This is a genomic window from Streptomyces sp. NPDC001443, assembly GCF_053597355.1.
In genome coordinates this window covers 1-113,817 of record NZ_JBSFIA010000021.1, presented here as the reverse complement: position 1 = coordinate 113,817, position 113,817 = coordinate 1, and the positions used below count along the sequence as shown (strand labels likewise).

Below are 113,817 nucleotides of genomic sequence, written 5' to 3'. Positions count from 1 at the left end.
TCCTCGCCCGGATCACCCCGACCGCCGACCCGCAGGACCTCGCGGGCTGCGACGCCGTCATCGAGGCCGTCTTCGAGGACACCTCGCTCAAGCACAAGGTGTTCCAGGAGATCCAGCACGTCGTCGAACCCGACGCCCTGTTGTGCTCCAACACCTCCACCCTGCCCATCACCGCGCTCGCCGAGGGCGTGGAGCGCCAGAGCGACTTCATCGGGCTGCACTTCTTCTCGCCCGTCGACAAGATGCCGCTCGTCGAGATCATCAAGGGCGAGCGCAGCGGCGGAGTCCTCCAGTACATCAACGGCTACGAGGACGGCCTGCCCGGCTTCGTGGCCCGTGCCAGGTAACTGGTCGCCCGTTACGGCGAGCGCTTCGCCCCGCCCGCGCTGCTGGTGCGAACGGCCGGGGAAGGCCGTACCTTCCACGACTGACCGGTTGGGGCCGTGGTCTCGCCCGGGCCCGCGGCCCCAACCGGCCATCGAGCGCCGTACAGCCTCGCACCCGGCAGCCCTCTGGCCCATTTCCCAAGTCGCCGGTCTCCTCGACGGACAGCGGACTCGGCCGAGCGCGGGTCACGCCTTGGCCGGGCCGCTGCCCGGCTCCTTCACGATGCGATCGCCGACCGCGATCGACTTCCACAGCCCACGGTCGACGCGCACCTTCATGAACTGGCCGTCGGCACGCCTCACCTTGACGAAGTGGTACATGTTCGCGCCGTCGAGCATGCCCCGCGATTTGTCCTCGACGATGCCCTCCCAGGCGTCGTCCGGTCCTGATTTGTGAGATTTGAACATGCCGCAACCCTACGGAGGCCGACAGGCGTGGTGCAGTGCCTGGAAGCACGAACACCGCAGTACAGATGTCCCACGAAGAGCCTCACAAATGTCCTGAGCAGCGCAGCAGCGTCGGTGCACGGGAACCGAACCGGCCGACACGACACGCATGCGGCGGCGTCGGGACGCCGGCCGAGCAGTTCGCGCAGTTCCTGGAGGTTGTCCGGGGGCAGTTCCTGGAGGTTGTCCGGGGAGCGGGCGTCGGAAGCAGTGGTCACTGACGGGCTGCCGGGAGCAGGCCGCCTCACGCAGGGCACTGCAATGCGCGCCGCAGACGCGCCCCGGCAACTCCTGGGGCGCACAGGGCGGTCGTAGCCGCTGCGTACCCCGGTCACAATCCGGCCAGGTCCGGTCTCAGTGGCCCCGGCGGATCCACTCCCCCGGGTGGGGTGCTTCCTGCCCGACGGTCGCGCCGTCGCCGTGTTCCGTGTGGACCCGGGTGTGGCCGGGCAGCCGGTCACGGACTCCCTGGAGCGTCAACTCCAGGGCCGGGCCAGGACACTGGGCGGAAGCGTCACCCTGGACGCGGTTCCCGGCTGGGGCAGTCACGCCGTGCTCGTCCTGCCCCTCGACCCGCCCGCCGGCCCCGCCGAGGAGACCCGCCTGACCGACCTCGACCGCCGGGAGCTGGAAGTGCTGCGCCTGGTCGCCCGGGGCAGGCGCAACAAGGCGATCGCGCTCGAGCTGGGGATCGCCGAGAGCACCGTCAAGTTCCATGTGGCCGGAGTGCTGCGCAAGCTCGACGTGTCCTCGCGCGGCGAGGCGGCCGCCCCGGCGCTGAGCGCGGGACTCGACGGGTTGACGGATACGGGCCCGCGCGCAATTCCGTGACCGTCACCGAGGCGTAGCCGTTCTGGAGGCACGGCTAGCACAACTGCGCTTCACCGTAAGGGCGTTCATGCGATCGGCCAAATTTCAACCTTGTGGGTCCGTGCCGCTCGCGCATCAATGGGACCCAGGATCCGACGGACCGTCAGATCCGGCGCCCCGCGGTGTGACCGCACCCACCCGGACGGGGTCGCTTCCCACATGGCATTCCCTCGTAGCGGGAAGGAAGCTCGATCCCATGAAGCGATTAGCCTCAGGTGCGGCACTCACGGCTGGAATCCTGGCCGCGACGGCGCTGGCCTTCGCCCCCTCGGCGGCCGCGGCCGTCACCCCCGGTTCGGCCACCATCACCGCGAGCTGCGGCCTCTTCGGCGGCGGCGCGGCCACACTGACCGCGACCCAGGTCAGCGGCACCTCGGCCACCGTCACCCTCAGCTCCACCGGCATCACCACCCCGCTCGCGCTCTCGGCGAACTCCATCAACTCCACGCTCACCATGACCAACTCCACGGGCGCCAACCGGGTCTTCAGCGGCACCGTGAACCCGGCCATGGCCGCCGGCGGGGCGGTCACCGTCGGTCCGCTCCCCGGGACCGTGGCCGTCGGCGACAGCCTGGACTTCTACAAGGGCTCGCTGAAGATGGTCATCTTCGGCATCACCGTGACCTGTACGTCGAGCGCCGCCCAGTCGCCGGGGCCCTTCGTCTTCAGCTGAGCCGACTGCGGGTCGAACGCTTCGTTCGTTCCTGATGCCGTGGAGACCGGCGGACTTGACGGCCTGTCAGGTCTCCACGGCATCCCAAGGCGGCCGACGGGCCCTCGACCCGCGGCCGCCCGGTCGCCGGGTCGCCGGGCAGCCGCGTCGGTGTGCTCCGGTCACCTCCGCCAGTAGAGGTGGTGCACGACGCCGCTCGCGCTGGGCACGGCCTCGTGGTGGAACCGGTCCTCCAGTTCGTCGGGCGAGTCCCAGAGCGGGAGCCCGGAGCCGAGTTCCACCGGTGCGACCGCCACGTGCAGGGTGTCGACGAGGCCGGCGTCCAGGAACTGGCGGACGGTGGTGACCCCGCCGCCGAGTCGGACGTCCTGGCCCTGCGCCGCCTCCTTCGCCTGCTCGAGGATCGTTTGCGGAGTGCCCTCGACGAAGTGGAAGGTGGTGTCGGAGAGCGTGATCGACGGGCGGCCGTGGTGGGTCATGACGAACACGGGGGTGCGGAACGGGGGCTCGTCGCCCCACCAGCCCTGCCAGTCGTGGTCCTGCCAGGGCCCGCGCTGGGGGCCGAACTTGTTGCGCCCCATGATCTCGGCGCCGATGTTGCGGGGGAAGTCCCGGGTGAAGTAGTCGTCGAGGCCGCGGCTGCCGCCGGGGTCGGTCCGGTTGGGCCAGCTGGCCGTGGCGCCGGCCCAGGAGAACAGCCGCTCGGGGTGGGGCAGGCCGAAGGGTTCCTCCAGGCTCTGGTCCGCACCGGGACCGCAGGCGATCCCGTCGCGCGAGACGCAGAAGTTCATCACTCTCAGCAGCTGATCCGCCATGTTTCCTCGTTCTGGTCCTGGCCCGTGCCTCGTACGGCGACGGGCCCCGCATCAGGACGTCGAACGAGGTGCTGCCGGATCGACAGTGCCCGGCAACTCTTCCCGGAAGTTCTCCTCCGGACGCCGCCGCGGCGGTGCCGTCACCCGTTCCGGTCTCCCGGGGTGGGCTGTGGCACCGCCGCGGTGGCGGGGAGGGACGGGACTGCCTACTTGATGCCGGTCGTGGCGATCCCCTGGACGATCTGCCGCTGGAAGACCAGGAAGACCGCGACGAGCGGGATGAAGCCGAGGACGGAGGAGGCCATGATCTCGGCGTACTGGGGGCTGGTGGGGTCCACGAGGGAGGCGAGGCCCACCGGGATGGTCTGGGACCTGGTCTGGCTGAGCACCAGCAGCGGCCACAGGAACGAGTTCCAGGAGCTGATGAAGGTGAGGATCGCGACCGTCGACACCGCCGGGCGGCAGATCGGCATGCAGACGCCGGCGTAGACCCGCCACCAGCTCGCGCCGTCGATACGGGCCGCCTCGATCAGCGCCGTGGGGATGCCGCGGAAGAACGAGTGGAAGACGAACACCGAGATCGGCGCCGCCACCGACGGCAGGACCAGGGCCCAGAACGTGCCGAGCAGGTGGAAGGACCGGTACTCGATGAACTGGGGCAGCACCAGCGCCTCGGTCGGCAGCATCAGGCCGGCCGTGACGACGGCCATGACCAGGGCGCGGCCACGGAAGCGCAGGAAGGCCAGGGCGAATCCGGCCATCGAGCAGAAGGCCACGGTGAAGATCACGGCGAGCACCGAGATCACCAGGCTGTTGAGGTACCAGGTGCCGATCGGGTGGTTGTCCCAGGCGGTCGAGTACGCGTTCAGCGACCAGCCGCCGTCGAAGATGGATGTGGGGCTCTGGGTGATGGCGGCGTCGTCGCGCAGTGAGGTGATCAGCGCCCAGACGAAGGGCACCAGCCAGATCAGCGCGAACAGGGTCAGGCACACGGCGCAGAGCCGGTTGAAGAGTCCGGCGCCGTTGACCGCGCCCTTCGGTTCGGCGAGCTGCGGCTGGGTGATGGTGGTCATGGGTCCTCCGCTCAGGCCGCGCCGGCGGCCGCGCGACGGCGCCGCAGCCCGTACCAGGCCGCCGAGATCGCGACGATGATGACGAAATACACCATGGTGGCGGCAGCGCCGTAGCCACCCCGGTAGGCGGTGAAGCCGGTGTCGTAGATGTACTCGATGACCGGCCGGGTCGATTGGTTCGGTCCGCCGCCGAGCAGCTGGTAGATCTGGTCGAAGACCTTCAGCGAGGCGAGGATCTGGAGGATCAGCACCAGGCTGGTGGTCCGGCCGAGCAGCGGGACCGTGATGTGGCGGATCTGCTGCCAGGGGCTCGCGCCGTCGATGGCCGCCGCCTCGTAGACGTCCGCGGGGACGTCCTGGATCGCGGCGGTGTAGAGGACGAAGTTGAAGCCGAACGTCCACCAGACGGTCATCAGCACGACGGCGGTCCAGCCGCCCGAGGTGCTGCCGATGAAGTCCGGCACGGGCAGTCCGACGGCGTCGAACACCTTGGGTATGAGGCCGATCTGCGGGGTGTACATCCACAGGAAGACCAGGGTGACCACGGAGGACGGCACGACGTACGGCACGAAGAACGCGATGCGGTAGAAGAGCCGGCCGCGGCGTATGCGCGAGGCCAGGATGGCGACGGCCAGGGCGAGGATCACCAGCGGGGGTGTGGTCAGCAGGGTGAAGAGCACCGAGTGCCACAGGCTCTCCCAGAAGAGGGAGTCGGTGAGCACCTCGCGGTAGTTCGACAGGCCGACGAAGTCGCCGAGGCCGCTCTTGACGGTGGTGGTGTTGAAGAAGCTCAGCACCACGCCGACGAGCAGCGGGCCGACCAGGAACAGCAGGTAGACGACGAGGAAGGGGGCGGAGAGCAGTCGGCCCGCCCGGCGTTCGGAGGGGGTGGGCCGGTCGGCGGCGAGTGCCGTGGGTGCTGCGGCGGGTGCCGGTCGCGTCGAGACGACGGTCGTCATGGTGACTGCCTCCTACTTCATCGTGACCGGCGGTCGGGACGTGGTGTACCGCTTCAGGGCGGAGCGCATCGCGCCCGCCATGCCCGTGGGCGAGATCCGCCCGGCGAGCGCCTCGATGACCGTTCCGCCGATGACGCCCTGGAAGTCCGAGCCGGCGCCGGTGTACCAGGCGACCGGGTCGTACCGGGCGTCGAAGGCGGCGTCCACGTAGTTGCGCTGGGGCGCCAGGTCGAGGAACGCCTTGCTCTTCTGCGTCGGCAGCCAGGCGGGGATGTGCCCGCCCTCGGCCCACACGGCGCTGCTGTCGAGCAGGCTCTTGACGAACTTCGACGCGTTGCGGGTACGGATAACGTCGCCGCGGTCGTTGCGCGGCAGGATCAGCGCGTGCGAGTCGGCGTACGCCACCGGCTTGTCGCCGAGCAGTGCCGGGAACGGCACGACGTCGAACTTCAGGTTCTTGACCCCTCGGTACGACGGGATCTGCCACTCGCCGTCGAAGAGGAAGCCGGCCTTGCCGGTGCTGAAGAGGGCGTTGGCGCCGGCACCGGTGAGGTTCTTCGGCATCAGGTTCGGGCCGGTCAGGCTCTGCATGAAGGCGACCGTCTCCTGCATCGCCCCGTCGTCGATGGCGATCTTCGTGCCGGAGTCGGTGACGATCGGTCCGGCGAGGCCGGAGTAGACCATGCTGAAGAAGCGCCAGGCGGTGGACGGGTCGGCGGTGATCGACATGACCGCGCCGTACTGGGCGCCGCCCGCGTCCTTCATCGCCTTCACCGCGGCGACGAAGTCCTCCTTGCCCTTGAGGGGCACGAGTCCGTCGCCGGCGGAGTTCAGCAGGCCCGCCTTGCGGGCGATGTCGACGTTGTAATAGAGGACGAAGGGGTGCGTGTCCAGCGGGACCGCGTACACCTTTCCGTCCACGGTGGCCTTCTTCCAGGCCGCCGGAGTGAACTTGTCCTCGGTGACACCCAGCTCCCCGAGGGGGGTGTCCTCGACCGGCTGCAGCAGGCCTGAGGCGGCCAGCAGCGGGAGCCGGGAGAGGTGGGTGATGCCGACGTCCGGCGGGGTGCCGCTCGCGGTGGCCAGTGCCAGCTTCGTGTAGTACGGATTGCCCCAGCCCAGGATGGTCGCGTCGACCGTCGTTCCCGGGTCGGCCTTCTGGAACGCCTTCTCCATCAGCACCATGTTGGCGCCGTCACCACCGGTGAAGAGGTTCCAGAAGATGACATCCGCCGTGTTCGGCTGCGAGCCCATAAGGCCGGACGCGAGCGGGGAGGAACACGCCGCGAGCCCTCCGGTCAGGGCAAGGCCACCACCGAGGGCGAGAAACCGCCGGCGCGCCATCGCTCCGCTCATAGGGGTATTCACCTCGTTAAATCGATGTGAACTCGATGGCGCAGACCCTCGCACACGTTTTGCAACGATGCAATAGATCGTCGGGAAGAAGTCCGCCGGTCCGCTGCCGCGGCCCGGAAGCGGGCACCATCAGGACGCGTGCGCGCCCGACGCGCCACCGCCCCACCCTGCACCCGCCCCGCCGCCGCCCGCCGCGACCCGCGTCACATCGCCCGCGCCGGACTCCGGCTCACTCGCGCACGGCCTCGCGGCGCGAGGACTCCCGTACGACCAGCCGGTACGGCGTGGGCTCCTGGGGCGCCGCCACCACCGCTCCCGCCTGCGCTTCCTCCTCCGGCCCGGCCTCCCCGCCGGCCGCGCGGGACTGGATCTGCTCCTCCAGCAGGGCCAGCGCGCGCTCGGCGATGGCGTCGAGGTCGGGCGCGATCGAGGTGAGTGGCGGGTGGGTGTAGGCCGACTCCTGGATGGCGTCGATCCCGACGACGGCGACCTGCTCGGGCACCCGCACCCCGGAGGCGTCCAGGGCCCGCAGCGCGCCGACGGCCAGCGCGTCGTTGAAGGCGAAGATGGCGTCGGGCAGCGGGCCGTCGCCCTCCAGCAGCTCCCGTACGGCCGCGTAGCCCTGGTCCCTGGTCCAGTCCTCGACCGGTACGACCAGCCAGTTCACCCGTCGCACCCGGGCCGCGGACATCGCCTGTTCGTACCCCTCGGTGCGCTGGCGGCCGTTCTCGCTGCCGTTGCGGCCGAGCGCTACGATCCAGCGGCAGCCCTGCTCCAGCAGGTGCTCGACCGCGGTGCGGGCGGCCGCCACGTTGTCGATGCCGACCCGCGGGAACTGGTCACCGACGCTGTGCTCACCCAGCATGACCAGCGGGAAGTCCGGCTCCTTGGCAGCGATGTCGGTCGCGGGCAGGGTCAGGGCGCTCAGCAGCACCCCGTCGGCGACGTTGGTCAGACCGCCCTCGATGATCCGCCGCTCCACCTCGCTGTCGCCCGCGGTCGACTCGACGAGCACCGTGATGCCGCGCCGGCCGGCGGCCCGGATGACGGCCTGGGCCAGCTCGGCGAAGTAGGGCTCGGCGACGAACGGCACCGCCAGCGCGACGAAGCCGGTGCGGCCCGAGCGCAGGCCGCGGGCCAGGTAGTCCATGCGATAGCCCAGCTCGTCGAGCGAGCGCTGCACCTTGGCGCGGGTGTCGGGGCTGACGTGCGAGTAGCCGCTGACCACGTTCGACACCGTGCGCACCGACACTCCGGCGTGCTCGGCCACGTCCCGCATCCGCACTCTGGCCACTGGGGCCTCCTTCCCGTCGTGTCGGCACTCGGAGACGGCCGGGTGGCCCCGATCGGGCGGCCGACAGGAACTCAGAGTCTGCCGCACCGCGGATCCCCGACCCATCGTCCCATCTCATCAGGGTCTTGCATCGATGCAAACGATCACTCATGATGGCAGGGCTTCGATCGTAGAAACGCGCCCATGCCGGGAATTCCGGAAAAGGGCAGGAGGAGGATCCGTGAGGGCGAGCGAGCAGGACGGGACGTATCCGAGGCCGATCCTGCGTCGGGAGCGCTGGCACAGCCTCGACGGCGTCTGGGAATTCGGGTACGACGACGCCCGTGAGGGCGAGCGCGACGCGTGGTTCTCCGAGGAGGCGCCGGGCGCCTTCGACCGGGAGATCACCGTCCCGTTCCCGCCCGAGGCCCCCGCCTCCGGCATCGGCGAGACCGCTCCGCACGCGGTGGTCTGGTACCGCCGCCGCATCTCCCACGACGTCCTCGCCGTCAGCGGCGGCGACCGGGCGCTGGTGCACTTCGGAGCCGTCGACCACCGGGCCAAGGTCTGGCTGGACGGCCGCCTGGTCGCCGAGCACGTGGGCGGCCAGACACCGTTCACCGCCGACGTGACCGACGCGCTGCGCCCCGGCGCCGCCGAGCACGTGCTCGTGGTGCGCGCCGAGGACGACCCGGCCGACCTGGCGCAGCCGCGCGGCAAGCAGGACTGGCAGGACCGGCCGCACGCGGTCTGGTACGAGCGCACCACCGGCATCTGGCAGACCGTGTGGACCGAGACCGTCGCCGCCCAGCACCTCACCGACCTGGCCTGGATCCCCGACCCGGCGCGCGGCGTCGAGGCCGAGATCACCCTCGCGGCGGTGCCGGCCGCCCCGGTGACCGTCGAGATCGTCCTGAGCCACGACGGCGAGACCCTCGCCGAGTCCGCCACCACGGTCCGCACCCCGCGCAGCCGCATCGGCCTCGTGGTCCCCGCCCTGCGCAACGGCATCGACCGCGAGGACCTGCTGTGGAGCCCCGAGCGGCCCACGCTGATCGACGCCCGGGTCACCGTCCGCGACGCCGCCACCTCCGAGGTGCTCGACACCGTCGACAGCTACGTCGGCCTGCGCAGCGCCGGTGTCGGCCGGGGCGCCTTCCTACTCAACGACCGCCCCTACTACGTGCGTTCGGTGCTCAACCAGGGCTACCGCCCCGACACCCTGATCGCAAACTCCGGCACCGCCGAACTGCGCCGCGAGGTCGAACTGATCAAGGCGATGGGCTTCAACGCCGTCCGCATCCACCAGAAGGCCGAGGACCCGCGCTTCCTGTACTGGGCCGACCGGCTCGGCCTGCTGGTGTGGGGCGAGACCGGAGCCGCGTACGAGTACGGCACCGAGGCCGTGGAACTGCTCACCCGCGAATGGCTGGACATGGTGCGGCGCGACCGCAGCCACCCCTCGATCGTCACCTGGGTCCCGGTCAACGAGAGCTGGGGCTGCTCCGACATGGCGAACGACCCCGCGCAGCAGGCCTACACGGTCGCCCTCGCCAACCTCACCCGCGCCCTCGACCCGACCCGCCCGGTCATGTCCAACGAGGGCTGGGAGCACACCGACAGCGACATCATGGGCGTGCACGACTACTCCTCGGACCCCGAACTGCTCACCCGGCGCTACGGCGACACGGACGGATTCGAGGCGCTGCTCGCCTCACCGGGCCCCGCCGGACGCACCCTCTCGCTCGACGCGCGACAGGCGGAGCGCTTCCGCACCGGTGAAGCCCCGCTGATGGTCACCGAGTTCGGCGGTCTGTCCGTGGGTGCCGAGGAGGACGAGTTCTCCTACACCCGTACCAGCTCCGGCACGCAGTACGCCGCCCTGCTCGGCGACATCTTCGGGGTGCTGCACCGGAGCCCGATCGTCGCGGGTTTCTGCTACACGCAGTTCATGGACACCGCCCAGGAGACCAACGGCCTCCTCTACCCGGACGGTTCGCCGAAGCTGCCGCTGGAGACGATCCGTCGCATCGTCACCGGCACCGAGCCGACCCCCGAGCAGAAGCCCGACTCCCCGGCCGGCCAGGTGCAGTGACCCGCGGCGCTGTCGACACGGCGGATCGGCGGGCGGGGGGCCGAACGCCGTGCGGCAGCGACGACGACCGCGGGTGAGCGGGGAATCCGCCGCCGGGGCCGGGGCGACCATGGAGCCCGAACGCCGTTGCCGGACACCGTGGTCGGCCGGTCGGCGGGGGACGCCCGACGCAGTCACGTCCGCGCGACGGTGGTGCTGGAACCACCCCGGCTTCGGTGTTCAGGCCCAGCGACGACGGACACCTCGACGGGCAGGATGCATGACGTCGGCGCACGGGCCGGCAGACATCCACGCACCCACCGGGGGACACCCATGACCGAAACCTTCGCACGACGTCTGACCGGCATCACCGGCATCGCTGCCGCGGCCGCCTTCATCGTCGAAGTGCCCCTGTACTTCGTCTACTCGGGTCCACCGCCGGACGCGAACGTGCTGAGCCGACTACTGATCGGGATCGTCGCTCTCGCCTGCCTGGTCGTGTTCGTGACCGCCTTGCGGGAACTGGTCAAGCGGGTGAGCCCGGCCTACGAGTGGGCCGGGACGATCGCGTTCGCCGCGGGGTTGGTCTACGCGACGATCACACTGGTTTCCAGCGGTCTGGAAGCGGGCGCGGTCATCGCCGCCGACCACCCGATCGACCCGACGATCGAGGTCAGCGGCACCTACATCCTCTACGGATCGGTCTCCCGCCTGATGCTGGCCCTGTTCCTGACCGCGGTGGGCTACACCCTCTCGCGCACGGAGCTGCTGCCGCGGTGGACCGGCCGGTCCGCCTACGCCCTCGCCGGCGTCAACCTCGCCTTCGTGCCCTCCCTGTTCTTCGGCAACACCCCCGCGCACTTCTACGCCGCCAACGGCTGGGGCACCACCGCACTGATGGGAGCCCTCCTCAGCTACTGGCTGCTGGCACTGGGCGTCTCCGCCTTCCGCAGCAGCACACGCACCGCCCTCGGCTCCCCACCGGTCAGCCGACTCTGACCGCACCGCAGCAGCCGGTTGCGGGGCCGTACGACAGGTCCTGCACCCGGTGCCGAAGGGCGTCCGGGCTGAACAGCCCGAGGAAGAGCAGTGCCTCGCTGTGCTCGGCGAACCTCTTGCCGTACACCCCTCGCTCCGCGCGAGAGACCTGCGCGAGCCGTCAGTCGGTTGGGGCCACACATGGCGAAGGCAAGGAGAGTCCTCTCCTTGCCTCTCTTAACTTATAGCGCACTGGGGGGCTTGCCGCAAGGCCCTGGTCTCGGCGCACAATCGTCGGCCTGTACCGCGATCCGCGCCGGTGTCGGCGTGCGCGCCGCCCGAGTGGCGGAGCGGCCGGAGGACTCGTCGACGGGAAGGCAATCAGGGATGACGACGTGCTCGACAAGAAGTTCGACAGGGTGGGAGGCGCCGGTGAGCCGATCGGCCATCGTGGTCCGGCGGATCGCCGCTGCCCAGGAGGTGTCACGGTGACCGAGGAGTACGGGCAGTACGGGCAGTACGGGCAGTACGTGCGAGATCTTCATGAGGTCGACGAGACGCAGGTAGCGGTCGTCGGCGGCAAGGGCGCGCAGTTGGGCGGGCTGGCACGGATCGAGGGCGTCGACGTGCCGGACGGCTTCTGCGTGACGACGGACGCCTTTCGGCGGATCATGGCGGAGGCGCCGTCGATCGACGGCCTGCTCGACGGGTTGTCCCGCGTGGCCCCGGACGACCGGGAGACGATCCGGACGCTCAGCGCACAGATCCGCCGGATCATCGAGGAGATCGCCGTCCCCGGTGATCTCGCGGCGGAGATCACCGCCGCACTCGCCCGGTTCGGTGAGCGGTCCGCGTACGCCGTCCGGTCCAGCGCGACGGCGGAGGACCTGCCCACGGCCTCCTTCGCCGGGCAGCAGGACACGTACCTGAACGTCGTGGGGCCGACGGAGATTCTCCGGCACGTCAGCCGGTGCTGGGCCTCGCTGTACACGGAGCGGGCCGTGACCTACCGCCGGCGCAACGGCATCGACGACCGTACGGTCCACATGGCGGTGGTCGTACAGCAGATGGTCTTCCCCGAGGCGTCCGGCATCCTGTTCACGGCCGACCCCGTCACGGGCAACCGGAAGGTCTCCACCGTGGACGCCGGCTTCGGCCTCGGCGAGGCCCTGGTCTCGGGTCTGGTGAACGCGGACGTCTTCAAGGTGCGCGACGGCGAAGTCGTCGCCAGGACGATCTCGGCGAAGCAACTGGCCATGCACGCCCTTCCGGCCGGGGGTACGCAAGAGGTGACCGTCGAGGCTCAGCGGCAGGAGCGGCCGGCGCTGACGGATGCTCAGGTCGTCCGGCTCGTACGGCTCGGCCGGCGGATCGAGGTGCACTTCGGGCGTCCGCAGGACATCGAATGGTGTCTGGTGGACGACGGTTTCCGGATCGTGCAGAGCCGGCCGATCACGACGCTGTTCCCCGTCCCCGAGAGCACGGACCAGGAGAAGCACGTGTACGTCTCGGTCGGCCATCAGCAGATGATGACCGACCCCATGAAGCCTCTGGGCCTGTCCATGTGGCGGCTGACGGCCATGGTGGCGATGCACGAGGCCGGCGGGAGGCTGTTCGTCGACGTCGCCCCGCGGCTGGCCTCGCCCGCGAGCCGCGCCGCCCTGCTGGAGGTCATGGGACGGGGAGACCCGCTGGTGCGGGACGCTCTGGAGACGGTCCTCGGTCACGAGGAGTTCGTCCCCCCGCCCCTGGAGACGGGCCCCGGCGCACCGCCGACCGGCGGTGTGTCCACCCCGCCCGGGGCCGATCCGGCGATCGTCCCGGAGCTGATCGAACGCAGCAGGGCGTCGATCGCCGCCCTGGAACGCGACATCCGGTCGAAGACAGGACCGGCACTGTTCGACTTCCTGCTGGAGGCCTTCGAGGAGCACAAGCGGATCCTCGGTGATCCGCTGAACATGCAGGCGATCATGGCGGGGATGGAGGCCACCTGGTGGCTCAACGACAAACTGTGGGAGTGGCTGGGCGAGAAGAACGCGGCTGACACGCTGACGCTGTCCGCACCGGACAACATCACCTCGGAGATGGGACTGGAACTGCTCGACGTCGCGGACGTGATCCGACCGCATACCGAGGTGGTGGCGTTCCTGCGGGGCGTTCGCGTCGAGGACGAGGGCTTCCTGGACGACCTGGTGAAGTTCGCGGGCGGGACGGAGGCGCGCGACGCCGTCGAGGGCTACCTCGACCGGTACGGCATGCGCTGCGTCGGCGAGATCGACATCACGAGGCCACGGTGGAGCGAGCACCCCACCGCGCTCGTACCCGTGATCCTCGACAACGTCAGGAACTTCGAGCCGGGCGTGGCCGAGCGGCGTTTCGAGCAAGGACGGCGCAAGGCCGCACAGAAGGAAGCGGAGGTGCTGGCGCGGCTGCGGGCCCTGCCGGACGGGGACCGGAGGGCCGACGCGACCAAGCGGATGATCGACCAGGTCAGGGCGTTCGCCGGATACCGGGAGTACCCGAAGTACGGCATCGTCCGCCGCACCTTCCTCTACAAGCGGGCTCTGCTGGAGGAGGCCGAGCGGCTCGTGCGCGCCGGTGTGCTCGCCGAGCGGGAGGACGTCTTCTACCTCTCGTTCCAGGAGTTCCACGACGTCGTACGCACGAACCAGGTGGACGACGGGCTCGTGCGCCGGCGCAAGGAGGAGTTCCGCTCGTACGGCGCGCTCACGCCGCCCCGGGTACTGACCTCGGACGGTGAGGCCGTCACCGGGGCCTACCGGCGCGACGACGTGCCGGACGGCGCCCTGGTCGGCCTGCCCGTCTCCGCCGGAACGGTCGAAGGCAGGGCCCGCGTCATCCTCGACATGGCGGAGGCCGATCTGGAGGCGGGCGACATCCTGGTCACGCCGTTCACGGACCCCAGTTGGTCACCGCTGTTCGTCTCCGTCGCGGGCCTGGTGACGGAGGTGGGCGGTCTGATGACCCATGGGGCGGTCATCGCCCGCGAGTACGGCCTGCCGGCCGTCGTGGGCGTGGAGGGGGCGACCCGGCTGATCCGGGACGGGCAGCGCATCCGTGTGCACGGGACCGACGGGTACATCGAGATCCTGTCGTCAACTTGACCCGGCGCTGAAGGGCCGGGCTTGGAGGCAGTGCGCAGCCGGCTGCTGGGTTGGCTCCTCCGTCCGGTGCGCCCGGAGCTCGCGCGCAACCGCCGGCGCCAGGCCCAACGGGTTGGCGAGGCAAGGAACTTGAGGTCCTCCCATTCGATCAACGGGGACGCCATGATGTCCGCATGGGGAGTGCGGAGCGGGTGCGGCAGGTACAACGGGTGCGGCGACTGTCCAAAGCGTGACGCCGGCCTCTGGGCGGCCTCGTCGCCTCTGCGGCAGGCGCGCTGTTCGTGCCGATCGGCACGCTGCTCCGGGTGCACCTCTTCGTGACCGCGGGCGCGATCGTCGCACTCGTGCGTATCGCGCACCGCGAGATTCCCTTCCCGATCGCCGTGGCGCAGCGGCGGCTGGGTGGGGATCACCCCCAAGTGCTGCGCGCCCGGGTGATGTCGGCGGCGCCGGCGCTGCAGCAGGGCCAGGCGGGCCTGGCGGTGCACCGGCTTGAGCATGCGCTGCCGGACTTGGTCCGCGTGCTGGGGCCGGCTCACCCCGACACTCCCTCCGCCCGGAACCTGAACCTCCAGATACGGGGTGAACACGGTGGCCTGCCGGACCGGCTCACCGCGTCGGCGGATCTGGTCAAGGACCTCACCCGGGTCCTGGGTCCCGGGCATCCCGACACCCTGGCCGCGCTCTGCTGCCGCGCGGAACGGCTCTCCCAGGACGGCCGCAGCGACGAGGCCGAGGCGGCCTTCGGCGACGTCGTCGCCACGGCGGCCGAGAGCGTCGGCCCCGACAGCGACATCACCCTCGTCGCGCGCATTTCCCTGACGATCCTGCGCCACGAACGCTCCGACGCCACACCCGCGGACGCCGCCGCAGTCGCCGAACCGGCCACGGTCGTCCATGCCATGGAGCGCGCGCTCGGCCCCGACAACCCGACCACCGCCTCCACGCGCCGCCTGCTCAGCCAGTGGAGAAGCCCGCACGCCGACCCGACGCTGCCCCCGGCCAACTGACTCGACAACCCGCATCAGGAGTCTCGTCGCCGAGCCGGATCGGTCGGCGGAAGGGCGTCGACGAGGTCGAGGACCTTCCGCCGGAACGGCTGATCACGCCCCGCGCCCGGCGGGCGGCCTCCGGTGCGGCCGCTTTCGGATTTCCGCCACATGTCGGCGGACCCGCCGATCTCGGAGCGGTCTGTTCCGCGTGGACCTGCCCGGTTTCACACTTGCCTCTCCGACAACGCCGCCGGATTCACGAGAGGCCGCACCACTATGCCCGCATTCAACGATGGGACACCCGAGACCGGGCTGCCCGCCGGCTCGACCTTGACCACGGACGTGGTGGTCGTGGGCTCGGGTCCGGCAGGGGCCGGCGCCGCACTCATGCTGGCGACGCTCGGCGTCGACACCGTCATGATCACCAAGTATCGGTGGACAGCGAATACCCCCCGCGCCCACATCACCAACCAGCGCACGATGGAGGTCTTCCGCGACCTCGGCATAGAGACGCAGGTGCTCGCCGACGCCACCGAACACTCCCTCGTCGGCGACACCGTGTTCTGCACCAGCATCGCCGGCGAGGAGATCGGCCGGATCCGCACCTGGGGCACCCGTCCCGACCGGGAGGGCGACTACCGGCTCGCCTCCCCCTGCCTCACCGTCGACATCCCGCAGACGTACCTCGAGCCGATCCTGGTCCGCAACGCCGCGCAGCGCGGCGCCCAGACCCGGTTCTCCACCGAGTACCTCTCCCACACCCAGGACGCGGACGGCGTCACCGTGCGCGTGCTGGACCGGCTCACCGGGCAGGAGTACGACATCCGCGCCAAGTACCTGATCGGCGCCGACGGCGCCCGCTCCAGGGTCGCCGCGGACATCGGACTGCCCTTCGAGGGCGCCATGGACATCGCCGGATCGATGAACATCACCTTCAAGGCCGACATCAGCCGTCTCGTGGCCCACCGGCCGTCGGTGCTGTACTGGGTGATCCAGCCGGGCTCGAACGTCGGCGGCATCGGCGCCGGACTCGTACGCATGGTGCGCCCGTGGAACGAATGGCTGATCGTGTGGGGCTACGACATCGACGAGGAACCCCCGGTCGTCGACGAGGCCGCCGCCGTGCAGATCGTGCGCAACCTCCTCGGTGTCCCGGACCTGGAGGTGGAGATCACCGGTACCAGTCTGTGGGGCAACAACGAGATGTACGCGACCCGGCTGCACCAGGGGCGGGTGTTCTGCGCCGGCGACGCCGTGCACCGGCACCCGCCGAGCAACGGTCTGGGCTCCAACACCTCGGTCCAGGACTCCTACAACCTCGCGTGGAAGATCGCGGCCGTCCTCGAGGGGCACGCGGCCCCCTCGCTCCTTGACACCTACAGCGCCGAACGCGCACCGGTCGCGGAGCGGATCGTCAAGCGGGCCAACAAGTCCAGCCGTGAGTTCGTCGACATCTTCGCAGCGCTCGGCGTGCTCGACGCGAGGAGCGAGGCCGAGATGGCGGCCGCGATCGAGGAGCGCAAGGCCGACACCCCGGCCGGTGCCGCCAAGAGGGCCGCGCTGGTGCGTGCGATGGAGCTGAAGAACTACGAGTTCAACGCGCACGGCGTCGAACTCGGCCAGCACTACGCCTCCGCGGCCGTCGTCCCGGACGGCAGCGAGCTCCCCGCCCCGGCACGCGACACCGACCTCTACTACGAGATGTCCACCGTCCCCGGCGCGCACCTGCCGCACGCCTGGGTCGGCGACAGCACGCACCGCCACGCCCTCATGGACCTGGCACCCTACGACCGCTGGACGCTGCTGACCGGCATCGCGGGCGGGGCGTGGAAGGACGCGGCCGCGAAGGTCGGCGAGGAGCTGGGCATCCCGCTCACCTGCGTCGTCATCGGGCCGGGCCACGACGTGGGCGACCTCTACTACGACTGGGCCGGGCTGCGCGGGACCGACGAGAGCGGCGTGCTGCTGGTGCGGCCCGACAAGCACATCGCCTGGCGGGCGATGAGCCTGCCCGACGATCCCGAGACACAGCTACGGTGTGCGCTGCTGTCGGTCCTGGGAAGGAAGGAACACTGATGCGCTTCGTCCACGACATCCTGCCCCAGCGGGTGCGCTTCGCCTCCGGCGCGGCCGCGGAGAGCCTCGCCGCCGAGATCGGTGCGCTCGGCGGCGAGCGGGTGATGGTCATCGCGGCCCCGTCGCAGAAGGACCTCGCCGAGCACCTCACCGCCGGCCTGCCGGTCGCGGTCGTGCATGGCGACGTCGCCATGCACGTCCCCGTCGAGGTCGCGCAGCGCGCACGCGCCGTGGCCGCGTCCCACGGGGCCGACGCTCTGGTCAGCGTCGGTGGCGGCTCCACCACGGGTCTCGCCAAGGCGGTCGCGCTGAGCACCGGACTGCCGATCGTCGCCGTCCCCACCACCTACGCCGGCTCCGAGGCGACCCCGATGTGGGGGCTGACCGAGGGTTCCGTCAAGCGCACCGGCACCGACCCCGAGGTCCTTCCGCGCGCCATCGTCTACGACGCGGCGCTGACGCTCGGCCTGCCCGTGGAGCTGAGCGTCGCCTCCGGTCTGAACGCGCTGGCGCACTGCGTGGACTCGCTGTGGTCCCCGCGGACCGACCCGCTCAACCAGGCCCTGGCACTGGAAGGCGCTCGGGCCCTGCGCGTCGGGCTGCCGCAGGTCGCGGCGCAGCCGGACGGACTGGAGGGCCGGGAACAAGCACTGTACGGCGCCTACCTGGCGGCAGCGGCCTTCGCCTCCGCCGGCTCCGGCCTGCACCACAAGATCTGCCACGTCCTGGGCGGCATGTTCGACCTGCCGCACGCCCAGGCGCACGCTGTCGTCCTGCCCCATGTCCTCGCCTTCAACGCCCCCTTCGTCCCGGAGGCCGAGCGGCGCCTCGCCGTCGCCCTCGACGCCCCCACCGCCGACGAGGGGCTGGCCCGGCTGCACGACCGGCTGCACGCGCCCCGCTCCCTCCGGGACCTCGGGATGCCGTCGGACGGCATCTCCCAGGCGGCCGAGGCCGTCGTCACCGCCGCTCCCGCGGGCAACCCGCGACCCGTCACACCGCAGGCCGTCACGGCGCTGATCGAGGCCGCCTGGGAAGGAGCCGACCCCCGATGACACACACCTCCGACGCAGCCGTCCCGGTCCCGCAGCAGGATCGCGAAGCCGACGTCGTCCGCCAGGTGCTGGAGTCCTTCGAGGCCTGCACCGATCCACGACTGCGGCAGGTCCTGCAGTCCCTGGTCCACCACCTGCACGCGTTCGTGCGGGAGGTGCGGCTGACCGAGGCGGAGTGGAGCGAAGGGATCGAGTTCCTCACCAGGGCCGGGCACATCACCGACGAACGGCGTCAGGAGTTCATCCTGCTCTCCGACGTCCTCGGTGTGTCCATGCAGACGGTCGCCGTGAACAACGAGGCGTACGGCGGCGCCACCGAGGCCACCGTCTTCGGACCGTTCTTCGTCGACGACAGCCCCGAGATCGCCCAGGGCGGCGATTGCTCGTTCGGTGCCGCCGGAGAGCCGTGCTGGGTGGAGGGCACCGTCACCGACACCGCAGGAAGGCCCGTGTCCGGGGCGCGGATCGAGGTGTGGGAGGCCGACGAGGACGGCTTCTACGACACGCAGTACGGCGACGACCGGCTCGCGGCCCGGGCGCACCTGTTCACCGACGCCGACGGTGGCTACCGCTTCTGGGCGCTGACCCCGACGCCGTATCCGATCCCGCACGACGGGCCGGTCGGACGTCTGCTGGCGGCCACGGGCCGCTCGCCGATGCGGGCGTCGCACCTGCACTTCATGGTCGGTGCACCCGGTCTGCGCACGCTGGTGACCCATATCTTCGTCCGCGGTGACGAACTGCTGGACCGGGATGCCGTGTTCGGGGTGAAGGAATCCCTCGTCAAGGATTTCGACCCCCGGCCGCCCGGCACGCCGACGCCCGACGGACGCGATCTGCGGGGCCGGTCCTGGTCCCGGGTGCGCTTCGACATCGTGCTGGCGCCGGAGGGCACCTGAGGGACGACCCTGGCCCCGCCCGCTGCGCGGGGCCGCGGTCACGCCCGCGTACGAGCCTGGCGCAGGACGTCCGACGCCCGCACGCCGTAGCGTTCCCTGAACCGGTGGGAGAAGTGGGTGACCGAGCCGAATCCGCAGCGGACCGCGGTCTCGGCGACCGTCGTCTCCCCTCCCCCGGCCAGCAGGGCGTGGGCCAGTTCGAGCCGGCGGCCGAGCAGGTGCCGGGGCACGCTCGAACCGCTCGCGGAGAACACCCGTGACAGATGCCGCTCGCTGATGCCCACGCCACGGGCGATGCTCCGCGCGGACAGGCCGGCCTCCCCCAGATGCCGGTCGATGTACACCTTGGCGACCGCCAGGTGGACCGAGGCGAGCGCGGGCAGGCGGCCGGTCACGACACTGCCGAGCAGTTCGAGCAGGGTGTTCTCGTCGACGGCGCCGGCGGCCCCGGGACGCAGGGCCTGACCGGCCAGTCGTGCGAACGTCTTCGCCTGGACAGAGCCGTCGTTCACGTCGAGGACGAGGGGCCGGTCCAGCGTCGCCGGTCCCCCGATGTCCTGCCACACCGAACGGGGGATCTTGACCGCCAGCTCCTCCAGCCCCCTGGAGAAGCCCCGGACGAAGGGCCGGTCGGCGTCACAGACGATCAGCTGTCCCGAGCGGAGCAGTCGGACCCCGTCGTCGTGATAGAAGAACGCCTCGTCCGCCAGGTTCAGATAACAGGCCATCGCCTCGGACGGCGCGCGTCGGATCACCGCCGAAGGGCGCTCCACGATGTGCGGGCTCCCGACGACCCGCGCGACATGGATCCGGGGCAGCTGCAGATTGATCTCCGTGGCCTCCAGCGGCACTTCCCCCAGGGAGCGGCACCGCAGACCGATCAGCGCTGCGGCGTTGTGCTGCTCCCACAGAGCGACACGCTGGGCCTCGGGAAGGTTCAGCGTGCTGAAGCTCACCGGTTCTGCCATGCTTCCGGCCCTCACGTCCTCGGGAGACCGACTCTCGCGCCCACTATTTCATTCTTCAACCATATTGGCGGGCGGCCACCCGGACAAGCAGGCAACCTTCACGGTGCGGGCGACGGGTGTCCTGCCCCGCGGATCACAGCACCTTGTTGCCGTACATCTCACCGAGTGGATCGGCGATGAGTTCGATGCGGGCGCCATCGGGGTCCCGGAAGTACACCGACACCTCGCTGTGCACCGCGTGGTCGACGCCGGCCCGGGTGAGGTTGTCGCACAGGTGACGCCAGCGGTCCGGATCGACCGAGATCGCCACGTGGTGCAGGCCGCCCAGCACCTCGGCGTACGGTCCCACGTCGAGCCCGGGGAAGTCGAAGAAGGCGAGCAGGTTGCCGTTGCCGATGTCGAAGAAGAAGTGCGACGAACCGGGGTAGTCACGGTTCTCGATCAGCTCGGTGAGCGGGAACTCCAGCACTTCCTGGTAGAAGCGGATCGTCCGCTCGACATCGCCGCTGATCAGGGCGGTATGGTGCAGGCCTCGAGCGGACGGGGCGGGCCGCTGCCCCTTCGGCCGCAGGTATCGATCCTTGAGGCGGGTCCGCTCCGCCTCCTGGGCCGACCGGTCCGGCTGCGCGTTGTCGTGCGTACTGGTCATCGCTTCCCTTCCTCCAGGACTTCACGGTGGAGTGCACCGCTCAACGATGCCGCAGCAGAGGAAGCCGAGTGGCCACCCCGAAGGCGTGTCCTCCCCCGTCCCGGTACCCCGGCAGCAGGCTGTCAGCCCGGGCGGCACGACCGTGGCCGGACGCGGGTCCGTCTTCGTCGCTCTACTCCGGATTCCGGGTGGTGCCCGCACCGCGGATGGTGTGGACCCTGAGGACAGGATCGAGGGGCGGCGCGAGGATGCCGGTGGCGATGTCCACCAGGTGCCCCGGTGCGGTGCCGACCTGCAGGGCGGTGACGTATTCGATGACCTGCGCGTGGGTCAGCGTCGGGACCTGCTGTCGCAGTATGTGCATGGCGATGATCCGCCCGTGGGCCGCCGCCGCCCGGCGGATCTCCTCGTGCAGGTCGTCCACCGCGGTCCGGGTGGCCGTCTTCCTGATGCGGGTCCGGTAGTCCAGCTCCCACTCTCCGCTCACAGCGGCGACCGGCCCGATCTCGTGCAGACTCCCATCGAGGCGATCCACCAGGTAGGGGCCGTTGCCGCCCAGGACCTGGCCCGGGTCGCCCGTGCGCAGGTACTCCGCGGTCTGGTAGTGGACGATCCAGACGAGTTCGTGCTCCTCGACCTCGGTCACCACCAGCCGTCCCGAGAACTTGCGGTCCAGATCTTCTTGGGCCACCCGGATCGCGAACTCACGCTCCACCATGCCCGGCATGATCTCGCACGGTTCGGGACGCGGACAGGCGTTTTTCCTCCGAGTTCGTCGTGAACCCAGGGCCATGGATTCAGGCGGCCGTCCCGTGAGGGGGTCGTGAGGGTCCGCCTCGACCGGACCCTCGGCCCCCGACGTCCCGCGCGTCCCGCCGTCCGTCGACCCGCCGCCGCCCCGGCAGGCGCGAAGCCGGCCGGCGCGTCGGTCCCGACCTGTTCCAGGTCCTCCGCCGAGGCCGGATCCCGGCACCCGGCACCCGGCACCCGCGGGATGTCGCCCGCATCGCCAGTCACTCGTAGTCGAACTTCAGGCCGATGCCGAGCGTGCTCTGCTGCGGGAGGAGTCCCGTGCCGACGATGTCCAGCACCGGCGGCACGAGCAGTTCGGCGAGCCGGGCCGTCTCGCCGGGCGTGAGCGCGTCCCAGGGTGCGGCCGCGAGTTCGTCGGTGAGCTTCTCGACCGCGGTCCGGACCCGGAGCCCCTCGTCGGTGGCCCCGCCGTCGGCTCCCACCAGGCCGCGGGCGGCGAGGCGTTCACGGGCGGCGCTCCACTCCTCGTCGGTCCATTGCCTGCTGCTGAACACCTCCGCCGGAGCGGCGCCGACGGCGGCGTGCGACACCAGGGACTCGACGGGGCCGATGCCGTGGACCTGGAGGGCTGCGATGTGTCCGTCGCCGCGGTGCTCGCGCAGGAGCGTGGCGGCCTGCCAGAGCACCATGTGCGGCTCTGCGGCCCAGGGCAGCGCGGAGTTGGCGGCGGCCAGGGCGCGGCCCGCGGTGTCCGCGGCCTCGGCGGTGCGACGGGCCAGGTCTGCGGCCTCGCGCAGCTCCGGCGAGCCGATCCGGTCGCCGAGGAGCCTGCGCAGTGCGCGGTCCACTGCTGTGCTCCGGGCCTCCAGGACCCGTTCGGGCGCGGCGGTCCGCCAGGTTGCCGCGGTGTGGCGCCGCACCATCTGCGGACTGAAGCTGTAGAAGAGGGGGTTCACCAGCTGCGGGCCGGCCGGACCCAGGGGCGCGGCACGGTAGGCGAAGTAGCCGGGCCAGCGCTCGTCGGTGGCATAGCCGAGCGCCGCGGCCTCCTCGAACGCCTCCGGAGCGTAGTAGAGCGTGGCGTGCACCGGCTCCAGTAACTGCCACATCTGCCGGACCGTGCTCAGGCTGTGCGTCATGTCGTTTCCTCCGCTGTCGCTGTCGCGCATCCCACAGGAACTTGACGTCGACCAGATTGCGCCGCTCCCGCCATCTTGTCAATGACTACTTGTCGGCGACTAGATATGGAGTAGCCTGCCGTCCATGGCCGTAACACGCACGTACCACCACGGGGATCTGCGCCGTGCCATCCTCTCCGCCGCGCTCGAGGTCATCGCGAGCGACGGCGTCGGCGCGGTCAGCCTCCGCGACCTCGCGCGCCGCGCCGAGGTCTCGCACGCCGCCCCCGCCCACCACTTCAAGGACAGAGCCGGACTGCTGACCGCGATCGCCACGGAGGGTTTCGAGTTGCTGGCTGCCGCTCTGGCCGCGGTGCCGACCGGCACCGCGAACCGGCTGCGTGAAATGGGCGTGCGGTACGTGGAGTTCGCCCTGAGCCATCCGGCGCACTTCGCGGTGATGTTCCAGCCCCAACTGCTCCACGGCGACGACCCGCAACTCGGGGCCGCCAAGGAGCGTGCCTCCGGCGCGCTGCGCTCCGGCGTCGAGGACCTCCCTGCCGCCAGGCGCGGCCCCGATGTCCAGCGTGCCGCACTGGCCGCCTGGTCGCTGGCGCACGGCTTCGCCACCCTTCAGCTCAACGGCAGCCTCCCGCCACTGGACGACGACCCCGCCGAGACCTTTCGCGCACTCGTCGACGACCGGCGTGCCGCGGACCTTCCGTAGCCGACCCCTGCCTCCAGCGACCGTCCACCCCACTCGGGCCCGCCCCCCATGCGACTACCGGGCCTCCGGCCGACGTACGAGACCCGGAAACCGGGTTCTTGACCCTCACACCGTGTCAGGCGGTCAACTCGGAGACATCATGTTCACCATCGGAGACTTCGCCCGGCACGGCCGCGTCTCGGTCCGGATGCTGCGTCACTACGACGCGACCGGCCTGCTGCGCCCGGCCCACGTCGACCCCGCCACCGGCTACCGCTACTACATCGCCGCTCAGCTGGCCCGCCTGAACCGCGTCATCGCGCTCAAGGACCTCGGCTTCACCCTCCAGCAGGTCCGGGCGATCCTGGACGAGAAGGTGACCACCGAGGAGCTGCGCGCCATGCTCCGGCTGCGGCACGCCGAGCTGGAAGCGGCGATGACGGCCGCGGCGGCCCGGCTGGCCCAGGTCGAGGCGAGGCTCCGCTCGATCGAGAGCGAGGGGCAGATGCCCAGCAACGATGTCGTACTGAAGAGTCTGCCGAACCTGCGGCTGGCCGAACTGACCGCGATCGCACCGGACTTCGACACCATCGGTCCGGTCATCCAGCCGCTCTACGGCGAGCTGTTCCGGCGTCTGACGGAGGCGGGCATCGCTCCGTCCGGGCCAGGGGTCGCCTACTACGAGGACGCCCCGGACGGCGGCGTCCTCGTCCACGCGGGCGTCGAGGTCTCCGTACCTCTCGGCGAGGACGACGGGCTGCGGATCGTGGACCTGCCGCCCGTCGAGCAGGCGGCGACCGTCGTGCACCGGGGCTCGATGGAGACCATCCTGCCCACCGTCCAGACTCTCGGCCGCTGGATCGACGCCAACGGCTACCGCTCGGCCGGCTACCCTCGGGAGATCAACCTGGAATGCCCCGACGACCAGGACGAGTGGGTCACCGAACTCCAGGAACCGGTGCACAGGGCCTGACAAGGGGACCGGCCGGGCCCTCCTGGCCGGCCCAGGCGCCGTGCCGGGGGTGGGCGCAGGTCGCGTCGCCGCCCCGGACTCGCCCTGTCCGGGGCAGCGACGCGGCGGCGGCGCACGGGGGACCCCAATTCAGGCGGACAGTGTCCGGTGGAGGGCGTCGAGGCCGTCGCGGTAGATGCCCGCGAACAGGGCCTCGGCCTCGGCGTCGGTGATGCCGTCGGGGGTGAAGCGGCCGGACCACTGGACCTCGGCGACGTCGTCCCGGCCGGCGACCGGATGGACGCGGAGCGTGGAGAGGTAACCCTTGACCGGGAACGGCGCCTCCAGGATGGCGTAGCTGTAGTGCCGCCCGGCCTCGTCGAAGGCGACCAGACGCTCGACGATGACGTCGCCGTCCGGGTTGGTCAGGCGGCGGACCCGGCCGCCTTCGAGCGCGGCGCTCTCGGGGATGTAGGGGAGCCAGTCGGGGAGGGCGTCGAAGCCGCCGATGAGGTCCCAGACCCGCTGGGGCGAGGCGGGGACGACGCGGGAGACGGAGGTGGAGGCCATGGTCTTCCTTCCTGGGGAACGGAGCTCGGGGGGCGGGGTCAGGCGTTGTCGGGAAGCGGGGCGGCGGGGCTGACCAGATCGGCGGCGCGCAGGTCGGTCCAGAACGCGGCCGGGATCCTCTCGTCCAGGGCCGCGGTGTCCTCGGCGATGCGGCTGGGACGGGTGGCGCCGGGGATGACGGCGGCGGCCGCCGGGTGGGCGAGGGAGAACTGCAGGGCGGCGGCCTTGATGCTCACGCCGTGCTTCTCGGCCAGGGCCTTCAGCCTGCCGACCCGCTCGACGATCTCGGCCGGGGCCTGCTGGTACTCGAAGTGGGTGCCTCCGGCGAGGATGCCGGAGCTGTAGGGGCCGCCGACGACCATGTCGACGCCCTGCTCCTGGGCCATGGGCAGGAGGCGCTGGAGGGCGTGGTCGTGGTCGAGGAGGGTGTAGCGGCCCGCGAGGAGGAAGCCGTCGGGGCGGGGCTCGTCGAGGGCGAGGGTCAGCTCGATGGGCTCGGTGCGGTTGACGCCCAGACCCCAGGCCTTGATGACGCCCTCGTCGCGCAGCCGGGACAGGACGCGGAAGGCGCCGGTGCGGGCTTCCTCGAACTTCTGGAGCCACAGGTCGCCGTGGAAGTCCTGGGCGATGTCGTGGACCCAGACGATGTCGAGGCGGTCGGTGCCCAGGCGCCTGAGGCTGTCCTCGACGGAGCGCTCGGTGGCCTCGGCGGTCCATTCGTGGACGATCTTGTTCGGGTTGCCGTGCTCGAACAGGCCGCCCTTCTCCCCGAGGTCGCGGGCGGCGCTCTCGTGCTCGTCGAGGATGACCCGGCCGACCTTGGTGGACAGGACGTAGGAGTCGCGGGGCTTGGCCGTCAGGACCTCGCCGAGGCGGGTCTCGGCGAGGCCGGCGCCGTAGAACGGGGCGGTGTCGTAGAAGCGGATGCCGTGGTCCCAGGCCGCTTCGACGGTGGCGCGGGCCTCGTCGTCGGGGATCGCACGGAACATGTTGCCGAGCGGGGCGGTGCCGAATCCGAGACGGCCGGGAAGGATCTTCTTGAGCGACATGGCAGTGCCTTTGCTGGTGAGTGTGGGGGTGTCGCGGTGCAGGGCGGGCGCGAGCCCGCCTTCACATGCACAAGCGCCTTACACGTGAGAACAATACTTGCAAGCGCGGGCTATTGCAAACGATGAGTTTTTCTTGGGCGTGTCCGCGCCGTCGGCGTGGGGAAATGCGGCAGCACGTCCCCCGTGTGCCCGTGCAGCACTTCACGCCGAAGCGGCGGACGCAAACGGGGCTCCGCTCCGGGATGTCTGCCCGGAGCGGAGCCCCACGGGGGGTGCGACGGCTCAGTTGAGCTCGTCGGGGTGCGGGCCGGTGCGGAGGCCTCGGTCGAGCGCGGCCAGGGCGCGCATCTCCTCGTCCGTGAGGGCGAAGTCGAAGACGTCGAAGTTCTCGCGGATCCGGGCCGGGGTCACCGACTTGGGGATGACGATGTTGCCCAGCTGGAGGTGCCAGCGCAGGACGACCTGGGCGGGGGATCTGCCGTAGCGGGCGGCCAGGTCGCCGATGGAGGGGTCGTCGAGAACGGCGCCCTGGGCCAGCGGGCTCCACGCCTCGGTCGCGATTCCGTGCTCGGCGTGGAAGGTGCGCAGCTCGGCCTGCTGCAGGCCGGGGTGCAGCTCGATCTGGTTGACGGCCGGGATCAGCGTGGAATCGCCCATCAGCCGCAGCAGGTGGCCGGACTGAAAGTTGGAGACGCCGGCCGCGCGGATACGTCCCTCCCCGGCGAGCCGCTCGAGGGCACGCCAGGATTCCCCGTACAGATCGCGGGCGGGCGCCGGCCAGTGGATCAGGTAGAGGTCCACGTGGTCGAGGCCCAGCTTGGCGAGGCTCGCGTCGAAGGCGCGGAGGGTGGCGTCGTACCCCTGGTCGGCGTTCCACAGCTTCGTGGTGACGAACAGCTCGTCGCGGGGCAGCCCCGAGGCGGCCAGCGCGCGGCCGACACCGGCTTCGTTGCCGTAGACGGCGGCGGTGTCGATGCTGCGGTAGCCGGTTTCGAGGGCGGCGGTGACGGCGGCGGCGGTCGCGTCGTCGGGGACCTGGAAGACGCCGAAGCCGAGCTGGGGGATCTCGACGCCGTTGTTCAGGGTCACGGTGGGGACGGTGGCGGGTGCCATGGTGTGCGGTTCTTCCTTCACGGGTTGCGCGGGGTGAGGGTGTAGCGGACGGTCTGGGCGCTGATGAGGCCGTCGCGGAAGACGAAGGTGTCGACGCCGTCGGTGACCTGGTGGGTGGCGCCGGTCGCGGACCACTCCAGGAACAGGACGTCCCCGGCGAAGCGGGGGGTGAGCCGCCACTCGGCGTCGGGCAGGTCGGCCAGCAGCCGGCCGATACCTTCCTGGACGCCCCGGCGGCCGGTGAGCACGCCGTCGGGAGTCACGAAGACCGCGTCCTCGGTGTAATTGCGGCTGATCAGGTCGAGGTCACCGGTGCCGAGGCGGGTGCCGTGGTCGGCGAAGACCTCCTGCGGGGTGCGGGTCATCGGCCGAGCTCCTCGAGTGCGGCGGTGGCGAAGGCGTGGTCCTGCTCGGGCGCTCCTCCGCCGACGCCGATGGCGCCGACGAGCCGGCCGTCGCGGTGGACGGGGATGCCGCCGGCGATGAACAGCAGCGGCCGGTCGAGCGCGGTCGGCAGGGAGTGGAAGGGCCCGTCGGGCTTGACCAGATCGACCAGACCGGCGGTCGGGGCGTCGAGCTGCAGCGCCGTGTACGCCTTGCGGGTGCTGGTCTCGCCGGAGATCAGCACCGCCCGGTCGTCGCGGCGGAAGGCGAGCAGGTGGCCACCGGCGTCCAGGACGGTGACGCTGACGGCGACCCCTGCCGCTTCGGCGGCACGGCGGGCGGCGGTGATCAGGATCTCGGCATCGGCGGTCGTCAGCGGGGTGACGGTGACAGGGACGGTGGTGCTCATGGCGCTTCTCCTTGGTGAGGTGCGGCGATGGAAGGGGAGGAAGGTCAGGGGGTCAGTGGTGTACGGGGGTACGGGCCGGGACGTCGGCGGCGGCCGGGTCGGCCGCGGGGGCACGGCGCTCCAGGGCCGCGGACCACAGGGCCAGGCCCAGCGCGGCGGCGGCGAGGACGGCGCCGACCCAGTTCGGGGACGTGTAGCCGTAGCCCGCGGCGATCACGAGTCCACCGAGCCAGGCGGCCAGCGCGTTGCCCAGGTTGAAGGCGCCGATGTTGACGGCGGAGGCCAGCGTCGGGGCGCCGTGCGCCTGGTCGAGCACCCGCTTCTGCAGCGGCGGCACGGTGGCGAAGCCGAGCGCGCCGATGAGCAGGACGGCGAGCGCGGCAAGGATCTTGTCGTGCGCGAACACCGTGAACAGCGCCAGCACGACCGCGAGCCCGCCGAGCGTGACGTACAGCATGGGCATCAGGGCCCGGTCGGCGAACCGGCCGCCCAGCAGGTTGCCGAGGAACATGCCGATGCCGAAGAGGACCAGGAGCCAGGTGACGGAGCCGTCGGAGTAGCCGGCGACATGGGTCATCATCGGCGCGATGTAGGTGATCGCGGCGAAGACACCGCCGAAGCCGAGCACGGTCATCGCCATGGCGAGCAGTACCTGCGGGTTGCGGAAGGCGGTGAGTTCCCGGCGCAGGTGGGCGCCCTCGGGGCGGGGCGTCGCGGGTACGAGTTTGACGATGCCGAGCAGTCCGATCACGCCGAGCACGGCGACGACGGCGAAGGTGGTGCGCCAGCCGACCGCCTGCCCGACGAAGGTGCCCAGCGGCACGCCCACGATGTTGGCGACCGTCAGACCGGTGAACATGGTGGCGATGGCGCCGGCCTTCTTGTCCGGGGCGACGAGGTCTGCGGCGACGACGGACCCGAGGCCGAAGAACGAGCCGTGGGCGAGCGAGGTGATCACACGACCGGCCAGCATCATGCCGAAGCTCGGGGCGAGGGCGGACAGTATGTTGCCGAGCACGAACAGGCCCATCAGCAGCATGAGCATCCGCTTGCGGCTCACCTTGTTGCCGAGCACCGTCAGCAGCGGCGCGCCGATGACGACGCCGAGCGCGTAGCCGGTGACCAGCAGGCCCGCCGTGGGGATGGAGACACCGTAGGTGGCGGCGATGTCGGGCAGCAGCCCCATGATCACGAATTCGGTGGTGCCGATTCCGAAGGCGCCGATGGCCAGGGCTAGGAGTGCGAGAGGCATGGGCTCGGCCTTCCAACAGTTGCTTGAGCGAGATCTTTAGACGCTCAGACAATAGTTGCATACGCGCTATAAGCGCAAGCGCGGTTAGTCCTCGCCCGGTACGACTGGGGCCTCGGGGGGGCTCACGAGCTGCGTCCCGCGCCCAAGTGCAGGCGACAGCCCTTGCGGGACCGGGCGCGACGGCAAGGCGATACTTGCACCCGCCCGCTATCAGCCCTGGCCGGTAATTTTTTCCGCGCCTATCCTGGAACCTGTCCCCCGGAAGGAGATACGGACCGATGACCGCCGCAGACCCCGCCCTCACCGCCCTCGCCAGCGGATGGGGCGCGCTCTCCCTCCTGCACGGCAAGATCGAGACACGTATCGAGCGCGCTCTCCAAACCGGGCACGACCTCAGCGTCCGCGAGTACTCACTCCTCGACGTGCTCAGCCGTCAGCACGACGGCGAGGGCGGACACCTGCAGATGAAGCAGGTCGCCGACGCGGTCGTGCTCAGCCAGAGCGCCACCACCCGCCTGGTCTCCCGACTGGAGGACCGGGGCCTGCTGTCCCGGTACCTGTGCCCCACCGACCGCCGCGGCATCTACACCGACGTCACCGACTCCGGCCTGGCGCTCCTCGCACAGGCCCGCCCGACCAACGACGCGGCCCTGCGGGAGGCGCTCGACGAGGCGGCGAAGAACCCGGAGCTGGCCTCGCTGGTCGAAGCCGTCGAGGCCACGAACGCCCCGGCGCCGCGGCCGTAGCCATCGAAACACGGGCCGGCCGACTTCAATGCGGCGAAGGGCGGTCGCGACGCGTCGCGGGGCAGCGCTGGGGGTATGGCACTCACGCGCAGTCGGCCGGCAGGGACGCCCTGGCCAACCAGTCGTCGATCAGTCCGGCCAGGACACTCGGCTGCTCGTGCGGAAGCGCGTGACCGGAGCCGTCCAGCACTGCCAGGGTGGCTCGCGGGTAGTGGTCGAGCAGGTCCGCGGCCGCCACGTACCCGACGACGGAGTCCTGCCTGCCGGCCACGACGAGTGTCGGCCCCTGGTAGGCGGGCCCCTCGGTCGCCCCGAGTTCCCATCGCTCGCCGATCCGCTCCATGGCGGCCTGGTCGACAAGGGGAACCGCCGGGGCGACGAACCGCTCGTAGCGGTCGAGCATCACCGGCGAATGGACCACGAAGCAGCGGCGGAACTCCTCACTGCCCAAGCCGTCGGCCGTGACCACCGCGTGATGCTCCGGGATGTCACGGGCCCCTGTGAGCAGGGGACACACGAGGGCCAGCCCGGAGACCCGGCCGGGCCGTCGGGCCGCGATCCCTTGAGCGTAGTAGGCACCGGCCGAGTGGCCGACGACAAGGACGTCGTCCGCCCCTGAGACCTCATCGACGAAGCCGAGCAGCACGTCGAGGACGTCGTCGGCGCTTCGCAGTGACGCAGGTGCCGGCGTGCGCCCCGTTCCGGGAAGGTCAGGACAGATGCGCCGGTAGCCGTCGCGCGCGCCCAGAGCCGGCTCGAAGCAGGCCACGGCCTCGCGGTGGTCGACCCCCGCTCCGTGCAGCACCAGGACCGGCCTTCCCGCGCCGTACTCCGCGTAGTGCACCGATACGTCGCCCACCGCACGCTCCATCCGGCCGACCTGTCAACGCGGCGCTCCTGCCTGCCGTGGTGGTACGGCCGCACTGGTCACAGGTGGAGTTCGCGGTCGACACCCGGTCCGCGCTGTCGTACGGGCGCGCCGTGACGGTGCGGTTCTGAGCGGTTGTCAGCCGGCGTGCGCATCCCCTGCCCCTGGGTTTCACGGCATCACCGCCGTCCCGGAAGTGGCTGCCCTTGACGTTCTCGGCGATGATCCGACGCGGTCCCGGTCGTCGGCGCCGACGTCACCCGAAACCGTATGGAGGCAGACAAGATGACCGTACAACCCCACCATGTCGACCACGAGCTGATCCAGGCAGCGGCGCACGTCGCGGCCACACGTTGCCGGGGCGACAACCACACCATGGCGGCCGCGGCCCGCGCCCGGGACGGCCGGATCGTCACAGCGGTGAACGCCTACCACTTCACCGGAGGCCCTTGCGCGGAGCTGGTCCTGATCGGCGCCGCCGCCGCTCAGGGCGTCTACGAACTGGACGCCGTCGTCGCCGTGGGTGACCGCGACCGAGGCGTCGTACCCCCGTGCGGCCGCTGCCGCCAGGTCCTCCTCGACTACTTCCCGGCCCTGGAGGTCATCGTCGCGACGGGCGACGGCCTACGGGCGGTACCCGTCAGCGACCTGCTTCCCGAAAGCTACATCTGGGCGGACCACCAACTCGACGCAGCCGAGAGCACACCACCCGGTACGAGCTGACGCCCGGCGATCGCCGGACGGACGCCGCCTCGTACGCGGGGCGGTTCCGCGGATCGGCAACCGGTCGCGTTCCGGCGCCGGGGCGTGTGCGGGAAGTGCTCTAGGTTGGCTGACGTGGTGACGCCGGGGCGGAGTTACAGGTATGTCGGACCTGCCGAGCTGAAGAGTACGGTCCGTCCTGGCAGCAACGGGTGCCGGATCAGCTCGGCGGCCGACTTCAGCAGGTGGATCGCGGGCCGATCGGCGGCGGAGCTGGCCGAACCGTTCACCTACGTGGTCGGTATGGACGGCGTGCTTCGACTGGCACCGCGTCGAAGCGAGCACGTGGCCTGTGCAGGCGGAGACATGGTGCTGAGCGCCGGCGAGATCAGCTTCATGCGCGAGGCGGACCGGTGGGCCGTGAGTGAGGTCAGCAACCAGTCCACCGGGTACTGCCCGGACATCAGTTCCTGGTCGGAAGTCGCCCGTGCTCTCGACGACGTAGACCTCGGGCGGCCCGCCGGCTTCACCCACGAGGTGGTGTTCCGGCGGTGCCCCGACTGCCAGGAACACAACATCGTGCGCGAGGACGACTTCCTCTGCGTCTTCTGCGGCAGCGATCTGCCTGCGGCGTGGAACGTGGATCCCAGCGTGTAACGGCCGACGGCCACAGTCACGCGTTGACGGCAGCGACGAGGAGGGGCAGCGGGACGTCGTGAAGCCCGCGGACAGGCTGAGGCAGAACGGGGAGCCCGGCTTCCCGAGCGTGACAAGCCGAACCGAGGTACCGAGGGACGCAGCGAACGCACCACCGACGCACCGGACAGAGCAGCGAACAGCGGGGAATCACGGTGCAAGCAGGATCCGTCGACGGAGCCGCGACCCAGGGTTCGCCGAAGCCCGCTGCGCGGTCCTAACCGGCGATCGCCTCGGCGGCGAAGTCCACCTCCGTGGCCGGGAGCACCTGGATCACGCGGTCGGCGTAGGCGATGGTGGCGAAGAGCGCGTTGTGGTGGACGATCACCTGGGGCGCGCTCGGCAGCGGACTGTCGGCGGGGCGCCGCGGGGTCGTGTGGCCGTCGGCGACGAGGACGACGTCGTAGCCGTGCGAGAGGGCACTGCGGCTGGTGGAGTCGACGCAGTACTCGGTGGCGAAGCCGGTGACCACCACGCGGCGAACGCCGTGTTCGCGCAGGAGCCCGTCGAGCGGCGTGCCCAGGAACGAGTCGGCGCTGTCCTTGTCCAGCACGATGTCGTCCGGCTGCGGGGTCACCGCCGGATGGATGTCCAGCAGTTCCGCCGGCACACCGGGGAGGTCGACCCGCTGGCGCAGGTAGAGGACGGGCGCGCCGGCTGCGCGGGCGCGCCCGGCCAGTCCGGCGACGCGGCTCAGACATGCCTCGGCGTCGTGGGCCCCTGTCACCAAAGCGCCCTGCAGGTCGATGATGAGCAGCGCGGTGTCCATGTCCGCAGCCTATCCGCGCCGCGACACGGTGTGACGGCCACTTCTGCAGGACCACCGCTCGTACGCCGACGCAGTGGGCAGGGACGGTGTTTTCCTGCTGGCGGCGTGGCGCACGACGGCACGGGCAGCCCGGTCCCAGGATCCCGCCTACGACCCCTCAGGCAACGGCGGTGGCTGCGCTCTCCGGGAGCAGCTCGGGCATCCCCTCCACCAGCACCACGACCCCGACCACCTCGCCGGCCTCGGAACGGCCGACCCACACGGGATAGGTGCCGTCCCCCGTCGTCGCGAAGGCCACCAGCTCGCCGCCGGAGGCCCGGTCCCTGGTGCGCAGCATGTACATGGAGTCGTTGATGTCCTCGTACAAGTCGGGGTCCAGGTTCAGGTCTCCTTGGATCAGCCCCTTCTCGAAGAGCGCAATAAGCGGCTCCCAGGCCCCGGCATCGGCGAAGCAGCCCGTGGCGCCGTCGGTGTCGAAGCCGGAGATCCCGTCCTCCAGGAGCAGGCGGGGGTCGTCGTCGGGGCGGAGGGCCATCTCCCAGGTCGCGGCGGGGATGTCGCTCACCAGCACACGGACGGCCGTGGTGTCCGTGCGCGAAACCTGGCTCCCCTCCCACTCGCAGTGGTAGGTGTGGCGGGCCTGTGCCTCCTCCAGTACGTACTCCCCTGGCGGGACGGGGACCGTGAGGTGCGGCCCGTCGCCGTCGTCGATGTCCGGGCCGGAGACGGCCAGCAGTCCGCTGGGCACGCGCAGCACTCCGATCCGGCGCGGTTCCACGACCGTCATCTCGGGGTGGTAGCCGTCGGTCACACGCGCACCGGGCCGGAACAGCTCGGTGATCGGCCCGGGCTGCGCGGGGCGGGGCGGACGCCAGCAGGTGACCGGCCTGAGCCCGCTGCTGTCGCCGGTGGCCTCGGTGGTCTCGAAGACCGGCGGCCGGGTGAGTCCGTGGACCCGGGCCGAGAACAGCGGCCAATCGCCGAAGTCGGGCCGGTCCGTCCAGCGCTCGTGGTCGCGGACCCTGGGCAGGGTGACGTGCGAACCCCCGCGCTCGCCCCGGGGCTCCTCCGTCCGTCGGCCTCGCCCGTCCGGGAAGAGTTCCACGGTGACACGCGGACACTCCTCGTCGAATTCCGCCATCGTCGGGTCGGTGTAGCTCCAGCGGACGACGTGCCGGCACAGCAGCCGCGCCGGGTCGTCCAGCAGCCGCATGTCCACGCAGTAGGTACGACGGCCCTGGGCGTCGTAGACCCACAGCCCGACATAGCGGTCCTGCCAGGAAACGAGCCGTACCTCCAGTGGAGCCTCCCGGCCCGCCGCCCGGTACACCACGACATACGGAAGCCCGGCGGCATCGCGCTCTCGGGCCTCCCCCGCTGATATCGGCCGCCAGGGCAAGCGCGCCTCGGTGTCCCACCCTTGCGCGTACCCCATCTCGACCACCATTGCCGCTCCCCGCTGCCGCTCGCCTACGTACTGATCTGCAACGTAGCCGCCGCCTCTGACAACGGCCCTACGGTGCCGGGCGGCAGAGCGCCCGGGGCGACGAAGTGGAGCTCCCTCCGCCCGTAAGGCCATTGAGCGTGCCTTCAAGTCCAAGTCCCCCGACCTCAGCACGATTTGTCACCGGTCGCGCCGCGGTCGGCCGCACAGGGTCGCATCATGACGTCACCACGAGCAGGGCCCCAAGAGTCCTACACCGCACCGCACTTCGCGACCCCCGCGCTCATTGCGATCGACGTGCGGCGCGGCTTCCTCTCGGAAGCCCCGTACGGGGTGCCGGGGACCACGGAGATCCCGCCCGCGCTGCGGCGGACCGTGTCCGCCTTCCGCGCCGCCGGGCGCCCTGTGGTGCACGTGGTGCGCCTGCACAAGGGCTCTTCGCCGAGCAGACCGCCGACGCGGGCCGACAACGATCGGGACGAGGGTCGTCAGGAGGTTGCCGCCCTGCGGGGCGGGGTGAAGACGTAGAGGTCGAGAATGTCGGGGCAGGGGGCGATGCCGGGGCCGCCGGCCTGTATCCACGCGGCGATGTCCTCGGTGGCGTCGGGGTCGTTGACGAGGCCGAGCCAGACCGGGCGGGCTCCTGCGGCACGTGCGGCGGCGGAGGGCTGGACGACGAGCACGTTGGCGTGTTCGCACACGCCGAGGCAGTCCGAGACGCGTACGGGTACCTCCTCGGTCAGGCGCGCGAGTTGGCGGTCGTGGTCCACGCCGGTGATTTTCGGGCTTCCGCAGCAGCAGTCCCGGCAGACGACGACGCGGCACGGTGCCGGTTCGGCGGAGGTGGGCTTCGGGCCGACTGCTTCATGGCGCGGTCGAGGCATCGCTGTTCACACTCCTCTTCGGGCGGGATCCGTCCGGGGTGACCGGGCGCAGGAAGCGGATCACGGGGTGGCCGGGGTCGTGGGTGACCTCGGCGCGGACGCCGTAGACCCGCTCGACGAGGTCGGGCGTCAGGACCTCGGCCGGGGTGCCCTGCGTGACCGCGCGGCCGTCGCGCAGGACGAGCAGGCGGTCGCAGTACATCGCGGCGAGGTTGAGGTCGTGCAGGGCGATCACGGTGGTGACCGGCAGGCTCGCGACGAGTTCCAGCAGGTCGAGCTGGTGCTGGATGTCGAGGTGGTTGGTGGGTTCGTCGAGCAGGAGTTCTCGGGGTTCCTGGGCGAGCGCGCGGGCGATCTGGGTGCGCTGGCGTTCACCGCCGGAGAGGGTGTGCCAGGACTGGTCGGCCCGATCGGTCAGTCCGGTGTGCCGCAGGGCCTCGGTGACGGCTGCGCGGTCGGCCGTGGTCGGGGGTGTCCAGGCGCGTCGGTGCGGGACACGGCCCAGCGCGACGACCTCGCGGACGGAGAGCTCGGTCCGGGTGTCGGCGTGCTGTTCGACAGTGGCGATCCGGCGGGCGGTGGCGCGGCGGCCGACCTCGGCGAGCGGACGGCCGTCCAGGGTCACGGCTCCGCCGGTGGGGGTGAGGACCCCGGCCAGCAGTCTCAACAGTGTCGACTTGCCCGAGCCGTTGGGGCCGAGGAGGCCGACGGTCTCGCCGGGGCGCAGGGTGAGGGTGACGCCGTCGACGACGACCTTGTCGCCGGTGCGTCGTACGACGCGGTCCGCGTGCAGGCTGGTCATGTCCTGCTCCGTCCGCGGTAGAGGACCGCGACGAAGGCCGGTACGCCGATCAGGGACGTCACCACGCCCACCGGGACCTCCTGGGGGTCGAGGACGGTACGGGCGAGGGTGTCCGCCCACACCAGGAAGACGGCCCCGCTCAGCGCGGTGACGGGCAGCAGACGGGCGTGCCCTGAGCCGGTGAGGGCGCGGGTGGCGTGCGGCAGGACCAGGCCGACGAAGCCGATCGCGCCGGCACAGCTGACCAGGGCGGCGGTGAGCAGCGCGGTCGCGCAGAGCAGGACCAGGCGGGTGCGTGCGACGCGGACCCCGAGTCCGGCGGCGGCCTCGTCGCCGAAGGCGAACGCGTCGAGCGTACGGGCGTACCCGAGGCAGACCACGAGGACCACTGCCAGGACGGCGGTGCAGAGCAGTACCTGTCCCCAGTCGGCGCCTGTCAGCGAGCCCAGCAGCCAGAACAGCACGCCCCGGGTGGTCTCCGCGTCCGCCGAGGTCAGGACGATGAAGGAGGTCAGCGCGGAGAACAGCTGCATGGCCGCGACCCCTGACAGGACGACCCGGTCGGTGCCGGGGCCGAGGGTGTGGCTGAGCAGGAGCACCAGGGCGAAGGAGAGCAGCGCCCCGAGGAAGGCGCCGGCCGACAGGGACACCGCTCCCCCGCCCACGCCGAGCACGACCACGGCGACCGCTCCGGTGGACGCCCCGGAGGAGACCCCGAGCACGAAGGGGTCGGCGAGCGGGTTGCGCAGCAGCGACTGCATGACCGCGCCGCACACGGCGAGTCCGGCCCCGCACACGGCGGCCGACAGGGTGCGGGGCATCCGCAGGTTCCATACGATGCCGTCACGCAGCGGCGCCAACGTGCCCTCGCCCAGGCCGAGATGGGCCGCCACGGACGCCCAGACGTCGCCGGTGGAGATGTCGGCGGGTCCGATCGTCACGGACACGGCGATCGACACGAGCAGCGCGACCACTCCCCCGCCCGCCAACAGCAGGGAACGGAAGCTCACTTGGCGAACCCGAAGTCACGCAGACCGGCTGTGACCTGCTCGATCCCCTCGATCGTGCGGATGGACGGGTTCATCGCCTGCCCGCTCAGCAGCACGTACCGCCGCTTCTTCACGGCGGTCAGATTGCGGGTGGCGGGGTTGGACTCCAGGAAGCGGATCTTGGCCGCGGCGGTCTCGGCGGTCTGCTGCTTGCGGGTCAGATCGCCGATCACGATGACGTCGGGGTCGCGGTCGGCGACCGTCTCCCAGTTGATCTGGGGCCATTCGTCGTGGGTGTCGGCGAACGCGTTCTTCGCGCCGACCGCGCGGGTGATGGCGCCGGGCGCGCCGCAGCAGCCCGCGAGGTAGGGCGACTGGGAGTTGGCGAACCAGTACATGAGGGAGACGTCCGAGGCGTGCAGTTTGGCGGTGGCCGTGCTCACCCGCTGCCTGAGCGCGGCGACGAGCTTCTCGCCGCGCTCCTGGACGCCGAACGCGCGGGCCAGGTCGCGGATTTCTCCGTATACGGCGTCGAGGGTGAGCGGTTCGCTGCGCGATCCGTCACCGCCGCTGTCGTTGTCCTTGCCCGCCGAGCAGTCGGACGGCGAGACGTACGTGGGCACGCCCAGCTTCTCGAACTGCTCGCGGGTGGCGACCCCGCCCTTGCCCAGGGTGGAGACGAACGAGGCGGTCACGAAGTCGGGTTGGGCGTCCAGGACCTTCTCGAAGGAGGGGTTGTCGTCGGCGAGGCGCGGCACGGACGCGTCGGCCTTCTCCAACCCCTTCATGACCGGGTCGGTCCAGGTCGCCGTACCGGCCATGCGGTCGGCGAGGCCGAGGGAGAGCAGGATCTCGGTGGTGCCCTGGTTGAGGGAGACGGCCCGCTTCGGCGCCGACTTCAGGGTGACCTGGTGGCCGCAGTTGCCGAGGGTCACCGGGTAGCCGGCGGCGGAGGTCTCCACGGCCTTCGCGTCATCGCCGGAGGTACCGCAGCCGGTGAGCAGCAGGGCTGACGCGAGGAGAAGCGCCGGAGCGCGGAGAAGGGCGGGGGTACGGAGCACGGGCATGCCTCTGGGGTCGGGGCTCGTACGCGGAGCCTGGCCTACGGACGTCCCTCCGCGCCGGGGCGCGAAGGTGCCAGCAGGTCTTCGGACTCGGGTTCGTCCGGTCGGGGCGCCTTCCCGGTCTCCCAGTGGCGTCGTGCCCCGCCCGTCCCCCTCACCGCTGCGCGTCAGTTCCGGATTCGCACCGGATTCCCTGGCCTCGGGTGTGGCTCGACTGGCCTGCTGAGGCTATCAAGTCCGTCGTGCGGTCGGATCGTGCGATCGGTCACGGGGCAGGGGGCGAGGGTGCTGGTGTTCAGGACGTACCGGACGAGCCCGGGCCGCGTCGGCGGATGAGGATCCGGTCCGGACCGGCGAGTCCGGCCTCACGTGGGTGTCCGCGGACCGCGCTCATGCACTCGACCCGCCCGGCACCCCTCCGGTCAGATACCCGGGACCGCGCGGGCGGTGAGGAAGTCTGCCCCGTCCGCCTCTGACTCCTCGATCAGGCCGGGAAACATCTCCCGCAGCCCCCTGGTGCCGGCGGGCAGGATCGCGTGGGCGTGTCGGCCCTGCGGCACCCCGCGCCGGTTCTCGTCCGTCTCTGGGAGCGCGTCCCGGTCGACCACCGTGACCCGGTCGGACGTGCCGGCCAGCACTCGGGCGGCGAAGAGGCCTGCGATGCCGGCCCCGAGCACCACGCAGTGGCCGCCGCCGCGGGCACGCGGTTCCTTGGGATCGTGCGGGCGTGAGGTGCCGTCAGACATGCGAATCCTCTGTTATCCGTGAGGCGGGTGACCGGGCAGGACTTCCCGGTTGCGCTGGAGAGGAGAGCCCCGTGGTTGCCGGTGGATCTCACGTTCCGGGCCGCAGAACAGCGACTTTCGATAAGCAGGATGAGATGAGGCTGAAATGCGTCACCGAGCCGCCCCTTACCAACAGGGGTATGAATCGCAGGGAAATACTCTGCGGGCGATCACACCCGGCGGTGTCCGGGCGTCCATATCGAATCATCACTGCACGTCTCGGCCGAACTTCCGCGATGGCGGGAAATAGTGCAACCGGCGATGGAATATTTAATTCCGAATTAGCCGCCGCAGACCTTCCGGTGGTTCCCTCGGAGTTCTCCACCGGCAAGTTCCGCCGCCGCCAGCCGACAAGCCGGGAGCGGGGCCACCGTGCGCCCGTGGCCGATGCGTGGGTCGCCGCCCGCGTACACCCGGGCCCGCCAGGCGTGGCCGCCGAGCCACTCCTCGAGGTCGTCACGGGCGGAGAGCCACCGCGAGACGTCGTCAAAATTGCTGCCCATTTTCTGCCGGGTGGGGGCGTGACACAGACTTCAAAGCGCCCTGCGTGTTCGCTGTACATACTCCCGGTGTGCCCGGTCATCTCGATCCGAGCGGTTGAACTGATGGAATTCTGTGGGGCTTGCGGCTGCGATGGTAGCGTGCCCTGCGCTGTCTTCAACTTTATTCCACGGAGCGGGCCCCACTGAAGGATGTGTGCATGCTGGACGACCTGGACCGTGCCCTGATCCACGCGCTGCACATCGACGGCCGCGCACCCTTCAGCCAGATCGCCGCCGCCCTCGATGTCTCGCCGCAGACCGTCGCCCGTCGCTACCGCCGCCTGCGCACCGAGGCTTCCTTACGGGTCGTGGGACTGCCGGACCCTCATCAGGCGGGTCAGACGCAGTGGCTCGTGCGGCTCACCGCGGCGGCGAGTTCCGCTCAGGACCTGGCCTATGCGCTGATGCGCCGACAGGACACCTCGTGGGTGAAACTCACCGCCGGCGGCACCGAGATCGTCGCGATCATCCACACGCCGACCGACGCCGGGGCGGGCAACGGCAACTCCCTGCTGCTGCGAGACATTCCGCGCACGGCCGACATCACCGCGGTGTCCGCGCACTGCATCCTGCACACTTACCTCGGCGGTTCGACGAACTGGCGCCGCAGCGCCGACACGCTCGACGACGCGCAACAGCGACTCCTGCGCGAGCACGAGTCGGCCCACACCTCCCACGTGCCCGTGCCGCGCCAACTCGGCTCAGGCGACGCGGACTTGCTGGTCGCCTTACAGAAGGACGGGCGGGCCACCAATGCGGAGCTGGCTCAGGCGACCGGCTGGTCCCCGGTCACCGTGGCGCGCCGGCTCGCGGACCTGCAGGCCGGCGGCGCCATCTTCTTCGACGTCGAGGTCGACACGGGTCACTTCGGCGTCAACACCAGGGCACTGCTGTGGATGTCGGTGAGCCCGGCACACCTGGAGAACGTGGCCACGACACTGGCCGGCCACGACGAACTGGCCTACGTCGCAGCGACCACGGGCCCCACCAACCTGGTGGCTCAAGCCCTGTGCCGCGACCCTGCCGACCTGCACCACTACCTGACCCGGCGGCTGGGCTCCCTGGACGCCATCCACACCCTCGAGACCAGCCCGGTCCTGCAGAACCTCAAAGCGGCGAGCCCCGTCATCACGGAGCTGGCCCGTACCAGAATGCCCCCCGCCTCGGCCCGCACCCGGATCTGACGTCCTGTGGCCCACAAGCCACGGGCACGCCGAAGCGGCGGCCCGGAGGCCGCAGCACTTGTCAGACAGGCCCTAATACTGCAACGGTCCTTGTTCTGATTGCTGGGCAGTTCAGGGGCTGTGGCCGCGTCGTTTGCAGTGACTGATGCGGGCCTGGTGTTGGCGTCGACGGCGCCATGTCGACCAGTGCAGGACGTGCTCGACCGGGATGGGACGGCGGTCGGTGAGCCGGGTGATCAGTCGTCGGATCTCGGCGAGGCTCAGGCGGATGAGCTGGGAGGATCCGTTTCCGCTTTCCCGATGCCCAGCTCCCGCGCCCGCAGGACGGTCAGGCAGGCGTGGGCGGCCATGACCAGGGTCATGTGGCGGTGCCGGCCGGGACAGCGGCGGACCTGGCAGTCGTCCAGGCCGCATTCCTGCTTCGCCGCCTGGAAGCATTCCTCCACCGCCATCGGCTGCCCGCGATGCGGATCAGCTCGTCCAGCGTGGTGTCGGCCGGGCAGTAGGCGATGTAGTGGGAGATCTGCTCGGGCCTGCTCACACTGCGGCGGGCGAGAACCCGGTGCCGGCGGTCCTCGCGGTGCCAGGGCCGGACCTCGACGCCGGCCCAGTCGTGGATCCGCCGGCCGTGGGCTCCCTCGCCGTGGGAACGGCGTTTCCACTTCTGCCGGGGCAGGCCGGGGAACAGGTCGTGGACGGGGTGGTCGATCGCCCAGCGGGTGACGACGGTGTCGTGCCGGGTGGTGGCCATGACGTGGAAGACGTCCGCCTGCTCCAGCTCGAACCGCCGGCCCTTGCTGAATCAGAGGGCCTGTGCGCGCCCTCTTTCGAGACCCGCACGCCCCCTTGGCTCAGCGGCCGGCCGGAGTCCGGGGTGGGGGAGGGCGTCGGCCGGTTCAGGGTGTGGGAAACCGGGAGGAACGGCGGGGACGATGACGCCCCCGCCGGCCTCGTGGCGGAATATGGCCCCTCAAACCGGACCACTTGCCCTCCGGTGCTGCGAGAGCAGCCCCAGCCCCCCGGGAACACCCGCTCGCGGACCGGCGATCGCCCTTGCGTGCACCGAAGTGCCAATGAAATCAAGCCAGTTGTACCGCCCGGCATTGCGCGAAGGGGCGCGAGCTGTCACCGTCATGCGCGGAATGAAAATTGGATCATGACATTCCGCAACCCCGGCTTTATGGTTCCGGCTCCACGGGCGGCAAACCTTGCTCCCCCGTGCCGGAACGGCCAGAAGGGCCGGTTCCCTCACGACATGCCGGTTCCGGGCCCAGGACGGACGTCCGCCGTCGGGCCTGCGGCATCCTCCGCGAACGACAGAACCCGGCGGTGTACGACGCGGTTCGACCGACCGGTCGTCCGTATATCCGCCGAAGGAGACATTTCCCCCTTATGAAGACCATGTCCAAGGATTCTTCCGTGAAGCCGGGCCGACGGGCCCGGACCTCCGTGGTGGCGGTGGCCGCGGCCGTCCTGTCGGCGGCCTCCCTGCTCACCGCCGCCCCCGCGATGGCGGCGGCTCCGACGGCGATCAAACTGACCTCCGCCTCCTGCCCCACCGAGATCCTGCAGGGTCAGTCGAGCGGCTGCGTCACCGAGCTGCAGAACCTGCTCAACGCCCACGGCGCCGGGCTGACGGTGGACGGCAGCTTCGGCGCCGCCACCCTGTACGCGGTCCGCGCGTACCAGTCCTCCGTCGCGATCGCCGTGGACGGGCGGGTGGGCCCCGCCACCAAGGTCAAGCTCTACGCCACCGGCGGCTCGGCACCCTCCCCGATCACCCTGACGTCCTCCGCCTGTCCCACCGAGATCCTCCAGGGCAACAAGAGCGGCTGCGTCACCGAACTGCAGCAGCTGCTCCGCCACTTCGGCTACGGCGTCGACGTGGACGGCGAGTTCGGGGCGGGGACCCTGGCGGCGGTGAAGTCCTTCCAGTCCGCGAACGGCCTGACCGCCGACGGCCGGGTCGGCCCGAGCACCAAGTCCGCGCTCTACAACACCGACGAGTCCGGGTCGACGGCTCTGGACCTGCGCTCGGCGGCCTGCCCGACGACCATCACTGAGGACCAGAGCGGCGGTTGCGTCCTGACCCTGCAGGCCCTGCTCAACGGTCAGGGGCAGCACGTGGCCGTCGACGGCCAGTTCGGCGCCGAGACCTTCGTGGCCGTGCAGGCGTTCCAGACCGCGCACGGCCTGGAGCCCGACGGCGACGTCGGCCCGGCCACCAAGGCCGCCCTGTACGCCAACATCAGCGGTGGCGGCGGCAACGGCGCCCCGTCGCCGATCAACCTGACCTCGGCGTCCTGCCCGAACGAGATCATCAAGGGCCAGAAGAGCGGCTGTGTCACCGAGCTGCAGAGCCTGCTCAACCACCACGGCGCCGACCTGGCCGTCGACGGCGACTTCGGCGCGCTGACCGACAGCGCGGTGCGTGACTTCCAGGCAGAGGCGGGCCTCACGGTCGACGGCAGGGTCGGCCCCGGCACCAAGTCCGCCCTGTACGGCGTGGTCACCCCGCCGGCCACGACCCCGTCCGGCGGCGGGTACGCCAGGATGCTGGAGGTGGCCGAGGCCGAGGTCGGCACGATCCAGGGCAGCGCCCGGGCGAACAGCTACGGCTCCGCCGTGGGCATGTCCAAGTCGACCAACAAGTACGCCTGGTGTGCGACCTTCGTGAGCTGGGTGGCCAAGCAGACGGGGGCCACCACCTTCAACGACACCTACGTCTCGGGCTGGGTCAACAAGGCACGGGCCGGCCAGCGGCACCTCTCGGTGACGACCGACCCGCAGCCCGGCGACATCGTGGCCTACGACTGGAACGGCGGCAGCGACTTCACCGGCGGCGAGGAGCACATAGGCATCGTCCGCACGGTGAGCGGCGGTTCCTCCTTCACCGCCGTCGAGGGCAACACCAAGGACGACGACAACAACGGGCCGTTCGGCGTCTACATCAGGCACCGCACCACAGCGAGCTTCTACGACGTGGTCTTCATCCGCGTCCGCTGACCGGGTACCGGACCGAGGCGCCGTTTCCTCCGGGCACGTGATCCCGTGGCACCGGCAGACGGCCGCCACGTCGACACGACGCCGGCCCGTGATCCGTCCGGCACGACCGGACGGATCACGGCCTGGCAGGGCCTGTCGTTTGGATCAGCCCGGCGTCGCGGGGTGTGGTGCGCACTCCCCCAGAGGGGGAACCCCAGCGGCGTTGTCGTCACTCGCCGACGTCCCCCGGCCTCCGGCCGGGAGGTACCCCCACCGCGTCGGCTCCCTCCTCCGCCCTGCAGCTGCACGCACCACACCCCGCTCGGATCGGCCGGGCAGTCAGGTCGGCGATGGCCGGCCTGATCCAAACGGCAGGCCCTAATGCCCTCCTGCCGCGTCGGCCGGAGCGCCCTTGTCGGTCATCATCCGGCTGGTCATGAAGCTGACCACGGCCAGTGCCACGGCGACCCAGAACGCGAACTGGACGGCATGCAGGGCGGTGGACGCGCCGCCGGACCCGGCGCTGCCCAGGTAGACGCTGCCGAGGACCGCGACTCCGAGCGTGGCGCCCAGCTGCTGGACGGCGTTCAGCAGACCGGCGGCCGACCCGATCTCCTGCGGCTGAAGCGACTCGAGGGCGATGGTGAAGAATGCCGGGCCGAACAGGCCGACCCCGAGTCCGACGACCCCGAGCGCGAACAGCAGCGGCGTCGGGTACTTGTGCGGGTCCGCCGCGTGGTAGACGGCAATGGCGGCGATCGCACCGATCAGCAGAACGGACAGCCCCAGGGACATCATGCGGTGGCCGTATCGCTTCACCAGATGTGCACCGGCCGCCCAGGAGGCGACAGCCAGGCCCACCGACCACGGAGCGAGGGTCAGACCCGACTTCAACACATCAGTGCCCAGGCCCAGTTGGAGCTGGAGCACGACGACCGTCAGCAGGCCGTTGGTGACGGCGAAGAAGGACGTCGACGTCACCAGGGCCGCCGGGAAGCCGCGGTGGACGAACAGGCTCCGCTCCACCAGCGGGCTGCGCCCGGTCGTGGCCATCACACGCTGATGCACCGCGAAGACCCCCATCAGGCACAACCCGGCCGCGATGGCCGCCCAGCTCCACCCGGACAGGGCAGTCAGGTCGGCGCCGATCAGCGGGTAGACGACGAGCCCGATACCGGCCATGGCCAGCAGTGTGCCGGTCAGATCGAGGGTGGGCCGCTCGGGGGCGCGGTTCTCCATCAGCCTGGGCGCGATCGCCAGGACGACCAGCGACACGGGGACGTTCACCAGGAACGCCGCGCGCCAGGAGGAGCCGAACAGGTCCGCGTGCGTGAGCACGCCGCCGAGCACCGGTCCGCAGACGGCGGCCAGTCCCATCACCGGACCGATGCTGCCCAGGGCCTTGGACATCTCGGGCCCGGAGAACATTGTCTTGATCAGACCGATGGTCTGAGGGATGACCATGGCCGCCGCGGCTCCCTGCACCGCCCGGAAGGCGATCAGAAGGCCCACCGAGGGCGCCATGGCGCAGGCGGCGGACGCGACCATGAATCCCGTGACACCGATCACGAACAGCCGCTTACGGCCGACGATGTCACCCAACCGGCCGCCGGTGATCAACAGCACCGCGAACGGCAAGGTGTAAGCAGTGGTGAACCACTGGATGTCGGACACCGACCCGCCCAGATCGGCATGGATCTTCGGTGCTGCGACCTGCACGATGGTCGCGTCCAGCAGGTTCATCGCCTCACCGAGCAGCAGGGCGGTGAGCGCCGGCCACCGCCATCGGTACGCCGTGGGTGTCGGCGTCAGCACACGCTCAGCAGTCATCGGGGGTTCCTCTCCACCGTTGTCGACACGCCGGCCCGGCCTCGGCGAGCGAGGCGTCGGAGCCGACCAGGGCTCAGCGTGGAGGCAGGTGAACGCGGTGCTCCAGCCTGCGCCGGGAGATTGCGGATTCCTTCCATCGGGATCACACCTGGTGTCGATTTCCCACATCCCCGGCGGGTACGGGCCCGTCGTCGTCGACACCGTCATCCGCGCGTGGGGCCGGGCGCGTGGTGTCCGGTTCCTTCACTCGCGATCACTCCACCGCTGCTCGAACGCATGGCCCGGCGGGACGACCTGGCCGAACTGGTCAACGAGAAGGTGCGAGCGCTCCGTCGGGGCGGCACGCAGCCGGACCCCGACTCCCGCCGCCTCTACAGGACCGAGGTCTTTCCCGACACCGTCCCGTGCGGGAACTACGGCAGCACCGTGATCCTCGCTTCGCCGGCGAGCGCCCGGGCCTGCCGGACGACGTGGGCCGCGTCTTCGACCCGTACAGCCCGTACGTCACGTTCTCCGTCGTCGATCCGGAGACTCTGCGCCCGGTCGGCTACGGAGATCGCGGCTGCGTTCTCGTACACCACGTCAGCAAGTCGTTCTTCCTGCCCAACAACCTGGAGCGGGACGTTGCGACCCGGATCGAGCCGCTCGCCGGGCGGGCCGGGGACGCGGTGGCCGATATCGCCTTGGTGGCGACCTTCGAGAACGAACCCGTGATCGAGGGCGTGCACTGATGGCCGGACCCCGTTGCGATGTCATCATGCTCGACGCTCTGGGCGCCCGGGGGGCCGTACCGAGCCCGCAACCGCAAATCTGGTGGCCCACGCCCTGTGCCGGGACAGCGCGGCCCTCCACCCCCCTCGAACGCCGAGCCGGCACTCGCCGTCGCAGCCGAGCCGCGGGACGCCGTCGGGCAACCAGGTGAAGTCGTCGGCTGTGCGCGACATGGCGGGCAGGCCGGGAGATCACCCCGTTGAGGGTGGGATGATCTCATCCTCTCCGGCACGCCTGTCGACGCGACGTGTGCCGGTTCGCCGGTGACCGACGAGGAAGACGATGGATCGATGACGCTGAACGTGGGCCAACGGGTGCGACTGGCGATGGATCTGCGCCTGGCCGGGACGGTGACGCCGGCCGGGGAACTCCCGGAGGAGACGGGCGCCTTCGCCGCTTCCATGGCCCTGGCAGCAGGCATCGAGGGCACTGTCGACCGCGTGGTCGAGCATCACCGGCAGCAGAGCCAGGAGGTACGTGAGTACCTGCGCCTCAAGTCGCTCCTGGACGACTTCGGCCACCAGATGCCGCCGGCGAGCAGAAAGCAACTGGAGGAGCAGGTGGGGGCCTTGGAGGAGCAATGGGTCGCCTACCAGCGACAGATGCTCCGCGTCACGGTCCGCGTCCGGCTCGACAACGGATTCGTCCTCGACGACACCCCGGAGGAAGCCTTCACGTCCGCTTGACCAGGCGCCACGGGGCGGTCTCTCCACCCGCCTGCCTGCCGGTCGAGCAGGGCAGGAGGCCACCGCCGGTCCTCCCGGGCGGGGTCGATACCGCTCAACCGCACCAGCGCCCCACCGATCAAGCCCGTCGGTCGCTCAACGGACGACAATCACCCGGCCTCATGCGGCCGTTCGGTGTCGCCCCGTCCGCTGTTGCGCCCGTGTTCCGCGCGTGCGGCTTCGAGCAGGCCCCGCCAGGATGTCACGGTCGGACGTCTCCGCAGGAGGCTGCGCCTCTCGCGTTCCGTCATTCCTCCCCAGACGCCGTGCTCGATGCGATGGTCCAGGGCATGAGCAAGACACTCGGTGCGTACCGGGCAACCGCTGCAGACCGCCTTCGCCTTGTTCTGTGCCGCGCCCTCGACGAAGAGTTCGTCGGGTGCAGCAGTGCGGCACACCGCGTGTGCTGTCCAGTCGTCCTCGCCCGTACTCATCCCCGGTACCGTCCTCCCCGGCTCGCGCAGCCGATGCTCGTACACCTGCAGTGCATTGACCGTACGCCAACCGCACAGCAGCGATGCACCCCCGGGTACCCGGGCAATCCCGTTGAATGACAGCGCCGTTGACATGAGCGGCGAACATCTCGAGCCGCCCGTCGGTGGATCCGGTCGGTGACGAGTAATCCGCCATCACCTTCCGTTGCAGCTTCGTGAACGCTCTTTTACGGCCGCATCGCCGTCGACCGGCAGCCCGCCAGAGCCAGTTGCATGGCACATTCACTGCCGCAGACGGCTGGACATGTGCACGTCCCCGAGGCACCCGGCCCGTTCCCTTTGCCCTCCTTGAATCATCCTGCTGCTTTAACGACGAAACGAAGGGGCACCCCCTCCGCATCGGCTCACGCCCGCAGCAGGCAACCGGAGCCGCGCCCCTCAATTTGCACCTCGCAACGCACCACCCCGGCCTGGACGGCCGAGAGCACTTCGGGAATAAACATCAAGAAAATGGACTAATCGACACTTTTCTCGATGTCGCAGCGGTCCTCTCCGTCGTGTACGTTCCGATTCACCACGTAGGCGTTTGACTTGTTTCGACCTGCACAACGCCCCTTGGCGGAAGGTGCAGGGTCGTCGCAGCCGTACGGACGGGTTGGGGGAGGCGCAAAAGACATGTCGGTACGGTCCTTCGAGCGAGCGCGGAACCCATGGGCCCGATGTCCGGGAGGGCGCTGAGCGACGGCCTGGAACCGCACGGTTTCGGCACGTCGTTCAGCGGCCGGCCGCAGGGACGACGCAGGTCTTCCGGCTGCTTCCATCTTTGATGAAGCCCATCATCGATCGCGCTTTTCTCATGCCTGTTTTCGCTGGCCGGTTACGCGCGTCGACTCAACTTGACGAATTCTAGGTTCGAAGGATGATGGCGAAACTAACGGGGTCCGAGGAATTTTCCCTGTCCGACATGCTGCGCGCGGCCACCGTCGCGCAGCCCGACCGGACGGCCGTCGCATGCGGCACGCAGCGGCTGACGTTTCAGCAGCTCAGTGAGCGCAGCACGAACCTGGCCGACCATCTGCGGCGACTCGGTGTGCCGGTGGACGTCCCCGTCGGCATCTTCGTGGAGCCGTCCGTCGACCTTGTGGTGAGCGTCTGGGGAGTCCTGCACTCGGGTGCCCCCTACCTGCCGCTGTCGCCGGAGTACCCGGACGAACGTATCCGCTACATGATCGCGGACTCGAGGACCGAGGTCATACTGACGGAGGAGTCCTTGACCTCCCGACTGGCCGCGATGACGCCACCGGGAACGCGGATCGTCACCGTGGCCCAGACCCAGACCAAGGCCCCCGCAATAGCCGGGCCGGGTGAGGCATTCGAGTTACCGTACGCCTCCGCGGCAGCCGCGCAGGGCCACGACCTCGCCTACGTCATCTACACCTCGGGGAGCACCGGCAACCCCAAAGGCATCGGCATCGAACACCACAGCATCGTCGGCCAGATGCGCTGGCTGGCCGACGCACAGGGTCTGGACGAACGCAGGACGGTGCTGCAGAAGACACCGCTGAGTTTCGACGCCGCCCAGTGGGAGGTCCTCGCACCGGCCTGCGGCAGCAGCGTGGTGGTGAGCGAGCCGGGCCGCTACGCCGATCCCGGCGGGCTCATCGACCTGATCATCGCGAACGAGGTCACCACCCTTCAAGGTGTGCCGACGCTCCTCCAGGCACTCGTCGACACAGGACGACTGTCCGACTGCACCTCGCTCACCCACGTCTTCAGCGGCGGCGAGGCGCTCACCAGGACCCTGGCCATCGAACTCCTCGACGCACTGCCGGACTTGGAACTGGTCAACCTGTACGGCCCGAGCGAGTGCACGATCAACGCCTCGGCCCACACCGTGGACCGCGCCTCCGTCCACCGCGGCCCCGACCACCTCTCCATCGGCCGGCCCGTGCACGGCATGAGCTTCCACATCCTCGACGCCGCACGCCGGCCCGTGGCACCTGGCGAGTCGGGTGAACTGCACATCGCGGGACCGCAACTCGCCCGCGGGTACCTGAACAATCCCGAGCTGACCGCCGAGCGATTCATCCCCAACCCCTTCTCCGCCGAGCCCGATTCCGCCCGCCTGTACCGCACCGGTGACCTGGCCCGGTGGAACGACGACGGCACCGTGCAGTTCCTCGGCCGTACCGACAGCCAGGTCAAGCTGCGCGGTTTCCGGGTCGAGCTGGACGAGATCAAGGTGTCCGTCGAGAAGCACGACTGGGTCAAGCGCGCCGCCGTCCTGGTCCGGGAGGACACCCGAGTCGGCGCCAATCTCATCGCCTTCGTCGAACTCGACCCCCGGCGGGCCACGCTGATGGACCAGGGCAACCACGGCGCCCACCACCAGTCGAAGCAGAGCAGGCTGCAGCTCAGGGCGCAGTTGGCGAATCCGGGGGTCCGTGAGGAAGAGGCCGCGGTGGCCGCCGTCGAGTTGCCCGGACGTTCGGCGACGGCCCGGCAGCGGCGCACGGTGTTCGCCCGCAAGTCGTACCGCTTCTACGAAGGGGGCGAGGTCACCCGGGCCGACATCCTGGACCTGCTCGCCCGCCCACCCGGGGCGCCGGTCGCGCCCCGGACCCCGGACACCCTGACGCTGTCCGAACTCGGCTCCCTGCTGCGCTACTTCGGACAGTTCCCCAGCGGCGAACGGCTGCTGGCCAAGTACGGGTACGCCTCGCCCGGTTCGCTGTACGCCACCCAGTTGTACCTGGAGCTGTCCGGCATCGCGGGCCTGGAGCCGGGCTACTACTACCACCACCCCGTCAGTCACCGGCTCGTGCCGATCAGCCCCGCTCCGGCCGGCCGGCCGCGGCTGCGCGTCCACTTCGTCGGGCGCCGCTCGGCCATCGAGCCGGTCTACCGCAACAACATCCAGGAAGTCCTCCAGTTCGAAGCCGGCCACATGGTCGGCCTGTTCGACCACGTCCTGCCCCGGTACGGGCTGCGCATCAACGCCCGCCCGGGAGCGCCCGGGGTCAAGGACGTGCTGCGCTGCCCCAGCGAGGACTACCACCTGGCCACCTACGAGGTGGAGACGGCCGCCGCCCCTGCCGACGGCAGCCCGGTCGGCCTGTATGTGCAGGCCCACCCCGGCCGGATCGCCGACCTGGCGGGCGGCCAGTACCGCTACGACGACGGCGAACTGGTGCGGGTGTCGAACGAGTTGATTCGCAAGCAAGATGTCATCGCCATCAACCAGGAGGTGTACGACCGCGCGAGCTTCGGGGTCAGCCTGATCGGCCGTGCGTCGCAACCCTGGCAGCGGTACGTCGACCTCGGCCGCGAACTCCAGCGGCTGCAGATGAACAGCCGCCACCTGGGGCTGATGTCCTCCGGCTACAGCTCCGAGACCGGCAACCCGCTGCCGTCCGCCCTTCGCGTCGCGGACATCGTCGGCCACGGCCGGAACGCGGCGTCCTACTTCGCCGTCGGCGGCCGCATCAGTTCCGAACAGCGGCTCAGCGAAGGTATGAAGGAGGACTCCGTCCACATGCGCGGGCCGGCCGAGATCCTCAAGGACCACCTCGCCGCGGCGCTGCCTCCCTACATGGTGCCCAACCGGGTCACCGTGCTGGACTCCTTCCCGCTCACGCCGAACGGCAAGATCGACCACCAGGCGCTGCGCGAGCTGGACAGGGCCGCCGTGGACGACGGCGAGGCACCCGTCGTCCCGCCGCGTACGCCCACCGAGGAGGCCATCGCCGCGCTGTGGCGCACGGTGCTGCGGCAGGAACGGGTCTCGATCCGGGACAACTTCTTCGCCGCCGGGGGCCATTCGCTGACCGCGGTCAACCTGGTCGGCCGGATCAACCGGGAGCTCGGCAGTTCCCTGCCGTTGCAGGTGCTGTTCGACTCGCCGACCATCGCGGAGCTGGCCCGGCGCGTCGACCGTGAGCCCGCCACCGAACTCCCCCGGCTCGTACGGCTGCGGGCCGGGGACGGCGGGCGGCCGGTGTTCTGCTGGCCCGGGCTGGGCGGCTATCCGATGAGCCTGCGGCTGCTGGCCGACAGGCTGGGAGCGGAGCGGCCGTTCCTCGGGGTGCAGGCGCACGGCATCAACCCGGGCGAGAGCGCGTACCCGACGTTCGACGAGATGGTCGCCAAGGACGTCGAACTCCTCCGGCAGGTCCAGCCGGCCGGCCCGTACACGCTGTGGGGGTACTCCTTCGGGGCCCGGGTGGCGTTCGAGGCGGCCCATCGGCTGGAGCGCGCCGGTGAGCGGGTCGACGAGGTGATCCTGATCGCGCCGGGCAAGCCGCCCGTGGAAGGCCGTGACGAGGCGCCCGCCGGGGCCGCTGTCGGCTTCACCGACCGCACCTTCGTCTCGATCCTCTATTCGGTGTTCGCCGGGAACCTCGAGCGGTCCGCCGTCGACGCGTGTCTGGCCGCCACCCACGACGAGGACTCCTTCATCGCGTTCGTCTGCGGCCGGTTCGAGCACCTGGAGCGTGACCTGGTGCGCAGGATCGTCGCCGTGGTGCGCCGGACCTTCCTCTTCGAGTACGCCCCCCACGAGCTGGCCGAACGCAGCGTCGCGGCGCCGATCACGGTGTTGCGGGCCCACGGTGACCAGGACTCCTTCCTGGACTCCGGGCACCCTCTGTCGGCCACCGACCCCACCGTCCGCCGGCTCGAGGCCGATCACTACGAGCTTCTGCGCGCGAACGGCGTCACCGAACTCGTCGCCGCCCTTCAGGCCGCACGACTCCCCAGAAAGGCCATCGGAGTGCCCCACGTCAGCATCAAGCATTTCCCGAACGACCTCGAGGCCGACCAGATCTCGGCTCTCGTCGACGCGATCACCAGCGCGGTACGGACCGCGTTCTCGGTCGACGAAGGCGCCGTGTCGATCGCCCTGGAACCGGTGGCCCAGGACGTCTGGACCGAGCGGGTCTACATACCCGAGATCACCAACGGCGCCGGGAACCTCGTCAAATCCCCGAACTACTGACCCCGGCGGACGAGTTCGACGTGCCGACGAAGAGCCAGGACATGACCTCACGGAGGACCGCATGCGCAGGGTGATCACCAGGGCGAGGGAAGACCTCTCCGTGATCGTCGAGCGGGACCCGTCGATCCGCACCCGCGCGGAGGCGCTGCTGCATCCCGCGCTGCCCGCGCTGTGGACCCACCGGCTGGCGCACGCCCTGTACACCCGCGGGCACCGGCAGCTCGCCCGGATCCTGGCCTACCTGGCCCGCGCGGTGACGGGCGGCATCGAGATCCATCCGGGCGCCACCCTGGGCCGACGGGTGTTCATCGACCACGGGGCCGCGGTGGTCATCGGGGAGACGGCCCAGGTCGGCGAGGACGTCACGATCTTCCACCAGGTCACCCTGGGCGCCGTCGGCTGGTGGCGGGACGGGCGCCGGGACCCCGGTGCCCGACGGCACCCGGTCGTCGGCGACCGGGTGGTCCTCGGCACCAACGCCATCGTGCTGGGGCCGGTCACCGTCGGCGACGACGCCCTGGTCGGAGCGGGCTCGCTCGTCCTGGGCGATGTACCACCCGGCGCCCGCGTCATGGCCCCCGCGGCCGAGATCGTCCAGCCGCTGTCCCCCGCGAATCGCGCGGAGGCCGGCCGACGGCTGTCACCTGCTGACCGCGAGGAGGCCGACCGGCTGCTGCGCGCGCTCGCCACCTCCGGCTGCTGGTGACCGCCCGCACGGACCGCGCCGCCCGTCCACCGTCCGTCGTTCCAGCCGGCCACCGTACCGGCACGCCATCGGAGGCACAGATGATTCACGTCGGTGTCGTGGAGAGCAACCTCTCCGGATCCGGCTTCGAGGGCCTGCAGATCATCAAGGAACTCGACTGCCGCGTCACCTTCTTCACCCGCGACCTGGACCGGTACCTGGCCGTACCGGGCGGGCCGGCCTACTTCGACACGTACGTCGACGAGATCGTCCACTGCGAGACGAACGTCTTCGAGGAGCTTCTGCCGCAGGTGCACGCGGCCGCGGCCGAGCATCCCTTCGACGCCTTCCTGACCCTGGCGGAGTACGACGTGGTCGTGGCCGCCCAGGTGGCCGTCCACCTCGGACTGCCCACGGTCAGCGTCGACGGCGTCGCCACCGCACGCAACAAGGCGCTGATGCGCCGCCGCTGCGCCGAACTCGGCGTCGCCATACCGGCGTTCCGCACCGTGCGGACCCCGGCCGAGGCCGCGGCGGCCGCGGCGGAGATCGGCCTGCCCTGCGTGGTGAAGCCGGCCGACGAGACCAGCAGCGCCGACGTCCGGCTGGTGGAGAGCGCGGCGCAGGCCGCCGAGCACGTCGCTCTGATCCGGTCCCGGGTGGAGAACACCCGCGGCCAGGCCCGCTACCACGAGCTGCTGGTCGAGGAGTATTTGAGCGGACCCGAGGTCAGTGTGGAGGTGCTGGCCGACAAGGACCGGTACGAGGTGTTCGGGGTGACCGACAAATCCCTCACCGGCCAGGGCTACTTCGTCGAGCTGGCCCACACCTTCCCCTCCAGCCTGCCCGAGCCGGTGGTGCGCGCCTGCGGCGACCTGGCCGTGGAAGCGCTGCGCGCGGTCGGCTTCGACCTGGGCATGGCCCATGTCGAGATCAAGGTGACCGAGTCCGGGCCCAAGCTCATCGAGATCAACCCCCGGCCCGCCGGCGGCAAGATCACCCACCTCGTCGACCGTGCCCTGGGCATCAAGTCCCTGGAGCTGGTGGCCCGGCAGTACCTCGGGCAGCCTCTGCCGGCCCGAGTGCTGCCCGAGCGGCCGGTCGGCGGCGCGGCCATCCGCTATCTCACGGCGCACCCCGGCCGCGTGGTGTCGGTCGGCGGCCAACAGCGGGCCGGCGCCCTGCCCGGCGTCGAGGAGGTCGTCGTCAAGCCTCGACCAGGCTCCGTGATCCGGGAGTTGCGCCGCAACGGCGACCGCGCCGGACATGTCCTGGTGGTGGCCGAGACCGCCGAACTCGCGGCACGGACCGCGGAGGCCGCCGTACAGGAGATCCGCATCCGCACCGAGCCGGTCTCCCGGCGCCCGGTCGCGGACTCCCTGGTCGACCTGATCGGCGGCACACCGCTGCTGCGGCTGCCGGTGGACCGCATCGTGGCCGGTGCCCCGGCCGACGCCGAGGTACTGGCGAAGCTGGAGCTGTTCAACCCCTGGTCCAGCAGCAAGGACCGGGCCGCGCTGTCGATGCTGCGCGGCGCCGAGCAGCAGGGGCTGCTCACGCCCGGCGAGGGCACCGTCATCGAGGCGACCTCGGGCAACACCGGCATCTCGCTGGCCGCCCTCGCCGCCGCGCGCGGCTACCGCTGCGTCATCGTGCTGCCGGACAACGCCACCCCGGAGCGGGTGGCCGTCCTGCGCTCGCTCGGCGCCGAGGTCGTACGCACCCCGCACACCGGCGGCTACCAGGCAGCCGTCGACAGGGCCGCCGAACTCCACCGCCGGACCCCCGGGTCGTGGTTCTGCTGCCAGCACGACAACCCGGACAACACCCGGGCGCACTACGAGACGACCGGCCCGGAGATCTGGAGCGACGCCGACGGGCGCATCGACGTGTTCGTCTGCGGAGTGGGCACCGGCGGCACCCTCAGCGGCGCGGGACGCTATCTGCGCGAGAGCCACCCCGCGGTCCGGATCGTTGCGGTGGAACCGGCGGGCTCGCCGCTGCTGTCCGGCGGCGAACCCGGCACGCACACCATCCCCGGCTTCAACGGCGGCTTCATCGCCCCGACCACGGAACGCAACCTCATCGACGAGGTGATCGCGGTCTCCGATGCGGACGCCCTCGACACCACCCGCCGCCTCGCGCAGCGCGTCGGCCTGCTGGTCGGCGTGTCCGCCGGCGCCGTCGTGCACGCCTCCGGCGTGCTGGCCACCCGGCCGGAGTACCGCGGCCGGCGCATCGTGACCCTGCTGCCCGACACCGGCGAACGCTATCTGAGCCTCCTCGGCCGCGAGGTCGAGCCAGTTGCGGTGCCGGTCGCGGCCGGGGGCGCACCCGAGGGCGGCGCCCGGTGACGACGCCCGCACCCGCCGATGACCGGCCTCGCCTGCTGATGGTGATGCCGTATCGCCAGTTCGTGAGCAAGGCACAGGCCGAGGGGTTCTGGGTCGGCGCGATCTGGGACCCCCGGCTGGAGACGCCGGAGTACCTCGACGACGTACGCGCACGGGCGGACCTGTTCGTCACCGCCGACTTCCGGGATCCGCGGCTGCTGCGCCGCACCCTGCGCGAGGTGGCCCGAGAACACCGGGCCACGGTGATCTACCACATAGGCCGGGAGGAGACGATGGTCACCTCCTACGAAGTGGCCGAGGACCTGCGCGCCGAACTCAACCCGGCCGCGGCGATCCGCCTGCTCGCCGACAAGCACGCCATGCGGGACCTGCTCGCCCGGCGCGGTCTGTCACCGGTGTCCTTCGAGGCCGCGCCGACCCGGCAGGAGGTGCCGGACGCCGTCGAGCGCATCGGCTACCCGGCCGTCGTCAAGCCGTCCGCGCTCGCCGGCAGCCGGGGCGTGTTCCTGTGGCAGCAGGCCCAGGACCTGGCGGCCTGGGCCGCGCTCGTCGACGAGTACGGCTACGACGGCCCGTTCCTGGTCGAGGAGTACCTGCGCGGTCCCGAATACAGCGTGGAGACGCTGAGCAGGGACGGCCACCACCGGGTCGTCGGCATCACCGAGAAACTGCTGGGCCCCCCGCCGCTGTTCGTGGAGGTGGGCCACGTCCACCCGGCGCCGCTGCCTTCGGAGCGCCGGCGGGCCGTCGAGGAACTCACCACACGGTTCCTCACCGCGTGCGACTACCGGTTCGGCCCCGCGCACACCGAGGTGATCTGGACCGGGCGCGGCCCGCGCATCGTCGAGTCGCAGGCCCGGCTCGGCGGCGACCGCATCCCACGCCTGGTCGAGCTGGCCACCGGAGTCGACATCGAACAGGCCGTCTTCGCCGCCCTGGCGGGCCGGCCCGCCGAGCCCGTCTCGCCGACGGCGACGGCGATCGTACGGTTCTTCACCTTCCCGCCGGGCCGCGTGGACGAGATCCGCGGCCTGGAGAAAGCCGCCCGGCTCGCCCACGTCGACGAGCTGAGCCTCCGGCTGAGCCCGGGCGACACCGTGCCGACGGTCCGCGACTCCAAGAGCCGACACGGGCACGTCATCGTCTCCGGCGCCACGCCCGAGGAGGCGCGGGCCCGCTGCGCGCGGGTGCTCGCCACCATCGAGGTCGTCGTCGACGGCACGCCCGTACGAGCTGACGGCCGCACCGGAGTGCTCGGAACACCCGTATGAGCACCGCCGGTCACCACTCCCCCACCCCGAAGAAAGGCAGCGACCATGCGCCGGCCCCCACCCACGACCAGGAGGTCGCCATGACCGCCCCCGCCCCCGACGCACAGGTGGTGTTCGTCGGCTACAACGCCGCCTACCTGCGCGCGATCGACGCAGGCGTCCCCAGCGGATCGGTCGTGGTGATCGAGGAACCCGACATCATCCGCAAGCGTCGACTCCAGGACGCGGCGGTTCGCTTCGACTGCCTGGACCGGATCGTCCCGGCCGACTACCAGCAGTCGGCCGGCGCCCTCGACCTGGCGGCCGAACTGTCGGCCGCGCGCCCGGTCGTCGCCGTCGTCCCCGGTCTGGAGTACGCGGTGCCGGCCGCGGCCGCACTGGCCGAGAAGCTCGGACTGCCCGGAGCGACCGAGACGGCCGCGCAGGCGCTGCGGGACAAGGTCCGGCTGCGCGAGGTCTCCGCCGCGGGAGGCGTCCGCAACCCGCGCTGGCGCGAGGTGCACGGCCCCGCGGACATCCTCGACTTCGCCGACGGCGGACCGGTGGTGGTCAAGCCCGCCAACCGGCAGGCCAGCGTCGGCGTGCAGCTGCTCGACTCGGTCGACGCCGCCACCGCCGCCCAGGCCTGGCAGCGCACCTCGTCGGCGGCCGAGTACGAGCAGGTGCCCGACCGGCCGCTGGCGTGGCGCTTCCTCGCCGAGGAACGCCTGCACGGCCCCGAGTACAGCGTCGAGGCCCTGGTCCGGGACGGCGAGATCGTCTTCGAGAACGTCACGGCCAAGACCGTCGTCCCCGGGCCGTACCCGGTCGAGCTCGGCCATCTGCTGCCCGCCCCGCTGGACGAGGACACCCAGAGCGCGTTCGCGACGGCCGTACGGGCGCTGGTCGCCGCCACCGGCTTCGAGACGGGCATCCTGCACGCGGAGTGGATCCTGACCGAGTCGGGCCCCACGCTGGTCGAATGCGCCGGCCGCTGCCCCGGCGACTACCTGATCGACCTCATCGACCTGGCCTACGGCACCCGGATCAGGCTGACCCTCATCGACCTCCTGGCCGGCCGCCCTGTCGACCTTCCCCGGTCCGCGCGGCAGACCTCCGCGATCCGGTTCCTCGCCGCCGGGCCGGGCACCGTGACCGAGGTCTCCGGTGTGGACACCGCGCGGCGGCTGCCCGGCGTCCAGGTCGCGGAAGTGGATGTGGAGGCCGGCCAGGAGGTCAGGCCGTGGGCGTCCTCCTGGGACCGCGCCGGGCACGTCATCGCGACCGGGCCCGACGCGCACACCACCCGTCGGCGCGTCCTGGACGCCGACGCCGCCATCCGCATCGCGACCGATTGAGGAAACACATGTCTGTGCTGTGGCAACGCGTCCGCGGATGGCGCGGGTCCGTGCCCGGAGGGTCGGTCGGCATACGGCTGGCCGTGATGGCGATCATCGACGCGGTCGGCACCGGTGCCTTCCTCGCCGTCTCCGTGCCCTTCGTCACCAGGTCGGTCCATCTGTCGGAGGGCTCACTCGGGCTCGGCCTGACCCTGTCCGCCGCCATCGCCCTGGGCACGGCCATCCCGATCGGCGTCCTCGCCGACCGGATCGGCCCCAAGAAGGTGCTCGTCGGGGTGAGCCTGTGGCGCTGTGCCTGCTTCGTCGTCTACCCGCTCGTGCAGAACCTGTGGCAGTTCCTGACCGTCGTGTGTCTGCTCGGCCTGGTCGACAAGGCGGCCGCACCGATGGAACAGGCCCTGGTCGGGCAGGCCACGGCGACCGAGGACCGGGTCAGGGTGGTCGCGATCCTGCGCTCGCTGCGCAACGTCGGTTTCACCGTCGGCGCCCTCCTGGGCGGTATCGGCCTGCTGATCGACACCCGGGCCGGATACAGCGTGATCCTGCTGGTCAACGCCGCTTCTTTCGCCGTGCTCGCGAGCCTGGCCGCTCGGCTGCCGGTGCTCAGCGCCCCGGCCAAGAGCCTGCGCCGACGCTTCTCCGTCAGTGTGCTGCGGGATGGCTCGTTCCTGTCGTTCACCGGCATCAACGCCGTGCTCACCATGCATATGACCTTGCTGAGCATCGGTATCCCGCTGTGGATCGTCAAACACACCGACGTCTCCTCGGCGCTGATCTCCCCGCTGGTCGCGGTCAACACCGTGCTCGCGGTGGCCCTGCAGGTGCGGGCGAGCCGGGGCACCGACACCATCGCCGGCGCCGCCCGCGCCCTGGTATGGGCCGGGATCTCGCTCGCCCTGTGCTGCCTGCTGCTGATCGCGGCGCCGAAGCTGCCCGTCGTCCTGGCCGTCGGCGTGCTGCTGCTGGCCATGGTCGCGCTGACCGGCGGCGAACTGTTCCAGTCCGCCGGCGGCTGGGGCGGCTCCTACCTGCTCGCGGCGCCCGGCCAGGAAGGCGTCTACCTCTCCGTCTTCTGGCTCGGCGTGGCCGTCCAGCAGATCGCGGCCCCGGTCCTGGTCAGTCTGGTCGTCACGACCGGCACAGCGGGATGGGTCGTCCTGGCCGTGCTGTTCGCCGTCTGCGGCCTCGCCGCGCCGGTCATCGGCCGCTGGGCACAGGCACAGGCGGACAGCAGACCTCAGCCTGACCCGAGCCTGGCCGAGGCCACGTGACCCCCTGCACCACCGGCCTCCCGGCCGAACAGAGTTGATCACCATCTGAGGAGAGACATGTCCGTTCCGCTGTATGTTCCTGCCGGTGAGGGCGAGTTCGTCAACATCCGGGACACCAAGAGGACCTACCTCAAGCTCACCACGCCGGACTCCGACGGCGAGTTCGGCTTCTTCGAGCACCACATGGCTCCCGAGGCGAGCGGCGCCAGTCCGCACATCCACAAGCAGTCCACCGAGATGTTCTACGTGGTGAAGGGCGAGATCGAGTTCACCATCGGCGACCGCAAGGTGGTGGGTGAGCCCGGCGCGTTCGCCTTCGTGCCCAAGGGCGAGCCGCACGGCTTCACGAACCGGGGCGACGAGGACGCCACGCTGCTGATCATGTTCTACCCGATCTACGACCGCGAGGACTACTTCCGCGGCCTGGGGCGCCTGACCGCCAACGGGCGCAACCCCAGCCTGGAGGAACTGCAGGAGCACATGGCGAAGTACGACCAGTTCATGGTCTGACCCGGCACGAGGAGACAACGAACGGGGCCTGGCGGCGATGTCGCCGCCAGGCCCCGCCGTACGTGCTGCCGCGCTTGCCGCGGTAGTCCGTACGTGCCGCCGTCAGTCGCCCGCGCTGTCCCCGTTGCGGGAGCGCCACATCAACTCGCGTACCTGAGCGGCCAGTTCATCTACCGGACCGGCCACCACCGCACCGGGGACGACGTCCTGGACGGACAGCGGACTCAGGGGCGAGGTGATGGGCACCCCCCATTCGGCCTTCCAGTCCCGGGCCTGCTGGGCCGAGCTCGCGTACACGATCCGGCCCAGTCCGGCCCATCCATGCGCGGCCGCGCACATCGGGCAGTGCTCCCCCGAGGTGTACACGGTCGCGGTGGCCCGCTCCTCGGCCGGCAGACGGGTCGCGGCCCAGCGGGCGAGTTCGAATTCCGGGTGCCGGGTCGGATCACCCGTGCTGGTCTCACGGTTGCGGTCCTCGGCGAGGATCTTGCCGTCCGCGTCGACGAGCACGGACCCGAACGGCCAGTCGCCGGCCTCCACCGCCTCGGCGGCCAGCTCGATGCAGCGGCGCAGGTAGGGCAGGTCGGTCTCGCCGACGGTGGTGCGGTCGCCGCCGCTCTCGGAAAGGTCGTGGTCGTTGAGGGCCACTGTTCACTCCGTCTCTTGGATCGTGTCGGCTACGGTCGGTGCGCGGCCAGGGTCGCCAGTGCCTGCCACGCCACTTCGGGCCGCAGGGTCTCGTCCGGGTCGCCGTGATAGGGATCGACAAGCACGGTTTCGGCACCGGCGCGACGCAATTCCTCGATGTCCTCGAGAATCTGCTCCAAGGTGCCCTCACCGGCCCGACGGTCCGGGTCGTCGACCGGTTTTTGCGTGACCTTCAGATAGATGCGCGGCGCCAATTCCGGCACGGGTCGACCGGCGTCGGCCGCACTCTGTTTCAGACGGTCCAAGGCATCCCTGAACCAAGGCATCGTGAACCGCAGCGGATGCCACGGAGATCCAAGACGTACGGCCCTGCGGATTGCGGCTTCGCTGTTTCCGCCGACCCAGATCGGAATCTGTCCGCAGCCGTAGTCCGCCTCGTTCTCCCAAGCGGTCCTTATGGTTCGAAGGTGTTCGTCGGTCAGCGCCCCGCGCCGCTCGAACGGGACGCCCAGCGCCTCGAACTCTTCGCGCGCCCAGCCGACCCCGACACCGAGGATCAGTCGGCCGCCGCTGAGTTGTTGCAGGTTGGCAGCCATCCGGGCGACCAGCAGCGGATGCCGGTAGGGCGTGATGAGTACCGTCGTACCGAGGCCGATCCTGCTCGTGATTCCGGCCAGCCAGGCAAGAGTTGTGACAGGTTCGTAAAATGGAGCGGGATATTGTCTGGCGACGTCCGACGTGATCGCCACGTGGTCGGAGAGCATCAGCAGGTCGTAACCGAGACCCTCCGCGGTTTTGGCCCAGCGGGCCAGGTTGTCCGGGTTCGCACCCGGGCCGAAGTTGGGGACGTTCACACCGATCCGCATGCCCCAACCCTAGCAACTCCACGACAGCGAGACGCAGTTGTCGACGACGTCGGCTTTCCGCGATACGAATGGCCGACAAGCGCCGGCCGGTCAGTTCTCACCCGACGATCCGAAATTCCTCGAATCCGGCCGGTGTGCTGTGCGCAGGTCCAGGAGGAGGAGTACGACAAGGACGGCCGCCGTCGCCGGAAAGAGCGCGGACGGGCCGCCGAGGGAGAGCAGGGGGCCACCCGCGAGCGAGCCGATACCGGTACCGCCGTCGAAGGCGATGTTCCACGCGACCCCGGCCACACCGACCCCGCCGGGGCGGTCACCGGCCGCCCTCAGGGCGAGGACCAGGGTGGCGCTCTGGACGGCGCCGAAGCCCGCTCCGAACAGGGCGGCACCGGTCAGCAGAAGTGCCGGCACGCCGGAGCCGGCTCCCCCGGCCGTGCCGAGCGCCGTGACGAGAGCTGCGGGCAGCAGCACCGGGCGGCCTCCGTAGCGGTCGATGAGCCATCCGGCGCCGAGCCGGGAGAGCACGGTGGCGGCCTGCGCGGCGAACAGGGCCCGCGGCGCGGCCGACGCGGTCAGCGGCAGGAAGGTGAAGACGACGCCGTAGGCCGTGGTGGAGGCCGTCTCCACCAGGAGCGGGCCGGTCATGGGGCGCAGTAGCCGCCATGTTCCGCGCACGGCGTGCGGACCGCCGGAGCGGGGTCCGCCCGGCCGGGCGGGCCCAGCGGCACGAGGCAGGCCGAGGGAACCGGCCAGGACCAGCGCGGCCGTGACCGCCGCCAGGGCGAAGGCGAACGGGTACGCCTCCCGCCGGGCCAGGGCGACGCCCAGCGGGGCACCCAGAACGCCGGCGACACCGACCACCGCGCCGTACCAGCCGATGGCCCTCCCCCGGCTGCCGGACGGGAACAGTTCGGCGGTGAGGGTGACGCCGACGACGACGAACACGCCGAAGCCCAGCCCGCGTACCGCCACCAGACCGGTCAGGACGGGCAGCGTGGAGGCGGCCGGAAGCACCAGGCACGGCAGTCCGAGCAGCGCACCGCTCAGGGCGAGCGAGCACCGCTGCCCGAGCCGTGCGAACAGCCACGGCGTGAACGGCTGGACCACCAGGGTGGCCGCCATCATGGTGGCGGTGAGCACTCCGGCGCCGGACGGTCCGGTGCCGGAGCGGACGGCGTACGCGGGCATCGCACCGAGCAGCAGATTGAAGCCCGCGAAGCCGCCGAACGCGGCGATCAGAGCGCCGGTCACCGCTGCCCGGTGCCGTCCGGCGGACAGCGCCGGTACCTCGTCCCGCCCGGACCCGCGTCCCCGATCTCGTACCGCCGTCATGTCAGGAGTTGTCGAGCGGCAGTCCGGGCGGGTTCACCTCCGACTTGGCGACGGCCTCGTTGGAGAGGTTCCAGGCGGCCAGCCACTTGGCGTACTGACCGTTCTCGATCAGGTAGTTGATCGCGTCGGCGATCGGCTCGGCGAGCCCGCTGCCCTTCTTCGAGGTGGCCGCGATCAGGCCTTGGAGCGACGCGCCGGCGCCGGAGAACGTGCCCGCGTTGGCCGTGGGCGTGGGCGTCTTCGCGGTCTGGGTGACGTGATAGGAGATGGTCGGGTTGGGGCCGAAGTGCGCGTCGATCCTGCCGCTGTTGAGCGCCTGGTAGACGCCGTTGTTGTCCGGGTAGTGCTTGACGGTGAGCGTCTTGCCCTCGCTCTGCAGCTTCTTCTGCCACTCGAGGAGGATGCGCTCCTGGTTGGTGCCCGCCCCGACCTCGACCGTCTTGCCCGCCAGGTTCTCGTAGTTGCCGTCGAACTTCCACTTGCTGGACTTCAGCACCTCGAACGCGAGGTTGTCCTGCCGGTAGGAGGCGAACTCGTACTTCCTCTTGCGCTCCTCGGTGTCGGTGACGTTGGAGAAGGCCACGTCCACCTTGCCGCTGTCGATGCCGATGAAGAGGTTGGCCCAGGTGAAGTTCCGGCTCTGCGGCTCGAGGCCCAGGACCGCGGCGACCAGGCGGCCGATGTCGGTCTCGGACCCGGTGAGGGTCTTCTGGTCGTCACCCACGAACTCGAGCGGGGCGGAGCCGGAAGGCAGAGCGCCGTGACCGATCACCAGCTTGCCGCTCTTGCGGACGGCAGCGGGCAGCTCGGCGCTGATCGACTTGACCTCGGACACCTGGAGGGTCACCTCCTTGGCGGCACCGTGCGAGAGCTGACCGATGGTCACGCTCCCGGAGCCCGCGTCGTCCGTCTTGGCGGCGGCGGCACTGTCCCCACCGCAGGCGGTGAGCCCGGTGGCGAGAGTGGCGACGGCAGTCGCCGCGGTGATGCCGCGTATCAGGCTACGTCGGGTGACGTGGGTAGACATGGCCGTTCCTTGTCGCTCGGGAGAAGGGTGGTGGCGTGGGGGAAGGAAAATCGTCGGTACGCCGTGGGGGGCGCGGGGAAAGGCGGTGGACCGGACGACGTTGCTCAGGACGTACGGGGTCCACTCGTCGAGGCGCGTGCGATGACCGGCCGACGGGCGAGCCCCGGCCGAGGACGGCACGGAGGCCGTCCGAGCGCTGCTCCAGACGGCTGAAAGGCTTCGCTGCGTCGCCCTCAGGTACGGCAGGACCGCGGCCGCGTTCGGTGCGGCGATCGGACTCGCGCCGTTCCGCTGCGGTCAGGCTCCGTACGACGACGGAACCCAGGTCGCGCGCCGTGGGACGGGGGTCAGCAACAGATCTCGTCGAACTGGTCGGCACGGCGGCTCACCCAGAACGGGTCGAGCAGCACCATGTGTGCCGTGCCAGTGGTTTCCATGGCCGGATATAAGCACACCTCCGTCAACGGCGTCCACCATGCGTCCACTGGCCGGGACCGGACCGCACCCCCACGACCCCAGGCCCCAATTCACCTGTACGTGCCCGCTGTTCGTCGCACACGTCTGCCCTCCTGGCGCGTCTTGACGCCGGAAGAACAGCCGATCTACGGTGTGCGCGAGCTACGAGTTCCGGTGATCAAGCCCTGGCTGGCCGGACGGCAACCCTCGACGCAGTGGGGTGCCCCAGGTGAAGGCTCGGCGGATCTCATTCTTCTGCAAGTGCGCTCACACAGCCCCGCAGCGGGCCGGAACCAGGGAGGACGGCATGGCGACGCCCTTGCTGCTGTGCTCCCGGCGCCATGTCGACCTGCTGCTGGTCTCCAGCTGTCTGTGTAAGGTCTGAATCCGCCCCTTCCGGGCCCGGGGACCTGCCCACCCGGCCGAATTCCGGCCGGCCGTGCCCGCTGCCCCGTCGTGTTCCGGGCCGGTAGACCTTCCGCCTTCCGGCCCGACCGTGCAACACCCCCACCCCCTTTTCCGACGTGATTCGGCCCGCCGTGGCGCAGTCCTGCGCCGACGGCTGCCTCACGCATCCCTGCTGCGGAAACAGAGACCCCTGATGGCACTGCACAACGGCGCGACACCGAACAGACCCCTGCGGTCCGGTCTCGGCGCGATCTCCCTCGGCACCGCGTTCCTGGTGGCGCTGACCGGCTGCACCAGCAGCAAGGACGGCGAGACCACCAGCTCCACCGAGGCCCTCACCATCGGCACCACCGACCAGGTCACCAGCATCGATCCGGCCGGTTCCTGGGACGCGGGCTCCGGCACCGTCGAGAGCGAGGTCTACGCGACCCTGCTCAGCCAGAAGAACGGATCCGCGGACGTCTCACCCGACCTCGCCACCGGGATCGAGCAGACCGGGCCGAAGGAGTACACGGTCACGCTCCGGAAGGGCCTCAAGTTCGCCAACGATCACGAACTCACCGCCTCGGACGTCAAGTTCAGCTTCGACCGGAACCTGAAGATCGCCGACCAGAACGGTCCTTCGTCGCTGCTGTACAACCTCGCCTCGGTCGCCGCCCCGGACCCGGCCACCGTCGTCTTCACCCTCGAGTCGGCCAACGACACTCTCTTCCCGAAGGTCCTGTCGACGGCCGCGGGCTACATCGTGGACGAACAGGTCTTTCCCGCGGACAAGATCCTCGACGACAGGTCCGTCGTCGCGGCCAAGCCGTGGAGCGGGCCGTACGGCATCACCGACTACGACAAGAACTCCCTGGTGTCGTTCACCGCCAACGCGCGCTACAAGGGGCGGCTGGGCACGCCGAAGACCAAGAACGTCCAGCTCAAGTACTACGCAGACGCCGGCAACCTGAAGCTCGACGTCCAACAGGGCACTCTCGACGCCGTCTACCGCACCCTCACCACCACCGACCTGGACGACCTCGCCAAGCACAAGGGCGTCAAGGTCCACACCGGCGCCGGCAACGGCATCCGCTACCTCGTCTTCGACTTCGCCACCCAGCCCTACGGCACCAAGGCGAAGGACGCCGACCCGAAGAAGGCCCTCGCCGTCCGCCAGGCCGTCGCCGACTCCGTCGACCGCTCCCAACTCGCCCAGCAGGTCTACAAGAACACCTACCAGCCGCTCTACACCTCAGTCCCGGACGGACTGACCGGCGCCATCCCTTCCTTCAAGTCGCTCTACGGCGACAAGAAGGGTGGCCCCGACCAGGCTGCGGCGGCAGCCCGGCTGAGGGCGGCGAAGGTCAGGACCCCGGTGACGCTCAACCTCCAGTACAACAGCGACCACTACGGCTCCTCGTCGGCCGACGAGTACGCGCTGGTCAAGACCCAACTGGAGGCCACCGGACTGTTCAAGGTGAACCTTCAGTCCACCGAGTGGACCCAGTACGGCAAGGACCGTGTCAAGCACCTCTATCCGCTCTACCAGCTCGGCTGGTACGCCGACTACCTCGACGCCGACAACTACCTCTCGCCCTTCTACTCGGCCAGCAGCTGGGTCGCCAACAGCTACGACGACCCCGCCGTCCGCGCACTGGTGGCGAAAGAGGAGACGGAGACGGACACGGCCCGGCGCACCGCGCTGATCCAGCAGGCGCAGGACAAGGCCGCCGCCCGGGTACCGCTGCTGCCGCTGCTCCAGGGCTCCACCGCCATCGTCACCCGCAGCGACGTCAGCGGCGTACCCGACGAGCTGGACGCCACCTACCAGTTCCGCTGGGCGGGACTCGCGACGAAGTGAGCACTCCGACGCGGCAGACCGGCGGCGCTGTCGGCACCCCGGCCGACAGCGCCGCCAGTCAGGGATTCGCCCGCTACCTGGTGATCCGCTTCCTCCTCATCATCCCCACCGTCCTGATCCTCGTCAGCCTGGTCTTCTTCCTGATGCGGCTCACCGGAGACCCGATCAGCGCGGCCTTCGGCGACCGCCTGACCCCCGACCAGCTCCACTCCAAACTCCACCAGGCCGGCTACGACCGGCCGTTGCCCGCCCAGTACCTGGACTATCTGCGCTCACTGGCCGTCGGCGACTTCGGCCGCACCGTCACCGACAACCAGCCCGTGACCCACGTCCTCACCGCCTACGGCGCCGCCACCGTCGAACTCGCCTGCTGCGCCCTCCTGGTGGCCCTGCTCATCGGCGTGCCGCTCGGCATGGTGGCCGCCTCCCACCGCGACCGGGCGCCGGACGCGGCGCTGCGCCTGTTCGCGATCCTGACCTATGCCACCCCCGTCTTCTTCGTGGGCCTGCTGCTGAAACTCGTCTTCGCGATCTGGCTCGGCTGGCTGCCCTCGTCGGGCCGGGCGAGCACCGGTGTGCAGCTCTTCCTCCAGAACCAGACCAGCACAACCGGCGTGTACCTGATCGACGCCCTGCGCAGCGGCGACACCACCGCCGTCGCGGACGTGCTGCGGCACGCCGTACTGCCGGGACTGGCCCTGGGACTGCTCGTGGCCGGCATCCTGCTGCGCCTGGTGCGCACCAACCTGATCGGCACCCTGTCCACCGGCTACGTCGACGCCGCCCGCTCCCGTGGCGTCGCCCCGCTGCGGCTCGTCACCCACCACGCGGCCCGCCCCGCCCTCGTCCCCGTCGTCACCGTCCTGGGACTTCAGGTCGCCGGTCTCCTCGGCGGGACCGTCCTGACCGAGACCACCTTCGAGTGGAAGGGCCTCGGTTACGAACTCGCCCATTATCTGACGGCCCGTGACTTTCCGGCCGTGCAGGGCATCGTGGCCCTGTTCGCCGTCATCGTCGCGGTGACGAACTTCCTCGTCGACGTCGTCGCCGCGCTCATCGACCCGCGAGTGAGGTACTGATGACGCTGCTGCTCACCCGACGACTGCCCCGGCTGCCGCACATCAGGTCCGGGGCGGGAGTGCAGCGCGCCATGCTGCTCACCGGCCTGGTCCTCACCGCGCTCTTCCTGCTCACCGCGCTGCTCGGCCCGCTGCTCGCCCCGCACGGCTATGCGCAACTGAGCGACTCGAAAGGCCTGTTCGGCTCCCAACAGCATCCGGGCACCGTCCACCCGCTGGGCACGACCATCGCCGGGTACGACGTCCTCTCCCGCACGATCTGGGGCGCGCGCACCGCGCTATTGATCATCGCCGCCGCACTGCTGCTGTCGGTGGTGCCGGGCTCGGTGCTCGGACTGGTCTCCGGCTACCTCGGCGGCAGACCGGACAGGCTGCTGGTGGGAGTCGCGGACGCGCTGTACGCGTTCCCGCCGCTGCTGCTCGCCATCGTCATGTCGATCGTGATCAGCGGCGGCCGGTCCAGCCTGACCGGCGGCCTCGGCGCGGCCGCCTGCTCGGTCGCGGTCTCCTTCGTACCCCAGTACTTCAGGGTCGTACGCGCCGAGGTGATCCGGGTGAAGGCCGAGCCCTTCGTCGACGCCGCCCGCGTCATCGGCACCGGCCCCTGGCGCATCATGACCCGCCATGTGCTGCGCAACTCGGTACGCACCCTGCCGCTGATCTTCACGATCAACGCGTCGGAGGCCATCCTCACCCTCGCCGGCCTCGGCTTCCTGGGCTTCGGCATCGAACCCAACTCGGCCGCGGAGTGGGGTTACGACCTCAACCGTGCCGTCGCGGACGTCACGTCGGGCATCTGGTGGACCGCGATCCCACCGGGCCTGGGCATCGTGCTCACCGTCCTGGGCACGACCTTGCTCGGCGAGAGCCTCACCGACCTGGCCGACCCACGGCTGCGGAGGCGAACCGCCACCCCCGGCTTTCTCACGGACGGAACCGGCGACGATGACTGATCTGCTGCGCATCGAGGACTTGCACGTCGGGTTCGCCACGGACGCCGGCACTGCGCCCGCCGTCCGTGGCGTGAGCCTGGCCGTCGCCCCGGGCGAGGTGCTGGCCGTGGTCGGCGAGAGCGGCAGCGGCAAGACCGTCACCGCCCGCTCGGTCCTCGGCCTGCTGCCCGAGACCGCGACCGTCCGCGGCCGCGTCCTCATCGGCGACGGCACGCGCGAACCCAAGGAGAACGTGCTCACCGCGCCCGCCGCCCGGCTGCGGGACCTGCGCGGCACGCACGCCGCGATGGTCTTCCAGGAGCCCTCCACCGCCCTCAACCCCGTCTTCACCATCGGCTGGCAACTCACCGAGGGCCTGCGCGCCCACGGCCTCGGTGGCAGCAAGGCCGAACGGCGCGCACTGGCCGTGGACTGGCTGGCCAAGGTCGGCATCCCCGACCCGGCCACCCGTGTCGACCACCATCCGCACCAACTGTCCGGCGGCCAGAAGCAACGCGCGGTCATCGCCATGGCCCTCGCCCTGGGCACCAGGCTCATCGTCGCCGACGAACCGACCACGGCCCTCGACGTCACCGTGCAGGCAGAGATCCTCGAACTGCTCCACCGCTGCCGCACCGACTTCGGCACCGCCGTCCTCCTCATCACCCACAACATGGGCGTCGTCGCCGACCTCGCCGACCGCGTAGCCGTCATGCGAGCCGGCGAGGTGGTCGAACAGGCCCCGGTGCACGATCTGTTCACTGCGCCGGCACACCCGCACACCCGGGAACTGCTGACCGCCGTACCGGCCTTCGGGAGCAGGGGACGAACCACAGCCAAGAGGGCCGACGCCGGGGCCCAGCCGGTCGTGAGCGCGCGCGGACTGACCGTCGACCACCCGGGGCGCCTGGGCCGCAAGGCCTTCCGTGCGGTGGACGCGGTGACCTTCGACATCCGTCCCGGTGAAATCCTCGGGCTGGTCGGCGAAAGCGGCAGCGGCAAGTCCACCATCGGACGGGCCATCGCCGGACTGACCCCGGTGACCGGCGGCCGACTGGACTTGTTCGGCATACCGTCGGCAAGGAGGCGGAAGACCGCCGGACAGATCGGCTACGTCTTCCAGGACCCCGCCACCAGCTTCGACCCACTGCTGACCATCGGCGACAGCATCGCGGAGCCCCTCGTCGTGCACCGCCGCGAACCGGACGCGAAGGCGGTCCGGGCACGTACCGAGGCACTGCTCGAAGCCGTACACCTCCCGCGTACCTACGCGGACCGCTACCCGCACGAACTCAGCGGAGGCCAGCGGCAGCGCGCCGGCCTCGCCCGCGCCCTCGCGCTGCGGCCCCGCCTGCTCATCGCGGACGAGCCCACCTCGGCACTGGACGTCTCGGTACAGGCCAAGGTGCTCGACCTGTTCGGCGGGCTCCAGCGGGAACTGGGCTTCGCGGCCCTCTTCGTCAGCCACGACCTCGCGGTCGTGGAACAGGTCGCCGACCGGGTCGTCGTGCTGCACCGGGGCAGAATCGTCGAGGAAGGCGCCACCGACCAGGTCCTCGGCGACCCGCAGGACGACTACACCCGCCGCCTCATCGCCGCCCTGCCCGTTCCCGACCCGGTCCGCCAGTCCAGACGCCGTCGGCGACCCGTGCAGGAGGGAATGGCCGGCGCGTGACAGTGGTGCCGGATGCGAAGCCGGTCGGCGTGCCGCCCACGGCCCGGCACGCCTGGCGAGGAAAGAGCGGGTGGACATCACCACGTGCTGCTAACGTTTCCGGCATGAAGCGCGCTGCCATGACGACGACGCCGGAGAGTGTCCCGGCGCGCTGACCGATGTCTCAGTCGAAGCCCCGGGGCGAGTGGCCCCGGGGCTTCGTCTTGTGGTCACTCGCCCGATGTCCGCGAGGAGACCGCCATGCATGACCACCGCAAACTCGGCCGTGAACTGGGCCTGTTCGACACCGACCCGCTCATCGGCGCCGGACTGCCGTACTGGCTGCCCGACGGCGCGACCGTGCGGCACACCCTGGAGGAGTACATCCGTGCCGCCGAACGGCGGGCCGGCTACCAGCACGTGTACTCACCGGTACTCGGCAAGCGCGAGCTGTACGAGATCTCGGGGCACTGGGCGCACTACAGCGACGACATGTTCCCCCCGATGGACCTCGGCGGGGACCAGGTCGTCCTGCGGCCGAGCCTGTGCCCCCATCACGCGCTGATCTACCGCTCCCGCTCCCACAGCTACCGCGAACTCCCCTTGCGGATGGCCGAACTGGGCGGCATGTACCGCGCCGAACTCTCGGGCGTGCTCGGCGGACTGACCCGGGTGCGGGCCATCCAGCTCAATGACGCGCACATCTTCTGCACCCTGGACCAGGTCGCCGAAGAGGCGCAGGCGGCGCTGGAGATGATCCGCCGGGCGTACCGGGCGCTCGGCATCACCCCCACTCGCCACCGGCTGTCCCTGCCGGGACCCGGCGGCAAGTACGTTGCCGCCCCCGAGAAGTGGCAGCGGTCCACCGCCCTGCTGACCGAGGTCCTCGACCGCTCCGGCCTGCCCTACGAGGCAGCGGAGGGAGAGGCGGCGTTCTACGGCCCCAAGATCGACGTCCAGGTGACCGACGGCGCCGGCCGGGAGTCCACCCTGTCCACCGTCCAGGTCGACTTCCACCAGCCCGAGCAGTTCGACCTGCACTACATCGGCGCGGACGGCGCCAGGCACCGCCCGGTCATGGTCCACCGCAGCATCATCGGCAGTGTGGAACGCGCCGTCGCCCATCTCGTCGAACAGCACGGCGGTGTCTTCCCCGCCTGGCTCGCCCCCACTCAGCTGGTCGTTCTCCCGATCTCCGACAGCGAACTGCCGAACGCCGCGGGCCTCGCCCGACGTTGCACCCGTCTCGGACTGCGTGCCCGGATCGCGGGACCGGACCACGGCAGCCTGGGCGCCCGCATCCGAGAGGCCCGCCTGGTTCCCTACCAAGCCGTCATCGGCGCCAGGGAGGCCGCTGACGATCACGTCGCCGTGCGCTTGCGGGACGGACGCCGACTCGACCCGCGGCCGGTCGATGACGTACTCAGCCACATCAGCGCTCTCATCGACGCCTGCAGCACCGACCTGTGGGCCGATGCCACCTCATCGAAAGCGTCCTGATCCCCGGCTTCCATTGCTCCACGCGGAGCCTTGACGGTATTGGTCTGGTCCAATAACGTCTGCCCCGCACAGAACTCCACATGGCTCAACACCACCAACCGGCACGACAGTTGACGATTCATCCGTCGGTTGGAGGACGAGAGCACGGCCGCCCGCCGTGGGCCTGCCTGTCGACGGCAGCCCAGGCGCCGGCCTTCACCCCGTTCGTCGTCACCCAGATCCGCAAGGGCGCGTGCACTGCCCACCGTTGATGGAGATCACCAGAGGCGGCGGTACAGCGAACAAACGCGATCACGCCTTGTCTTCGGAGGCCAGACCTATGCAATCACCCCCCGCGAGGGCGCAGCGCTGCGCGTGGAAGAGAGCGCTCTCACTGATTCCCGTCGTCGTGATGACGGTGGTGGCCACCGTCACCACGACCCTCGACGCCCAGGCGGCGGTGCCCCCCACACCGTCGGGCTTCACGCTCACCTGGAGCGACGACTTCAACGGTGCGTCCGGCACCGGCATCGACCAGAGCCTGTGGAAGTACGACACCGGGCCGGGCAGCAATTTCGGCACCGGCGAGATCGAGACCATGACCAGCAGCACCTCGAACGTCTATTACGACGGTCAGGGTCATCTGGTGCTCCAGGCGCTGCACTCGGGTTCCGATCCGCGGGCCGGATGGACCTCCGGGCGCGTGGAGACCCAGTCGGCGGGCTTCGGCGCCGCGGCGGGCGGCGTCGTACGCATCGAGTCCGTCCTCCAGCAGCCCAACGTCACCACCGCCAACGGCGCGGGCTACTGGCCGGCGTTCTGGATGCTCGGCGCGCCGCTGCGCGACGGTGTGACCTGGCCGAAGTCCGGCGAGGTCGACATCATGGAGGACATCAACGGCCGCAGCTCCGTCTTCAGCACCCTGCACTGCGGGGTGAACCCGGGCGGGCCGTGCAACGAGTCGACCGGCATCGGCTCGGGTGAACGCGCCTGTTCGGGCTGCCAGACCGGCTTCCACGACTACGCGGCGGAGATCGACCGCTCGGTGTCGCCGGAGCAGATCAGGTTCTACCTCGACGGGAACAACTTCTTCACCGTCAACGCCAACCAGGTGGACGCGACGACCTGGGCCGACGCGGTCGACCACCCCTTCTTCATCATCTACGACCTGGCGATCGGCGGCGGCTTCCCGGACGCCTTCGGCGGGGGGCCGAACGCGTCCACGGTCTCCGGCGGCAAGCTGGTCATCGACTCGGTGGCCGTCTACAACAAGGGGGCAGGTTCCGGGGGTGGCGGCGGCGGTTCGGTGACCGGTCAGACGATCACCGGGCCGGGCGGCAAGTGTGTCGACGTGGCGGGTGACGACACCGGCGGCGACGGCACCGCGGTCCAGCTGTGGGACTGCCAGTCGGCGGCCAAGGACCAGCACTGGACCTGGAGCGGTCAGACCCTGCAGACCCTCGGCAAGTGCCTGGACATCGCCGGAGGCAACAGCGCGGCAGGGACGAAGCTGCAACTCGCCACCTGCAACAGCGGCGGCTACCAGAACTGGGTGCGACAGACCGACGGCTCGCTGCGCAACCCGACCAGCGGCCGGTGCATCGACTCGCCGTCGGGTGCCACCGCGAACGGCACCCGCCTCCAGATCTGGGACTGCAACAGCTCCGGCGCCCAGCAGTTCGCCATCGGTACCCCGATCTACGGACCGGGCGGCAAGTGCGTGGACGTGGCGGGTGACGACAACGGCGGTGACGGCACCGCGGTCCAGCTCTGGGACTGCCAGCAGGCCACCTCGCTCGACCAGAAGTGGACCTGGAGCGGCCAGACCCTGCGCACGCTGGGCAAGTGCCTGGACATCGCGGGCGGCGTCAACGCGAACGGCACGAAACTCCAGCTGGCCACCTGCAACGGCGGTGGCTACCAGAACTGGGTCGCCAACGCCGATGGGTCGATGTCCAACCCGACCACCGGCCGGTGCGTCGACTCGCCGTCGGGTGCCACCGCGAACGGCACCCGCCTCCAGATCTGGGACTGCAACAGCTCCGGCGCCCAGAAATTCGCACTGGCCTGAGCTTCGCACCGGCATGAGCGAGGATCGCCCTGCGTGAACTGACGCCGGGTACGTCGAAGGGCCGCACCTCACCCGGTGCGGCCCTTCGGTGTCACCCCGACCGCCCCCGCAGCCACTCCGGCCGGCGTCGCGCGCCTCGCCCGGGATCCCGAGGCCGAGGTGCGCCGTCGCGCGGCCCAGGACCCTCGACTGTCACCCGCCGACACGGCCTGCGCGGCGGTCACCGACCCGGCGATCTCATGACGTCGCTTCCGTCCAGCGATCGAGGGTCCCGCTCGCGCCGTCGTAGGTGAGCCAGGTGCCGTCTCCGAGCGGGCGCACACAGCCGTCGGCACGGCCGGTGGGATACGTGATCGCGCCTCGTATCCGCAGGGTGCGGGCATCGAGCAGCCAGTGGCTGGACCGGTCCGGGTCCTCGTCGGAGTCGACCGTCGAGGCGATGACGGTGTCGGCGTCGACGAAACCACAGCCGTAGTCCCAGCAGGGCGGGTCCTCGTCGTCCGACGGCTCGGGCTCGCCCTCGGCGAGGACAGTGCCGTCCAGGGCGTGCAGTCTCAGGTCTCTCCCGTAGTGCTCGATTGTCAGAAACCCCGGATGACCAGGGTGGACGTCCATCAGGATGCGGTCCAGGGTGTCGTTGAGGTCCCAGCCGGTCAGCTTCTCGCCGTCCCAGCGCGCCCAGTGGAGCATGATGCCGTCCTGGCCCATGCCGATGCACAGCCCCATGTGAAGGCCGTCCGGGTGGGATTCGTGGTGCGAACCGGAGGCCGCGCTGTCCAGCGGCAGCCGGGACACCTCCCGTCCGTCCCGGGCGTCGAGAACGACCCAGCCCTCCTGCCAGTCCTGCTCCTCCGGCTCCAGCACGACATGCGCCCAGACGAGCCGACCGTCGTCGGAGACACGACAGGATCCGTGCTCGGACCCGTAGCACACCTCCTGCTCGTCCCCCGTGTGCGGGTGGTCCAGCAGAGGCCCCCAGCAGCCGTGCCGGTACTCCCACAGCAGCTCGCCTTCCGGCCCGACGGCCCGCACCGCGCGCTGCCCCGAGAACACGGCGAACGTGCCGTCCGGACTCACCGAGTGGACGCCAAGGTCCCACCCCGGCCAGGGAAGGGGGAAAACGGCGGTCGGGGCCGGCTCGCCCGCGAAGACGTCATGCAGGTTATAGACCTCCAGCTCATGCCCGTTCTGGAGGAGGGCACGGCTCGGCGTGTGCGTGCGGGTCTCGAGGCCGAAGCCGTTGACCAGTGCAGCCCCGCCCTGGAGCTTGACCGAGCCCTGCAGTTGCGCGTTGATCGACATAGGCCGAAGGTAGCGGGCCGCACTGACAGCGCTCCCGGCGAGGCCCTGCCCCTCGATCGCAGGTCGGCGGTCCACGCCGAAAGGATCAGCGGGGCCGCAGCGCTACGTGATACTCACCCTGTGGTGTGGTTCGAACAAGCCCGGTGAGACAACGGCACGGAGGTCACCTGAATGTTCCTCGCACGGCTGCCTGCCGCTGCTCCGTTGGCTCTCGCGATTCTCGCCCTGTCCGGCTGCTCCTCTCACTGGGGCTGCACGGACACGACCGCGGATCGTGGCAAGGCCGGTGTCAAGGTGCAGATCGAAAACGTGTATGAGCAGCGCATCGGCGTCACCGCCGAGGTCGTCGACTGGCGCCTTGAGCCCCACCCGCAGGTGCCCTCCGAAGGTGACCAGGTGCACTTCCACTTCCGCTTCGACGGTGCCGACGAGAGTTCCGGACCTGGCGTGGACGCCTGCGCGGTCGACGGGAAACGCGTGGCGTTGGGGTGCCGAACGGTCTACTCGTCCGAGGCGTTCGGACCGGGCGGTGACCCCACGGGCGACGCCTGGCTCACCGTCGAGCACCCTGAGCAGGTTGCAGAGGTGTTGTTGATACCCAACGACCAGTCCTACGACCGACGAACCTGCGAGCAGGACATCAAGGACGGCGGCGGGCCTCATCCCCCGAAACCGGCCTTCAGAGGGGATCAGTTGTAAGGCACCCTGGGGCCTTTGCGGCAAGCGGCCGGCGATTCGAGGTCCCACTGCCGTCCTCAATCCAGCGGAATGACAGGTCTGACCAAGGTGCCGCGGGTGTGCGGGCGTTGGGCGACGAACTCGCCCTGCTCGGGGCCGCGACAGGCGCTCGCCTGGATCAACCACTTGGCGAACCACGGTTCGCCGCCGCATTCGGTACCGCCCCCGTCGGCGCCGCGAACCTCGCGGCGGTCGGCGGTCAGCTCCCACTTGTACGAGTTCTGGACCATGTGCAGTCCGGACAGCATCGGCGACGCCGCAGCCACCTGCACGCCGTCCGGCAGGATCAGGACGTCGTCTTCCTCCCGCCGACCGGTCGGCATGCGGTCGCCCCGGGGGAACAGGTCCCGCGCACCGAACGCGTAGGCGTGCTCCCATTCGTCGGGGGTGGGCAGACGTCGGCCGGCGCCTGCCGGCTCGGCTGTGATCGTGTCGTAGGTGGTACGAGCCGCCGGCCATGCCGCCGCGGGCTTTCCGTCCGGGTCGAAGCCGACTCGGCCGTGCGTGCCGATGTCGGTGTCAGGCAGCACGAGATCGCCGACGAGCTGCTCGTATGCCGGCTTCCGCTTCTCGATGAGCGCGGCGATGACCGGATGGCCGAAGGAAGCCTCGCTCACTCCGGCCTGGTCGGCGTGCGTGGCGGCAAGGAACGCCCTCAGGGACGCAGTACGGGGGCGTGAGGTGATCGCGGCGATGTGCACACGGATCTCGCCGACCGTACCGTCGGCCCGCAGGGCACGGGCCTCATCTCGATCATCCGGTTCCTGGTGGGCGTACCGAGGGAACAGGTCCAACGCTGCCTGGCTGCCGAGATAGTGACAGTCCGGACGGGCCGCTGGGCGAAGGCGTCCAAACGCTTTGCCCGATCCATCGGATCCCGCTTATCGTCCGACGACCGCAGTGGGCGTCGTCCGTCGAGAACGGCGTCCGAGGCATAGGGGGGAATCGTCGTGGGCGTCTTCGTCAGGATCAGAGGCTGGCTGGAGTGCGACGATCGGCAACTGGCCCAGGTCACACGGATCGTCGAGTCGGACGATCCCGATGAGACGTACAGCGGGGGCTGGACTTTCCCGCCGAGGCAGTACAACTTCACCAACTGGGGCTTCTACGGAGCCGCGATGCGTGCTCAGGCCGTCGACGACTTCCTGGAGCAACTGCGGCGCATCGCGCGGATCCCGGCGTCCGACGACGACAACGACCTGATCACCGGCCTGTTCCTCGTCAGTCACGAGGTCGACGGCATGAGCGAGTGGCAGGTCCGCGACGGGAACGTGGTGATCCGGGCGGCGAGCGAGGCGTATCGATACCTCGACGAGTAGGTCGCGGCACCTCTTGAGGTCCTTCAGGGCAGTTCGCTGTCAGTAGCGCGGTCCAGGGTGCGAGCCATGTCGTTCGCCCTTCCTGATGGCCTGCCTCCCGGTCGGTTCGTGGCCTGCGGTCCCGAACTCGTGTGGGTGTCCGACGAGTTCCCTGATGACATCGAACGGCTGTGGTCTCGCCTGCTGAGCGGACAACCAGTACACGGTTTGGTTCCGCTCCTGTGCCGGCCCGGCGTCTTGGGAAGTCCGCTCGGCCTGGATCACGTCGATGCCATCCGTCTGGAGGAGGTATTGGCCACGGACTTCGCCGAGTACCGGCGCAGGCGGCTGCCCTTCTGGACCGACCCGACGCCGGAATCGGCGCCCGAAGAAACAGAGCCATGGCCGCATGATCCGGGACCGCCGTTCGAACAGTGGCCGGGACTGGCACCGCGGGTGCCGACAGCGTCCGCAGGTCCGACTTCGGAGGAGGCTGCGGCACGCCTGCTGGACCGCCTCGTGGAGACGGGCCCGTTCGGGCTGGAGGAGTGCTGCTTGGTACTCGTCCCTGCCCGTCGAAGCAGCGATGCCCTGGCATTGATCGGCTGGTCCGCCGAGGCGCCACTCCCCCTGCTCTGCGCACTCCTGCGGAGGTGGGAGGACCGCTTCGGTGCCCAGGTCGTCGCGGCCGTCGGCAGCGAGCTGCACGTATCGGTCGCGAGACCTCCCGCGGAAGCAGAGCACGCGAACTTGCTGGCCCTGGAACACGTGTTGTCGACCGCGGACAACATCGTCGACGACCCGCCCACGCCGTTCCTCGAGTACGCTGCGCGGCTCGTGGGGCGGACTTCCTGGTCGTTCTGGTGGGACTAGGCACGACGGCTGGGCTGGGTCCTTCGTCGTTCGGCCGGGTCGATCCGGACTCGGCGGACGGCGAGACGCAAGCCACAGCTGCGAGGGCGCGAGCGGCAAACCTGTTGGCTTCGGACGAAGCGTCGCCGGTACGGTCTTTCCGTGTGCACCTACGCCTTCGTCCACTACAAGCTGCACTACGTGTGCGTGTCGTGCCGGATCAGCTTCAAACGGCATCCCAGCCGGGCCGGACACACATGCCCGCGCTGCGCGGGGACACTCCTGTGCGCCGGACATGACTTCGCGGCACCTCGGCGCGGCAATCGGAAGGCTTGGTCGGTGGTGGCGGTGGTCCTGGCTGCGGGCTTGCGGTACGAGGGCTTCGAGCCCTGCGGTTGCGGGCGCGAACCGAAGTTCCGCCCCCGTACACGTGCCCAGGTTCGCGCACGCCGCGTCATCGCCGCGCGGACCGGCACCCCGCTCGCGGAACTGCTCGGCCGGGCCAAGCCGCTGGAACAGACCCGCTGATCCAGCAATGGAGACCGCGTCGCCGCTGCAGGAGGGCGTCGTGGTGGGCCAACGGCCGACCGGCAGGGTGACCGGACTGGTCCCCTGGTCCCCTTCGGCGCCTTCGTAGAGGTCTCGGACGGCTTTCAGGACCTCGTCCATCCGTCCGAGCTCAGCTCGGTGCCGGTGGTGCCGGAGGGGGTCGTACAGGTCGACGATCAGGTCGTGATCGTCGTCACGGACATCGACAACGTACGACGCCGGCTCTCGCTGTCGCTTCGACAAGCCTGACTGGCAGGCAAGCCGCTTCGTATGCGGACTCGCGTCGCCCTGCCACAGGTCCAACGGTCAGAAGGCTCGCGGTCCGAATCGCCCCGCTGTCTGCCACGAACCGGCTCAGCCGGTAGGTGCTCTGTTCCACTGGGCGTCGGCACAGTGTGTCGATCCGGACGAGCGATGCGTCGATGTGCGCTTCCCGGAGCGAGCGCAGGTGCGAGCGCAGCTCCGCCTGGTCCCTGGTCTCAAGGGTCACTTCCCATTGCCCTGTTTCCGGTGCAGTGCGAGCAGCCGGCCGCTGCCTTTCCGCCTCCTGCCGCCGCTTCCGTTTCCCCTGCCCCGGCATCGACCCGGAATCGCCGATCGCTGTCAGCGAGGCAAGCCCACTGGTCCCGAGCACCACGCCCGCGGTCGGTGATCATTTGTCAGACACTGCCTCGCAGTGCTCTGGCCCCGAAGGTCACGGCACCTGGCTAGGCCGTTGCGCGCCGGACACGGTAGCTCCAGCGGGCGAGCGACCGGACAACTGTTTCTGCCCCTATGGGGTTGGCGCTGTGAACGAAGACCGCTCCGATCCGAAAGGGCCGTCCGTTGAAGGCGGCTTCTTCCATGAGGGTCACCACCGGCATGATGGTGTCCTCGCCTCCGAGATCGTGGTCGAGCCATAGCTCGTCGATGAAACTGTCGCGATGCTCTTCCAGGAGTCGGATGCCTTCGCGGCTGGTGCGGGCGATCCGCGTGGCCCTGGGGAGCGGTCGGAGATCATCTATGCCGAGGATGACGGGCACGGGCGCGACGGGGGCTTCTTTCACTGGCTCATTGTCACAGTACGGGCGCACGCGTTGTTCGCCGCGCTCGGTACTGCTCCGGAGTCGCTCGCCGCGGCGCTCGATGACACGGACAGACGGGTCGACGTGGGGTGCGGCGAGCTCGCCGGCTGGTGGGCACACCGGCACGGGGAACCGTCCGGCGGACATAGGCTGTCTTTCTCGTGTCGGGCCGCGGCCCCGCGGCCGGAGGAGGAGCGGGTGACAACGAGAGCGCGAGCGTTATGGGCCGACTATTGGCCCTTGGCGGTACTTCCCGTCGTCGCCGGCGTCATGGACCTGCTGCTGTGGTGGCACGGCGAGCCCTGGAGCTGGTCGGACTGGGCCTCCAGCTTCGGCCTGGGCGCCGTCACCACGATGGTCGTCGGGATGCTGCTCGCCCGGCGTCAGGGCAACATCCAAGAGGCGCTGGCTGACCTGGAGTTGACCGAGAAGATTGCTTATCTCACCTACTCGGCACCGGAGTTGCGAGAGGCGTCCACCCCAGGTCGTACGTACCGGGCGCTGTACGACTGCCGGGCCGGGCTGTCCCTGGTGCCGCTCGCCCGGCCGGCGATGCAGGAGGAGTATCTGCGCACGGTGTCCCGTGTGCTGAGCACCGTCACGGACACCCTCGGCTCCTCTCTGCACTCCCATGCGCACTGGACGCCCGACGACTGGCGCAAGCTCCTCTCGGTGATCGAGGGGCTTCGCGGAACGGCCGAGTTCCATGCGCGGAGGTCGAGAATCATGGCCGATCACTGGTCCGGCGAATTCGGCTCGCGAACAGGACAGTTGGCGCGTATGGCGGTCCAGCCGGTGCCGTTCGAGGTGTTCCGGGCCCACTTCACGCAGGGAGCGCACCGCATCCGTGCCTCCCTCGACTGGGAGGCACTGTCGCGGATGGCCCGGCAGGGCGATCCGCCGGTCGGGTTGGCCATGGTGTCCACCACGCTCGCGCCGTACGACCTCGCCGCGCTGGCGGGCTATCACGCCCCCTGGTACCGCGAGGCGTCCGGGACAGGGGAGGTGAGGTACGACCAGCGCGACGCGGTGCCACTGCGGCACGCCGAACTGGCGACTGACCTCTCCTCCCTCCGCCAGGAACGGCGCTCGCGCATCGGAGAACTGCGGGACCATTACGCGACCCGGCTCGACGCCCAGGGAATCTCGCTCATGCTCGCGACCTACGCGCTGGGGCCGGACGGGTATCTGGTCCTCGACGGCAATCACCGGCTGACCGCTCTGGCCCAGCTCGTCGCCAAGGGCTGTCCGGCCACGCTGATCGAGTTCCGGTTGACCGCGCCCCTGGATCCCGCACTGCTGCCGGATCTTCGCCACTATCGCGGTGGTGGGCGGGGCGCGGTGCCGGGCGCGTCGTGACGTGCCTCAGCTCACCGCCTGCTTCACGAGCGCGGCGATCCTCGCCTCGGCCTCCGCGTTCAGTTCCGTGAGGGCGAACGCGGAGGGCCACATGGTGCCCTCGTCCAGGTTCGCCAGGTCGCTGAAGCCGAGGGTCGCGTACCGCGCCTTGAACTTCTCCGCGCTCTGGAAGAAACAGACGACCTTGCCGTCCAGCGCGTAGGCGGGCATGCCGTACCAGAGCTTCGGCGCGAGGACCGGAGCGTTCGCGGTGACGACGGCGTGGACGCGCTCCGCCATGACCCGGTCGGACTCCTGCATCTCGGCGATCTTCGCGAGTACGTCCCGTACCGCCTCGGCCGCCTTGTCCGCGCGCGAGCCGCGGCGGGCTTCCTTCTTGAGTTCCTTGGCGTGGTCCTTCATCGCGGCCCGCTCTTCGGCCGTGAATCCCTCGTGCTTGCCGCTTTCCGTACTGCTCATGGCAGAGCTCCCCGTCCAGGTCATGGTGTCCGGGGTCCCGTGCGCGCTGACGGCGGTGTGCGGCCCGGACGTTGTCGGCCCCATTGTGCCGATCATGCCGACCTCGCGCGTGCGCTTCGGCATCAGCGGCCGGCACCGCCGGGGGTACGGCGGTGCCCGGTCGGCGCCTGCCCCGTCCCGTCAGGCGTCGGCGCGCCGGTCGCCGTCCTCTCGTGTCGCGGGCGGAGTGTCGGCCCTCGTGAACGGCAGGACCAGGCGGGAGGGGTGTGCCGCATCACGGTAGATCTTGTGGGTGACGGGGCGGCCCACCGGCAGGTGGAAGGCGTCCGGTGGGAGGAGGGAGTTGTGCGCGTCGGCCAGGGGCTCGTCGTTCGACAGCTCCACCACCAGGCGGTGACCGGGAAGGAAGGTGGCGGCGTGCGGGTAGAGGCGCAGCACGTACTCCTCGATCCTCCCGGGCTCGACCGGCACCGCGCGGGTGTGCGGGTGGTAGGGGTCGCCCTCGGTGGTGCGCTCCTCGTCGAGCTCGCGGTGGGACGCCTTGAGGTAGCCGGTGGTGATCAACTGCCGCTTGCCGCCGGGAGCTTCGTCCCACAGGCGCAGGATGAAGTTGGTGTCGTCCTGGTCGATCTCGGCGAACAGGTGCGCCGCGCCGGTCCCGATCAGCTCGGTGGGCTCCTCGAACGGTTCGGTGCTCCAGGTGAGCACCTCGACCTTGTCGGTGACCGTGAGCGGTGCCTGGTAGAAGCCGTCGGGGACGGCGTGCTCGGTGCCCATGTGCTCGGGCTCGTAGGAGAGTTTGTGCCGGGGGCGGAGGTGGAGCGACTTGTGGGTGGTCGGCTTCGGGGGCCACCGGTCCGCGGTGACCACCTCGCGTGAGCCCTCCACGAAGACGCTCACGGCCGGCTCGTCCATGATCCCGTTGTCGACGCCCTTGAGCCAGTACTCGTACCAGCGGAACATCTTGTCGTGCTCCTCGATCCAGGGGCGCGACTGCATCGGGGGGTAGGAGCCGATGTCGAGCTTCTTGGGGCCCTTGAGCACGTCGAACAGTTCGATGTGACCGTCCACCGTCCAGCCGCGTCCCTGGTCGATCTGGAGGTAGACCGGGATGTCGATGTTCCGGGCCAGGTTGACGGGGTTGCGTTCCTCGTACCAGTCGCCGTCGAGCGGGTTCATGACGATGTCGAACCAGAACTCGCGGTTCTTGGGGTACTTCAGGACATGGACGAGGTTCGGCCAGGCGGCCACGTCGGGATCGTTCAGCCGTTCGTCGACGAGCTTGTTCAGCGCCTCGGGGCTGTGCACCTCCTGCATACGGGACTTGACGTTCGTGTGCGCGATGCCGGAGTCGCCGCCGCGGCCCTCGCGGGCGGCGCGCGGCATGAACCACATGACGCCGCCGTGGTACGTCGTCTCGTAGAAGTCGAAGTGACCGCCGCTGACGAAGATCGCCTTGAGGTGCGGGGGGCGTTCGGCGGCGGCGAGCACCTGCATGGAACCGAAGTAGGAGATGCCGATCATGCCGATGTTGCCGTCGCACCACGGCTGGGCGGCGACCCATTCGATCAGGTCGTGGAGGTCCTGTCCCTGGGGGACGCCGCCGGCGTTGTAGTTGCCGATCATGACGCCGCCGGAGTCGCCGGTGCCGCGCATGTCGCCGATGACGTGGACGTATCCCTCGCGGACGACGCGGGCGATGTCACCGGCCTCGATGCAGCCGTCCCACATCGGGCTGGGGCGGCGCTGCGGAGGCGTGGTCAGGGCGAGGGCCTGGAGTTCCTTGCCGTAGGCGCTCATCGCGATCAACGCGGGCCTGGGGGTGTCGTCGGTGCCGTGGTAGGCGTCCACGGCGAGTTCGACGCCGTCGCGCATGGGGACCCGCAGGTCCTTGCGGACGGCGATGGACTGCTCGCCCGCGCGAATGGTGTGAAGGTCGGTCATGGTGCGGTGCTCCTGTACTGCGCGGTCGGGTGGTGCTGCGCGCGGTAACCGTGCAGCGAGGTGAAGAAGGGCGAGGGTTCGAGGGCCGGGTCGCCGGTGTAGCCGAGCGCGTCGGCCACGGGGGCGAAGGGCGAGTACGGGGAGTCCGTCTCGCTCAGGCCAGCCTCCAGGCAGCGGCAGGCGGCCTCGGCGACCCGGCCTTCGGCGGCGAGGCTCTGGGCGATGGCCTCGCGGGCCTGCGCCTCGTCGAGTTCGACGCCGTACGGGGTGCCGTCGTCGCGGCGGTACGGGTGCCCGAGGTACAGGTGCCGTGGGCGGACCTCGTCGCGGAGGTGTTCCAGGCCGGCACGGTAGGCGGCCGGGTCGGTGTAGCCGGGGAAGCCGTTGGCTGCGCCGTGGACCTGTACGGCGTCGCCGACGAAGACGGAGCGCCGGCCGTCGACGGCGTAGGCGACGGACCCGGGGGTGTGCCCGGGGATCGCGTGCACCGAGACGGTGACGTCGCCGCCGAGGGAGAGCGTCTCGCCGCCCTGGACGAGCAGCGTGGGTTCCATCTGCCCGGAGATGACGGCGTCCGTGGCCGCGGCCACCTTCGCCTCGCCCTCGGGGTCGCGCAGGTAGCGGCCGCGTCCGGCCCGGTACTCGTCCACGTGGGCCCGGCGGGAGCGGAGCATCGGTGCGTCGGCCTCGTGGATCACCACCTGCGCGCGGCGGCCGGTGAGCTCCCACAGGGCGTGCGCCCCGCCGATGTGGTCGATGTGCCCGTGCGTGAGCAGGATCCAGCGCACGTCCTCGATGCGTCGCCCGATCGCCTCCAGAGCGGGGGCCATGCCCTGTGCGGGGGAGGTCGCGATCCCGGTGTCGACGATCGCCGGTTCGGGCGCGTCGATGAAGAAGCTGTACAGACCGAACCTCCCCCACGGCGAGACGAGGGGGTGGACGGTGACGTCGCGTGTCATGGTCACCTTTCCGAACTTCTTTTACAGCGGCTCGTGTTCAGTGCCGGGTGAGGAAGTCGCGGGTCTCGGCGAAGACCCGGTGGAACTCCGGGATCCAGGAGAAGTGCTGGACGAAGCCGTGACCGGCGCCCTCGTAACGGCTCACCGTGGCAGGCACGCCGGCGTCCTGGAGGCGGCGGCCGTACAGCTCCCCCTCGTCGCGCATCGGGTCGAACTCGGCGGTGACGACGAGGGCCTGTGGCAGCCCGTTCAGGTCCTCGCGCTTGACCGGGGAGACCAGGGGGTCGGCCGGGTCGGCGCCGCTGTCGAGGTAGAAGGCGTTGAACGGCTTGAGGCCGGCCGTCTCCAGGCCGTACCCGACGGCGTTCTCCCGCAGCGAGGGATGGCGGTCCTCGTCGAAGTCCAGGTCGAGGGAGGGGTAGTAGAGGATCTGGTGGGTGACCCCGTCGAAGCCCTCGTCGTGGGCCCTGGCCGCCACGGCGGCGGCGAAGCCGGCACCGGAGCTGTCGCCCGCCACGCCGAGCGTCACGCCGTCCCAGCCCAGACTCACGCCCTGCTCGGCGGCCCATCGGGTGACGGCGTAGCAGTCGTCGAGACCGGCCGGGAAGGCGGCCTCGGGCGCCCGGCGGTAGCCGACGGAGACCACTTTCAGACCGGTCTCCTTCGCCAGGGAGCGGGCGAGGTGGTCGTGCGTGTCCAGGCTGCCGAGGAAGAAGGCGCCGCCGTGGAAGTAGACCAGCAGGCCGTGCCGGTCCGCGGCGGTGGGCGTGTAGACGCGTACCGGCACGTCGCCGGAGGCGGTGTGCGCGGTCAGGTCCGCGACCGCGTGCAGCGGCAGTCGGTCCTCGACGGCGGGTACGTGCGCCTCCTCCGCGGCGCGCAGCGCGGCCGGGTCGAGCGGGCCCTCGGGCGCGGGCGGCAGGGTCGCGAGGAACTTCGCGATCTCGGGGTGCAGCGGCATGACCTACTCCTTCGTCGCGGCGGCCGCGGGCTTCTGGCCGGGGAAGACGTCGTCGATCTCGTCCTCGGACCAGCCCTGGCGCGAGATGGCCTGGAGCTGGTCGGTCACCGGCTTGCGGGTGGCCTGGTAGAGGGCGAGGGCCTCCTTCACGGAGCCCGCCTGCCGCAGGGCGTCGGCGAGCCCTCCGGCGTCCTCGATGGCCGAGTTGGCGCCCTGGCCCTGGTGGTGCAGCATCGAGTGCGCGGCGTCCCCGACCAGCACGACGGAGTCCGAGTGCCAGGTGTCGACCGGGTCGATGTCGTAGACGGCGCGGATGTTCACGGTGTCCATGTCGAGGCCGCGGGTGATGGCCACCAGGCGCTCGTCGAAGCCCTGGACGGTGCGCAGCATGTCGTCCTTGGTGACCTGCGGCGTCCAGGTGCCGTCCGGGCACAGGGCGGTGATGTCGAAGGACACCTGGTCGCGGTGGCGCAGCGGCAGCAGGTAGACCTTCGTGCCGCGGCCGATGTACATGCGCAGGTTGTCGTCGATGACCATGCCGTGGGCGTCGTCCGCGGAGATGACGGCGCGGTAGGCGTGCTCGCCGGAGAACACCGGTTCCCGGTCGCTGAACAGCTGCTGCCGTACGGCGGACTTGATGCCGTCGGCGCCGACGACGAGGTCCGCCTCGACGGTGGTGCCGTCGGCGAAGGCCAGGACGGAGCTGTCGCCCTTGTCCTCGACGCTCTGGAGGCGGTGGCCGAGGCGCACCATGCCTTCGGGCAGCACGCCGAGCAGGGCCTCGATGAAGTCGCCGCGGTGGATCAGACGGGTGTGGGTCTGCTCGCCCTCGGCGGGCCACGTCTCCTTCATGATCGGGTCGCCGGTGGCGGTGAGGATCTCGAAGTACTCGCTGGGCGAGCTGACTTCGGCGATCGCGTCGAAGATCCCCCACTGGCGGAACCGGTTCATGGTGGCGGGGCGCAGGCCGATGCCGGCGCCGACCTCACGGATCCGGTTGGCCTGTTCGTAGACGGTGACGTCCGCGCCGAGCAGGCCGAGGGCCTTGGCCGCCGCCGCGCCGCCGTAGCCCGCGCCGACGATCGCGATCTTCAGTTTGTTCAGGTCCGAGGACTGCATGGCGGAACTCTCCTACTTCTGGATGGTGAGGAAGTCGGCGGGGTTGCCGACGAAGATCGTCTGGATGGCGGCCTCGTCGAGGCCGGCGGCACGCAGGTCCGGGAGCAGGTCGTCGAAGAGGTAGTTGACGGTGTGTCCCTTGACGCCGGGCCAACCCAGCGGGGAGCAGTTGGCGTCGGCGGAGGCGAGGACCTGCCCGATCCGGCGGCCGTTGTCGATGAACCGCAGGAAGTGGTCCAGGCGTTCCTTGCGCGGACGGGCCCAGAACGGCGGGTCGGGCAGTTCGGTCTCGTAGCCGAAGGTGTCGAAGCCGATGCGGCCGCCCTGCTCGGCGATCCAGACGTCGCGGGTCCTGTCGGCGTTGACGCCGTCGTCGACGTGCCCGAACAGCACTCGGTCCAGCGGCAGTTGCTCCTCCTCGAAAATGGCTACGGCGTTCTCGGCGTCGATCGCGAGGTGGGTGAGGATCGGTACGCCCGTACGGAGCGAAGCGCGGGCGGCGGCGCGGTAGATGCGCTTGTCCAGATCGGTCATGCGGCCGCCACGGCTGACGCCGACCTTGATGACGCCGGCGAGACTGCCGGTGCCGCCGATGCCGACGGTGATCTCGTGGACGAACTGCCGTGTCAGGTAGTCGACATCGGCGCGGGCGAAGTGCGGCAGAGCCGTGTCGCCGCCGACGAAGCCGGTGCAGGCGACGATGTGGACGCCGGTCTTCGCGGACAGCGACCTGTAGTGGTCGACGTCGCGGCCGTTGCAGATGCCGGTCGCGTCGACGAAGGTGCCGCCGCCCAGCTCGTGGAAGCGGCGGAGCTTCGGAACGGTCTCCTCGTACCGCTGCTCGGGGGTCTTCCACCACTGCGTGTCCAGCTCGGAGCCGGGCATGCCGTAGCCGATGTGTTCGTGGATCGCCACGAAGCCCAGCTCCTCGGCGGGGATGGGCCCCAGGACGGTGTTGACTCGCGACACAGCACTCACCTTCGGAAAAAAGATCTTGACGGTCGTTCGGGCCGGCGCGTTCAGCGCGTCGCGAGCAGGTCGCGGGGGTTGGCCCGGAGGATGCGCCGTACGTCGTCGTCGCCGACGCCGTGCGCCTCGAGCAGGGGCACGAAGGCGGTCAGGACGTGGCTGTACGGCAGGTCGTTGGCGGGGTGCCCCTTGGCCACCCCGGTCGCCCCGACGGAGAGCAGGATCCGGCCGGCGTGTCCGGCGCGTACGAGATCGGCGACCAGGTCGGCCCGCTCGGCGTCGGTCAGGTGCTCGTCGTCCTCGGTGCCGACGTGGTCGAGGACGACGTGGGCGCCGCGGTCGGCGATGCGCCGCGGGGCACCGGCGGCGGCGGCTTCCCTGCGGTCGAGGCCGCCGACGGCGACCCGGTCGGCGGGCAGCTTCTCGTCGAGGACGACGTCGAGTTCGCGCAGGGCATCGGCGCCGTGGCGGAAGGAGAGCGGGCTGCCCGTGGCGAGGGCGGCGCGGGCCGCGCCGCGCAGCAGGCTCTCGTCGGTCGCGGTCATGCCGGCGCGGGTCACCGTGGTGGTGACCAGGCCGGCGGGGCCGCGGCGCTCCACGCGCGGGACCACCATGCCCTCGGTGATCTCCTTGGTGAAGAGGCCGGCGAACTTCTCGGCGGGCCAGGGGGTCGGCGGGTCGGTCTGGGGCGTGAGGAAGTAGCCGCCGAGCAGTTCCTCGGGTCCCTGGCCGGTCGAGGCGACGATGTGCACACCCGTCGCACGGGACAGGGCCTCGTACAGGCGGACGTCCCGGCCGTGGAACATGCCGGTGCCGTCGACGATCGTGCCGCCGCCGTGGGCACGGAAGTCCCGCAGTTTGCCGGCCAGCGTCTCGAAGATCTCGGCGCGGTCGAGGGTGATGTCGAAGGCGTGTTCCGCGCCCGGCAGCACCGACAGCAGCGCTTCGTGGACCGAGACGACGCCCAACTCCCCGGCCGGCACCGGGCCCAGGACGGTGTTGACGGTGTTGCTGTTCACGCTCATGGCTGCCTCACGTCTGCGGTGCGGGTGCGGCGGTGCACCCTGTGGCTGCCGTCACGCTAACCATTCGCTTTACATGACGTCAACGAAACGAACATCACGAATATATTTTGCTCGTGTAGTTGCGTGAAGGCGGGGGATCGGAGCACGGAAGACCCGCACGGCATCGGGATTGGACTGGCTGGCGTCGGTCAACCTCAACCTGCTGGTGCCTCTTCTCGTGCTGCTGGAGGAACGGTCGGTGACCCGGGCGGCGGAGCGAGTCGGGCTGTCACAGCCGGCCATGAGCCACGCCCTGACCCGGATGCGGCGCCTGCTGGGTGACGACCTCGTCGTTCGGCAGGGCAGCGGCGTCACGCTCACCCCGCGGGCCCTGGAGCTGATCGCGCCACTGCGTGGCGCGCTGCAACAGGCGGCGCAGATCGTCGACCTCCCCTCCTTCGACCCCGCCACGGACGAGCGGGTCATCACCGTCGCCATGACGAACAGCACTGCGTTCGTCGTCGACCCCCGGCTGACCCTGCTCGTCGCCGAGCGCGCCTTGCCCGCCACGCTACGGGTGCGGACGATCACGGTGCCGACCGTGGCCGCCTTCACCGAAGGGGGCGTCGACGTCGTCCTGACGTCCGAGGGGCATGCCTCGCCGTATCCGCGCGAGCGGCTCCACGACGACCGTTGTGTGGTGGTGGCCGCGCCGGACACGCCGCCGCAGGCGGAGCGCTCGACCTGCTCACCGCCGAACCGCACATCGTCGTCGGCACCGACCGGCGGGTCTTCTCGTACTCGGTGCTGGAGGACGAGGGCATCCCCTACCGCGTCGGGCCGCGAATCTCCGACTTCCTGCTGATGCCGTTCACGCGGCCCGCGCCGGCGGTGTCGCCCTGCTGCGGTACTGGGCCGCCGTCACCATGCGCACCCTCGCCGACCCACGGATCGAGAAGTTCCCGTTTCCGCTGCCCGGACCGGACTCGGCATCGACATGGTTTGACATCCTCCCCTTCTTAAAAAAAGGGGATTCCAACCCGGGTGGGTTGAGGTTCACGGGCGCTCGGACGGCTGGTGGCCGTTGTCGCCCCTCCGGCACCGGCTGAGCGCCGGGGGCGGGGGATCCCGCCCTGTCCTGCCGCGACGTTGACTGCTGCGTTGTGGTCGGCGTTGCAGGTGAAGCCGCAGGAGGAGCAGACGAACTCGGCTTGGCTCTTGCGCGAGTTCTTGTCGATCCAGCCACAGCTACTGCACCGCAGAGAGGTGTAAGGCGCGGGTACGTCCTCGACCCGGCCGGGGGCCTTGTGTCCGGTGCGCTGGCGGAGCAGGCCCCAGCCCTGGGCGAGGACCGCCCGGTTCAGCCCGGCCTTGGCCCGGACGTTCTTGCCGGGCTGTTCGGCCGTTCCCCTCGCCGAGGCGGTCATGTTCTTGATGTTCAGTTTCTCGAACCGGATCACGTCGTAGGTGCGGGCGAGCATGGTGCTGGTCTTCTCGCACCAGTCCTTGCGCCGGTCGGCCTCTCGCGCCCTGAGCCTGGCGACCGTGGCATGTGCGGCGGTCTTGGCCTGGCTGCCCTTCGGGGCGCGTGCGGCGCGCCGCTGGTGTTTGCGGATCTGGGCGCGTTCTTTGAGAGTGAGCTGGGGGCAGTTCAGTTTCCGGCCGTCCGAGAGGGCGGCGGTGATCTTCACACCCCGGTCGATGCCGATGACCTCGCCCGTGCCGGGTGCGTCGAGCGGTTCGGGGACGACGGCGAACGCGATGTGCCACCGGCCGCCCCGGAAGGTGACGCGGAACGTCTTCGCCCTCGGCAGCTCGGCGCGGGTGAGGCGGAAGCGGACCCAGCCGCAGCCGGGCACCTTCACCCGCGCCCACCGCCGGTTCAGTTTCTGCACCACCACCGAGCGGCCCATGACCTGCCTGCCGGTCTTCGCGTTCAGCTTTGGTGAACCGTCCGGCCAGGATTCCGGGACCCGGTCGGTGCCGATGACACGGAAGCCCTCGTGCGAGTGTTTCCTGCGCCAGGTCGGCTCACCGAACCCGGAGGTGAAGCGGGCCGTCTTGGCTGCGGTGAAGTCCTTCAGGGCCTGCTGCTGCACATCCGCGTTCCCGGCCGCCAGCCAAGCGTTCTCACGTCGGGCCTCGGTCAGCTGACGGCACTGCTCCGCGAAGCCGGGCGCAGAGCTGCGGCCGGGCCGCCAGTGCGCGTGCTGCTCCACCGCCAGGTTCCACACATACCGGGCGTGCGCACAGTGCAACAGCAACTGCTGCGCCTGCGCGGGCGTCGGGTACAGCCGGAAACGCGACATGCCACGAACCTAGCCACCCCGTTCCCCTCCCGCGCGCGTCTTCGACCGACCTCACCCGTCAGAGTGACCGACACACCCCGTCCTCCAGGGCAGCCTCCGGCCGCAGAGCCCCGGGCCCGCCGTCACCACCGGCTGCCCGCGCCGGGCCTCAGCGACGTATCTTCCGCAACGCCGGACCGCCCTGACGGCGATCCTGCTTGCCCTGCCCCGCCATGCGGGAGCGGGCATTCCCCCGGCCTTGAAGGACCGGACACCCTGCCCGAAAATAAGGCAGAACCGGCGCCTGGCCGACCGCCACTTCGTCACCTGGCTGCGCAGCCTGCTGTACGACGCCGCGGCCGAGCAGTGAGGCGGACCGGTCCTGTCCGCTGCGGTCAGGTCAGCAGGCGCACCCAGCTGGCGCTGAGCTCGTCGAGCATCTGCTCGCGGGTGATCTTCCAGTCGGCGTCGCCCCAGTGCTGGGCGATGTAGTCCAGCTCGGCCATCGCCAGCACGCCCCGGAAACGGCGCTGGTGGGGTTCGAGCCGCCCGGCCGCCGTCAGCCCGTCCTCGATGTCGCTGATGGCCTCTTCAAGCCATCGTTCCACCAGGTCGCGCAGCTCGGGATCGACGGCCGCGGCGTCCCGGCCCACGCGGATGATCGGCCGGATCTCCGGCCAGCTGTCGGCGGTGCGCCGCAGCCAGGCGCCGATCGCCTCGGGCGTGCCCGCGGTCACGGTGGCGACCAGGTCCTGGGCCGTGGAACCGTGCTCGGGCGAACGCACGCGCTGGAGCGCCTCGTTGAGCCGCTCGTCGATGAGCGCCTTCATCAGGTCGCTGCGGGAGGGGAAGTAGGCGTAGAAGGTCACCCGGGTGGTGCCCGCGGCGGTCGCGATGTCGTCGACCTTGGTGGCGGCGTACCCCTTCGTGGTGAACAGGTCGAGCCCGGACTCCAGCAGCAGGCGGCGCGTCATCTGTTTCTGCGCCTGTCGAAGGTTCGCCATGCCCGGATCCTAGCGCGTCGGCGCTCGCCGTCCGTACGTACCGGCCTACGGACACACGCACCGCATGGATCGCTGCCGGGCTGTAAAGCTCCGGTGGCGGCCCAGCCGATCGCGCGGGATCGGCAGCGGGCGTCGCTCATGCCGCCGTACCCCGGGCGGCCGGCTGCGGGGTCGCGGAGGACAGCGGGATCGGCTCGAACATGGGTGGTTCCTGGTCCGGGGTCAGCGCGGTCGGGCCGTACAGCCAGTCCACGAAGGAGTAGTCGGAGGTGGCGCGGGTGCGCAGCAGGGCGTTGCGCTGCTCGCGGGGGACGCCGTCGAGGTGCCACAGCTCGCCCCACGCGCGTGAGGTCGTCACCACGCGGCGGCAGTGCTCGGGGCGCACGACCTCGTAGGCGGCGAGGGCGGCGTCCCAGTCCGGGGTGCCGTCGGCGGCGCGGTGGCGGGCGACGTGCTCGCCGAGGACCCAGCCGTCCTCGATGGCCATGATCGCGCCCTGCGCGATGTACTGGAGCGGCGGGTGCGCGGAGTCGCCGAGCAGGGCGATCCGGCCGTGCACCCAGTTCATGATCGGGTCACGGTCGAACATCCGCCACCACTTGTCCCGCCACATGAACGGCAGGCCGTCCCGTACGAAGCCGCAGGTGTCGGCGAAGGCGGCGTCGAGTTCGTCCGGGGTGCCCCAGTCCTCCCGGCCGGCCAGCGCCTTGGGGGACTCGAACACCGCGACCTGGTTGAGCATCTCGCCGCCGCGCAGGCCGTAGTGGACGAAGTGGCAGCCGGGGCCGATGTACACCGCGACCTCGCCGAGGTCCACGGACTTCACCCGCTCGAGGTCGGCGGGGACGGTGCCGCGGTAGGCGACGTAGGCGGAGGAGACGGGCCGGTCGTCGACGAGCAGCCTGCGGGCGACGGAGTGCAGGCCGTCGGCCGCGATCACCACACCGGCCTCGTGCGTCCGGCCGGAGGCCAGGGTGACGCGGGCACCGGTGGCGGTGTTCTCGTACGAGGTCACCTGCGCGTCGTTGATCAGCTCGACTCCGGCTCGCTCGCAGGCGCGCAGCAGCAGGCCGTGCAGGTCGCTGCGGTGGATGACCAGGTACGGGAAGCCGTAGCGCCGCTCCAGGTCCCGCAGGTCGAGCCGGGTCAGTTCGTCGCCGTCGACGGCGTCGCGCATGACCATCGTGTCCGGGACGACGCCGAGGCTCCTGGCCTCCTGGAGCAGGCCGTAGTCGTCGAGGATGCGGGTGCAGTTGGGGGCGAGCTGGATGCCCGCGCCGACCTCGCCGAAGGCGGGGGCGCTCTCCAGCAGACGGACGGCGAGGCCCTGGCGGGTCAGCGAGAACGCCGCGCCGAGGCCGCCGATGCCGCCGCCGACGACGATCACATCAGGATGGGACATGGAACTCACTCCTCAGAGCCACGGGCCGAGCTCGGGGGCGTCGGCAAGGGTGTGGGGGCGGCCTGCCAGCCAGGCGGCGACCTCGGGCAGCGGCCCCTCGAACAGCGCGGGCAGCGCGGACAGTTGCCGCTTGGCTCGGATCTCGTCGACCAGCGCGGCCAGGAAGCCCTCGGGCAGATCGGTGAAGGTGACGACGCCGGTGCCGAGGTCGACGGCGTGGACACACACCTCGCGGGCGCGCATCCACGGCAGTTCGGTCGCGGGGACGGTACGGCCCTGGGCGGTGACGACCTGGTGCCGCCACTGCTCGTCGGTGAGCCGGTCCAGTGCCTCGGCGAGGCGCTGCGCGGATCCGGTCAGCCAGGAGCGCAGCTCACCGGCCGACAGGGCGGGGCCGCGGGCGATGCCGGCGGCGCGCTCCTCGGCGGAGGCGTACATCGGCGTCTCCTCGCCGGTGGCCGCCCAGTGCACGAGGTTGCCCAGGGCGTCGGCGTTGGCGGCGACGTGCGCGACGAGGTGCTTGCGGGTCCAGCCGGGCAGTGCGCTGGGGGCCGAGAAGCCGTCCTCGGCGAGGCCCGCGACGGCGTCGAGCATCAGCTCGGTTCCGGTGCGGGCCCAGGCGCGCGCGTCGGCGAGGGTGCGCGTGGCGGTGGTCGTGCCTGGGCCGCCTTGCGAGGTGACGGTCGCGCCTCGGCCACCCTTCGGGGCGGTGGTCATGCCTCGACCACCCTGTTGGTGCAGGCGCCCAGGCCGGTGATCTCGGTGACCACGGTCTGGCCGGGGAGCAGGAAGACCTTGGGGTCGCGGGCGTTGCCGACCCCGGCCGGGGTGCCGGTGGCGATGATGTCGCCGGGGCGCAGGGTGATGACGGTGGAGATGTACTGCACCAGGAAGACCGGGTCGAACAGGAGCGTGCCGGTGTCGTCCTGCTGCATCACCTGGCCGTCGACGGACGTCGTCACCTGGAGCGCGGGGCGGGTTCCGCCGACCTCGTCGGGGGTGACGACGTAGGGGCCGACCGGGGTGGTGGCCTCCCAGATCTTGCCCTGGGTCCACTCGATGGTGCGGAACTGCCAGTCGCGCACCGAGATGTCGTTCATGACGGTGAAGCCGGCGATGGCGTCGGCGGCCTGCTGCTCGTCGGCGCGGCGCACCTGCTTGCCGATGACGACGGCGAGTTCGACCTCCCAGTCGAGCGCGTCGGTCTCGGCGGGCTTGACGAGGTCGTCGTTCGCGCCGAGCAGCGTGTCGGCGAACTTGGGGAAGAGCGTGGGGTGATCGGGCAGGTCCCGGCCCATCTCCTTGATGTGGTTCGTGTAGTTGTGGCCGACGCAGACGACCTTGGAGGGGTTGGGGACGACCGGTGCGAAGTCCGCGCCGTCGACCGGGTAAGTGGCCCCGGACGCGGCGGACTTGGCCTGCGCCTGCGTCTGCCAGTCCGGCTGGGCGAACAGCTCGCCGAGGTCGGAGTGGCCGAGGTCGACGAGGACGTCGCCGTCGAGGCGGACCGCCCGGGTGCCGTCGGCGGTGCGGAGGGTGGCGAGCTTCATGGTCAGGCGTCCTTGTCGGTGCGGTCGAGCCGGGTGCGGTCGAGCTTGAGCGCCTCGAGGACGGGCGCGTCGGAGAAACGGAAGAGGTCGAGGGCCGTGGAGTCGGAGTCGGTGCGGCCGGCCTCGGACCTGGCGGAGAACGGCTCCCAGGACGGGACGACGAACAGGTCGCCACGCGTCACCGACCAGGACTTCTCGCCGACGGTGACGGTGCCGGAGCCGTCGAAGACCTGGTAGACGGAGGAGCCGGTCTCGCGCACCGGCATGGTCTCGGCGCCCCGGGCCACGCGGTGGAACTCGGCGCGGATGGTGGGCAGGACGTCGGAGCCGTCGTGCGGGTCGGTGTAGCGCACCGCGGCGTGTCCGGGCTCGACCGTGCCACCGAAACCCTCCTTCTCCAGCAGGAGTTGGTCGCGCAGCGCCGCGTCGGTGTACTCCCACTTGTAGGACAGCAGCGGGCTGCCCGGGGTGGCGGGGGCGGCCGCGAGGGGGCGCAGGCCCGGGTGGCCCCACAGCCGCTCGGAGCGGGACCGGCTCGGTGTGGTCCGCTCGGCCTCGGTGATCTCGTCGCGGCCGAACTCGAAGAACTGCGCCTCGGTGACGTACTGGAACGGGATGTCCAGGCCGTCGATCCACGCCATGGGCTCGCTGGTGGCGTTGTGGTGGGCGTGCCAGTTCCAGCCGGCCTGCGGCAGGAAGTCGCCGCGGTTCATGGGCACGGGATCGCCGCCCACGACGGTCCACACACCGGAGCCCTCGACGACGAAGCGGAAGGCGTGCTGGGTGTGCCGGTGCTCGGGGGCGTCCTCGCCGGGCATGAGGTACTGGATGGCGGCCCACAGCGTGGGCGTGGCGAAGGGCCTGCCGCCGAGGGAGGGGTTGGCCAGCGCGATGGCCCGGCGTTCGCCGCCGCGGCCGACCGGAACCAGGTCGCCGGCCTGTGCGGCGAGCTCGCGCAGCCGTTCCCAGCGCCATACGTGCGGCACGGCGCGCGAGCGCGGGTGGGCGGGCATCAGGTCGCCGATCTCGGTCCACAGCGGGACGAGGAGTTCCTGCTCGAAGCCCCGGTACAGCTTCTCGAGCGCCGGGGTGACGTCGGGCTGTCCGTCCGCGGCGAGGGCCTTCAGCCGGACCGGGGAGCCCGCGGCGTTGTCTTGGGTGATGGAGGACTCGGTCACGGATTCAGCGTGCCGGGTGTCCGCTGTATGAGCATATGGATTCTGGAGAGCAGAATCGACAGGACACCGGAACATGGAGGACCACCGTGGACAAGGAGCTCAGGACACCGCCGCCCTATCCCATCGCCAGCGTGGACCACGCGCTGCGGGCGGCGACCATTCTGCAGATGGAGGGCGACGCGACGGTGGCGCAGCTCGCCGGGCGTCTGGGGGTCGCGAGGTCGACGGCTCATCGCATCCTGGCGATGCTCGTCTACCGGGACTTCGCCGTACGGGGCGAGGACCGCGTCTATCGCGCGGGCCCGGTGCTGGAGCTGGCAGCGCACTCCCAGTCTCTCGTGTCCCGGCTGCGGGCGACGGCTCTGCCCCACCTGCACCGGGTCGTCGATCTCGTCGGCGAGACCACGAACCTGATCGTGCGCACCGGGGACACCGTCCGGTTCATCGCCAGTGTCGAGTGCCGGCAGGCCCTGCGGGTCGGCTCCCGGGAGGGCATGGTGTTCCCGGCGCACCGCACCACGGCGGGACTGCTCCTGCTCGCCGAGCTGGACGAGGAGGAGCTGGAGAAGGCCTACGCCCCCGAGCGCTACCGGGACCGCCCGGCCGACCGCCCCGACCTCGCACGGCTGCGGACGCAGCTCAGGCGCCTGCGCCGCAACGGCTTCGCCGTCAACAAGGAGCGCTCCGAGCGCGGACTCGTCGCGGTCGGCGTCCCCGTACGCGACCAGGACGGTACGGCGCTGGCCGGCCTCTCCGTCTCGATGCCCAGCGTGCGCTACGACCCGCACCAGCTCCAGCCACTGGTCAAAGCCCTGGAAGCCGCGGCGCACGCGCTGGAGCAGGACTTTCTCCATCAGAGCTGAACGCCCGAACCGCCAAGCTTCCATCACATCCATTTCTTTTCTATACAGCACACATCATTGACGCGACGTAAAGCGAATGTCATTCTCCACGACATCACGCCCGACTCACGTCGCGCCTCTCCCCCACCGCGCCGCAGAGCCGAGCCCCTCACGCTCTTCGGGCTGTCCGTCACGGGACGCCCCTCTTTCCCCAGCCAGAAAGATCCAGAGATGACGCTCAACAACGGGACAACCGTTTCCCCCGGCCCGACCGCGGGGGCCGCCCGGACGCCGGGCTACGCGGGAACACTGGCTGCCGCCTGCGGCGCGGTCTTCGTGGCCCAGGTCGCCAACGCGCTGCCCGCCTCGCTGCTCGGGCTCTTCCAGGAGGACCTGAACACGCACGGATCCCAGCTGACCTGGATCACCGCGGCGTTCATGATCGCCGTGGTCTGCTTCGAGTTCACCTTCGGCGTCCTCGGTGACCTGTTCGGACGGCGCAGGCTCGTCGTGGCCGGCACGGCCCTGGTCGCCGTGGGCAGCGTCGTGGCCGCGCTCGCCCCGGCCGTCCAGGTGCTCTGGATCGGCGCCGCCCTGAACGGACTGGGCGCGGGCGCCATGTTCCCCGGCTCGCTCACCGCGATCACCGCCCTGACCCGCGGCATGCGGCAGCGGGCGCACGCGGTGGCCGTCTGGAGCGGCTTCCTGTCCGCGGGCGCCGCCGTCTCACCCCTGGTCGGCGGCATGTTCGCCAAGGTCGGCTCGTGGCGCGGCTCCTTCTGGGTGCTCGTCGGCCTCGCCCTGGTCAGCATGGTGCTCACCCTGCTCCTGGCCACCGAGTCGACAGCGCCCGAAGGCCGCAGGTTCGACGTGCCCGGCCAGATCACCTTCGCCGTCGGTCTCGTCCTCGTGCTGTACGGGGCCGTCGAGGGGCCGGAGTCGGGCTGGAGCACCCTGCCCGTCCTGCTCTCCCTCGCCCTCGGCGCGGTCTTCCTCGCCGCGTTCGTCGTGGTCGAGCTGGGGGCCGAGTCCCCGATCCTCGACCTGAAGCTGTTCCTCAACCGGCCGTTCGCCGTGTCGTCCGTCGTCGCGGTCATCGGGATGCTCGCCTTCCTCGGCGCCTGCTTCGCGACGAGCATGTGGATGGGTCCCGTGCAGCACCAGGACCCGATGCGCGTCGGCGTCCTCTTCCTCCTGCTCCAGGGACCGGCGTTCGTCCTCATCCCGGTCGTCTCGCGCCTCCTGCACCGGGTCGCCGCGTCCTGGCTGCTGACCTCGGGCTTCGTCCTGCTGGCGGCCGGCTGTCTGCTGTTCACCCGGCTCGACGTCACGGACCCGGGACTCGGCGCGTTCGTGGCGCCGTCCCTGCTGATCGGCATCGGCTTCGCCCTGACCGTCAGCTCGGTGACGACCGTGGCGCTGAACAGCGTGCCCCCCAACCTGGCGGGCATGGCCAGCGCCACCACCAACATGCTGCGCGACCTCGGCTTCGTCCTCGGCCCGGTCGTCGTCGGCGCCGTGGCCCTCAGCCATGCGGGGTCGGCGTTCGCGGCGGACCTGCCCGGCGCCGGCCTGCCGACCGCCCAGTCGGCGGCGGCACAGGCGATCGCCGCGGCCGACGGACCTCTCGCCGTGAACGGCCTGCCGCCCACGGTCCCGGGCTCAGCCGCCCACGGACTGGCCCTCGACGCCCTCGGCAGCGGCTTCTCCACCGCGTACTGGGTGTGCGGCATCGCGGCCGCCGTCGCCGCCGCACTCACCGCCTTCGGGATGATCGGCCGCCGCGCCCGCGGTGCCGCGGAACACGAGGTCACCGCGCCTGGCCTGCCCGGCCAGGACGGGAAGGCCGAACCGGTCGCCGAGGCCGCCCGTCCCTGAGCCACCCTGATCGTCCCTGACCTGCGCGTCTCCTGCACCACGACACCGGGACGGTCGACGAGCACGGCCCGTTCGCCACCCGCTGGGCGGCGGGCGGGCCGCCGCCGAGCAGCCGAGCAGCGTCGGTGCGGCGATCAGGCGGAGTCCTGCAACGTGATCGCGTCGCCCGCCTTGACGGTCCCCGCCTCCAGCACGTCCAGGTAGACACCCAGGCAGGAGAGCCGGCCCAGGTCGAACACCGGTACCCGGTGTTCGCGGGCGACCGCGCGCATGATGCCGGGGTCCGCAGGGAGCTCGTCGTGGCCCAGCGTGGGCACCACGCAGCGAGGTGTGGGCACCACGACCCGGAACATCGCCTCTCCCACGCGTAGCCGTGACCCCACCCAGGCGTCCTCGGGGAAGCCCGGCCCCGTACCGGTGTCCACGACCAGATTGGGCCGGAAGCGGCGCGGGTCGAAGTCTCCGCCCGGATACACCTCTCGCATCCGGGCCAAGGCCGAGGTGGTGACGAGATGGACGCGCCCGAAGTCGAAGAACGTACCCCGGGCGACGGCGCCCGTCGTGATGCTCTCCCCGGTGACATCGACGGACACCGACGCGCGCATCGCGTCGGGCACCCCGCCTTCGTACGCGGGCACGGCACGCTCCAGCCTGCCGTGCTCCGGCACGACGGCGGAGCAGGACACCTGCCGACCGAGCAACTTGGACAGGAACACATCCAGTTCGCGGTCTTCCGCCGGCAGGTCGGTACCGTCCGGGAGTACGACCCGGACCGTGCCGTCGTCGTCCAGCCGGCTGCGACAGCGCAGCAACTCACCCCACTTGCGCGGGTGCTTGGCGCTGCCCACCGCGCCGGTCTCGTCGAGCACGGCGTAGATCCGGTCTCCCGGGAACCCGGTGTCCGTGACCGCCACAGAGCTCACGGTCTCGCCCAGCATCGACTTCACCGGATAGCGGTAGAGCGCCGCCACAGTCCCCATGGATCAAGTATGGCTGGCGCACCACCCGCAAGGGCAGAGCGGATTCAGTGCTCGCAGAGGGAGAATTCCCGCTCGTAGAGCTGCTCGTTGTGCTCGTCGACGAAGAACTTGCGTTCCTGCATGAGCTGTTCGCGGTAGTCCTTGGCCTGTTCGAGCGTCATGGTCGAGGTGTCGGACCATGGTTGCTGCGGTGGCACGTCGGACGTCGAGACGATCTTCTCCGAGGGGTCGACCAGGAAGAACGCGAGAATCTTGCGATGTCCCGGGCGGGCGGGGTCCGCGAGGCGGAACGAACCGACGCGGTGCTGCAGGATGTTCGGGAACGCCAGGCAGCGGCCCGCCGGGGTCGATGCCGATCCCAGCACCTGGTTCAGTGCGTCCGCGTCCTCCAGGCCGTAGACCTCACGCACACCGTCGTCGTCACTCTGCTCGTAGTCCGGGTCGTCGAGTGCCGCCCGGAAGCTCAGCCGGCTCTCGGTGATGTTCTCGCTGTCCCAGTAGTAGATGCCGGTCGAGACGATCCGCTCGTTCAACATCCCCTCGACGTGCCAGGAACCGCCGGCGTACTCGGGTTTGTCCGGGGTGAGGTGAATGGTGGCGAGCTTGACGATGACCTGGAGACCGCGACCGCGCAGGTCGATCCGGGCGGATTCCTCAGGCAACGCGGGCGGGGTGAAGTCCGGGGCGTCAGGGACGGTCGGGCGGCGGTTCTCCCACCATTCGTCCTGAGCCTCTTCCCACGCCCGGACGGCTTCCGCGTAGGCCTCGCCATCGCTGTAGGAGGACTTGTCCGGATACTCCGTCTCCCGCGACTCGTACCATCCGTAAGGATCGGCCTCGATCCGCAGCGGCCGCGGATGGCGCAGATCGGTGAGCACGTTCTCCAGCAGCGGGCGCAGCCGCGCGAACAAGTCAGGCAGCACGGAGGCCAGTTCGCGATGCGTCTCGGGGTGGACGTTGTTGACATAGGAACGGAAGGCGACATCGCCGTCGTCACTGACGTCGACGTCCGTGGGCAGCCACTGGAACTTCTCCGAGAATTCGTACTTCGAGTAGCGGTCCGTCGGGTTCTGCCAAGCCCGCTCGAGCGCGCCGCTCGCCTCCCTCACCAGGCAGAACAGTGAGGGGTGAACCAGATCCAGTACCTGGCCGTCGGATCCGGGATGCCAGTCCTGTTCCGCTTCGGGGACCTGTTCCAGAACCCGCACGGCCTCGCGCAGCCGGGACCTGAGCTTGTCGTCGACCAGAGTGTCCGACTGCCACACCCCGTCGACGGCGGACACCTCCATGCCGGTTCGGCCGTCCCGCAGCGCGGCGTAATGGGCGAGTTCGGCAAGCACGTAGCGCACCTGCGCTTCGGTGAGTCCCTGAGCGACCGCCTCCTGCGTCCATCTGGCGACGATGTCGGCGTCGTTCATCTTGTCGAACCACCCCGGCTTCGCCCGGATGTGGGCGCTGCACTGCATCATCTGAAGTTCCCGCAGTGTTCGGGGCGTCGCGAACGATATGGAACGGGACGCCTGGAAAGGCAGCGGGAAGGCAGACAGGCCAGTCAATTCTCTTGGTCCTCACAGTCGGCGTGCGGTGGCTGGAAGGGTACTTCAGCGCACTGACACCGCAGCCGCGATCACGAGAAGCGCGAGTCCGGAGCAGCCGCTCGACCAGCTGCTCCGGACTCCCGTGGCCGGTCAGTTGACGGCCAGGACCGCCGTGTTGTTCGTCAGGTTCGGGTCGAAGTCGTAGGGCCACTGGCCGAACTCGCCGTACGCGGGGTGGATGCTCACGGCGCCGGTCGCGCCGGGCACCACGGTGTCGATGCGCACGGAGAACGCGTACGTGCGCTGGGTGTCCGCCAGTACCCAGTACGGCAGTTCGCAGTCGTATCGCGGTGCGCCCGTCCGCTTCGGGTAGTAGCCGCCGGTGAGGGTGTGCGGGACGCAGCCGGACGGCACGCCGGTGACCGTGGTGCCCTGGGGCACGATCAGCCGGACCTCGGCGACCGGGTCGCCGGAGCCGAGGTTGCCGAACCAGGCCGGGCCGTTGTTCTTGAAGGTGAGCGCGGCCGTGGCCGTCACCCCCGCCGCGCCCGAGACGGCGTCACCGGTCACGGAGAAGTCCGCGGTGTTCTGCGCGCCGATCTGGAGGGCCGTGTAGTCGTTGCGGGAGTCGAGGTCCTGGGCGCCGGCGCCCGGCTCGACATCGATGTCCAGCCGCTCGTTCATCGCGTACGGGGCGAGTCGCACCGTCAGCGGCTCGGGCAGCTCGAAGGAGTCACCCGGCGCGAGCACCTGGTCGAAGGTGCAGACCGCGTTGTTCGACGGCGCGTACTGGCCGTCGTTCGTCGAGGTGTAGGTGCAGGCGGCGTACCGGGTCAGATCCGTCAGACCGTACGAGCCGAGCAGCTTGACGGTGAACCCGTTCGCGCTCTCGTTGCCGTTGTTGGTGATCTTGAACGGGATCGTCCGCTCTTCGCCGGGCTGCCCCTTCTCGATGCCGGCGATGGGAGCGATGGCGAGGTCGGGCCCGGAGCCGACGGTGAGCGTGGTCTCGAAGTCCCCGTGCGGCGCGGTGAGCGTGCCGTCGGGGCCGCCGGTGGCCGTCGCCTCGTAGGTGATGCTGCCCTGCGCGCCGGCCTTGGCGCCGTCGGCCGCGCGCACCTCCAGGAACACCTGGTCCTCGTAGTCGCCCCCGATCGCGGGCACCACGGGAACGTCGCACACCGCACTCGTGCCGCTCGGCGTGCAGTTGTCGGGCCACGTCACCTCGGCGACCCCGGTGAGGCCGGAGACGTCGACCGTGAGCCTGCCGTCGGTCACCGGGAAGTTCTCGTTGTCGTGGTAGATGCCGACACCGAGGGTGCGGGTCTGCGGCCGACCGCCGTCGATGCCGAGCGGCAGCGTCTGCGCGTACGGCTCGTGGATCCACAACTGGTCGGTCTGCGACAGGTCGTCGGCGAACGCGGGCGCGGCGAGGCCGGCGGTCAGCAGACCGGCCGCCACCGCCAGGGCGGCGCCGGATCTGCGACGTAAGGGACGTCCGGCAGAGAGCGGGCTCATGGTTCCCCTCCAAGAGTGCGATGACGCGACTGATGCGCCGACAGCCTCGACGCACCGGCGTGATCATGACACGACAGGGCAGCCCGCCGCGCCCGGATTTCCTGGCACTCTCCGAGAACACCCGGCCCCCGCCCAGGCCTGGTCCCCAAGGGTTCCGCATGCCCCTGGGGAGACCGTGTCCACACCTCGGAACAACGAGTTGATCAGCAGATCAAGCGGCGGTCACCTGATCTGCCGGACTTTCCTAGCGGTTGACGGATCGCATGCCGGCCTCGTCATAGCGCTCACCCGCCACCTCGGGCAGCTCCGCTTCGATGCGGCCCAGGTCCTCCTTGGTCAGCTCGACGTCGACCGCGGCGGCGTTCTGCTCCAGGTAGGTGCGGCGCTTGGTACCCGGGATCGGCACCAGGTGATCGCCCTGGGCCAGCACCCAGGCGATGGCCAGTTGGGCCGGGGACACGTCCTTCTCGGCGGCGATCTCCTTCACCTTCGCCGCCAGCCGCAGGTTCGCCTCCAGGTTGGCGTCCTGGAAGCGCGGGTTCTCGCGCCGCCAGTCGTTCGCGTCCAGCTCGTCGGGCGAGCTGAACCGGCCGGCGAGGAAGCCGCGGCCGAGCGGCGAGTACGGCACGAAGCCGATGCCCAGCTCCCGGCAGGCGGGCAGCACCTCGGCCTCCACTTCCCGTGACCACAGCGAGTACTCGCTCTGCACCGCGGTGACCGGGTGCACGGCGTGCGCGCGCCGGATGGTCTCCGCGCTCGCCTCGCTCAGGCCGATGTACCGCACCTTGCCCTCGGCGACCAGCTCGCCCAGCGCGCCGACCGTCTCCTCGATGGGTACGTTCGGGTCGACCCGGTGCTGGTAGTACAGGTCGATGTGGTCGGTCCCCAGCCGCTCCAGGGAGCCGTGGACCGAGCTGCGGACATGCTCGGCCGAGCCGTCCTGCGGGCCGACCGTGCTGATGTCGCCGGGTACGGCGTCGTCCATCCGGTAGTTGAACTTCGTCGCGATCACATAGTCGTCGCGGTGCCCCCGGATCGCCTCGCCGACGAGCGACTCGTTGGTCAGCGGCCCGTACATCTGCGCGGTGTCGAGGAAGTTCACCCCGATGTCGAGGGCGCGCCGGATGGTCGCGATCCCCTCCTCCTGGTCCGCGGACCCGTAGAAGGCGGACATGCCCATGCATCCCAAGCCGATGGCCGATACCTCAAGGTCTCGCAGACTGCGCTTGCGCATGACGTCTCCCAGTTCCGTTCCGAACACTCGTTCATCGTTCATCGGACCGCACGAAGCGCCTCGGCCGGCCCTGCTTCCGCCACCGGGCACTCCGTCCCGGACACGTGGTCCACAGGCTTCGTGCGCCGCGGTCACTGCGACGCTACGACCTGAAGCGCACTCCAACGCAAGCCGACGCGCCTGGCCGCCCACAGCGCCGGCGCGCGCCGCCGTGCACGTCCAACTGCCTGGCGCCACCATCGTCTTCGCCCCTGCCACCGCCCCTGCCACCGCCCGTCCGCGGCTCGTCCCGGAGGTCACGGCCCGGCGCTCGCGGTGCCCCGCTCGACGGGGATCCACAACTGGGAGCCGGTGTCCGCGCCGATCTCCACAGGTTGCGTCCGCAGGAGTTCCGGGCCCGGCCGGCTCACGTACAGGCTGGAAGGGAACCACTGCGTGAACACGTCTCGCCACAGTTCCTGAAGGGCATCCGGGTAGGGCCCGTGGTTGTCGAAGACCGCCCACGTCCCGGCCGGCACGTCGAGGGCTTCGAGCTCCTCGGCGGCCGCCTCCGGACCGGACACCACGCCGATCCAGTAGTCCGCCTCGGCGCCCTCCTCCCGGCTGTCGCTCAGGTACACCGCCGCCGACAGGATCCCCGCCGGCTCACGGTGGTCCAGCCCCTTCATCCGTACGATCGTCCGCGCGTCCAGGGTCTTCAGGTGCGCCGCCGCGGCCGCGTTGATCCCCTCGTGCACGAGCGGGACCCGGGCCCTCCTGCCGACGAGCCGGAACGCCTCCTTCTCCACGATGCGGTACCGCATGGCCGTACTGCCCTCGACGACGACGCGGAAGGACATGCGCGGCTGTGCCGTGAGCACCGCACCCGTGCGCCGGGCCTCGCCCGGACCTACGCCGTGCACCGACCGGAAGGCCCGGGCGAACGCCTCGCCCGAGCCGTATCCGTACCGCACAGCGATGTCGAGGAGCGTCGGCTCCCCGGCCAGTACCTCGGCCCCGGCGAGCGTCATGCGCCGGCGCCGTACGTAGACCGGGAGCGGCATCCCGGCGAGCGCGGCGAACAGCCGCCGGAAGTGGTACTCCGACACCGCGGCGATCCGGGCCACCTCGGCCATGTCGACCTCCCCGTCGAGGCAGGCCTCCAGGTGGTCCAGCGCCTGATTCAGCCGTTCCAGCACGCGTGTCCGTCCTCTCGACAAGTGGCGGTCGTCGGGCCGCCTCACCGAAGTAGCGAGATCTGTCCGCGAACTGCCTGACAGAACGCGTGCGGGAATTGTCGGGCAGGAAGGCTCGGGGCCGTCCGAGGCTTGTGCCCATGACTGACATCAAGGGGTTCTGTGATCCCCGGTTCGCCGCGGTCCACGAGGCACTTGCGGCCCTGCTCGGCAAGGACGACGTGGGCGCCTCGGCGGCCGTCCGTCTCGACGGCGAGCCGGTGGCGGACCTCTGGGGCGGCCACGCCGACGCGGACCGCTGTGCCGACTGGGAACGCGACACCCTCGTCGGGGTGAACTCGACGACCAAGAACATGATCGCCCTGTGCGCGCTGATGCTGGCCGACCGGGGCGAGCTCGATCTCTCCGCGCCGGTCGCAGCCTACTGGCCCGAGTTCGCCGCGGCCGGTAAGGAGAACGTGCTCGTACGACACGTGCTGTCGCACACCGCGGGGCTCCCGGACCTGTCCGGACCGACGGCGGTCGAGGAACTCTACGACTGGGAGGGCGTGACGGCGGGGCTGGCCGCCCAGGCACCCGAATGGGAACCGGGAACGGCCGCCGGCTATCACGCCCTCACCTTCGGCTTCCTCGTGGGCGAGATCGTCCGCCGCGTCACCGGCCGCGACATCGGCGAGTTCTTCGCCGAGGAGGTGGCGAAGCCGCTGGGGGCGGATTTCCATCTCGGGATCTCCGCCGACCACGACCACCGCGTGGCACCGCTCGTCCCGCCACCGTCGCTGACCGACGAACACACTGCCGACGCACCACCGGCACCGGACGGCACACGCCGGGAGAACACCGGTGTCACGATCCGGGTCAGGGACGTCAACTCCGTGGCGTGGCGCCGCGCGCGGATCCCCGCGGTGAACGGTTTCGGCAACGCTCGCTCCATCGCCCTTGTCCAGTCGGTACTGGCGAACCAGGGTTCGGCCGGCGGCGTACGGCTGCTGTCCCCTCAGGGGTGCGAGCCGGCATGGCAGGAGGTGTTCCGCGGCGACGACCGCGTACTGCGGACGCCGATGGTCTGGACGGTGGGCTTCGGCAGGTTCGGCGACGCCTTCGGCTGGGGCGGCCGGGGCGGCTCGCTGGTGGTGAGTGATCCCGCTTCACGCATGACGGTCGCCTACGCCATGAACCAGATGATCGACCGGGGGCGGCAGGAGGACGACCGCGGCATGGAGATCGTGCTGGCCGCCTACACCGGCCTGCACCGACAACGCAGCGAGGGCGCCTGGGTACCGGGCCGCAAAAGATGAGTGCGCCTACTCAGGCCCCGGGGACCACGACAGCCGACGATGGAGGTCAACCTTGTCGAGATCGGGAGACCGACACATGCTCAGCCGCCTCGCCGACGTCCTGGTGCCCGCCGTCGGCCGCCTCACGATCACCACCGACGCGGGCGCCGAACTCGCCCCCGGCAGCATCATCGCCGCGAACCACACCTCGCTCGCCGATCCCGCCGTCGTGCTCGCCGCGCTGCACCGCCTCGGGGCCCGTCCGGTCGTCATGGCGGCTGCCGGACTGTGGCGCGTTCCGGTCCTCGGCCGCGCGCTCGCCCGTGAAGGGCACATCCCCGTCCGGCGCGGCGACCGACGCGCAGCGGAGGCCCTGGACGAGGCCGCGGGGGCTCTGGAGCGCGGACGCCTGATCCTGATCTACGCCGAGGGCGGTCTCCCGCGCCGGACGGACGCCGCGGAGGCGGCACCCGACGCCTTCCGCAGCGGCTTGTCGCGGCTCGTCCAGCGCACCGGGGCTCCGGTGGTGCCCGTGGGCCAGGCCGGCGCCCGTCGGGTCACATCGGGAAACAGGACGAAGCAACTCGCGGGCTTGTTCACGGCACCGCTCCGCCGCCCGCGACTGCACGTGCATGTGGGCGAGCCGATCGACTTGACAGCGGACGGCGCCGCTCGCACGGAGCGTGCCCACGCGGCGGTGACGGCCGCCTGGCGCACGGCCGCCGCCCGACTCGGAGAACCCGCCGCGCTCGCCGCGTAGACCGTCGGCGGCCGCGCGGACGACGGCGTCCGCCGGCTCGAGTCCGGTCGGGCGGGTGTCCGTGTCACTTCGACCGGATCAGCTCAGCCCGCACGCCGTAGTGGTCGGACAGGTAGGCCTGGCGGCCGTCGTCCAATGTCACCCGGTCCTGGAACACGAAGTCGGCGCCGCCGGCCAGCGTCTCCCCGGCTGCCGCCCGGACCAGTACGTGGTCCAGGGCCGGTGGCGACGGCCATTGCGGTGTCGGCCGGTAGGTCGGACGCGTGTCGCCGGCGAGGACGTCGCGCAGCCGCGCCGCGGCGACGAAGTCGGCGAGTGCCGCCGAGTCGCGCGGGAGGTTGAGGTCACCGACCACGGCCAGGGGCAGGGACGGGTCGACGGCCGCGATCAGCCCGGTGAGCCGGGCCAGTTCGGCACGGGCGATCCGCGTGTACCGGTTCGTGGGAGACCAGTCGTCGTCACGGTTGGCCGACAAGTGGGTGTTCACGACCACCAGTTCACCGTCCGGGGTGGCGACGGACGCCAACTGGGCACCCTTGCGCATGAGAAGCTCACCGCGCACCGGGCCCGTCGTCGGGTACCGCACGAACCGCCATCGGCTGATCGGCCACCGCGACAGCAGCACCAGGCCGCCCTCGAGCAGGACCGAGCCCGAGTGGGCGAAGTGCCGGTACGCGGGAGCGGCACGGCGGATCAGCCGGGCGTTGCGGCGGAACATGACCTCCTGCAGGCAGACGATGTCGTAGTCGGACCGGTCGAGAGCCGCGCCGAGGGCGCGCAGCCGAGCCGGGACATCGCCGGTGAAGAGGGTGTTCATGGTCAGCAGTCGCAGCGCCATGACGAGTGGGTCGCCTTCCGTCCGGTGGCCGGCCGCCCCCTGCGGGGAGCCTGAGCCGCTCAAGGCGTTGATCGTACTGTCGCCCATGCCGCCGAAAAGCCCGAAGCCGTGGATGGGCAATGCCGCGCCGAAGGGCTGGCGGTGGGGGCGGTCATCCTGAAGTCTGGCCGCACATGCCTGACAGCGGACTCCTCCCGGGGCGCCCGCATGACGACGGAGGCTGCCTTCGATGGAGCAAGTCGACGACGACGCACGGAAGATCCGCAGGGATCCCACCGGGCCTGGCTGCCCGGTCGGCCGCGCGGACGACGGCACCTGGCAGGTGCGCGGCCACGCGGCGGCGCGTGCCGTTCTGCGCAGCACCGACACCGTGCAGGCAGGTCTGGGCATCGAGACCGTCGAGAAGCTGCCCGCCCGGGTCCGGCGGCCCGTGCTGTACCGCGACGGGCCCGAACACCGGGAACACCGCCGTCAGACCGCCCGCTACTTCACACCCCGTCGCGTGGACGAGCACTACCGGGAACTCACCGAGCGCGTCACGCGGAAGCATCTGGACGTCCTCCGGCGCGAGGGCGAGGTGTGGTTGGAGGACCTCACCTTCGGTGTCTCGATCGACGTGGCGTGCGGGGTGATCGGTCTGACCCACAGCAGACCCGGCATCCAGCGCCGGCTGGAGCGCTTCTTCCCCGAGAAGTTCGGCAAGCCCGGATTCACCAGTCTGCACGGGATCTACTGGCTGTTCCGCCAGAACAGCAACTGGCTGCGGATCTACTTCGCCGACGTCCGCCCGGCCGTCCGCGCCCACCGCGAGCAGCCCGCCGACAACCTCGTCTCGCACCTGATCGCGGAGGGCTGTTCGAACCCCGAGATCCTCGGCGAGTGCCTCACCTACGCCGCTGCCGGAATGATCACCACTCGCGAGTTCATCTCCGTCGCCGCATGGCATCTGTTCACCGACGCCGCCCTGCGGGAGCGCTACGCGAACGGCGACGAGACCGAACGCCTGGCGGTGATCCACGAGATCCTTCGCCTGGAACCCGTGGTCGCCCGGCTGAGCCGGCGGACCACCGACGCCCTCGACCTGCCGGGCGCCGACGGCCCGGTCACCGTGCCCGCCGGCGCGCTCGTCGACATCCTCGTGGACGAGGCCAACACCGACCCGGAGGCCGTGGGCGCCGCTCCCGCGGCGGTCTGCCCCGGCCGGCCCGCGACGACCGGGCGGTACGCGGCTGCCCTGTCCTTCGGCGACGGGCCGCACCGCTGCCCGGGGGCGGACATCGCCATGATGGAGACCAACGTCTTCCTCGGCCACCTCTTCGCCCTCGAGGGCATCCGCATGCTCACGCCGCCCCGCGTCACGTTCCAGGACGAGATCGGGGGCTATGTGATCCGCGGGCTGCGCGTGGCCGTCGACCGGGGGTGATGCGCCGCCGGGACGGCGCGCGTCCTGAGCGAGGACGCGCGCCGCCCCGGGGCTCGTTCAAGAAGGTGACGCCCGCGACGATCACTCGGGTCGTGACCGGTCCCGTCGGACTCCGGAATGCGTGATGGCAGCCCACGGCCGCCCGTCTTCCGCCCTTCGCGGAGCATGGGAGTTCACGTTGTCCGCACACGCCCGTCGCACCCGGACCGCCATCGGATCCTCGCTCGCAGCGATCGCCGCACTCGCCCTGGCGGCGGGGTGCACCGCACCGCGTACCGAGGCGACCGCGCTCGGCCGTTCCCAGCCGGCCTCCGTCCCCGTACCGAGCGTGTCCCCGTCACCGGCCCCCACCGCGCGGGCGACGGAGGATCTGCGCGACCCCCCGCAGGTCGTGAGCCGCGACGGCCTGCTCAAGACACGGATCGTCGTCGAGCGCAGGAAGGTGCGCCTGGCGGGCCGCGAGCTGTGGGCCCTGACGTACAACGGGATGTACATGCCGCCCACGCTGCGCCTGCGGCCCGGGGACCGGATGGAGGTCTCCTTCGAGAACCGGCTCGGCCGGCGAGACCCAGTTGTGGCGCCTCGCGAACATCGGGGCCAACATCTTCTACAAGGTGCAGCTTCCGGGCACCAGGTTCCACGTCGTCGCACAGGACGGCTACCCGGTGAACCGCGTCTACTCCGTCGACTCCTTGGTCATCCCGGCCGGCGCCCGCTACGACGTGCTCGTCCAGGGTCCGAAGGCCGGAGTGTCGGAACTTCGGACCCTGCCGTACGACACCGGCAAGGCCGGCAACCGGTTCCCCCCGGCGACACTGGCCACGGTCCGCTCCGAGGGCGAACCGATGCGGCCCGCAGCCCTGCCCACGGCCTTCGCGCCGGTGGACGATCTCGGAAAGGAGTCCGTCGCGGCACGCAATACGGTCACCTTCACGGAGAACAAGGCGGGCACGGTCTTCTACTTGCGCGTGTGTCTACGCGGCGTTCCGATGGGCGGTGACCATCAGGTACTCCCATTCCATGACGCCGTCGGTGAGGTGCTGCGCGGCCAGGTCGTCGAGGGCCGCCACCCGCTCGGGGTCGCCGGAGACGAAGCCGTACGCGGCGACGGTCGGCCCGTAGCAGGCCTTGAAGAACTCCCGGAAGTCCTGCGGTCGTGCGAACCGGTCCACGCGCAACCGCTGCCGACGGGCATCGACGTCGATGACGCGGTCCCTGAGCAGCGAGTGCACGTGTTCCGGGTCGCCCCACAGGGGTGGCGGCTGGGCACCGGGCGGCGGCGGGGGAACGTAGGGACGCATGGCTGCGAACATCTGCCCGATGAAACCTTCCGGGGTCCAGTTGATCAGGCCGATGGTGCCGCCCGGGCGGCAGACCCGGACCAGTTCGTCGGCCGCCTGCCGGTGGTGCGGAGCGAACATCACGCCGACACAGGACATCACCGTGTCGAACTCTCCGTCCGCGAACGGCAGGTGCTCCGCGTCCGCCTCCCGCCAGTCGACCCGGGCGCCGTGCACCGCGGCGAGGTGGCGTCCGACCTCCAGGAGCTCGGGCGTGAGGTCGCAGGCGACGACGTCGGCGCCGAGGAGGGCGGCGGGGATGGCCGCGTTCCCCGAGCCGGCCGCGACGTCCAGGACGCTGTCGCCCTGCCGGATGCCGCACTCCCGTACCAGTTCACCACCCAGGTCGTGGATGACGTGCGACGCCACGGATGCGTAGTCGCCCAGCGCCCACATCGCACGGTGCTTCGCCTTCAGGACATGGTCGGCACGGGCCGCGTCGCTCGCCTCGGTCATGACGAATCCCTCCGGTCGACTGCCGCTGCGGCCGGTCTTCACATCCTGGGTTCTACCCTGCCGGATGCGTCGCGGCCGGGTACGCCACGGCCGCGACGGGACGATCACCTTCGGGTGGCTGATCACAGACTCAGTGTGATCGCGGCGGCCAGGCCGCCGAGGCCGAGGGCGAAGGCCGCCTCTTTCCAGCCGCCTGCGCCCCACGGCAGGAAGCGGTCGGCGGCCAGTCGGCCAGGGCCGATGGCGGCGATGGAGAGGGCGACCACGGCGATGCAGACGCTGTATTCCACACCGCCGTCCGTCTCCCACAGGCCGTGGGCGCCGGTGACCGTGACCATCGCATTGATCATGACACCGATCAGGGCGGCCGCCGCGAGCGGCGTCAGCAGGCCGACGGCCAGTCCCAGGCCTCCCAGGAGCTCGGACAGACCGCAGATCGCGGCGAAGAGTCTGCCCGGTTGGTAGCCCAGGGCCGCGAACGCCTTGCCGGTCGCGGTCAGGCCCTGGCCCCCGAAGAGACCGAAGACCTTCTGAGCCCCATGACCGGCCATCAACAGGCCGAAGGTCAGCCGGATGAGCAGCAGACCGCAGTCGGCGGCGGTCACCACGGAGATGGCCGTGGGCTGCGGTGCCGATGGTGTGGAACGAGCAGAAGGGTTCACAGTGCGTTTGATGGACATGGCAAAGCTCCGGTCGGAACGCCGCAACGGGCTTCCCCCAGCTCGAGCCTGCGCCGAGCACGATGGTGCGGATGGGCCCCGCGGGGATTCGCAGTGCACACGCCCCCCTTTGCCGACGATCTCCTTGCCGGGGCGGCGGCGCGTGCCGCGGCGGCGGCCCGCGGGGGCGGCCGGCCGGACCCACATCAGCGGTCCTGGTCCACCTGGTCATCGTGATCGTTCTCGCTCGGGCCGAGCCGCACGCAGCACTCCCCCGGCTCAGGCACGAGGACGGCCTGGACGCCGTTGACCTCCAGGCCGTCCAGGTAGCCGCCGAGGAAAGCGTGGTTCATCCCGCACACCAGGCCGGGGGCCTTCGCAGCCAGGGGGTGGAAGGGGCAGTTGCGCAGCCGCAGCCGGGTGGAGGTCTCCCGGACGGGTTCGTAGCCGTACCGGTCCAGCAGGTGCTCGCACGCGGTCAGCCCCCGTTCGGGGCCCAGGCGGCCCGGACGGGTCTCCGCCCGCGCGGTCTCGCCCAGCTGCCGACCGCGCTGCCGCGCGGTCCGCAGGGCTGCCTGCGTGGCGGTCTCGTCGGCGCCCTCGGTCAGGACGGCTTCCAGGAGCAGGTCCGCCAGGAGACCGTGACGGCGCTCCGGGATGCTCACCGTGATCTGGACGTCGGTGGCCTCGTACATCTTGGGCCGCCTGCCGACCTTGCGGATCCCGCCGGGCGTTTCGTAGTGCGCGCGCAGCAGGCCGGCCTCGACGAGCTTGTCGAGGTGGAACGCGGCAAGCTTGCGCGAGATGCCGATGCTGGCGGCAGCCTCGTCCCGGGTGACAGCCCGGCGCGACCGCCGGATGAAGGAGAACATGCGGCGGCGCGAGTCCTCACCGAGGACGCCGACGGAGTCGATGGCACGGTCGGCGCCACGGTCGGCCGCGTCGGACCACACGCTCGGGTCGACAGCCATATCACCACGATAACTCCCATATACATGGATACGAGTACTCCCCGCCCGCTGTGGGCTGCACCTCTTGGCGCTCCCCCGGAATAAGGGAAAATTCTGTTGGTGAAACCGGTGGGAGGCAGGAAGAGCCGATGACCCCGCTGATCGAACCCACCCAGGAGAGCACGTCATGACCACGCTGGTAGACATCGACGCCCGCGGTATGCAGCACTGCGAGACGACAGCACTGGGGGTGCTGCTGCGGCATCAAGGACTCGATCTGTCCGAGCCCATGCTGTTCGGCCTCGGCTCCGGTCTGTCCTTCGTCTACTGGGACGCCAAGAACATGGGCTTCCCGTTCCTCGGCGGACGGGTCAGGCCCTTCGAGCTCACCGGGAACCTGGCCGCCAGGCTCGGGCTTGAGCTCCTGGTCCAGGAGACCACCTCCCCGCGCAGGGCATGGGACAACGTGGCGGCCCTCATCGACGCGGGCCACCCCGTCGGACTCCAGCTCGACAGCTACCACCTGGACTACTTCGGCTCGAAGGTCCACTTCGGCGGCCACGTCGTCGCCATGTACGGCTACGACGACCACGACGCCTACCTGGTGGACACCGACCAGCAGGGCGGAGCGGTCTCCACCAGCCTGACCACCCTCGCCCGGGCCAGGGCCGCCCGCGGCCCGATGACCGCCAAGCACCGCTCCTTCGCCCTCACCGCTCCGAGAGACCTGGCCACCCCGTACGGACAGATCGTCCCCGCCATCACCGCCTGCGCCGACGCCTTCCTCGACCCGCCCATCGCCAACCTCGGCCACCGCGGCATCGAGAAGGCGGGCAAGCTGGTGCGCACCTGGCTCCAACGCACCGACGACCCCCGGCGAGACCTGCCGCGGGCCGCCCTGCTGATGGAGAAGGCCGGCACCGGTGGGGCCCTGTTCCGCAACCTCTACCGCGACTTCCTCGCCGAATGCACCGGTCTGCTCGACAGCGGCCACCTGCGCACCGGCCACACCCTGTACGCCGAGGCGGCCACCCTGTGGACGGAAGCAGCGGCACTGATCAGGACCGCCGGCGAGTCGGGCGATGCGCAGTACCTCGTCCGGGCCGGCTCGGTCCTCGGCGATCTCTCACGCATCGAGCGCGAGGCCATGCAGGCGCTCAGCCGCCTGGGCAGTGGGACCACCGACACGATCCAGCCCTGACCGTCCTCAGGAAACCCTGGATCCTCGGAGGCCCGACGTTCGGCGGGCGGCCCGGCTGTCCTGTCAGCCGCCACCCGCTACCTTCTCCCCCCCCCATGGAACGGGCCATCATCCTGAGCAGCCTCGCCACAAGCGGAAGGGACACCACACCGCAGCGGCTCACCGAACTTGCCGCCGAACTCGGCATACCGGCCGCCGGCCTCCTTGTTGTCGCAGGCCACCCGGTGCCGACGGAACTGCTCCCCCCCGTTACCTTTTTCATGGCTCCGCAATGGGGCCTCCGGCCTTCGGGTCCGGCATGACTTCCCCCTCCTGTTGTTGATGATCCGGGGGGTG

At 70.5% G+C, this 113,817-nt stretch carries 102 protein-coding genes, 4 pseudogenes and 2 riboswitches (1 of these 108 only partly in view); of the genes and pseudogenes, 48 read left to right on the top strand and 58 right to left on the bottom strand.

What is annotated here, in order from left to right; all coding sequences use genetic code 11:
- Positions 1-281: pseudogene (locus ACWC24_RS22390) on the top strand (3-hydroxyacyl-CoA dehydrogenase family protein); its annotated part reaches 13 nt to the left of the window's first position; the annotation flags it as partial.
- Between the two features lie 291 nt (positions 282-572).
- Here the strand turns inward: ACWC24_RS22390 and ACWC24_RS22385 are convergent.
- On the bottom strand, positions 573-794 hold the full coding sequence (locus tag ACWC24_RS22385; protein ID WP_450664608.1) for a DUF7489 domain-containing protein: 222 nt from the start codon (positions 792-794) through the stop codon (positions 573-575).
- 480 nt (positions 795-1,274) lie between these two features.
- Between ACWC24_RS22385 and ACWC24_RS22380 the strand changes: the two genes are divergently transcribed.
- Positions 1,275-1,664 (top strand): response regulator transcription factor, encoded by a 390-nt coding sequence (locus ACWC24_RS22380; protein ID WP_450664607.1) that lies wholly within the window; start codon positions 1,275-1,277, stop codon positions 1,662-1,664.
- Between the two features lie 235 nt (positions 1,665-1,899).
- Positions 1,900-2,376: a hypothetical protein gene (locus ACWC24_RS22375; protein WP_450664606.1), complete on the top strand. Its 477-nt coding sequence runs from the start codon at positions 1,900-1,902 to the stop codon at positions 2,374-2,376.
- A 161-nt stretch (positions 2,377-2,537) separates the two neighbouring features.
- Here ACWC24_RS22375 and ACWC24_RS22370 read toward each other — a convergent pair whose 3' ends face one another.
- The 5 genes from ACWC24_RS22370 to ACWC24_RS22350 all read right to left on the bottom strand — a co-directional run bounded on the left by ACWC24_RS22370 (position 2,538) and on the right by ACWC24_RS22350 (position 7,873).
- Positions 2,538-3,191 (bottom strand): dihydrofolate reductase family protein, encoded by a 654-nt coding sequence (locus tag ACWC24_RS22370; RefSeq protein ID WP_450664605.1) that lies wholly within the window; start codon positions 3,189-3,191, stop codon positions 2,538-2,540.
- A 206-nt stretch (positions 3,192-3,397) separates the two neighbouring features.
- A complete protein-coding gene (locus tag ACWC24_RS22365) occupies positions 3,398-4,264 on the bottom strand; it encodes a carbohydrate ABC transporter permease (RefSeq protein ID WP_450664604.1) in 867 nt (288 codons plus the stop codon).
- 11 nt (positions 4,265-4,275) lie between these two features.
- On the bottom strand, positions 4,276-5,223 hold the full coding sequence (locus ACWC24_RS22360) for a carbohydrate ABC transporter permease (protein ID WP_450664603.1): 948 nt from the start codon (positions 5,221-5,223) through the stop codon (positions 4,276-4,278).
- A gap of 12 nt (positions 5,224-5,235) precedes the next feature.
- Positions 5,236-6,579, bottom strand: a complete 1,344-nt coding sequence (locus tag ACWC24_RS22355) for an extracellular solute-binding protein (protein WP_450664602.1) — start codon at positions 6,577-6,579, stop codon at positions 5,236-5,238.
- A 229-nt stretch (positions 6,580-6,808) separates the two neighbouring features.
- Complete coding sequence (locus ACWC24_RS22350; RefSeq protein ID WP_450664601.1) at positions 6,809-7,873, bottom strand: LacI family DNA-binding transcriptional regulator; 1,065 nt, start codon at positions 7,871-7,873, stop codon at positions 6,809-6,811.
- A gap of 220 nt (positions 7,874-8,093) precedes the next feature.
- Here ACWC24_RS22350 and ACWC24_RS22345 point away from each other — a divergent pair, with 220 nt between their 5' ends.
- Positions 8,094-9,947: a glycoside hydrolase family 2 protein gene (locus ACWC24_RS22345; protein ID WP_450664600.1), complete on the top strand. Its 1,854-nt coding sequence runs from the start codon at positions 8,094-8,096 to the stop codon at positions 9,945-9,947.
- A 312-nt stretch (positions 9,948-10,259) separates the two neighbouring features.
- Positions 10,260-10,925, top strand: coding sequence for a hypothetical protein (locus ACWC24_RS22340; RefSeq protein WP_450664599.1), 666 nt, complete (start codon positions 10,260-10,262; stop codon positions 10,923-10,925).
- Here the strand turns inward: ACWC24_RS22340 and ACWC24_RS22335 are convergent.
- Positions 10,912-11,052, bottom strand: a complete 141-nt coding sequence (locus tag ACWC24_RS22335; RefSeq protein ID WP_450664598.1) for a hypothetical protein — start codon at positions 11,050-11,052, stop codon at positions 10,912-10,914. The two genes, ACWC24_RS22340 and ACWC24_RS22335, sit on opposite strands and share 14 nt — an antisense overlap.
- A gap of 340 nt (positions 11,053-11,392) precedes the next feature.
- Between ACWC24_RS22335 and rph the strand changes: the two genes are divergently transcribed.
- The 5 genes from rph to ACWC24_RS22310 all read left to right on the top strand — a co-directional run bounded on the left by rph (position 11,393) and on the right by ACWC24_RS22310 (position 19,051).
- On the top strand, positions 11,393-14,029 hold the full coding sequence (gene rph / locus ACWC24_RS22330) for a rifamycin-inactivating phosphotransferase (RefSeq protein WP_450664597.1): 2,637 nt from the start codon (positions 11,393-11,395) through the stop codon (positions 14,027-14,029).
- Between the two features lie 281 nt (positions 14,030-14,310).
- Complete coding sequence (locus ACWC24_RS22325; protein ID WP_450664596.1) at positions 14,311-15,039, top strand: tetratricopeptide repeat protein; 729 nt, start codon at positions 14,311-14,313, stop codon at positions 15,037-15,039.
- 258 nt (positions 15,040-15,297) lie between these two features.
- The gene (locus ACWC24_RS22320; RefSeq protein ID WP_450664595.1) at positions 15,298-17,097 is read left to right on the top strand and encodes an FAD-dependent oxidoreductase; all 1,800 of its coding nucleotides are present in this window, start codon (positions 15,298-15,300) and stop codon (positions 17,095-17,097) included.
- Positions 17,097-18,152, top strand: a complete 1,056-nt coding sequence (locus ACWC24_RS22315) for a maleylacetate reductase (RefSeq protein ID WP_450664594.1) — start codon at positions 17,097-17,099, stop codon at positions 18,150-18,152. Before ACWC24_RS22320 ends, ACWC24_RS22315 begins: the two co-directional genes overlap by 1 nt.
- Positions 18,149-19,051 carry an intradiol ring-cleavage dioxygenase gene (locus ACWC24_RS22310; RefSeq protein ID WP_450664593.1) on the top strand — a complete coding sequence of 301 codons (903 nt, stop codon included), beginning with the start codon at positions 18,149-18,151 and terminating at the stop codon, positions 19,049-19,051. Before ACWC24_RS22315 ends, ACWC24_RS22310 begins: the two co-directional genes overlap by 4 nt.
- 38 nt (positions 19,052-19,089) lie before the next feature.
- Here ACWC24_RS22310 and ACWC24_RS22305 read toward each other — a convergent pair whose 3' ends face one another.
- The 4 genes from ACWC24_RS22305 to ACWC24_RS22290 all read right to left on the bottom strand — a co-directional run bounded on the left by ACWC24_RS22305 (position 19,090) and on the right by ACWC24_RS22290 (position 22,560).
- The gene (locus tag ACWC24_RS22305) at positions 19,090-20,019 is read right to left on the bottom strand and encodes a helix-turn-helix domain-containing protein (RefSeq protein WP_450664592.1); all 930 of its coding nucleotides are present in this window, start codon (positions 20,017-20,019) and stop codon (positions 19,090-19,092) included.
- Between the two features lie 133 nt (positions 20,020-20,152).
- Positions 20,153-20,668 carry a VOC family protein gene (locus tag ACWC24_RS22300; RefSeq protein WP_450664591.1) on the bottom strand — a complete coding sequence of 172 codons (516 nt, stop codon included), beginning with the start codon at positions 20,666-20,668 and terminating at the stop codon, positions 20,153-20,155.
- Between the two features lie 172 nt (positions 20,669-20,840).
- Entirely contained in the window at positions 20,841-21,386 is a 546-nt protein-coding gene (locus ACWC24_RS22295; RefSeq protein WP_450664590.1) for a YrhB domain-containing protein, read from the bottom strand.
- A 295-nt stretch (positions 21,387-21,681) separates the two neighbouring features.
- Positions 21,682-22,560 carry an SCO6745 family protein gene (locus tag ACWC24_RS22290; RefSeq protein WP_450664589.1) on the bottom strand — a complete coding sequence of 293 codons (879 nt, stop codon included), beginning with the start codon at positions 22,558-22,560 and terminating at the stop codon, positions 21,682-21,684.
- Between the two features lie 124 nt (positions 22,561-22,684).
- On the opposite strand from ACWC24_RS22290, the gene ACWC24_RS22285 reads away from it, so the two are divergent.
- Positions 22,685-23,266 (top strand): TetR/AcrR family transcriptional regulator, encoded by a 582-nt coding sequence (locus ACWC24_RS22285; protein WP_450664588.1) that lies wholly within the window; start codon positions 22,685-22,687, stop codon positions 23,264-23,266.
- A 139-nt stretch (positions 23,267-23,405) separates the two neighbouring features.
- Positions 23,406-24,218: a MerR family transcriptional regulator gene (locus tag ACWC24_RS22280; RefSeq protein ID WP_450664587.1), complete on the top strand. Its 813-nt coding sequence runs from the start codon at positions 23,406-23,408 to the stop codon at positions 24,216-24,218.
- A gap of 129 nt (positions 24,219-24,347) precedes the next feature.
- On the opposite strand, the gene ACWC24_RS22275 is transcribed toward ACWC24_RS22280, so the two are convergent.
- The 6 genes from ACWC24_RS22275 to ACWC24_RS22250 form a co-directional block, all read right to left on the bottom strand.
- Positions 24,348-24,767 (bottom strand): SRPBCC family protein, encoded by a 420-nt coding sequence (locus tag ACWC24_RS22275; protein ID WP_450664586.1) that lies wholly within the window; start codon positions 24,765-24,767, stop codon positions 24,348-24,350.
- Between the two features lie 38 nt (positions 24,768-24,805).
- Complete coding sequence (locus tag ACWC24_RS22270; protein ID WP_450664585.1) at positions 24,806-25,816, bottom strand: aldo/keto reductase; 1,011 nt, start codon at positions 25,814-25,816, stop codon at positions 24,806-24,808.
- A gap of 282 nt (positions 25,817-26,098) precedes the next feature.
- Complete coding sequence (locus ACWC24_RS22265) at positions 26,099-26,929, bottom strand: aldo/keto reductase (protein WP_450664584.1); 831 nt, start codon at positions 26,927-26,929, stop codon at positions 26,099-26,101.
- A gap of 17 nt (positions 26,930-26,946) precedes the next feature.
- The gene (locus ACWC24_RS22260; protein ID WP_450664583.1) at positions 26,947-27,294 is read right to left on the bottom strand and encodes a nuclear transport factor 2 family protein; all 348 of its coding nucleotides are present in this window, start codon (positions 27,292-27,294) and stop codon (positions 26,947-26,949) included.
- The gene (locus ACWC24_RS22255) at positions 27,291-27,722 is read right to left on the bottom strand and encodes a GlcG/HbpS family heme-binding protein (protein ID WP_450664582.1); all 432 of its coding nucleotides are present in this window, start codon (positions 27,720-27,722) and stop codon (positions 27,291-27,293) included. The genes ACWC24_RS22260 and ACWC24_RS22255 overlap by 4 nt, the downstream gene beginning before the upstream one ends.
- Positions 27,723-27,774: 52 nt before the next feature.
- Positions 27,775-28,974 carry an MFS transporter gene (locus ACWC24_RS22250; RefSeq protein ID WP_450664581.1) on the bottom strand — a complete coding sequence of 400 codons (1,200 nt, stop codon included), beginning with the start codon at positions 28,972-28,974 and terminating at the stop codon, positions 27,775-27,777.
- 278 nt (positions 28,975-29,252) lie between these two features.
- Here ACWC24_RS22250 and ACWC24_RS22245 point away from each other — a divergent pair, with 278 nt between their 5' ends.
- Complete coding sequence (locus tag ACWC24_RS22245) at positions 29,253-29,720, top strand: MarR family winged helix-turn-helix transcriptional regulator (RefSeq protein WP_450664580.1); 468 nt, start codon at positions 29,253-29,255, stop codon at positions 29,718-29,720.
- Between the two features lie 82 nt (positions 29,721-29,802).
- Here ACWC24_RS22245 and ACWC24_RS22240 read toward each other — a convergent pair whose 3' ends face one another.
- Positions 29,803-30,579, bottom strand: coding sequence for an alpha/beta fold hydrolase (locus ACWC24_RS22240; RefSeq protein ID WP_450664579.1), 777 nt, complete (start codon positions 30,577-30,579; stop codon positions 29,803-29,805).
- Positions 30,580-30,873: 294 nt separating this feature from the next.
- Here ACWC24_RS22240 and ACWC24_RS22235 point away from each other — a divergent pair, with 294 nt between their 5' ends.
- Together ACWC24_RS22235 and ACWC24_RS22230 are read left to right on the top strand one after the other, a co-directional pair.
- Positions 30,874-31,311, top strand: coding sequence for a cytidine deaminase family protein (locus tag ACWC24_RS22235; RefSeq protein WP_450664578.1), 438 nt, complete (start codon positions 30,874-30,876; stop codon positions 31,309-31,311).
- A 114-nt stretch (positions 31,312-31,425) separates the two neighbouring features.
- Positions 31,426-31,947 carry a hypothetical protein gene (locus ACWC24_RS22230; RefSeq protein ID WP_450664577.1) on the top strand — a complete coding sequence of 174 codons (522 nt, stop codon included), beginning with the start codon at positions 31,426-31,428 and terminating at the stop codon, positions 31,945-31,947.
- 256 nt (positions 31,948-32,203) lie between these two features.
- Here the strand turns inward: ACWC24_RS22230 and ACWC24_RS22225 are convergent, their stop codons facing one another.
- Positions 32,204-32,755 carry an isochorismatase family protein gene (locus tag ACWC24_RS22225; RefSeq protein ID WP_450664576.1) on the bottom strand — a complete coding sequence of 184 codons (552 nt, stop codon included), beginning with the start codon at positions 32,753-32,755 and terminating at the stop codon, positions 32,204-32,206.
- Positions 32,756-32,912: 157 nt separating this feature from the next.
- Positions 32,913-34,202 (bottom strand): DUF4241 domain-containing protein, encoded by a 1,290-nt coding sequence (locus ACWC24_RS22220; protein WP_450664575.1) that lies wholly within the window; start codon positions 34,200-34,202, stop codon positions 32,913-32,915.
- 216 nt (positions 34,203-34,418) lie between these two features.
- Here ACWC24_RS22220 and ACWC24_RS22215 point away from each other — a divergent pair, with 216 nt between their 5' ends.
- Positions 34,419-34,727: an isochorismatase family protein gene (locus ACWC24_RS22215; RefSeq protein ID WP_450664574.1), complete on the top strand. Its 309-nt coding sequence runs from the start codon at positions 34,419-34,421 to the stop codon at positions 34,725-34,727.
- Here the strand turns inward: ACWC24_RS22215 and ACWC24_RS22210 are convergent.
- From ACWC24_RS22210 to ACWC24_RS22185, 6 genes are all read right to left on the bottom strand, one after another.
- Positions 34,688-35,083 (bottom strand): (2Fe-2S) ferredoxin domain-containing protein, encoded by a 396-nt coding sequence (locus ACWC24_RS22210; protein WP_450664573.1) that lies wholly within the window; start codon positions 35,081-35,083, stop codon positions 34,688-34,690. The genes ACWC24_RS22215 and ACWC24_RS22210 overlap by 40 nt on opposite strands.
- The gene (locus tag ACWC24_RS22205) at positions 35,064-35,885 is read right to left on the bottom strand and encodes an ABC transporter ATP-binding protein (RefSeq protein ID WP_450664572.1); all 822 of its coding nucleotides are present in this window, start codon (positions 35,883-35,885) and stop codon (positions 35,064-35,066) included. Before ACWC24_RS22205 ends, ACWC24_RS22210 begins: the two co-directional genes overlap by 20 nt.
- Positions 35,882-36,895, bottom strand: a complete 1,014-nt coding sequence (locus tag ACWC24_RS22200; protein ID WP_450664571.1) for a FecCD family ABC transporter permease — start codon at positions 36,893-36,895, stop codon at positions 35,882-35,884. The genes ACWC24_RS22205 and ACWC24_RS22200 overlap by 4 nt, the downstream gene beginning before the upstream one ends.
- The gene (locus ACWC24_RS22195; protein WP_450664570.1) at positions 36,892-37,941 is read right to left on the bottom strand and encodes an ABC transporter substrate-binding protein; all 1,050 of its coding nucleotides are present in this window, start codon (positions 37,939-37,941) and stop codon (positions 36,892-36,894) included. The genes ACWC24_RS22200 and ACWC24_RS22195 overlap by 4 nt, the downstream gene beginning before the upstream one ends.
- Before the next feature lie 55 nt (positions 37,942-37,996).
- A riboswitch (cobalamin riboswitch) is annotated at positions 37,997-38,172 on the bottom strand.
- A gap of 188 nt (positions 38,173-38,360) precedes the next feature.
- The gene (locus ACWC24_RS22190; RefSeq protein ID WP_450664569.1) at positions 38,361-38,684 is read right to left on the bottom strand and encodes a hypothetical protein; all 324 of its coding nucleotides are present in this window, start codon (positions 38,682-38,684) and stop codon (positions 38,361-38,363) included.
- 320 nt (positions 38,685-39,004) lie between these two features.
- Positions 39,005-39,226 (bottom strand): hypothetical protein, encoded by a 222-nt coding sequence (locus ACWC24_RS22185; protein WP_450664568.1) that lies wholly within the window; start codon positions 39,224-39,226, stop codon positions 39,005-39,007.
- 197 nt (positions 39,227-39,423) lie between these two features.
- Here ACWC24_RS22185 and ACWC24_RS22180 point away from each other — a divergent pair, with 197 nt between their 5' ends.
- Positions 39,424-40,449 carry an Lrp/AsnC family transcriptional regulator gene (locus ACWC24_RS22180; protein WP_450664567.1) on the top strand — a complete coding sequence of 342 codons (1,026 nt, stop codon included), beginning with the start codon at positions 39,424-39,426 and terminating at the stop codon, positions 40,447-40,449.
- A gap of 260 nt (positions 40,450-40,709) precedes the next feature.
- On the opposite strand, the pseudogene ACWC24_RS22175 reads toward ACWC24_RS22180, so the two are convergent.
- A pseudogene (locus tag ACWC24_RS22175) lies at positions 40,710-41,251 on the bottom strand (transposase); the annotation flags it as partial.
- A gap of 590 nt (positions 41,252-41,841) precedes the next feature.
- On the opposite strand from ACWC24_RS22175, the gene ACWC24_RS22170 reads away from it, so the two are divergent.
- Positions 41,842-43,455 (top strand): peptidoglycan-binding protein, encoded by a 1,614-nt coding sequence (locus ACWC24_RS22170; protein ID WP_450664566.1) that lies wholly within the window; start codon positions 41,842-41,844, stop codon positions 43,453-43,455.
- Positions 43,456-43,812: 357 nt separating this feature from the next.
- Here ACWC24_RS22170 and ACWC24_RS22165 read toward each other — a convergent pair whose 3' ends face one another.
- Positions 43,813-45,264, bottom strand: coding sequence for an MFS transporter (locus tag ACWC24_RS22165; protein ID WP_450664565.1), 1,452 nt, complete (start codon positions 45,262-45,264; stop codon positions 43,813-43,815).
- 404 nt (positions 45,265-45,668) lie between these two features.
- Here ACWC24_RS22165 and ACWC24_RS22160 point away from each other — a divergent pair, with 404 nt between their 5' ends.
- Positions 45,669-45,995: a hypothetical protein gene (locus ACWC24_RS22160; protein ID WP_450664564.1), complete on the top strand. Its 327-nt coding sequence runs from the start codon at positions 45,669-45,671 to the stop codon at positions 45,993-45,995.
- Between the two features lie 330 nt (positions 45,996-46,325).
- Positions 46,326-46,721 carry a hypothetical protein gene (locus ACWC24_RS22155; RefSeq protein WP_450664563.1) on the top strand — a complete coding sequence of 132 codons (396 nt, stop codon included), beginning with the start codon at positions 46,326-46,328 and terminating at the stop codon, positions 46,719-46,721.
- 149 nt (positions 46,722-46,870) lie between these two features.
- Here the strand turns inward: ACWC24_RS22155 and ACWC24_RS22150 are convergent, their stop codons facing one another.
- Complete coding sequence (locus ACWC24_RS22150) at positions 46,871-47,194, bottom strand: WhiB family transcriptional regulator (RefSeq protein ID WP_450664641.1); 324 nt, start codon at positions 47,192-47,194, stop codon at positions 46,871-46,873.
- Positions 47,195-48,158: 964 nt separating this feature from the next.
- On the opposite strand from ACWC24_RS22150, the gene ACWC24_RS22145 reads away from it, so the two are divergent.
- The 8 genes and pseudogenes from ACWC24_RS22145 to ACWC24_RS22110 all read left to right on the top strand — a co-directional run bounded on the left by ACWC24_RS22145 (position 48,159) and on the right by ACWC24_RS22110 (position 59,621).
- The gene (locus ACWC24_RS22145; RefSeq protein WP_450664562.1) at positions 48,159-52,190 is read left to right on the top strand and encodes an amino acid adenylation domain-containing protein; all 4,032 of its coding nucleotides are present in this window, start codon (positions 48,159-48,161) and stop codon (positions 52,188-52,190) included.
- Between the two features lie 61 nt (positions 52,191-52,251).
- The gene (gene epsC / locus ACWC24_RS22140; RefSeq protein WP_450664561.1) at positions 52,252-52,896 is read left to right on the top strand and encodes a serine O-acetyltransferase EpsC; all 645 of its coding nucleotides are present in this window, start codon (positions 52,252-52,254) and stop codon (positions 52,894-52,896) included.
- Between the two features lie 80 nt (positions 52,897-52,976).
- Positions 52,977-53,930, top strand: a pseudogene (locus ACWC24_RS22135) (ATP-grasp domain-containing protein); the annotation flags it as partial.
- Positions 53,919-55,229, top strand: a complete 1,311-nt coding sequence (locus ACWC24_RS22130; protein WP_450664640.1) for a pyridoxal-phosphate dependent enzyme — start codon at positions 53,919-53,921, stop codon at positions 55,227-55,229. The pseudogene ACWC24_RS22135 and the gene ACWC24_RS22130, both read left to right, overlap by 12 nt.
- Positions 55,230-55,291: 62 nt before the next feature.
- Positions 55,292-56,500, top strand: a complete 1,209-nt coding sequence (locus tag ACWC24_RS22125) for an ATP-grasp domain-containing protein (RefSeq protein ID WP_450664560.1) — start codon at positions 55,292-55,294, stop codon at positions 56,498-56,500.
- On the top strand, positions 56,497-57,837 hold the full coding sequence (locus ACWC24_RS22120) for an ATP-grasp domain-containing protein (protein WP_450664559.1): 1,341 nt from the start codon (positions 56,497-56,499) through the stop codon (positions 57,835-57,837). Before ACWC24_RS22125 ends, ACWC24_RS22120 begins: the two co-directional genes overlap by 4 nt.
- Positions 57,838-57,845: 8 nt before the next feature.
- A complete protein-coding gene (locus tag ACWC24_RS22115; RefSeq protein ID WP_450664558.1) occupies positions 57,846-59,111 on the top strand; it encodes an MFS transporter in 1,266 nt (421 codons plus the stop codon).
- 57 nt (positions 59,112-59,168) lie between these two features.
- Positions 59,169-59,621 (top strand): cupin domain-containing protein, encoded by a 453-nt coding sequence (locus tag ACWC24_RS22110; RefSeq protein ID WP_450664557.1) that lies wholly within the window; start codon positions 59,169-59,171, stop codon positions 59,619-59,621.
- Positions 59,622-59,723: 102 nt separating this feature from the next.
- On the opposite strand, the gene ACWC24_RS22105 is transcribed toward ACWC24_RS22110, so the two are convergent.
- The 4 genes from ACWC24_RS22105 to ACWC24_RS22090 form a co-directional block, all read right to left on the bottom strand.
- Complete coding sequence (locus tag ACWC24_RS22105; RefSeq protein WP_450664556.1) at positions 59,724-60,269, bottom strand: nucleoside deaminase; 546 nt, start codon at positions 60,267-60,269, stop codon at positions 59,724-59,726.
- A gap of 29 nt (positions 60,270-60,298) precedes the next feature.
- Positions 60,299-61,135 (bottom strand): LLM class flavin-dependent oxidoreductase, encoded by an 837-nt coding sequence (locus ACWC24_RS22100; protein WP_450664555.1) that lies wholly within the window; start codon positions 61,133-61,135, stop codon positions 60,299-60,301.
- Between the two features lie 90 nt (positions 61,136-61,225).
- Positions 61,226-62,383: an MFS transporter gene (locus ACWC24_RS22095; protein ID WP_450664554.1), complete on the bottom strand. Its 1,158-nt coding sequence runs from the start codon at positions 62,381-62,383 to the stop codon at positions 61,226-61,228.
- Between the two features lie 82 nt (positions 62,384-62,465).
- Positions 62,466-63,491, bottom strand: coding sequence for a transporter substrate-binding domain-containing protein (locus tag ACWC24_RS22090; RefSeq protein ID WP_450664553.1), 1,026 nt, complete (start codon positions 63,489-63,491; stop codon positions 62,466-62,468).
- A gap of 616 nt (positions 63,492-64,107) precedes the next feature.
- Positions 64,108-64,217, top strand: a riboswitch (SAM riboswitch).
- 331 nt (positions 64,218-64,548) lie between these two features.
- On the opposite strand from ACWC24_RS22090, the gene ACWC24_RS22085 reads away from it, so the two are divergent.
- The 6 genes from ACWC24_RS22085 (at position 64,549) to ACWC24_RS22060 (ending at position 73,413) form a co-directional block, all read left to right on the top strand.
- Positions 64,549-66,198 carry an ABC transporter substrate-binding protein gene (locus ACWC24_RS22085; RefSeq protein WP_450664552.1) on the top strand — a complete coding sequence of 550 codons (1,650 nt, stop codon included), beginning with the start codon at positions 64,549-64,551 and terminating at the stop codon, positions 66,196-66,198.
- Positions 66,195-67,277 carry an ABC transporter permease gene (locus ACWC24_RS22080; RefSeq protein WP_450664551.1) on the top strand — a complete coding sequence of 361 codons (1,083 nt, stop codon included), beginning with the start codon at positions 66,195-66,197 and terminating at the stop codon, positions 67,275-67,277. Before ACWC24_RS22085 ends, ACWC24_RS22080 begins: the two co-directional genes overlap by 4 nt.
- A complete protein-coding gene (locus ACWC24_RS22075; protein ID WP_450664550.1) occupies positions 67,277-68,230 on the top strand; it encodes an ABC transporter permease in 954 nt (317 codons plus the stop codon). The genes ACWC24_RS22080 and ACWC24_RS22075 overlap by 1 nt, the downstream gene beginning before the upstream one ends.
- Positions 68,223-69,884, top strand: coding sequence for a dipeptide ABC transporter ATP-binding protein (locus tag ACWC24_RS22070; RefSeq protein ID WP_450664549.1), 1,662 nt, complete (start codon positions 68,223-68,225; stop codon positions 69,882-69,884). The genes ACWC24_RS22075 and ACWC24_RS22070 overlap by 8 nt, the downstream gene beginning before the upstream one ends.
- A gap of 138 nt (positions 69,885-70,022) precedes the next feature.
- Positions 70,023-71,363, top strand: coding sequence for a threonine--tRNA ligase (thrS, locus tag ACWC24_RS22065; RefSeq protein ID WP_450664548.1), 1,341 nt, complete (start codon positions 70,023-70,025; stop codon positions 71,361-71,363).
- Positions 71,364-71,754: 391 nt separating this feature from the next.
- Entirely contained in the window at positions 71,755-73,413 is a 1,659-nt protein-coding gene (locus ACWC24_RS22060) for a ricin-type beta-trefoil lectin domain protein (protein ID WP_450664547.1), read from the top strand.
- 237 nt (positions 73,414-73,650) lie between these two features.
- On the opposite strand, the gene ACWC24_RS22055 is transcribed toward ACWC24_RS22060, so the two are convergent.
- A complete protein-coding gene (locus ACWC24_RS22055; RefSeq protein ID WP_450664546.1) occupies positions 73,651-74,715 on the bottom strand; it encodes a hypothetical protein in 1,065 nt (354 codons plus the stop codon).
- A gap of 171 nt (positions 74,716-74,886) precedes the next feature.
- Here ACWC24_RS22055 and ACWC24_RS22050 point away from each other — a divergent pair, with 171 nt between their 5' ends.
- Positions 74,887-75,414, top strand: coding sequence for a hypothetical protein (locus ACWC24_RS22050; RefSeq protein ID WP_450664545.1), 528 nt, complete (start codon positions 74,887-74,889; stop codon positions 75,412-75,414).
- Between the two features lie 56 nt (positions 75,415-75,470).
- Here the strand turns inward: ACWC24_RS22050 and ACWC24_RS22045 are convergent, their stop codons facing one another.
- Complete coding sequence (locus tag ACWC24_RS22045) at positions 75,471-76,247, bottom strand: hypothetical protein (RefSeq protein ID WP_450664544.1); 777 nt, start codon at positions 76,245-76,247, stop codon at positions 75,471-75,473.
- Positions 76,248-76,403: 156 nt separating this feature from the next.
- Here ACWC24_RS22045 and ACWC24_RS22040 point away from each other — a divergent pair, with 156 nt between their 5' ends.
- The 4 genes from ACWC24_RS22040 (at position 76,404) to ACWC24_RS22025 (ending at position 78,401) form a co-directional block, all read left to right on the top strand.
- A complete protein-coding gene (locus ACWC24_RS22040; protein ID WP_450664543.1) occupies positions 76,404-76,772 on the top strand; it encodes a hypothetical protein in 369 nt (122 codons plus the stop codon).
- Between the two features lie 66 nt (positions 76,773-76,838).
- A complete protein-coding gene (locus ACWC24_RS22035) occupies positions 76,839-77,624 on the top strand; it encodes a DUF4253 domain-containing protein (RefSeq protein ID WP_450664542.1) in 786 nt (261 codons plus the stop codon).
- Between the two features lie 141 nt (positions 77,625-77,765).
- Positions 77,766-78,131, top strand: coding sequence for a hypothetical protein (locus tag ACWC24_RS22030; RefSeq protein ID WP_450664541.1), 366 nt, complete (start codon positions 77,766-77,768; stop codon positions 78,129-78,131).
- A gap of 84 nt (positions 78,132-78,215) precedes the next feature.
- Complete coding sequence (locus tag ACWC24_RS22025) at positions 78,216-78,401, top strand: S1 RNA-binding domain-containing protein (RefSeq protein WP_450664639.1); 186 nt, start codon at positions 78,216-78,218, stop codon at positions 78,399-78,401.
- A 458-nt stretch (positions 78,402-78,859) separates the two neighbouring features.
- Here ACWC24_RS22025 and ACWC24_RS22020 read toward each other — a convergent pair whose 3' ends face one another.
- Positions 78,860-79,198, bottom strand: a complete 339-nt coding sequence (locus tag ACWC24_RS22020) for a cyclic-phosphate processing receiver domain-containing protein (RefSeq protein WP_450664540.1) — start codon at positions 79,196-79,198, stop codon at positions 78,860-78,862.
- 258 nt (positions 79,199-79,456) lie between these two features.
- Here ACWC24_RS22020 and ACWC24_RS22015 point away from each other — a divergent pair, with 258 nt between their 5' ends.
- Complete coding sequence (locus ACWC24_RS22015) at positions 79,457-80,575, top strand: hypothetical protein (protein WP_450664539.1); 1,119 nt, start codon at positions 79,457-79,459, stop codon at positions 80,573-80,575.
- A gap of 6 nt (positions 80,576-80,581) precedes the next feature.
- Here the strand turns inward: ACWC24_RS22015 and ACWC24_RS22010 are convergent, their stop codons facing one another.
- The 7 genes from ACWC24_RS22010 to ACWC24_RS21980 form a co-directional block, all read right to left on the bottom strand.
- The gene (locus ACWC24_RS22010; RefSeq protein ID WP_450664538.1) at positions 80,582-81,034 is read right to left on the bottom strand and encodes an iron chaperone; all 453 of its coding nucleotides are present in this window, start codon (positions 81,032-81,034) and stop codon (positions 80,582-80,584) included.
- 180 nt (positions 81,035-81,214) lie between these two features.
- Positions 81,215-82,978, bottom strand: coding sequence for a CocE/NonD family hydrolase (locus ACWC24_RS22005; RefSeq protein ID WP_450664537.1), 1,764 nt, complete (start codon positions 82,976-82,978; stop codon positions 81,215-81,217).
- Entirely contained in the window at positions 82,975-83,937 is a 963-nt protein-coding gene (locus tag ACWC24_RS22000; RefSeq protein WP_450664638.1) for an MBL fold metallo-hydrolase, read from the bottom strand. The genes ACWC24_RS22005 and ACWC24_RS22000 overlap by 4 nt, the downstream gene beginning before the upstream one ends.
- Positions 83,938-83,974: 37 nt before the next feature.
- Positions 83,975-84,898: an alpha/beta hydrolase gene (locus ACWC24_RS21995; RefSeq protein ID WP_450664536.1), complete on the bottom strand. Its 924-nt coding sequence runs from the start codon at positions 84,896-84,898 to the stop codon at positions 83,975-83,977.
- 3 nt (positions 84,899-84,901) lie between these two features.
- Complete coding sequence (locus ACWC24_RS21990) at positions 84,902-86,017, bottom strand: FAD-dependent oxidoreductase (RefSeq protein WP_450664535.1); 1,116 nt, start codon at positions 86,015-86,017, stop codon at positions 84,902-84,904.
- 12 nt (positions 86,018-86,029) lie between these two features.
- The gene (locus ACWC24_RS21985) at positions 86,030-86,986 is read right to left on the bottom strand and encodes a phosphotriesterase family protein (RefSeq protein WP_450664534.1); all 957 of its coding nucleotides are present in this window, start codon (positions 86,984-86,986) and stop codon (positions 86,030-86,032) included.
- A 50-nt stretch (positions 86,987-87,036) separates the two neighbouring features.
- On the bottom strand, positions 87,037-88,011 hold the full coding sequence (locus tag ACWC24_RS21980; RefSeq protein ID WP_450664533.1) for a phosphotriesterase family protein: 975 nt from the start codon (positions 88,009-88,011) through the stop codon (positions 87,037-87,039).
- A 169-nt stretch (positions 88,012-88,180) separates the two neighbouring features.
- Here ACWC24_RS21980 and ACWC24_RS21975 point away from each other — a divergent pair, with 169 nt between their 5' ends.
- Positions 88,181-88,855, top strand: coding sequence for a LysR family transcriptional regulator (locus tag ACWC24_RS21975; RefSeq protein WP_450664532.1), 675 nt, complete (start codon positions 88,181-88,183; stop codon positions 88,853-88,855).
- Positions 88,856-89,009: 154 nt separating this feature from the next.
- On the opposite strand, the gene ACWC24_RS21970 is transcribed toward ACWC24_RS21975, so the two are convergent.
- From ACWC24_RS21970 to ACWC24_RS21945, 6 genes are all read right to left on the bottom strand, one after another.
- Positions 89,010-90,299 carry an RNA-guided endonuclease InsQ/TnpB family protein gene (locus tag ACWC24_RS21970; protein ID WP_450664531.1) on the bottom strand — a complete coding sequence of 430 codons (1,290 nt, stop codon included), beginning with the start codon at positions 90,297-90,299 and terminating at the stop codon, positions 89,010-89,012.
- A 374-nt stretch (positions 90,300-90,673) separates the two neighbouring features.
- Positions 90,674-91,282 (bottom strand): TetR/AcrR family transcriptional regulator, encoded by a 609-nt coding sequence (locus tag ACWC24_RS21965; RefSeq protein ID WP_450664530.1) that lies wholly within the window; start codon positions 91,280-91,282, stop codon positions 90,674-90,676.
- 136 nt (positions 91,283-91,418) lie between these two features.
- A complete protein-coding gene (locus tag ACWC24_RS21960) occupies positions 91,419-92,669 on the bottom strand; it encodes an FAD-dependent monooxygenase (protein ID WP_450664637.1) in 1,251 nt (416 codons plus the stop codon).
- Between the two features lie 27 nt (positions 92,670-92,696).
- Positions 92,697-93,401 (bottom strand): maleylpyruvate isomerase N-terminal domain-containing protein, encoded by a 705-nt coding sequence (locus tag ACWC24_RS21955; protein ID WP_450664529.1) that lies wholly within the window; start codon positions 93,399-93,401, stop codon positions 92,697-92,699.
- Positions 93,398-94,234, bottom strand: a complete 837-nt coding sequence (locus ACWC24_RS21950; RefSeq protein ID WP_450664528.1) for a fumarylacetoacetate hydrolase family protein — start codon at positions 94,232-94,234, stop codon at positions 93,398-93,400. The genes ACWC24_RS21955 and ACWC24_RS21950 overlap by 4 nt, the downstream gene beginning before the upstream one ends.
- A gap of 2 nt (positions 94,235-94,236) precedes the next feature.
- Entirely contained in the window at positions 94,237-95,412 is a 1,176-nt protein-coding gene (locus tag ACWC24_RS21945; protein WP_450664527.1) for a cupin domain-containing protein, read from the bottom strand.
- Positions 95,413-95,498: 86 nt separating this feature from the next.
- Here ACWC24_RS21945 and ACWC24_RS21940 point away from each other — a divergent pair, with 86 nt between their 5' ends.
- Both ACWC24_RS21940 and ACWC24_RS21935 read left to right on the top strand, forming a co-directional pair.
- Positions 95,499-96,275 (top strand): IclR family transcriptional regulator, encoded by a 777-nt coding sequence (locus ACWC24_RS21940; protein WP_450664526.1) that lies wholly within the window; start codon positions 95,499-95,501, stop codon positions 96,273-96,275.
- A gap of 210 nt (positions 96,276-96,485) precedes the next feature.
- Entirely contained in the window at positions 96,486-98,132 is a 1,647-nt protein-coding gene (locus tag ACWC24_RS21935) for an MFS transporter (protein WP_450664525.1), read from the top strand.
- Between the two features lie 134 nt (positions 98,133-98,266).
- Here ACWC24_RS21935 and ACWC24_RS21930 read toward each other — a convergent pair whose 3' ends face one another.
- From ACWC24_RS21930 to ACWC24_RS21910, 5 genes are all read right to left on the bottom strand, one after another.
- Complete coding sequence (locus ACWC24_RS21930) at positions 98,267-99,112, bottom strand: MOSC domain-containing protein (protein WP_450664524.1); 846 nt, start codon at positions 99,110-99,112, stop codon at positions 98,267-98,269.
- Between the two features lie 44 nt (positions 99,113-99,156).
- Positions 99,157-100,668 carry a DUF4246 domain-containing protein gene (locus ACWC24_RS21925; RefSeq protein WP_450664523.1) on the bottom strand — a complete coding sequence of 504 codons (1,512 nt, stop codon included), beginning with the start codon at positions 100,666-100,668 and terminating at the stop codon, positions 99,157-99,159.
- 132 nt (positions 100,669-100,800) lie between these two features.
- Positions 100,801-102,168: a hypothetical protein gene (locus ACWC24_RS21920; protein ID WP_450664522.1), complete on the bottom strand. Its 1,368-nt coding sequence runs from the start codon at positions 102,166-102,168 to the stop codon at positions 100,801-100,803.
- Between the two features lie 244 nt (positions 102,169-102,412).
- Positions 102,413-103,402 carry an aldo/keto reductase gene (locus ACWC24_RS21915; RefSeq protein WP_450664521.1) on the bottom strand — a complete coding sequence of 330 codons (990 nt, stop codon included), beginning with the start codon at positions 103,400-103,402 and terminating at the stop codon, positions 102,413-102,415.
- Between the two features lie 296 nt (positions 103,403-103,698).
- Positions 103,699-104,580, bottom strand: coding sequence for an AraC family transcriptional regulator (locus ACWC24_RS21910; protein ID WP_450664520.1), 882 nt, complete (start codon positions 104,578-104,580; stop codon positions 103,699-103,701).
- Between the two features lie 137 nt (positions 104,581-104,717).
- Between ACWC24_RS21910 and ACWC24_RS21905 the strand changes: the two genes are divergently transcribed.
- Both ACWC24_RS21905 and ACWC24_RS21900 read left to right on the top strand, forming a co-directional pair.
- The gene (locus ACWC24_RS21905; protein ID WP_450664519.1) at positions 104,718-105,875 is read left to right on the top strand and encodes a serine hydrolase domain-containing protein; all 1,158 of its coding nucleotides are present in this window, start codon (positions 104,718-104,720) and stop codon (positions 105,873-105,875) included.
- A gap of 76 nt (positions 105,876-105,951) precedes the next feature.
- Positions 105,952-106,614, top strand: a complete 663-nt coding sequence (locus ACWC24_RS21900) for a lysophospholipid acyltransferase family protein (protein ID WP_450664518.1) — start codon at positions 105,952-105,954, stop codon at positions 106,612-106,614.
- 64 nt (positions 106,615-106,678) lie between these two features.
- On the opposite strand, the gene ACWC24_RS21895 is transcribed toward ACWC24_RS21900, so the two are convergent.
- The gene (locus ACWC24_RS21895; protein ID WP_450664517.1) at positions 106,679-107,515 is read right to left on the bottom strand and encodes an endonuclease/exonuclease/phosphatase family protein; all 837 of its coding nucleotides are present in this window, start codon (positions 107,513-107,515) and stop codon (positions 106,679-106,681) included.
- Between the two features lie 166 nt (positions 107,516-107,681).
- On the opposite strand from ACWC24_RS21895, the gene ACWC24_RS21890 reads away from it, so the two are divergent.
- Together ACWC24_RS21890 and ACWC24_RS21885 are read left to right on the top strand one after the other, a co-directional pair.
- Complete coding sequence (locus ACWC24_RS21890) at positions 107,682-108,875, top strand: cytochrome P450 (RefSeq protein WP_450664516.1); 1,194 nt, start codon at positions 107,682-107,684, stop codon at positions 108,873-108,875.
- 572 nt (positions 108,876-109,447) lie between these two features.
- Positions 109,448-109,552: pseudogene (locus ACWC24_RS21885) on the top strand (hypothetical protein); the annotation flags it as partial.
- A 297-nt stretch (positions 109,553-109,849) separates the two neighbouring features.
- On the opposite strand, the gene ACWC24_RS21880 reads toward ACWC24_RS21885, so the two are convergent.
- The 3 genes from ACWC24_RS21880 to ACWC24_RS21870 all read right to left on the bottom strand — a co-directional run bounded on the left by ACWC24_RS21880 (position 109,850) and on the right by ACWC24_RS21870 (position 112,301).
- The gene (locus ACWC24_RS21880) at positions 109,850-110,671 is read right to left on the bottom strand and encodes a class I SAM-dependent methyltransferase (protein WP_450664515.1); all 822 of its coding nucleotides are present in this window, start codon (positions 110,669-110,671) and stop codon (positions 109,850-109,852) included.
- A gap of 122 nt (positions 110,672-110,793) precedes the next feature.
- On the bottom strand, positions 110,794-111,279 hold the full coding sequence (locus tag ACWC24_RS21875; protein WP_450664514.1) for a DoxX family protein: 486 nt from the start codon (positions 111,277-111,279) through the stop codon (positions 110,794-110,796).
- A gap of 257 nt (positions 111,280-111,536) precedes the next feature.
- The gene (locus ACWC24_RS21870; RefSeq protein WP_450664513.1) at positions 111,537-112,301 is read right to left on the bottom strand and encodes a helix-turn-helix transcriptional regulator; all 765 of its coding nucleotides are present in this window, start codon (positions 112,299-112,301) and stop codon (positions 111,537-111,539) included.
- Positions 112,302-112,467: 166 nt separating this feature from the next.
- Between ACWC24_RS21870 and ACWC24_RS21865 the strand changes: the two genes are divergently transcribed.
- On the top strand, positions 112,468-113,481 hold the full coding sequence (locus ACWC24_RS21865) for a BtrH N-terminal domain-containing protein (protein ID WP_450664512.1): 1,014 nt from the start codon (positions 112,468-112,470) through the stop codon (positions 113,479-113,481).
- The last annotated feature ends 336 nt before the right edge of the window (positions 113,482-113,817 follow it).

Bases quoted from the DNA above. Each gene is read 5' to 3' on its own strand.
- ACWC24_RS21950 (WP_450664528.1), bottom strand. From the start codon at position 94,234: ATGAAGCTCGCCACCCTCCGCACCGCCGACGGCACCCGGGCGGTCCGC.
- ACWC24_RS22120 (WP_450664559.1), top strand. From the start codon at position 56,497: ATGAGCACCGCCGGTCACCACTCCCCCACCCCGAAGAAAGGCAGCGAC.
- ACWC24_RS22110 (WP_450664557.1), top strand. From the start codon at position 59,169: ATGTCCGTTCCGCTGTATGTTCCTGCCGGTGAGGGCGAGTTCGTCAAC.
- ACWC24_RS22305 (WP_450664592.1), bottom strand. From the start codon at position 20,019: ATGGCAGAACCGGTGAGCTTCAGCACGCTGAACCTTCCCGAGGCCCAG.
- ACWC24_RS22115 (WP_450664558.1), top strand. From the start codon at position 57,846: ATGTCTGTGCTGTGGCAACGCGTCCGCGGATGGCGCGGGTCCGTGCCC.
- ACWC24_RS22280 (WP_450664587.1), top strand. From the start codon at position 23,406: ATGTTCACCATCGGAGACTTCGCCCGGCACGGCCGCGTCTCGGTCCGG.
- ACWC24_RS22275 (WP_450664586.1), bottom strand. From the start codon at position 24,767: ATGGCCTCCACCTCCGTCTCCCGCGTCGTCCCCGCCTCGCCCCAGCGG.
- ACWC24_RS22000 (WP_450664638.1), bottom strand. From the start codon at position 83,937: ATGACACGCGACGTCACCGTCCACCCCCTCGTCTCGCCGTGGGGGAGG.
- ACWC24_RS22145 (WP_450664562.1), top strand. From the start codon at position 48,159: ATGCTGCGCGCGGCCACCGTCGCGCAGCCCGACCGGACGGCCGTCGCA.
- ACWC24_RS22070 (WP_450664549.1), top strand. From the start codon at position 68,223: ATGACTGATCTGCTGCGCATCGAGGACTTGCACGTCGGGTTCGCCACG.
- ACWC24_RS22250 (WP_450664581.1), bottom strand. From the start codon at position 28,974: ATGCCTCTCGCACTCCTAGCCCTGGCCATCGGCGCCTTCGGAATCGGC.
- ACWC24_RS22205 (WP_450664572.1), bottom strand. From the start codon at position 35,885: ATGACCAGCCTGCACGCGGACCGCGTCGTACGACGCACCGGCGACAAG.
- ACWC24_RS22005 (WP_450664537.1), bottom strand. From the start codon at position 82,978: ATGACCGACCTTCACACCATTCGCGCGGGCGAGCAGTCCATCGCCGTC.
- ACWC24_RS22090 (WP_450664553.1), bottom strand. From the start codon at position 63,491: ATGTCTACCCACGTCACCCGACGTAGCCTGATACGCGGCATCACCGCG.
- ACWC24_RS22355 (WP_450664602.1), bottom strand. From the start codon at position 6,579: ATGAGCGGAGCGATGGCGCGCCGGCGGTTTCTCGCCCTCGGTGGTGGC.
- ACWC24_RS22315 (WP_450664594.1), top strand. From the start codon at position 17,097: ATGCGCTTCGTCCACGACATCCTGCCCCAGCGGGTGCGCTTCGCCTCC.
- ACWC24_RS22220 (WP_450664575.1), bottom strand. From the start codon at position 34,202: ATGGTGGTCGAGATGGGGTACGCGCAAGGGTGGGACACCGAGGCGCGC.
- ACWC24_RS22270 (WP_450664585.1), bottom strand. From the start codon at position 25,816: ATGTCGCTCAAGAAGATCCTTCCCGGCCGTCTCGGATTCGGCACCGCC.
- ACWC24_RS21905 (WP_450664519.1), top strand. From the start codon at position 104,718: ATGACTGACATCAAGGGGTTCTGTGATCCCCGGTTCGCCGCGGTCCAC.
- ACWC24_RS22285 (WP_450664588.1), top strand. From the start codon at position 22,685: ATGGCCGTAACACGCACGTACCACCACGGGGATCTGCGCCGTGCCATC.
- ACWC24_RS22035 (WP_450664542.1), top strand. From the start codon at position 76,839: ATGTCGTTCGCCCTTCCTGATGGCCTGCCTCCCGGTCGGTTCGTGGCC.
- ACWC24_RS22075 (WP_450664550.1), top strand. From the start codon at position 67,277: ATGACGCTGCTGCTCACCCGACGACTGCCCCGGCTGCCGCACATCAGG.
- ACWC24_RS21865 (WP_450664512.1), top strand. From the start codon at position 112,468: ATGACCACGCTGGTAGACATCGACGCCCGCGGTATGCAGCACTGCGAG.
- ACWC24_RS21900 (WP_450664518.1), top strand. From the start codon at position 105,952: ATGCTCAGCCGCCTCGCCGACGTCCTGGTGCCCGCCGTCGGCCGCCTC.
- ACWC24_RS21930 (WP_450664524.1), bottom strand. From the start codon at position 99,112: ATGGGGACTGTGGCGGCGCTCTACCGCTATCCGGTGAAGTCGATGCTG.
- ACWC24_RS22300 (WP_450664591.1), bottom strand. From the start codon at position 20,668: ATGACCAGTACGCACGACAACGCGCAGCCGGACCGGTCGGCCCAGGAG.
- ACWC24_RS22245 (WP_450664580.1), top strand. From the start codon at position 29,253: ATGACCGCCGCAGACCCCGCCCTCACCGCCCTCGCCAGCGGATGGGGC.
- ACWC24_RS22055 (WP_450664546.1), bottom strand. From the start codon at position 74,715: ATGTCGATCAACGCGCAACTGCAGGGCTCGGTCAAGCTCCAGGGCGGG.
- ACWC24_RS22235 (WP_450664578.1), top strand. From the start codon at position 30,874: ATGACCGTACAACCCCACCATGTCGACCACGAGCTGATCCAGGCAGCG.
- ACWC24_RS22190 (WP_450664569.1), bottom strand. From the start codon at position 38,684: ATGTCTGACGGCACCTCACGCCCGCACGATCCCAAGGAACCGCGTGCC.
- ACWC24_RS22225 (WP_450664576.1), bottom strand. From the start codon at position 32,755: ATGGACACCGCGCTGCTCATCATCGACCTGCAGGGCGCTTTGGTGACA.
- ACWC24_RS21870 (WP_450664513.1), bottom strand. From the start codon at position 112,301: ATGGCTGTCGACCCGAGCGTGTGGTCCGACGCGGCCGACCGTGGCGCC.
- ACWC24_RS22195 (WP_450664570.1), bottom strand. From the start codon at position 37,941: ATGCCCGTGCTCCGTACCCCCGCCCTTCTCCGCGCTCCGGCGCTTCTC.
- ACWC24_RS21890 (WP_450664516.1), top strand. From the start codon at position 107,682: ATGGAGCAAGTCGACGACGACGCACGGAAGATCCGCAGGGATCCCACC.
- ACWC24_RS22320 (WP_450664595.1), top strand. From the start codon at position 15,298: ATGCCCGCATTCAACGATGGGACACCCGAGACCGGGCTGCCCGCCGGC.
- ACWC24_RS22370 (WP_450664605.1), bottom strand. From the start codon at position 3,191: ATGGCGGATCAGCTGCTGAGAGTGATGAACTTCTGCGTCTCGCGCGAC.
- ACWC24_RS21880 (WP_450664515.1), bottom strand. From the start codon at position 110,671: ATGACCGAGGCGAGCGACGCGGCCCGTGCCGACCATGTCCTGAAGGCG.
- ACWC24_RS22260 (WP_450664583.1), bottom strand. From the start codon at position 27,294: ATGACCCGCACCCCGCAGGAGGTCTTCGCCGACCACGGCACCCGCCTC.
- ACWC24_RS22340 (WP_450664599.1), top strand. From the start codon at position 10,260: ATGACCGAAACCTTCGCACGACGTCTGACCGGCATCACCGGCATCGCT.
- ACWC24_RS21970 (WP_450664531.1), bottom strand. From the start codon at position 90,299: ATGTCGCGTTTCCGGCTGTACCCGACGCCCGCGCAGGCGCAGCAGTTG.
- ACWC24_RS22365 (WP_450664604.1), bottom strand. From the start codon at position 4,264: ATGACCACCATCACCCAGCCGCAGCTCGCCGAACCGAAGGGCGCGGTC.
- ACWC24_RS21955 (WP_450664529.1), bottom strand. From the start codon at position 93,401: ATGACCACCGCCCCGAAGGGTGGCCGAGGCGCGACCGTCACCTCGCAA.
- ACWC24_RS21990 (WP_450664535.1), bottom strand. From the start codon at position 86,017: ATGCAGTCCTCGGACCTGAACAAACTGAAGATCGCGATCGTCGGCGCG.
- epsC (WP_450664561.1), top strand. From the start codon at position 52,252: ATGCGCAGGGTGATCACCAGGGCGAGGGAAGACCTCTCCGTGATCGTC.
- ACWC24_RS22265 (WP_450664584.1), bottom strand. From the start codon at position 26,929: ATGGCACCCGCCACCGTCCCCACCGTGACCCTGAACAACGGCGTCGAG.
- ACWC24_RS22180 (WP_450664567.1), top strand. From the start codon at position 39,424: ATGCTGGACGACCTGGACCGTGCCCTGATCCACGCGCTGCACATCGAC.
- ACWC24_RS21965 (WP_450664530.1), bottom strand. From the start codon at position 91,282: ATGGCGAACCTTCGACAGGCGCAGAAACAGATGACGCGCCGCCTGCTG.
- ACWC24_RS22060 (WP_450664547.1), top strand. From the start codon at position 71,755: ATGACGGTGGTGGCCACCGTCACCACGACCCTCGACGCCCAGGCGGCG.
- ACWC24_RS22290 (WP_450664589.1), bottom strand. From the start codon at position 22,560: ATGACGCACAGCCTGAGCACGGTCCGGCAGATGTGGCAGTTACTGGAG.
- ACWC24_RS22375 (WP_450664606.1), top strand. From the start codon at position 1,900: ATGAAGCGATTAGCCTCAGGTGCGGCACTCACGGCTGGAATCCTGGCC.
- ACWC24_RS22100 (WP_450664555.1), bottom strand. From the start codon at position 61,135: ATGCGGATCGGTGTGAACGTCCCCAACTTCGGCCCGGGTGCGAACCCG.
- ACWC24_RS22295 (WP_450664590.1), bottom strand. From the start codon at position 21,386: ATGGTGGAGCGTGAGTTCGCGATCCGGGTGGCCCAAGAAGATCTGGAC.
- ACWC24_RS22360 (WP_450664603.1), bottom strand. From the start codon at position 5,223: ATGACGACCGTCGTCTCGACGCGACCGGCACCCGCCGCAGCACCCACG.
- ACWC24_RS22085 (WP_450664552.1), top strand. From the start codon at position 64,549: ATGGCACTGCACAACGGCGCGACACCGAACAGACCCCTGCGGTCCGGT.
- ACWC24_RS22385 (WP_450664608.1), bottom strand. From the start codon at position 794: ATGTTCAAATCTCACAAATCAGGACCGGACGACGCCTGGGAGGGCATC.
- ACWC24_RS21915 (WP_450664521.1), bottom strand. From the start codon at position 103,402: ATGCGCAAGCGCAGTCTGCGAGACCTTGAGGTATCGGCCATCGGCTTG.
- ACWC24_RS22185 (WP_450664568.1), bottom strand. From the start codon at position 39,226: ATGGGCAGCAATTTTGACGACGTCTCGCGGTGGCTCTCCGCCCGTGAC.
- ACWC24_RS22050 (WP_450664545.1), top strand. From the start codon at position 74,887: ATGTTCCTCGCACGGCTGCCTGCCGCTGCTCCGTTGGCTCTCGCGATT.
- ACWC24_RS21935 (WP_450664525.1), top strand. From the start codon at position 96,486: ATGACGCTCAACAACGGGACAACCGTTTCCCCCGGCCCGACCGCGGGG.
- ACWC24_RS22255 (WP_450664582.1), bottom strand. From the start codon at position 27,722: ATGAGCACCACCGTCCCTGTCACCGTCACCCCGCTGACGACCGCCGAT.
- ACWC24_RS22210 (WP_450664573.1), bottom strand. From the start codon at position 35,083: ATGCCTCGACCGCGCCATGAAGCAGTCGGCCCGAAGCCCACCTCCGCC.
- ACWC24_RS22155 (WP_450664563.1), top strand. From the start codon at position 46,326: ATGACGCTGAACGTGGGCCAACGGGTGCGACTGGCGATGGATCTGCGC.
- ACWC24_RS21920 (WP_450664522.1), bottom strand. From the start codon at position 102,168: ATGAGCCCGCTCTCTGCCGGACGTCCCTTACGTCGCAGATCCGGCGCC.
- ACWC24_RS22165 (WP_450664565.1), bottom strand. From the start codon at position 45,264: ATGACTGCTGAGCGTGTGCTGACGCCGACACCCACGGCGTACCGATGG.
- ACWC24_RS22215 (WP_450664574.1), top strand. From the start codon at position 34,419: ATGACGTCACCACGAGCAGGGCCCCAAGAGTCCTACACCGCACCGCAC.
- ACWC24_RS22010 (WP_450664538.1), bottom strand. From the start codon at position 81,034: ATGAGCAGTACGGAAAGCGGCAAGCACGAGGGATTCACGGCCGAAGAG.
- ACWC24_RS22170 (WP_450664566.1), top strand. From the start codon at position 41,842: ATGAAGACCATGTCCAAGGATTCTTCCGTGAAGCCGGGCCGACGGGCC.
- ACWC24_RS21995 (WP_450664536.1), bottom strand. From the start codon at position 84,898: ATGCCGCTGCACCCCGAGATCGCGAAGTTCCTCGCGACCCTGCCGCCC.
- ACWC24_RS22150 (WP_450664641.1), bottom strand. From the start codon at position 47,194: ATGAGTACGGGCGAGGACGACTGGACAGCACACGCGGTGTGCCGCACT.
- ACWC24_RS22310 (WP_450664593.1), top strand. From the start codon at position 18,149: ATGACACACACCTCCGACGCAGCCGTCCCGGTCCCGCAGCAGGATCGC.
- ACWC24_RS21980 (WP_450664533.1), bottom strand. From the start codon at position 88,011: ATGAGCGTGAACAGCAACACCGTCAACACCGTCCTGGGCCCGGTGCCG.